The sequence below is a fragment of the Gammaproteobacteria bacterium genome (assembly GCA_030949385.1).
Taxonomy (GTDB): Bacteria; Pseudomonadota; Gammaproteobacteria; order JAUZRS01; family JAUZRS01; genus JAUZRS01.
The window spans coordinates 1-110,853 of sequence record JAUZSP010000003.1 but is presented as its reverse complement, the minus strand read 5'-3'; the positions used below and the strand labels follow the sequence as shown (position 1 = coordinate 110,853).

General features: G+C 51.3%; 117 protein-coding genes, 2 pseudogenes and 1 CRISPR repeat array (1 of these 120 only partly in view). Of the genes and pseudogenes, 55 read left to right on the top strand and 64 right to left on the bottom strand.

Features of this window, described 5'->3' with window-relative positions; genetic code table 11:
• The 3 genes from Q9O24_04165 to gorA all read right to left on the bottom strand — a co-directional run.
• Nucleotides 1–925: the 5' portion of a methyl-accepting chemotaxis protein gene (locus tag Q9O24_04165; GenBank protein ID MDQ7074347.1), read on the bottom strand. Its footprint begins 764 nt before the window's first position; the window shows 925 of its 1,689 coding nt (coding positions 1–925); it begins with the start codon at nt 923–925; the stop codon falls past the left edge of the window.
• Nucleotides 926–1,028: 103 nt separating this feature from the next.
• Nucleotides 1,029–1,412, bottom strand: a complete 384-nt coding sequence (locus Q9O24_04160) for a GyrI-like domain-containing protein (GenBank protein ID MDQ7074346.1) — start codon at nt 1,410–1,412, stop codon at nt 1,029–1,031.
• Between the two features lie 592 nt (nt 1,413–2,004).
• Nucleotides 2,005–3,357, bottom strand: coding sequence for a glutathione-disulfide reductase (gene gorA, locus Q9O24_04155; protein ID MDQ7074345.1), 1,353 nt, complete (start codon nt 3,355–3,357; stop codon nt 2,005–2,007).
• A gap of 57 nt (nt 3,358–3,414) precedes the next feature.
• On the opposite strand from gorA, the gene ubiA reads away from it, so the two are divergent.
• From ubiA to Q9O24_04140, 3 genes are all read left to right on the top strand, one after another.
• Nucleotides 3,415–4,329, top strand: coding sequence for a 4-hydroxybenzoate octaprenyltransferase (gene ubiA, locus Q9O24_04150; protein MDQ7074344.1), 915 nt, complete (start codon nt 3,415–3,417; stop codon nt 4,327–4,329).
• 170 nt (nt 4,330–4,499) lie between these two features.
• Nucleotides 4,500–4,862, top strand: coding sequence for a hypothetical protein (locus Q9O24_04145; GenBank protein ID MDQ7074343.1), 363 nt, complete (start codon nt 4,500–4,502; stop codon nt 4,860–4,862).
• A gap of 57 nt (nt 4,863–4,919) precedes the next feature.
• Nucleotides 4,920–6,110: a multiheme c-type cytochrome gene (locus Q9O24_04140; protein MDQ7074342.1), complete on the top strand. Its 1,191-nt coding sequence runs from the start codon at nt 4,920–4,922 to the stop codon at nt 6,108–6,110.
• Here Q9O24_04140 and Q9O24_04135 read toward each other — a convergent pair.
• A complete protein-coding gene (locus Q9O24_04135; GenBank protein ID MDQ7074341.1) occupies nt 6,096–6,860 on the bottom strand; it encodes a ComF family protein in 765 nt (254 codons plus the stop codon). The genes Q9O24_04140 and Q9O24_04135 overlap by 15 nt on opposite strands.
• A gap of 48 nt (nt 6,861–6,908) precedes the next feature.
• On the opposite strand from Q9O24_04135, the gene Q9O24_04130 reads away from it, so the two are divergent.
• Genes Q9O24_04130 through bioF form a run of 3 tightly spaced genes read left to right on the top strand, consistent with a single transcriptional unit; the run spans nt 6,909 to nt 9,469 of the window.
• Nucleotides 6,909–7,298 (top strand): hypothetical protein, encoded by a 390-nt coding sequence (locus Q9O24_04130; protein ID MDQ7074340.1) that lies wholly within the window; start codon nt 6,909–6,911, stop codon nt 7,296–7,298.
• A complete protein-coding gene (gene bioB / locus Q9O24_04125) occupies nt 7,295–8,308 on the top strand; it encodes a biotin synthase BioB (protein MDQ7074339.1) in 1,014 nt (337 codons plus the stop codon). Before Q9O24_04130 ends, bioB begins: the two co-directional genes overlap by 4 nt.
• A 21-nt stretch (nt 8,309–8,329) precedes the next feature.
• Complete coding sequence (bioF, locus tag Q9O24_04120) at nt 8,330–9,469, top strand: 8-amino-7-oxononanoate synthase (GenBank protein ID MDQ7074338.1); 1,140 nt, start codon at nt 8,330–8,332, stop codon at nt 9,467–9,469.
• A gap of 7 nt (nt 9,470–9,476) precedes the next feature.
• On the opposite strand, the gene Q9O24_04115 is transcribed toward bioF, so the two are convergent.
• Complete coding sequence (locus tag Q9O24_04115) at nt 9,477–9,848, bottom strand: DUF2237 domain-containing protein (GenBank protein ID MDQ7074337.1); 372 nt, start codon at nt 9,846–9,848, stop codon at nt 9,477–9,479.
• 250 nt (nt 9,849–10,098) lie between these two features.
• On the opposite strand from Q9O24_04115, the pseudogene Q9O24_04110 reads away from it, so the two are divergent.
• Nucleotides 10,099–12,349 (top strand): annotated as a pseudogene (locus Q9O24_04110) (YgiQ family radical SAM protein).
• 198 nt (nt 12,350–12,547) lie between these two features.
• Here Q9O24_04110 and Q9O24_04105 read toward each other — a convergent pair.
• Nucleotides 12,548–15,379, bottom strand: coding sequence for a metallophosphoesterase (locus Q9O24_04105; protein MDQ7074336.1), 2,832 nt, complete (start codon nt 15,377–15,379; stop codon nt 12,548–12,550).
• 209 nt (nt 15,380–15,588) lie between these two features.
• Between Q9O24_04105 and Q9O24_04100 the strand changes: the two genes are divergently transcribed.
• On the top strand, nt 15,589–16,965 hold the full coding sequence (locus Q9O24_04100; GenBank protein ID MDQ7074335.1) for a phosphomannomutase/phosphoglucomutase: 1,377 nt from the start codon (nt 15,589–15,591) through the stop codon (nt 16,963–16,965).
• A 12-nt stretch (nt 16,966–16,977) separates the two neighbouring features.
• On the top strand, nt 16,978–17,871 hold the full coding sequence (gene argB, locus Q9O24_04095) for an acetylglutamate kinase (protein ID MDQ7074334.1): 894 nt from the start codon (nt 16,978–16,980) through the stop codon (nt 17,869–17,871).
• Between the two features lie 16 nt (nt 17,872–17,887).
• Here the strand turns inward: argB and Q9O24_04090 are convergent, their stop codons facing one another.
• Nucleotides 17,888–18,514, bottom strand: a complete 627-nt coding sequence (locus Q9O24_04090; GenBank protein MDQ7074333.1) for a DUF4124 domain-containing protein — start codon at nt 18,512–18,514, stop codon at nt 17,888–17,890.
• 202 nt (nt 18,515–18,716) lie between these two features.
• The gene (gene pyrE / locus Q9O24_04085; GenBank protein MDQ7074332.1) at nt 18,717–19,361 is read right to left on the bottom strand and encodes an orotate phosphoribosyltransferase; all 645 of its coding nucleotides are present in this window, start codon (nt 19,359–19,361) and stop codon (nt 18,717–18,719) included.
• An 83-nt stretch (nt 19,362–19,444) separates the two neighbouring features.
• Between pyrE and Q9O24_04080 the strand changes: the two genes are divergently transcribed.
• The 3 genes from Q9O24_04080 to Q9O24_04070 are packed head-to-tail and all read left to right on the top strand — an operon-like array spanning nt 19,445 to nt 22,418.
• A complete protein-coding gene (locus Q9O24_04080) occupies nt 19,445–20,839 on the top strand; it encodes an MFS transporter (GenBank protein ID MDQ7074331.1) in 1,395 nt (464 codons plus the stop codon).
• Entirely contained in the window at nt 20,836–21,921 is a 1,086-nt protein-coding gene (hemH, locus tag Q9O24_04075; GenBank protein ID MDQ7074330.1) for a ferrochelatase, read from the top strand. Before Q9O24_04080 ends, hemH begins: the two co-directional genes overlap by 4 nt.
• Before the next feature lie 38 nt (nt 21,922–21,959).
• Nucleotides 21,960–22,418: a hypothetical protein gene (locus tag Q9O24_04070; protein MDQ7074329.1), complete on the top strand. Its 459-nt coding sequence runs from the start codon at nt 21,960–21,962 to the stop codon at nt 22,416–22,418.
• 197 nt (nt 22,419–22,615) lie between these two features.
• Here Q9O24_04070 and Q9O24_04065 read toward each other — a convergent pair whose 3' ends face one another.
• The 8 genes from Q9O24_04065 to Q9O24_04030 all read right to left on the bottom strand — a co-directional run bounded on the left by Q9O24_04065 (nt 22,616) and on the right by Q9O24_04030 (nt 29,801).
• The gene (locus tag Q9O24_04065; protein ID MDQ7074328.1) at nt 22,616–22,774 is read right to left on the bottom strand and encodes a hypothetical protein; all 159 of its coding nucleotides are present in this window, start codon (nt 22,772–22,774) and stop codon (nt 22,616–22,618) included.
• Nucleotides 22,775–22,862: 88 nt separating this feature from the next.
• On the bottom strand, nt 22,863–23,222 hold the full coding sequence (locus Q9O24_04060) for a DUF6164 family protein (GenBank protein MDQ7074327.1): 360 nt from the start codon (nt 23,220–23,222) through the stop codon (nt 22,863–22,865).
• Nucleotides 23,223–23,370: 148 nt separating this feature from the next.
• Nucleotides 23,371–24,747 (bottom strand): NAD(P)(+) transhydrogenase (Re/Si-specific) subunit beta, encoded by a 1,377-nt coding sequence (locus Q9O24_04055; protein MDQ7074326.1) that lies wholly within the window; start codon nt 24,745–24,747, stop codon nt 23,371–23,373.
• A complete protein-coding gene (locus Q9O24_04050) occupies nt 24,747–25,034 on the bottom strand; it encodes an NAD(P) transhydrogenase subunit alpha (GenBank protein MDQ7074325.1) in 288 nt (95 codons plus the stop codon). The genes Q9O24_04055 and Q9O24_04050 overlap by 1 nt, the downstream gene beginning before the upstream one ends.
• Nucleotides 25,035–26,165: a Re/Si-specific NAD(P)(+) transhydrogenase subunit alpha gene (locus Q9O24_04045; protein ID MDQ7074324.1), complete on the bottom strand. Its 1,131-nt coding sequence runs from the start codon at nt 26,163–26,165 to the stop codon at nt 25,035–25,037.
• A 187-nt stretch (nt 26,166–26,352) separates the two neighbouring features.
• Nucleotides 26,353–27,183 (bottom strand): divergent polysaccharide deacetylase family protein, encoded by an 831-nt coding sequence (locus Q9O24_04040; protein MDQ7074323.1) that lies wholly within the window; start codon nt 27,181–27,183, stop codon nt 26,353–26,355.
• Between the two features lie 12 nt (nt 27,184–27,195).
• Nucleotides 27,196–28,542: a S41 family peptidase gene (locus tag Q9O24_04035; GenBank protein ID MDQ7074322.1), complete on the bottom strand. Its 1,347-nt coding sequence runs from the start codon at nt 28,540–28,542 to the stop codon at nt 27,196–27,198.
• Between the two features lie 89 nt (nt 28,543–28,631).
• The gene (locus Q9O24_04030) at nt 28,632–29,801 is read right to left on the bottom strand and encodes a peptidoglycan DD-metalloendopeptidase family protein (GenBank protein MDQ7074321.1); all 1,170 of its coding nucleotides are present in this window, start codon (nt 29,799–29,801) and stop codon (nt 28,632–28,634) included.
• Nucleotides 29,802–30,000: 199 nt separating this feature from the next.
• Between Q9O24_04030 and Q9O24_04025 the strand changes: the two genes are divergently transcribed.
• The 5 genes from Q9O24_04025 to Q9O24_04005 all read left to right on the top strand — a co-directional run bounded on the left by Q9O24_04025 (nt 30,001) and on the right by Q9O24_04005 (nt 32,657).
• Nucleotides 30,001–30,318, top strand: coding sequence for a metalloregulator ArsR/SmtB family transcription factor (locus Q9O24_04025; GenBank protein ID MDQ7074320.1), 318 nt, complete (start codon nt 30,001–30,003; stop codon nt 30,316–30,318).
• 24 nt (nt 30,319–30,342) lie between these two features.
• Nucleotides 30,343–30,768 carry a rhodanese-like domain-containing protein gene (locus Q9O24_04020; GenBank protein MDQ7074319.1) on the top strand — a complete coding sequence of 142 codons (426 nt, stop codon included), beginning with the start codon at nt 30,343–30,345 and terminating at the stop codon, nt 30,766–30,768.
• A gap of 9 nt (nt 30,769–30,777) precedes the next feature.
• A complete protein-coding gene (gene grxC / locus Q9O24_04015; protein ID MDQ7074318.1) occupies nt 30,778–31,041 on the top strand; it encodes a glutaredoxin 3 in 264 nt (87 codons plus the stop codon).
• Nucleotides 31,042–31,158: 117 nt separating this feature from the next.
• A complete protein-coding gene (gene secB / locus Q9O24_04010; GenBank protein MDQ7074317.1) occupies nt 31,159–31,653 on the top strand; it encodes a protein-export chaperone SecB in 495 nt (164 codons plus the stop codon).
• Nucleotides 31,650–32,657, top strand: a complete 1,008-nt coding sequence (locus tag Q9O24_04005) for an NAD(P)H-dependent glycerol-3-phosphate dehydrogenase (protein MDQ7074316.1) — start codon at nt 31,650–31,652, stop codon at nt 32,655–32,657. The genes secB and Q9O24_04005 overlap by 4 nt, the downstream gene beginning before the upstream one ends.
• Before the next feature lie 13 nt (nt 32,658–32,670).
• Here Q9O24_04005 and trmL read toward each other — a convergent pair whose 3' ends face one another.
• From trmL to Q9O24_03985, 4 genes are read right to left on the bottom strand one after another with little or no spacing between them, the layout of a single operon-like run.
• Nucleotides 32,671–33,135: a tRNA (uridine(34)/cytosine(34)/5-carboxymethylaminomethyluridine(34)-2'-O)-methyltransferase TrmL gene (gene trmL / locus Q9O24_04000; protein ID MDQ7074315.1), complete on the bottom strand. Its 465-nt coding sequence runs from the start codon at nt 33,133–33,135 to the stop codon at nt 32,671–32,673.
• Nucleotides 33,132–34,421: an ATP-binding protein gene (locus tag Q9O24_03995; protein ID MDQ7074314.1), complete on the bottom strand. Its 1,290-nt coding sequence runs from the start codon at nt 34,419–34,421 to the stop codon at nt 33,132–33,134. Before Q9O24_03995 ends, trmL begins: the two co-directional genes overlap by 4 nt.
• Nucleotides 34,321–34,959: a hypothetical protein gene (locus Q9O24_03990; protein ID MDQ7074313.1), complete on the bottom strand. Its 639-nt coding sequence runs from the start codon at nt 34,957–34,959 to the stop codon at nt 34,321–34,323. The genes Q9O24_03995 and Q9O24_03990 overlap by 101 nt, the downstream gene beginning before the upstream one ends.
• A 45-nt stretch (nt 34,960–35,004) precedes the next feature.
• Nucleotides 35,005–36,204: an FIST N-terminal domain-containing protein gene (locus Q9O24_03985; protein ID MDQ7074312.1), complete on the bottom strand. Its 1,200-nt coding sequence runs from the start codon at nt 36,202–36,204 to the stop codon at nt 35,005–35,007.
• Nucleotides 36,205–36,321: 117 nt separating this feature from the next.
• On the opposite strand from Q9O24_03985, the gene Q9O24_03980 reads away from it, so the two are divergent.
• Nucleotides 36,322–36,546, top strand: a complete 225-nt coding sequence (locus Q9O24_03980) for a hypothetical protein (protein ID MDQ7074311.1) — start codon at nt 36,322–36,324, stop codon at nt 36,544–36,546.
• 605 nt (nt 36,547–37,151) lie between these two features.
• Nucleotides 37,152–39,806: a CRISPR direct-repeat array (repeat unit 28 nt; unit sequence GTTCACTGCCGGATAGGCAGCTTAGAAA).
• Nucleotides 39,807–40,298: 492 nt separating this feature from the next.
• Here Q9O24_03980 and Q9O24_03975 read toward each other — a convergent pair.
• The 6 genes from Q9O24_03975 to Q9O24_03950 all read right to left on the bottom strand — a co-directional run bounded on the left by Q9O24_03975 (nt 40,299) and on the right by Q9O24_03950 (nt 46,414).
• Entirely contained in the window at nt 40,299–41,447 is a 1,149-nt protein-coding gene (locus Q9O24_03975; GenBank protein ID MDQ7074310.1) for a peptidoglycan -binding protein, read from the bottom strand.
• A 9-nt stretch (nt 41,448–41,456) separates the two neighbouring features.
• Nucleotides 41,457–42,512 carry a flagellar motor protein MotA gene (locus Q9O24_03970; GenBank protein ID MDQ7074309.1) on the bottom strand — a complete coding sequence of 352 codons (1,056 nt, stop codon included), beginning with the start codon at nt 42,510–42,512 and terminating at the stop codon, nt 41,457–41,459.
• Nucleotides 42,513–42,636: 124 nt separating this feature from the next.
• The gene (locus Q9O24_03965) at nt 42,637–43,677 is read right to left on the bottom strand and encodes a cytochrome c peroxidase (GenBank protein MDQ7074308.1); all 1,041 of its coding nucleotides are present in this window, start codon (nt 43,675–43,677) and stop codon (nt 42,637–42,639) included.
• A gap of 58 nt (nt 43,678–43,735) precedes the next feature.
• Nucleotides 43,736–44,428, bottom strand: coding sequence for a c-type cytochrome (locus tag Q9O24_03960; GenBank protein ID MDQ7074307.1), 693 nt, complete (start codon nt 44,426–44,428; stop codon nt 43,736–43,738).
• 12 nt (nt 44,429–44,440) lie between these two features.
• Entirely contained in the window at nt 44,441–44,716 is a 276-nt protein-coding gene (locus Q9O24_03955) for a plastocyanin/azurin family copper-binding protein (protein ID MDQ7074306.1), read from the bottom strand.
• A gap of 75 nt (nt 44,717–44,791) precedes the next feature.
• Nucleotides 44,792–46,414, bottom strand: a complete 1,623-nt coding sequence (locus Q9O24_03950) for a methyl-accepting chemotaxis protein (protein ID MDQ7074305.1) — start codon at nt 46,412–46,414, stop codon at nt 44,792–44,794.
• Nucleotides 46,415–46,489: 75 nt separating this feature from the next.
• On the opposite strand from Q9O24_03950, the gene Q9O24_03945 reads away from it, so the two are divergent.
• Together Q9O24_03945 and Q9O24_03940 are read left to right on the top strand one after the other, a co-directional pair.
• On the top strand, nt 46,490–47,251 hold the full coding sequence (locus Q9O24_03945; protein MDQ7074304.1) for a TatD family hydrolase: 762 nt from the start codon (nt 46,490–46,492) through the stop codon (nt 47,249–47,251).
• Between the two features lie 24 nt (nt 47,252–47,275).
• Complete coding sequence (locus Q9O24_03940; protein MDQ7074303.1) at nt 47,276–47,980, top strand: tRNA threonylcarbamoyladenosine dehydratase; 705 nt, start codon at nt 47,276–47,278, stop codon at nt 47,978–47,980.
• A 10-nt stretch (nt 47,981–47,990) separates the two neighbouring features.
• On the opposite strand, the gene Q9O24_03935 is transcribed toward Q9O24_03940, so the two are convergent.
• From Q9O24_03935 to Q9O24_03925, 3 genes are read right to left on the bottom strand one after another with little or no spacing between them, the layout of a single operon-like run.
• The gene (locus Q9O24_03935) at nt 47,991–48,572 is read right to left on the bottom strand and encodes a DUF3501 family protein (GenBank protein ID MDQ7074302.1); all 582 of its coding nucleotides are present in this window, start codon (nt 48,570–48,572) and stop codon (nt 47,991–47,993) included.
• A 17-nt stretch (nt 48,573–48,589) separates the two neighbouring features.
• The gene (locus Q9O24_03930; protein MDQ7074301.1) at nt 48,590–49,921 is read right to left on the bottom strand and encodes a heterodisulfide reductase-related iron-sulfur binding cluster; all 1,332 of its coding nucleotides are present in this window, start codon (nt 49,919–49,921) and stop codon (nt 48,590–48,592) included.
• A gap of 57 nt (nt 49,922–49,978) precedes the next feature.
• Entirely contained in the window at nt 49,979–50,395 is a 417-nt protein-coding gene (locus tag Q9O24_03925) for a rubrerythrin family protein (GenBank protein ID MDQ7074300.1), read from the bottom strand.
• Between the two features lie 156 nt (nt 50,396–50,551).
• Between Q9O24_03925 and Q9O24_03920 the strand changes: the two genes are divergently transcribed.
• The 4 genes from Q9O24_03920 (at nt 50,552) to hemW (ending at nt 53,286) form a co-directional block, all read left to right on the top strand.
• Nucleotides 50,552–51,232 carry a hypothetical protein gene (locus tag Q9O24_03920; protein MDQ7074299.1) on the top strand — a complete coding sequence of 227 codons (681 nt, stop codon included), beginning with the start codon at nt 50,552–50,554 and terminating at the stop codon, nt 51,230–51,232.
• Between the two features lie 13 nt (nt 51,233–51,245).
• Nucleotides 51,246–51,656 (top strand): YqaA family protein, encoded by a 411-nt coding sequence (locus tag Q9O24_03915; GenBank protein MDQ7074298.1) that lies wholly within the window; start codon nt 51,246–51,248, stop codon nt 51,654–51,656.
• Nucleotides 51,657–51,819: 163 nt separating this feature from the next.
• Nucleotides 51,820–52,134: a hypothetical protein gene (locus Q9O24_03910; GenBank protein MDQ7074297.1), complete on the top strand. Its 315-nt coding sequence runs from the start codon at nt 51,820–51,822 to the stop codon at nt 52,132–52,134.
• Nucleotides 52,135–53,286 carry a radical SAM family heme chaperone HemW gene (gene hemW, locus Q9O24_03905; GenBank protein MDQ7074296.1) on the top strand — a complete coding sequence of 384 codons (1,152 nt, stop codon included), beginning with the start codon at nt 52,135–52,137 and terminating at the stop codon, nt 53,284–53,286.
• A gap of 128 nt (nt 53,287–53,414) precedes the next feature.
• On the opposite strand, the gene Q9O24_03900 is transcribed toward hemW, so the two are convergent.
• The 15 genes from Q9O24_03900 to rimO all read right to left on the bottom strand — a co-directional run bounded on the left by Q9O24_03900 (nt 53,415) and on the right by rimO (nt 67,472).
• A complete protein-coding gene (locus tag Q9O24_03900) occupies nt 53,415–53,927 on the bottom strand; it encodes a hypothetical protein (protein MDQ7074295.1) in 513 nt (170 codons plus the stop codon).
• Entirely contained in the window at nt 53,927–54,592 is a 666-nt protein-coding gene (locus Q9O24_03895; GenBank protein ID MDQ7074294.1) for a hypothetical protein, read from the bottom strand. Before Q9O24_03895 ends, Q9O24_03900 begins: the two co-directional genes overlap by 1 nt.
• A 17-nt stretch (nt 54,593–54,609) precedes the next feature.
• Entirely contained in the window at nt 54,610–57,816 is a 3,207-nt protein-coding gene (locus Q9O24_03890) for an ATP-binding protein (protein MDQ7074293.1), read from the bottom strand.
• Nucleotides 57,817–58,512 (bottom strand): hypothetical protein, encoded by a 696-nt coding sequence (locus Q9O24_03885; protein ID MDQ7074292.1) that lies wholly within the window; start codon nt 58,510–58,512, stop codon nt 57,817–57,819.
• Nucleotides 58,460–59,701, bottom strand: coding sequence for a hypothetical protein (locus Q9O24_03880; protein MDQ7074291.1), 1,242 nt, complete (start codon nt 59,699–59,701; stop codon nt 58,460–58,462). Before Q9O24_03880 ends, Q9O24_03885 begins: the two co-directional genes overlap by 53 nt.
• Nucleotides 59,691–60,065, bottom strand: a complete 375-nt coding sequence (locus Q9O24_03875) for a hypothetical protein (protein MDQ7074290.1) — start codon at nt 60,063–60,065, stop codon at nt 59,691–59,693. The genes Q9O24_03880 and Q9O24_03875 overlap by 11 nt, the downstream gene beginning before the upstream one ends.
• 259 nt (nt 60,066–60,324) lie before the next feature.
• Nucleotides 60,325–60,600, bottom strand: coding sequence for a hypothetical protein (locus tag Q9O24_03870; protein ID MDQ7074289.1), 276 nt, complete (start codon nt 60,598–60,600; stop codon nt 60,325–60,327).
• Nucleotides 60,597–61,034, bottom strand: a complete 438-nt coding sequence (locus Q9O24_03865; GenBank protein MDQ7074288.1) for a hypothetical protein — start codon at nt 61,032–61,034, stop codon at nt 60,597–60,599. The genes Q9O24_03870 and Q9O24_03865 overlap by 4 nt, the downstream gene beginning before the upstream one ends.
• A 239-nt stretch (nt 61,035–61,273) precedes the next feature.
• Nucleotides 61,274–61,639, bottom strand: coding sequence for a hypothetical protein (locus Q9O24_03860; protein ID MDQ7074287.1), 366 nt, complete (start codon nt 61,637–61,639; stop codon nt 61,274–61,276).
• A 27-nt stretch (nt 61,640–61,666) separates the two neighbouring features.
• Nucleotides 61,667–62,074 (bottom strand): hypothetical protein, encoded by a 408-nt coding sequence (locus tag Q9O24_03855; GenBank protein MDQ7074286.1) that lies wholly within the window; start codon nt 62,072–62,074, stop codon nt 61,667–61,669.
• A gap of 38 nt (nt 62,075–62,112) precedes the next feature.
• Nucleotides 62,113–62,517, bottom strand: coding sequence for a hypothetical protein (locus Q9O24_03850; GenBank protein MDQ7074285.1), 405 nt, complete (start codon nt 62,515–62,517; stop codon nt 62,113–62,115).
• 20 nt (nt 62,518–62,537) lie between these two features.
• Nucleotides 62,538–63,716 (bottom strand): hypothetical protein, encoded by a 1,179-nt coding sequence (locus tag Q9O24_03845; protein ID MDQ7074284.1) that lies wholly within the window; start codon nt 63,714–63,716, stop codon nt 62,538–62,540.
• 730 nt (nt 63,717–64,446) lie between these two features.
• Complete coding sequence (locus Q9O24_03840) at nt 64,447–65,007, bottom strand: hypothetical protein (GenBank protein ID MDQ7074283.1); 561 nt, start codon at nt 65,005–65,007, stop codon at nt 64,447–64,449.
• Between the two features lie 170 nt (nt 65,008–65,177).
• Nucleotides 65,178–65,687: a DUF4124 domain-containing protein gene (locus tag Q9O24_03835; protein MDQ7074282.1), complete on the bottom strand. Its 510-nt coding sequence runs from the start codon at nt 65,685–65,687 to the stop codon at nt 65,178–65,180.
• A gap of 468 nt (nt 65,688–66,155) precedes the next feature.
• Nucleotides 66,156–67,472: a 30S ribosomal protein S12 methylthiotransferase RimO gene (gene rimO / locus Q9O24_03830; GenBank protein MDQ7074281.1), complete on the bottom strand. Its 1,317-nt coding sequence runs from the start codon at nt 67,470–67,472 to the stop codon at nt 66,156–66,158.
• Between the two features lie 352 nt (nt 67,473–67,824).
• Between rimO and rpmE the strand changes: the two genes are divergently transcribed.
• The 4 genes from rpmE to pyrC all read left to right on the top strand — a co-directional run bounded on the left by rpmE (nt 67,825) and on the right by pyrC (nt 71,414).
• Nucleotides 67,825–68,028 (top strand): 50S ribosomal protein L31, encoded by a 204-nt coding sequence (gene rpmE / locus Q9O24_03825; protein ID MDQ7074280.1) that lies wholly within the window; start codon nt 67,825–67,827, stop codon nt 68,026–68,028.
• An 84-nt stretch (nt 68,029–68,112) separates the two neighbouring features.
• Nucleotides 68,113–69,336, top strand: a complete 1,224-nt coding sequence (locus tag Q9O24_03820) for a malic enzyme-like NAD(P)-binding protein (GenBank protein MDQ7074279.1) — start codon at nt 68,113–68,115, stop codon at nt 69,334–69,336.
• 1 nt (nt 69,337) lies between these two features.
• Nucleotides 69,338–70,225 (top strand): 5'-3' exonuclease H3TH domain-containing protein, encoded by an 888-nt coding sequence (locus tag Q9O24_03815; protein ID MDQ7074278.1) that lies wholly within the window; start codon nt 69,338–69,340, stop codon nt 70,223–70,225.
• A 151-nt stretch (nt 70,226–70,376) separates the two neighbouring features.
• On the top strand, nt 70,377–71,414 hold the full coding sequence (gene pyrC / locus Q9O24_03810) for a dihydroorotase (GenBank protein ID MDQ7074277.1): 1,038 nt from the start codon (nt 70,377–70,379) through the stop codon (nt 71,412–71,414).
• A 48-nt stretch (nt 71,415–71,462) separates the two neighbouring features.
• On the opposite strand, the gene Q9O24_03805 is transcribed toward pyrC, so the two are convergent.
• Complete coding sequence (locus Q9O24_03805) at nt 71,463–71,732, bottom strand: Txe/YoeB family addiction module toxin (GenBank protein MDQ7074276.1); 270 nt, start codon at nt 71,730–71,732, stop codon at nt 71,463–71,465.
• Nucleotides 71,713–71,985 carry a type II toxin-antitoxin system Phd/YefM family antitoxin gene (locus Q9O24_03800; GenBank protein ID MDQ7074275.1) on the bottom strand — a complete coding sequence of 91 codons (273 nt, stop codon included), beginning with the start codon at nt 71,983–71,985 and terminating at the stop codon, nt 71,713–71,715. Before Q9O24_03800 ends, Q9O24_03805 begins: the two co-directional genes overlap by 20 nt.
• A gap of 195 nt (nt 71,986–72,180) precedes the next feature.
• Between Q9O24_03800 and rnt the strand changes: the two genes are divergently transcribed.
• From rnt to Q9O24_03780, 4 genes are read left to right on the top strand one after another with little or no spacing between them, the layout of a single operon-like run.
• Complete coding sequence (gene rnt / locus Q9O24_03795) at nt 72,181–72,828, top strand: ribonuclease T (GenBank protein ID MDQ7074274.1); 648 nt, start codon at nt 72,181–72,183, stop codon at nt 72,826–72,828.
• A complete protein-coding gene (locus tag Q9O24_03790) occupies nt 72,828–73,454 on the top strand; it encodes a response regulator (GenBank protein ID MDQ7074273.1) in 627 nt (208 codons plus the stop codon). The genes rnt and Q9O24_03790 overlap by 1 nt, the downstream gene beginning before the upstream one ends.
• Nucleotide 73,455: 1 nt before the next feature.
• Nucleotides 73,456–74,328, top strand: a complete 873-nt coding sequence (locus Q9O24_03785) for a histidine kinase dimerization/phospho-acceptor domain-containing protein (GenBank protein MDQ7074272.1) — start codon at nt 73,456–73,458, stop codon at nt 74,326–74,328.
• A gap of 13 nt (nt 74,329–74,341) precedes the next feature.
• A complete protein-coding gene (locus Q9O24_03780; protein ID MDQ7074271.1) occupies nt 74,342–74,542 on the top strand; it encodes an ATP-binding protein in 201 nt (66 codons plus the stop codon).
• A 70-nt stretch (nt 74,543–74,612) separates the two neighbouring features.
• Here the strand turns inward: Q9O24_03780 and grxD are convergent, their stop codons facing one another.
• The 3 genes from grxD to aroE form a co-directional block, all read right to left on the bottom strand.
• Nucleotides 74,613–74,945: a Grx4 family monothiol glutaredoxin gene (gene grxD, locus Q9O24_03775; protein ID MDQ7074270.1), complete on the bottom strand. Its 333-nt coding sequence runs from the start codon at nt 74,943–74,945 to the stop codon at nt 74,613–74,615.
• Nucleotides 74,946–75,034: 89 nt separating this feature from the next.
• Nucleotides 75,035–76,816, bottom strand: a complete 1,782-nt coding sequence (locus Q9O24_03770) for an N-acetylglutaminylglutamine amidotransferase (GenBank protein MDQ7074269.1) — start codon at nt 76,814–76,816, stop codon at nt 75,035–75,037.
• Nucleotides 76,817–76,999: 183 nt separating this feature from the next.
• On the bottom strand, nt 77,000–77,833 hold the full coding sequence (gene aroE / locus Q9O24_03765) for a shikimate dehydrogenase (GenBank protein MDQ7074268.1): 834 nt from the start codon (nt 77,831–77,833) through the stop codon (nt 77,000–77,002).
• A gap of 128 nt (nt 77,834–77,961) precedes the next feature.
• Here aroE and hemB point away from each other — a divergent pair, with 128 nt between their 5' ends.
• From hemB to Q9O24_03750, 3 genes are all read left to right on the top strand, one after another.
• A complete protein-coding gene (gene hemB, locus Q9O24_03760; GenBank protein ID MDQ7074267.1) occupies nt 77,962–78,978 on the top strand; it encodes a porphobilinogen synthase in 1,017 nt (338 codons plus the stop codon).
• Between the two features lie 86 nt (nt 78,979–79,064).
• Nucleotides 79,065–79,247, top strand: coding sequence for a hypothetical protein (locus tag Q9O24_03755; GenBank protein MDQ7074266.1), 183 nt, complete (start codon nt 79,065–79,067; stop codon nt 79,245–79,247).
• The gene (locus tag Q9O24_03750) at nt 79,244–81,070 is read left to right on the top strand and encodes an AAA family ATPase (GenBank protein MDQ7074265.1); all 1,827 of its coding nucleotides are present in this window, start codon (nt 79,244–79,246) and stop codon (nt 81,068–81,070) included. Before Q9O24_03755 ends, Q9O24_03750 begins: the two co-directional genes overlap by 4 nt.
• 11 nt (nt 81,071–81,081) lie before the next feature.
• Here the strand turns inward: Q9O24_03750 and Q9O24_03745 are convergent, their stop codons facing one another.
• On the bottom strand, nt 81,082–81,930 hold the full coding sequence (locus Q9O24_03745) for a transposase (GenBank protein MDQ7074264.1): 849 nt from the start codon (nt 81,928–81,930) through the stop codon (nt 81,082–81,084).
• Between the two features lie 100 nt (nt 81,931–82,030).
• On the opposite strand from Q9O24_03745, the gene Q9O24_03740 reads away from it, so the two are divergent.
• The 12 genes from Q9O24_03740 to tatC all read left to right on the top strand — a co-directional run bounded on the left by Q9O24_03740 (nt 82,031) and on the right by tatC (nt 90,877).
• A complete protein-coding gene (locus Q9O24_03740; GenBank protein MDQ7074263.1) occupies nt 82,031–82,459 on the top strand; it encodes a transcriptional repressor in 429 nt (142 codons plus the stop codon).
• A 24-nt stretch (nt 82,460–82,483) separates the two neighbouring features.
• Complete coding sequence (locus Q9O24_03735) at nt 82,484–83,056, top strand: porin family protein (protein ID MDQ7074262.1); 573 nt, start codon at nt 82,484–82,486, stop codon at nt 83,054–83,056.
• A gap of 115 nt (nt 83,057–83,171) precedes the next feature.
• Nucleotides 83,172–85,262 (top strand): hypothetical protein, encoded by a 2,091-nt coding sequence (locus Q9O24_03730; GenBank protein MDQ7074261.1) that lies wholly within the window; start codon nt 83,172–83,174, stop codon nt 85,260–85,262.
• Nucleotides 85,263–85,379: 117 nt separating this feature from the next.
• Nucleotides 85,380–85,973, top strand: a complete 594-nt coding sequence (gene hisB, locus Q9O24_03725; protein MDQ7074260.1) for an imidazoleglycerol-phosphate dehydratase HisB — start codon at nt 85,380–85,382, stop codon at nt 85,971–85,973.
• A 9-nt stretch (nt 85,974–85,982) separates the two neighbouring features.
• A complete protein-coding gene (gene hisH / locus Q9O24_03720; protein ID MDQ7074259.1) occupies nt 85,983–86,627 on the top strand; it encodes an imidazole glycerol phosphate synthase subunit HisH in 645 nt (214 codons plus the stop codon).
• A 107-nt stretch (nt 86,628–86,734) separates the two neighbouring features.
• On the top strand, nt 86,735–87,475 hold the full coding sequence (hisA, locus tag Q9O24_03715; GenBank protein ID MDQ7074258.1) for a 1-(5-phosphoribosyl)-5-[(5-phosphoribosylamino)methylideneamino]imidazole-4-carboxamide isomerase: 741 nt from the start codon (nt 86,735–86,737) through the stop codon (nt 87,473–87,475).
• 1 nt (nt 87,476) lies between these two features.
• Nucleotides 87,477–88,250 carry an imidazole glycerol phosphate synthase subunit HisF gene (gene hisF / locus Q9O24_03710; protein MDQ7074257.1) on the top strand — a complete coding sequence of 258 codons (774 nt, stop codon included), beginning with the start codon at nt 87,477–87,479 and terminating at the stop codon, nt 88,248–88,250.
• Nucleotides 88,251–88,361: 111 nt separating this feature from the next.
• Complete coding sequence (gene hisI, locus Q9O24_03705) at nt 88,362–88,742, top strand: phosphoribosyl-AMP cyclohydrolase (protein MDQ7074256.1); 381 nt, start codon at nt 88,362–88,364, stop codon at nt 88,740–88,742.
• A complete protein-coding gene (locus Q9O24_03700; protein ID MDQ7074255.1) occupies nt 88,739–89,059 on the top strand; it encodes a phosphoribosyl-ATP diphosphatase in 321 nt (106 codons plus the stop codon). The genes hisI and Q9O24_03700 overlap by 4 nt, the downstream gene beginning before the upstream one ends.
• Before the next feature lie 13 nt (nt 89,060–89,072).
• Complete coding sequence (locus tag Q9O24_03695) at nt 89,073–89,312, top strand: Sec-independent protein translocase subunit TatA (protein MDQ7074254.1); 240 nt, start codon at nt 89,073–89,075, stop codon at nt 89,310–89,312.
• Between the two features lie 3 nt (nt 89,313–89,315).
• Entirely contained in the window at nt 89,316–89,648 is a 333-nt protein-coding gene (gene tatB, locus Q9O24_03690) for a Sec-independent protein translocase protein TatB (protein MDQ7074253.1), read from the top strand.
• Nucleotides 89,645–90,877 carry a twin-arginine translocase subunit TatC gene (tatC, locus tag Q9O24_03685; GenBank protein ID MDQ7074252.1) on the top strand — a complete coding sequence of 411 codons (1,233 nt, stop codon included), beginning with the start codon at nt 89,645–89,647 and terminating at the stop codon, nt 90,875–90,877. Before tatB ends, tatC begins: the two co-directional genes overlap by 4 nt.
• Before the next feature lie 18 nt (nt 90,878–90,895).
• On the opposite strand, the gene Q9O24_03680 is transcribed toward tatC, so the two are convergent.
• Together Q9O24_03680 and Q9O24_03675 are read right to left on the bottom strand one after the other, a co-directional pair.
• Complete coding sequence (locus Q9O24_03680; GenBank protein ID MDQ7074251.1) at nt 90,896–91,198, bottom strand: putative addiction module antidote protein; 303 nt, start codon at nt 91,196–91,198, stop codon at nt 90,896–90,898.
• A 3-nt stretch (nt 91,199–91,201) separates the two neighbouring features.
• A pseudogene (locus Q9O24_03675) lies at nt 91,202–91,498 on the bottom strand (type II toxin-antitoxin system RelE/ParE family toxin).
• A 136-nt stretch (nt 91,499–91,634) separates the two neighbouring features.
• On the opposite strand from Q9O24_03675, the gene Q9O24_03670 reads away from it, so the two are divergent.
• Nucleotides 91,635–93,497 carry a DUF255 domain-containing protein gene (locus tag Q9O24_03670; GenBank protein ID MDQ7074250.1) on the top strand — a complete coding sequence of 621 codons (1,863 nt, stop codon included), beginning with the start codon at nt 91,635–91,637 and terminating at the stop codon, nt 93,495–93,497.
• A gap of 62 nt (nt 93,498–93,559) precedes the next feature.
• Complete coding sequence (gene gpmI / locus Q9O24_03665) at nt 93,560–95,107, top strand: 2,3-bisphosphoglycerate-independent phosphoglycerate mutase (GenBank protein ID MDQ7074249.1); 1,548 nt, start codon at nt 93,560–93,562, stop codon at nt 95,105–95,107.
• Nucleotides 95,108–95,249: 142 nt separating this feature from the next.
• On the opposite strand, the gene Q9O24_03660 is transcribed toward gpmI, so the two are convergent.
• On the bottom strand, nt 95,250–95,888 hold the full coding sequence (locus Q9O24_03660; protein ID MDQ7074248.1) for an HAD-IA family hydrolase: 639 nt from the start codon (nt 95,886–95,888) through the stop codon (nt 95,250–95,252).
• A 174-nt stretch (nt 95,889–96,062) separates the two neighbouring features.
• On the opposite strand from Q9O24_03660, the gene Q9O24_03655 reads away from it, so the two are divergent.
• From Q9O24_03655 to argA, 3 genes are all read left to right on the top strand, one after another.
• Nucleotides 96,063–96,764, top strand: a complete 702-nt coding sequence (locus Q9O24_03655) for a HEAT repeat domain-containing protein (protein MDQ7074247.1) — start codon at nt 96,063–96,065, stop codon at nt 96,762–96,764.
• A 100-nt stretch (nt 96,765–96,864) separates the two neighbouring features.
• Nucleotides 96,865–98,025, top strand: a complete 1,161-nt coding sequence (gene argE / locus Q9O24_03650; protein MDQ7074246.1) for an acetylornithine deacetylase — start codon at nt 96,865–96,867, stop codon at nt 98,023–98,025.
• Nucleotides 98,022–99,323, top strand: coding sequence for an amino-acid N-acetyltransferase (argA, locus tag Q9O24_03645; GenBank protein ID MDQ7074245.1), 1,302 nt, complete (start codon nt 98,022–98,024; stop codon nt 99,321–99,323). Before argE ends, argA begins: the two co-directional genes overlap by 4 nt.
• On the opposite strand, the gene trxA is transcribed toward argA, so the two are convergent.
• Nucleotides 99,320–99,700: a thioredoxin gene (trxA, locus tag Q9O24_03640; protein ID MDQ7074244.1), complete on the bottom strand. Its 381-nt coding sequence runs from the start codon at nt 99,698–99,700 to the stop codon at nt 99,320–99,322. The genes argA and trxA overlap by 4 nt on opposite strands.
• Nucleotides 99,701–99,728: 28 nt before the next feature.
• On the opposite strand from trxA, the gene Q9O24_03635 reads away from it, so the two are divergent.
• The 3 genes from Q9O24_03635 to Q9O24_03625 all read left to right on the top strand — a co-directional run bounded on the left by Q9O24_03635 (nt 99,729) and on the right by Q9O24_03625 (nt 100,948).
• On the top strand, nt 99,729–100,217 hold the full coding sequence (locus tag Q9O24_03635) for a type II toxin-antitoxin system Phd/YefM family antitoxin (GenBank protein ID MDQ7074243.1): 489 nt from the start codon (nt 99,729–99,731) through the stop codon (nt 100,215–100,217).
• Complete coding sequence (locus Q9O24_03630) at nt 100,214–100,477, top strand: type II toxin-antitoxin system YoeB family toxin (protein ID MDQ7074242.1); 264 nt, start codon at nt 100,214–100,216, stop codon at nt 100,475–100,477. Before Q9O24_03635 ends, Q9O24_03630 begins: the two co-directional genes overlap by 4 nt.
• 87 nt (nt 100,478–100,564) lie before the next feature.
• The gene (locus Q9O24_03625; GenBank protein ID MDQ7074241.1) at nt 100,565–100,948 is read left to right on the top strand and encodes a YkgJ family cysteine cluster protein; all 384 of its coding nucleotides are present in this window, start codon (nt 100,565–100,567) and stop codon (nt 100,946–100,948) included.
• Nucleotides 100,949–101,060: 112 nt separating this feature from the next.
• On the opposite strand, the gene Q9O24_03620 is transcribed toward Q9O24_03625, so the two are convergent.
• The 10 genes from Q9O24_03620 to Q9O24_03575 form a co-directional block, all read right to left on the bottom strand.
• Nucleotides 101,061–102,434, bottom strand: a complete 1,374-nt coding sequence (locus Q9O24_03620; protein ID MDQ7074240.1) for a hypothetical protein — start codon at nt 102,432–102,434, stop codon at nt 101,061–101,063.
• Between the two features lie 90 nt (nt 102,435–102,524).
• Entirely contained in the window at nt 102,525–103,394 is an 870-nt protein-coding gene (locus tag Q9O24_03615; protein MDQ7074239.1) for a cation diffusion facilitator family transporter, read from the bottom strand.
• 15 nt (nt 103,395–103,409) lie between these two features.
• A complete protein-coding gene (locus Q9O24_03610) occupies nt 103,410–103,718 on the bottom strand; it encodes a putative addiction module antidote protein (GenBank protein MDQ7074238.1) in 309 nt (102 codons plus the stop codon).
• Nucleotides 103,719–103,730: 12 nt separating this feature from the next.
• Complete coding sequence (locus tag Q9O24_03605) at nt 103,731–104,021, bottom strand: type II toxin-antitoxin system RelE/ParE family toxin (GenBank protein ID MDQ7074237.1); 291 nt, start codon at nt 104,019–104,021, stop codon at nt 103,731–103,733.
• Between the two features lie 65 nt (nt 104,022–104,086).
• Entirely contained in the window at nt 104,087–107,248 is a 3,162-nt protein-coding gene (locus tag Q9O24_03600) for a CusA/CzcA family heavy metal efflux RND transporter (GenBank protein MDQ7074236.1), read from the bottom strand.
• 12 nt (nt 107,249–107,260) lie between these two features.
• A complete protein-coding gene (locus Q9O24_03595) occupies nt 107,261–108,472 on the bottom strand; it encodes an efflux RND transporter periplasmic adaptor subunit (GenBank protein MDQ7074235.1) in 1,212 nt (403 codons plus the stop codon).
• Nucleotides 108,469–109,725 carry a TolC family protein gene (locus Q9O24_03590; GenBank protein MDQ7074234.1) on the bottom strand — a complete coding sequence of 419 codons (1,257 nt, stop codon included), beginning with the start codon at nt 109,723–109,725 and terminating at the stop codon, nt 108,469–108,471. The genes Q9O24_03595 and Q9O24_03590 overlap by 4 nt, the downstream gene beginning before the upstream one ends.
• Before the next feature lie 75 nt (nt 109,726–109,800).
• The gene (locus Q9O24_03585; protein MDQ7074233.1) at nt 109,801–110,121 is read right to left on the bottom strand and encodes a hypothetical protein; all 321 of its coding nucleotides are present in this window, start codon (nt 110,119–110,121) and stop codon (nt 109,801–109,803) included.
• 115 nt (nt 110,122–110,236) lie between these two features.
• Nucleotides 110,237–110,494: an RNA-binding protein gene (locus Q9O24_03580; GenBank protein ID MDQ7074232.1), complete on the bottom strand. Its 258-nt coding sequence runs from the start codon at nt 110,492–110,494 to the stop codon at nt 110,237–110,239.
• Between the two features lie 115 nt (nt 110,495–110,609).
• A partial coding sequence (locus Q9O24_03575; GenBank protein ID MDQ7074231.1) for a toxin-antitoxin system HicB family antitoxin occupies nt 110,610–110,853 on the bottom strand: 244 nt, incomplete at its 5' end.

Here is a 110,853-nt window from a genome sequence, read left to right as displayed (position 1 = left end):
TCGACTTTTGATTGGCGGAGCTTAACGATTGTGACAGGTGAGAGAGTTCGCCCGTGACCACGATCACCTCGGAGACAATGGCGCTGAATTTCTGCATGACTTGGTTAAACGCATGGCCAATTTGTGCGACTTCGTGTTTGCCTTTTTCATCCAGTCGTTGGCTTAGGTCGCCCTCTCCTTGAGCTATTTCATCCAGTGCGGTAATCACTTGATTAAGGCGTTTGCCAATGGTGCGCTGGAAAATAAAATAGAGCGACACCCCGAGCAGCAGCCCCAACAGCGCCAGCGCGATCATAAAACCGTTGCTGATACCGCTGGCGATCAGCAGTTGTTTGTCGATGGGGGTAATGATCTCCAGTACGCCGCGCATCTCACCCAGTTGCCAGTCGTCTTTGGGGGTGTCGAGGCGGTTGTTATGGCAATTGACGCAGGTCTCGTTGATCATCACATCAGCAATGCCAACTCGGACGCTGGTTTTTCCTTGGTGCTGCTCGGTGCGCACAAAGGGCGTTGTGGGTGTTTTACTGAGTGCTTGCCAAGCGTCTTCTTCGAAATTGTCCAGAAGGCGGTCTGTTCGATTGGGAAAGGGGTAGGCGGAATAGAGTCGAATGGTGGTGCCGTTGTTTTGCAATAAATCGCTGAGGTCGTGAATCAGGGTGGCGGGCAGCGGGATGCTGTTGGTTTCGTTTTTATGCTTAATTGAGGCTTTAAAATGGCCATTTTTGATCACTTTAGCGACCACGTTTTTGGTGTAGTAGGCGCGAATAGTTTTGAACTGTTGTGCTATTTGCAGTGCTTGATCTAAGGCGATCTGCTCTTCAAACTGCTGCATGGCACGGGGGACGTAAACGCTGATGGCCACAAAACTCAGTAGACAGAGTGCCAGAATGGGGATAAAGAGTCGCCAAAAGAGAGAGTGTTTCATGTGGATGCCCGTGCATTGATTTCATAAAAGAGAATGAAAAAGATGCAGAGCAATGATTGCGCCCAAGGAGGGGGAGATGAGAAAACGATTGACAGCGTCTATTTTATTTGGGCGGGTGTTGCAGCTCTTTTAGTTTGATGCAGACTTCCATTTCAACAAAACCGGCTTTTCTGGAGTCGTTCAAATAATGAGCCACGGGTGGATAATCGTCGGGTTCAAAACCACTGCTGGGCAGCCAGTTTGAATACAGTTCCATATAGAAATTGCTGACTTTGTCACCGTCGCCTTTGTAATAAGCGACGGCGTATGTGCCTGCGGGGATGGTCTGCTTTAGAAAGGGGTCTAAGATCTTGGTGCTCTCTTCCACCTCGATTGAGGCATCATAACGGCATTGAGCCGTGGGGGTGATCATGGGATTGTCAATGATGTACTTGATGGCTTTATTGGTTCTGCGCAGATATTCGCTGTTTATTTTTTTGCTGGCCATTTTTTAAGGGTATTTTGGTGTTGTGAGTAATGAGTACGTGTTGAGTTAAGGCTGATTTTGTTGTTTGAGTAAAGCAGAGCTGAAAAAGAGAGACAAGTGACGCAGGTGATTTTTTGAAGATAAAAAAACGGCAAATGATCTGATAAAGAGTCAATGTGCCGTGGTGGGTTTAGGGTGCAGTAATAAACCGTAGCGGTTTTTCATCACTTCCATGTGCATCACTTAAAAGATACCCGTGTCCAGCATCATGGCGATGGAAACGCGAACGGTGATGGTGAATAAAATGAAACCGCTGATGATCAGGGTAATAACGCTGCTCTGTTGCATGATTGAATCCTCAAAATGTTGTTTTAGATAGAGTTTGTTAACTCTGTGTTGTTGTTAGCTAGAATAGCGCCCTTTTATGAAAGGGATTGGAACGCCTTCACGTTTTGAGTGATAAGCGGATCACAAAATTGGTCTTAATGGCTGTTTTGCGTGGATTTTATGATCCAGTAGACATTTTTTAGGCAGAAAAAAACGGCAAGTGATAATAAAATCAGCTTGCCGTTGATGTTTTGTTTTACGCCCAGTGTTGTATTTTGTGCGAGCGTTAGCGCAAGGTAACCAACTCTTCAGAGCTGGTGGGGTGAATGGCAACCGTATCATCCAGATCTGCTTTGGTGGCTCCCATGCGAATGGCGACGGCAAACCCTTGTAGCATCTCGTCTGCGCCCGGCCCGATGATGTGGCAGCCGATGACTTTTTCCTCGGCACCCACGGTGATCAGCTTCATCGCAGTGGGTACTTTGTGTTCGGTGAGGGCGTGATACATAGAGGTGAAACGGGTCTGGTAGACCTTGACCGCTTTGCCGTGTTCTTCGCGGGCATCTTCTTCACTGAGGCCGACGGTGCCGATGGGTGGATGGCTAAAAATGACACTGGCGATGTTGTCGTAACTCAGATGACGATTTTCTTTGCCATCAAACAGACGATCAGCCAAACGACGAGCGGCAGCGATGGCCACGGGGGTGAGCTGAGCTTGACCGGTGACATCCCCCAGCGCGTAGATGCCATCAAGGCGAGTGTTTTGGTATTTATCGGTGGTGATGTAGCCCCAGTGATCCAGTGGTACCCCGATCTCTTCTAAATTAAGCCCCTCCAGCGCAGGGCTGCGACCGATGGCCCAGATCACCGCATCCAAATCTTTCAACTCCATGTTGTGATCGCTGACTAAGGTGATCTGGCCATTGTCCTGCTGTTTTAGCTCGGTGGCTTGGCAGCGGGGCAGAATGTTAACCCCGTCATCCAACATGCTTTCCATTAAGGTGTCGCGCAGCATGGCATCAAAATTACCCAGCAGATGTTCTTTGCGCAGCAGCAGATTCACGTCGCTGCCGAGGGCTTGCAGCAGCCCTGCCAGCTCTACGGCGATGTAACCGGAGCCAATGATGGCGACCCGTTTGGGCTGTGTTTGCAGCTCAAAAAAGCCGTCGGAGGTGATGCCCAGCTCGGCACCTGGAATTTCGGGCGCGTCGGGTTTGCCGCCCGGAGCGATGACGATGTGATCGGCGCTGTACTGTTCGCCGTCCACTTCAAGGGTGTGTTGATCGACAAACCGAGCAAAGCCCTGAATATGCTCAATCTTCGAATCTTGCAGGTAGTTGATGTACCAGTCGTTGATGCCTTGGATATACGCATCGCGCTTGGCCACCAAGGTGTTCCAGTCAAAGCCTTTTTGCTCGACGGCAAAGCCGTAATCGGCGGCATCGGCGAGGCTGTGCGCCAGCGAGGCGGCGTGCCACATCACTTTTTTCGGGACGCAGCCGCGATTGACGCAGGTACCGCCAAGGTCGTTATTGACTTCGACCACGGCGCATTTCATGCCGTAATGAGCGGCGCGTTCGGCGACGGATAAACCACCGCTACCACCACCGATGGCAATCAGGTCATAATGTTTTTTCATTTTTCTGCCTCAGGTAAAATTTGTGGCGCTACTGTAGCAATTTAGATTGAGAAACGCATGACTTCACCGTTGAGAAACTCCTTTTTTTCCCGTTTTCAGGTCACTTTTTTAGCCGATCGTCTGCATCAATACGCGCTGTTGGTGCGTTTGCACCGCCCCATTGGCATCTATTTGTTGCTGTGGCCGACCTTGTGGGCGCTCTGGATTGCAGCAGAAGGAGTGCCAGATCTGTTGGTGTTGGCGGTGTTTGTTGGCGGTACGGTGCTGATGCGTTCGGCGGGCTGTGCGATTAACGATTATGCCGATCGCAATGTGGATGCCCATGTAAAACGCACCGAACAGAGGCCGATTGTGGCCGGTCGAGTCTCTCCTAAAGAGGCGTTGTGGGTGTTTGGGGTCTTGTCTTTGTTGGCGTTTGGGCTGGTGTTGTTGCTGGATTGGAACACGGTGCTGCTCTCGTTTGGTGCGGTTTTACTCACGGCGATCTATCCCTTTGCTAAGCGGTACACCCATCTGCCGCAAGTGGTGTTGGGGGCGGCCTTTGCGTGGGCTATTCCGATGGCGTTTATGGCGCAAACGGGGGAGTTAACCCAAGTAACGTGGTTGCTCTATCTGGCCACCCTGCTCTGGACGTTGGCTTACGACACCTTCTACGCGATGGCGGATCGGGAGGAGGATTTGAAGATTGGGGTCAAGTCTACGGCGATTTTGTTTGGTGAGATGGATCGGGTGGTGGTGGCGAGCCTTCAGCTGTTGACGCTGCTGACGTTGCTGCTGGTGGGCAGCCAACTGGAGTTGAGTTGGTATTATTACTTGGCGCTTGTTTTGGGAGCCGGTCTGTTTGTTTATCAACAGTGGATGGTACGCGAGAGAGTGCCGCAGCTCTGTATTCACGCCTTTTTGAACAATCACTGGTTTGGTTTGTTGATCTTCATTGGTCTGGTTGCACATTACTTTTTTGGCGTTGAGTAAAACTTAACCTCTGTTGTCGGGTCACACCAAAGCTCAGATTTGTTTGTATTAAAGCTGGCACACAGCAGGCTGGGTCAGCTTGCTTTTACTTGATAGGAATGTTGTACTTACATTGCCTTTGTTGCAGTTTAATCTTAAAAAAAGAGCCCGTTGGCTCGGAGGAAAAATCGATGAAACTTTCTTTATCTGTTGTTACCGGACTGTTTTTTAGTAGCTGGTTGTTGATGGTTGCCCCAGTCAGTGCCGAGCACCACATGAGTCCTGCTAACCCTTGTTCAACGAACAAAATGGAGCATAAAAATCCTTGTAACCTTGGTGCGACCAAAAAGAAGTGCGATCACAGTGCCGATACCATGAAAAAAATGGATCATGACAAGATGGGGCATGGCAAGATGGAGCATCATAAAATGGATGCTGAACATAAAAATTGTGATATGAAAAAAGATCATAAGCATAAAAATGATCATCATCACAACCCTGATATGATGAAAAAAATGCACAACCCATGCAATCCCGATGCTATGAAACCCTGATCGGTTTTTAGCTGAGAGTGATGCGGCAAGGAGGCCGCTCTTTTGGATGTGGTTTTTATGCTTAAAAAAGTAATTTTTTTTATTTTCCCCCTTCTTTTTTCAAACAGTCTCTTTGCAGTACCTTCTGCTGATATTCAAATTTTTTTAGACCGTCATTGGCAGCGTCCGTTGCTTGCTCAAGGCTCAGCTCCTGATAAGGTATCTTCTTTAATGCGTTCTTTGTTGCCCCAAACGTGCGGCAGTTGCCATGTGCAGCAATTTAAAGATTGGTCTGGCAGTCTGCACAGTAAGGCGATGAGCCCAGGTTTAATGGGGCAGTTAATGGAGATGGCAGCCACCGACCGAGAGAGCCAGCAAGCCTGTCTGCGTTGCCATGCGCCTCTTAAAGAGCAAGCAGAGAGTCTCGTTGTCAGTTTGAGGACAGGAAAAAATGAGGGGCTGCATACGCAAGGGCTGATCTGTGCAGGTTGTCATTTGCGCGAGGGCAGGTGGTTTGGTCCGCCGCGTCAAGATGGCTCTATACCCACTCCTGATGAGAAAAAACAGCTGCCTCATGGCGGCTGGAATTCACAAGCGGCTTTTGAAGATTCGGCCTTTTGTGCGGCTTGTCATCAGTTTGATCAAGAGACGGGTTTTGCCATTAACGGCAAGTTATTGGAGAACACCTATCAAGAGTGGTTGGCCAGCCCTTTTGCGGAGCAGCAGAAAAGTTGCCAGAGCTGCCATATGCCAGATCGTCGTCATGTTTGGAAAGGCATTCATGATGCTGAGATGACTCGCAACGGCATCACCATTGAGATTCGTCAGCCTAATTTGCAGGGTGGCAACATTTCAGCGCAGTTTTATCTGAAAAACAGCGGCACAGGGCATAATTTTCCCACTTATGTGACTCCCAAAATTTATCTGCAAGGGGTGCAGTTGGATGCCAAAGGCAGTGAGATTGCAGCGACTTTTTTACAATACCCCATCGGCTGGAAATTGGAGTTGGATCTCTCCGGCGAGCAGTACGACACTCGTTTGGCTCCCGATGAAGAGCTGAAGATTGATTATGCACAGGCGCGTGATTCTAACGCGGTTAGTTTATTGCTGAAGGTGGTGGTGGAGCCGGATGCCTTTTACAGCCGTTTTTATCGCAGTCTGTTGGAGAACGGTTACGCTAAAAAAGGCAAACAGCAGATTGAGCAGGCTTTGAGGGAGAGTGAAGCTTCGGTGTACATTTTATTTGAACGGCGTTTAGCTTTGCCTTAAGGGCGCTCCTGCGCGCGCAAACGCCCACAACTGCACCTCCTCCACCCCCGCTTGTTTCACTGTTTTGGCCAGTTCGTTGGCCGTTGCGCCACTGGTCATAACGTCGTCTATCAGGGCGACTCGTTTGGCTGGGATGGTTTTTCTCACCTGAAAGGCTCCCTTGATGTTTTTTTGCCGCAGCTTGGCCGTCAGCTCGGTTTGTGAGCGGGTGTTTGTCCGTCGTGTTAGCAGATCGTAACGACAGGTCAGGTTTAACCGTTTGGCCAGATGCAGTGCGATCTCTTGCGATTGATTAAAGCCACGCTGTTGCAGGCGGGCGCTGTGCAGCGGTACGGGCAAAATCAGTTGGGGTAGGTCGGTTTCTTGTTTTAGGGCAGGTAACATCAGCTCGGCAATGAGAGGGGCGTAAACCAATTTTTGCTGAAATTTGAGCTGCTTGATCATGAAATCAATGGGACTGTGGTAGCGAAACGGGACGATGCAGCGGTCGATGGCCAGAGGCTTTTTTAAGCAGTGCGCGCAGATCAAGGCGCTGTGTTGTGCGGCACCTTCCAGTGGTTGTGCGCAGCGCCAACAGGCGTTGTGATTGCTGGGCAGGTCATTTTGACAGCCTGAGCAGAGGCTCATGTTTTGGCTTGGCGCACGGCACAACAGACAGTGCTGGGGGTAGATTTTATCGAGCAGACGTTGCCATAAAGTGGCCTTGTGTGCTTCTTTTTCAGTTGACAGTGGGTGAGTGGGCTTTATCATCTAGGCATTGTGGCTTGGATAGCCGTGTTTTTTGAAAGGGTAAGTGAAATGGCCACTGAAAATGTGATTACCGGTAGCTCTTGCAAGTCAGCCGCCAAATGGTTCAGTTATGGCAATATTCTCGCAATGCTGATTCCGTTGCCTTTTTTTGTTTTGTGGTTTGGTGGTTCGATTGTGTTGTACGCCATCAATCGTCATCATCCCAATGAAAAAGTCGGTGAATACACCCAAAAAGCCGCACACAGTTTTTATGCCACTGCCGCGTTGTTGGTGGTGGTGGCTACCTTTTTTCCTACTGGTATTTTCTATTATTTGGTTTTTTGGGCGGTTTCCGCCTCTTACGTCTTACCTATGGCGATTATGGACATTCGCAAAATCAACCGTGATGTCTGGGACGACGTCAACCTCAATGCCTCCCGAGAACAGACTCAATCATGAACGACTCTTTGCGTAACGACTGGGCTTTGGCCGAAGTCCAAGCCTTGTTTAATCAACCCTTTAACGATCTTCTTTTTCAAGCTCACACACTGCATCGCAGAAATTTTGATCATAATAAAGTGCAAGTGAGCACTTTGTTGTCGATCAAAACCGGAGCTTGTCCAGAAGATTGTGCCTACTGTCCACAGAGCACCCATTACGACACTGGGCTGGGAAGGGAGAAATTGCTGCCACTGAACGAAGTGCTGGAAGCGGCACGTTTGGCCAAGGCCAACGGTTCTAGCCGATTCTGCATGGGTGCGGCGTGGCGTAACCCGACGGATAAAAATCTGGACGTGGTGGCGGAGATGATCACGGCGGTCAAAGCCGAGGGCATGGAAACCTGTGTCACCTTGGGCATGTTGACCGACCGTCAGGCAGGGCGTTTGAAACAGGCGGGGTTGGATTATTACAACCACAATTTGGACACCTCGCCGGAATTTTACGGCCAGATCATCACCACCCGCACCTATCAAGATCGCCTCGATACCTTGCAGCATGTGCGGGATCAGGACATTAACGTCTGTTCGGGCGGCATTGTTGGCATGGGTGAGAGCGCGGCAGATCGTGCTGGTCTGCTGATGCAGTTGGCCAATATGCCCAGCCATCCCGAGTCTGTGCCGATTAATTTGTTGGTGCGGGTGGAAGGTACGCCGTTGCAGGAGACCGCAGCCCTTGATCCCTTGGAGTTTATTCGAACCATTGCGGTGGCGCGTATTTTGATGCCCAAATCCTATGTGCGTCTCTCAGCGGGGCGCAGTGACATGAGCGATGAGATGCAAGCGAGCTGTTATTTTGCCGGTGCCAATTCGATTTTTTACGGTGAGAAATTGCTCACCACCGAAAACCCCGAAGCGGTGCGTGATCAGCAGTTGTTTCAACGTCTGGGTATTAATGGCGATGAGACGGAACTGACCCCCACCAGCTGTACCTCCCAACCGGAAAAAGTGGAGTCCGCTGCTTCCGTATGAAGCAGGTCTTTAGCCTCCGCTTTGGCGGCGCGTCAAGAGCAGCAGCTCTACCGTCGTCGCAAACTAATTGACTCCCCACAAAGCCCTCACGTGCTGGTGGACAGCCGTTCACTGCTCAACTTTTGTAGCAACGATTACCTTGGTTTGGCCAATCACCCTGAAATAAAAAAAGCCTTTAGCGATGGGGTGCAGCGTTGGGGCGTGGGCAGTGGTTCGGCGCATCTGGTCAGTGGCCACTCCACGGCGCACGAAGCCTTGGAGCAGGAGTTAGCGGCGTTTACCGGTCGTGCGCGGGCGTTGCTGTTTTCCAGTGGTTACATGGCTAATTTGGGGCTGATCTCGGCCTTATTGGGGCGCGGCGATGCGGCCTTTGAGGATCGTCTTAATCACGCTTCTTTGCTGGATGGCGGTCTGCTCAGTGGGGCGCGCCTGATGCGTTATCCGCACAACGATGTAACGGGGTTGGAGAAAAAATTGCTGGCGCGCCCACAAGGTCGGCGTTTGGTACTGACCGATGGCGTGTTTAGCATGGATGGCGATCAGGCTTCTTTGAAACCCTTAGCCAAGGTCTGTCAGCAACAGGGGGCGTGGTTGATGGTGGATGACGCGCACGGTTTTGGGGTGTTGGGTGAGACGGGTGCAGGTTCTTTGCAGCAGGCTGGACTGGATGAAGAGCAGGTGCCGATTTTGATGGCCACTTTGGGCAAAGCGGTGGGCTGTTTTGGGGCTTTTGTGGCCGGTTCTGAGGAGTTGATTGAAACTCTGATTCAGCAGGCGCGCAGCTATATTTATACTACGGCGACACCGCCTGCACTGGCGGAGGCGGCGCGGGTGAGTTTGCGTTTACTAAAGCAAGAGGGCTGGCGACGGGAGAAACTGACGGAGTTGATTGCCCATTTTCGTCTTGGGGTGCAGCGATTGGAGTTGCCATTGATGAACTCAACTACGCCGATTCAGCCGTTGTTGATCGGCTCCAGTGAGAAGGCGATGCAGATCAGCAGTGAGCTGGAAAAATTGGGTTTTTTGGTTACGGCGATTCGTCCCCCCACGGTGCCGGAGGGCAGCGCGCGTTTGCGGGTGACGTTGTCGGCAGAACATACTTTTGAGCAGGTTGATCTGCTGTTGGCAGGCTTGGCAAAGCTGAAATTGTTATTGCCGTGATGAGCGATTAATTCAAATCAGCTGCGTATTTTTTCAGCAGAGCGATGGGGATGATCTCCAGCGCTTTGATGTGCGTTCGGGTTAAGTGAACCCGAGGTGCCATATTGCTCTTTTCGGCTTCCAGCCATCTCGCTGCGCACAAACACCAACTGTCGCCCGGTCTTAAACCGCTAAAATTATACTCGGGCATCGGGGTAGATAAGTCATTGCCCTTGGATTTTGAGTAGTCTAAAAACGCTCGGGAGGCTTGGATGCAGACGGTGTGGGAGCCAACGTCCTCTTTGCAAGTGTTGCAATGGTCGTCGCGGTAATATCCGGTGCTTGGGTTGTCACCACAGAGATCCAGTTTCTCGCCAAAGACGTTGATCGACTTATCCATGCTGCAACTCCATTCTGTTTTTGATTGATAATTGGGCTGCACCATACCACTGTTCAACGAATTAATAAAAAACGTCCGTGTTTTTATCAAAAAAAAAGTTGATTTAGTGTTTAATATCAATTAAATAGAGTAATAAAAAACCACTAACACTTCTTCTGGGACAGACCACAAGGCTGATTCTGCTGCGGCAGGCAAGCACGTTGGCGTAACTGTCGCTATAATAGCCGACCCTTTTGATCGGTTATTTATCATGCACGCGGCTAAAAACATCTTCTCCCATCGCCCCTATTGGGCAAAACGTTTTGGAACAGCACCCTTTTTACCCATGTCGAGGGCGGAGATGGATCAACTGGGCTGGGACAGTTGCGACATCATCATCGTTACGGGCGATGCGTATGTGGATCACCCCAGTTTTGGCATGGCGTTGATCGGTCGCCTGTTGGAAGAGCAAGGCTTTCGGGTCGGTATTTTGGCTCAACCGGATTGGCGTTCGGTGGACGATTTTCAGGCTTTGGGTCGGCCAAACCTCTTTTTTGGCATCACCGCCGGTAATATGGATTCGATGGTCAATCGCTACACCGCCGATCGTCGCATTCGCTCCAATGACGCGTACACCGCCGATGGCGAGGGTGGCAAACGCCCTGACCGTTCGGTGGTGGTTTACTCGCAGCGGGCGCGGGAAGCCTATAAAAAGGTGCCGGTGGTAATCGGTGGCATCGAGGCCAGCTTGCGCCGCATTGCTCATTTTGATTACTGGTCTGAGAAGGTTCGGCGTTCCATTTTGCCGGATTCCAAAGCGGATATGCTCATCTACGGCAACGCCGAACGGGCGGTGGTGGATTTGGCGCATCGTTTGGCGGCGGGGGAAAAAATCAGTGAGATCACCGACCTGCGCGGTACGGCCTTTATGCGGGCGGCGGTGCCGGAAGAGTGGAGTGAGATCGACTCTTCTTTGTTGGACGATGACCCCGCTCAACCGGCGATCATTCCCAACCCGTACGCCAAAGAGCCGCCCTGCGATCAGCGCCCAACGCAAGCGGCACAGGTAGAGGGTTTGGCCGCCAACAGCACCGTGGTCACTTTTCATCAGCGCCCGCGTAAAATGGATCGGTCGCGCAGTGTGGTGCGTTTGCCCTCGTACGATCAAGTGGTCAAGGACAAACTGCTCTACGCTCATGCGTCGCGTATTTTTCATCTGGAGACCAACCCTGGCAACGCCCGCGCGATGGTGCAACAGCATGGCAAGCGGGAAGTGTGGCTTAATCCGCCGCCGATTCCGCTGACGATGGAGGAGTTCGATGCGGTTTTTGAGCTGCCTTACGCGCGGGTGCCGCATCCGGTTTACGGCAAGGCGAAAAACCCTGCGTGGGAGATGATTCGTTTTTCGGTCAATATCATGCGCGGCTGTTTTGGCGGCTGTACTTTTTGCTCCATCACCGAACACGAAGGGCGCATTATTCAAAGCCGTTCGGAAGCGTCGGTGGTGCGTGAAGTGGAAGCGATCCGTGATAACACCCCAGGATTTACCGGCAACATTTCCGATCTCGGTGGGCCCGACGGCGAACATGTACCGTTTGCAGTGCAAAAGCGAAAAGATCGAAGCCTCTTGCCGCCGCCTCTCCTGTGTCTATCCTGGCATCTGCGACAATTTAAATACCGATCACACGCCGCTGATTAAACTCTATCGCAAAGTGCGTAATCTGAGTGGCATCAAGCGGGTCTTTATTGCCTCCGGCTTGCGTTACGATCTGGCGATCAAAGATCCCGAATACGTCAAAGAGTTGGTGACCCATCATGTGGGCGGTTATCTGAAAATTGCCCCAGAGCACACCGAGCAAGGGCCGCTGTCGAAGATGATGAAACCCGGCATCGGCTCTTATGATCGTTTTAAAGAGCTGTTTGAACGCTACTCCAAAGAGGCGGGTAAAAAGCAGTATCTGATCCCTTATTTTATTGCTGCGCACCCAGGGACCTCCGATGAGGACATGCTAAATTTGGCGCTGTGGTTAAAAGAGAATGAATTCCGTCCTGATCAGGTGCAGTCGTTTTTGGCCACCCCAATGGCTTTGGCCAGCACCATGTTTCACACCGGCATTAATCCTCTGAAAAAAGTCACTCGTCAGGGGGCGGAAAAACTCAGTGTGGCCAAAGGGTTGCGCCAGCGCCGTCTGCACAAAGCTTTGCTGCGCTACCACGATGCGGAAAACTGGCCTCTGTTGCGTGAAGAGCTCAAAGCGATGGGGCGCGCCGATTTGATTGGCAATGGCAAAAAACATCTGATTCCCAGTTGGCAACCGGCAGGCACAGGGACATCACAAGAGGGCGCGAGAAAACGTCCGATGGTGAAAAAAGCCCCACAAGGTCAGCGATCCAGTGGTCGTACGGCTAAAAGTGGCGCGCGTTCTGGCAATCGTGGCGGGGGTGTCAGTCGTTTAGAAGCAGGTCGTAGTTTTCCTCGTCCGGCTCGGAGTAAGGGTGGAGCGCCGAAGCGGCGACGTTGAGGTACAGTAGGGGCGCACCTATGTGTGCGCCCTTTCAAATTAATGGTGTTTTTAAACCAAAGGTGTGCTTGTAAATCTATGCCTTTCAAACAAAGGGCAGACACACAGGTCTGCCCCTACAGCGTACTTCCCTAGCTCCCATGCTCTTGCGTGGGGACTGGAGCAAGGGCGGAAAATGTTCCGCCCCTAGCGTTTTTTTTAGTGTGTAATATCCGTTAATGCCTTCATGATCTGCTGTTTCAACTCCTGAACCGCCCGAACCTGTTGTCGAAACGGTGGCAGAGCATTAATGCTATCCAGTGCTTTTTGGTAGGTCTGTTGCGCTGCTTCAACTTGTTGATCCTGCTGTAATAATTTCCCACGTTTTAACATCCACAATGGGCTTTGATAAAGTGCCTTTGGCAATTTATCCAGATAACCTATGGCCTGTTTATACTTTTTCTGTCGTTGGGCGACATCAACGCCCCTTTTAATAAATCCGACCAAAGCACCGACTTCGCTCATGGCACGCTCAAGCCCCTTGAGAGCCTGTTTACCTTTGCCGGTTTGAATTAACAGTTCCGCTCGTTCCAAATGCCACGCCGCTCTTTTGGGTTGCTGTTTGAGTGCTTGATCAAAATCGTGCAGTGCTGCATCCGTTTGTTTGAGCGCGCGAAAGGTTCGTGCTCGATAAAGATAGGCGGTGGCATTTTTTGGCTGCCGTTGGATGGCTTGATCGAGATCCGCTTTGGCCTGTGAGTAGTGTCCCGCGTGCAGATGGGTGTTGCCACGCAGCAGAGGCAGTTGTGCGCTGTTTGCATCGAGTTGCTGCACAATTGTGTAGTCTTTTAGGGCAAGCGACCAATTTTGATGTTGGTGGTGCAGTTCTGCCCGTTGCAGGTAGAGCTGAGCGTTTTTGGGTTGCTGTTGAATCTGTTCGTTGATGATGTTCAGGCTGCGTTGAATGTCGGCGTGGCTCCAGACGGGTGAAGAGGCAAGGCAGGCGAGGCAGAGTAATACGCTTGATTTTTTTTTAAGGCGAACCAATCCAAACAGCAACACGCCATAAAACGACAGCCCACCACCGCCCGATGTTGTTGTCACCGTTGTCGTGGTTGGAGCCGTGCTGCTTGGAGGTGCGGTGCCTGTCCCCGTAGAGACGGCATCAGCGGTGCTGACGCTCGTATTCTCACTGCCCAAAACCGTGCCGTTGCCATCCAAAACAATCAATTGATAACGGTATTCAGTATTGGCCAATAGGGCGCTGTCTTGGTAGCTGCTGCTGAGGTCACTGGCGAGAATATTGATCAGGTGCTGGTCATTACGGGTGATTCGATAGAGAAAGGCATTTGGATCATTAAGCGGCTGCCAGCGGAGGCTGATTTCATTGGCGGCGTTGACCTCGGCTTGCAGATTGAGGCTCGGCGGGGGGGTGTTTTGGCTCTGAGCAAAGATCAGACTCTGGCTGCTGGCCAGCATGACATTACCGGCGCTGTCGCTCAGACCCGCCACGGTCAAGGTGAGCGGCAGATTGCTGGGCAGAGTAGAGGTGGTTAAGGTGATGCTGCTGTTATTAAAATTGACCGCGTTCACAGAGACCCCATCACTGATCACAAATTGGCTGAGGCTGACGCTGAGCGGCGTTTCCGAGAGGCTGAGCTGGACGGTGTTGGCGTTGATGACTTGGGCGAACAGCAGTTCCGGTGGGGTGCTGTCCAGTCCTTTTTGAATGCGAAAATGGTCACTGACTTGATGGTCTTTATTGAGAAACTGGACGTTCATCTGATTGGCGTTCACGTCTAAAATCACCGAACCGTATTCAATTTTGCTGCGGTACATCACCGGATGAACGTCGCCGTTCATAAAGGCCGTTTCCGCATCGGCATCAATCTGGCTGGAGGAGCCGCTGACCACATAAACCGCGCCTTGATTGGCTCCGGCGGCTTTGAGGTACGCGCCGTTGCTGAGGGGTTTGCCGTCGCCGCCGTCTTTGAGTTGGGTGGTGCGGTTAAAGGTGCTGGAGTCGCCGTAGTGTTGATCAATCAAGTAGGAGCGTTCGTAGGAGTGGCTGTGGCCGCTGAGCACCAGATCAACGCCGTAGCTCTCCAGCAGAGGCAGGAAGTTTTCTCGCATCTGTACCAATTTTCCCTCGCGGCTACGGTCGTCGGAGTTGTGGCTGCCTTTGCTGTAGGGCGGATGGTGCCAATAGGCGACGATCCAGTCGGCGCTGCTGGTGGCCAAGTCGCTCTCCAACCAGCTGTACATCAAGCCGGTGGTGTCGCGGTTGCTTTCCATTGAGTCGAGGCAGATAAAATGCACGTTGGCGTAATCGAAAGAGTAATACAACTCCGTGCCGCTGCTGTCGCTGGGCAGAGAAAAGATGTCTCGATAGACGCTGATGTTGCCGTTACGCACGTCGTGATTGCCCATGGAAGGCCAGAGTGACGCACGGCTGAGGATGCTTTCGTATTTGGAAAACAGCGCGTCTTGATAGGCGGCATCACTGCCGTCACTGCTGCCCAAACGGCGGTTGGCGTAAGCGTTGTCTCCCAGCAGCAAGATCAGGTTGGCTTGCTGATTGTCGCTGATCTCTTTGGCGTAAAAGCTGTCCCGCACCGCTCGTGCGCCGCCGTCGTTGACGCCCGAATCCCCCAGCACCCAGATGCGGCTGCTTTTGCTGCTGCCGTTGTTGGGCGGGGTATCAAAATGATGCACGCTGCCTGCGGCGCTGGCCAGTGGCGTACCGTTTTCGCCGACGCTGTAATAGTAGCGGCTGTTGGCGCTGAGGTTGGTGAGGCTCACTTCGTGATCCAAGGCCAAGGCGTTGGAGGCGCTGGCGGTTAGATTGAGGTTGTTGGCCGTCAGACCATAGGAGACTTCACCGAGGCTGAGCTGATCGGTGCGCCAGCGGACGGTGATGCTGTTGGGGGTGGCCATCTGCAGGTAGGGTGCTCGACTCAGAGCCAATGCGTGAGCGACGTTGTTCAGGCTGCTCAAGAGGGTGATAAAAATCAAGGCAGTGAGTGTGGTTTTGAGCTTGGATAAATCCATTTTTATTGTCCTACTCTGGAGAGCAATTTTTCTTAAATGAAACTTAAGATGGTCAGAGTGAACCTTTTAGCAGAAAAAACCAGTGTTGATGGTTGAAAAAGAGACCAGCGTCAGAAAAAACCGGAGAAAGGTTTTTCTCAGAAAATTTGTTATGATTCGCCAGCCTAAAAAACACCCCTTTAATTGATCCCAACTCAGGATGCCGAATTATGAACATTACCGCCTCCATGTTCCGTGCTTACGATATTCGTGGTGTGGTTACGGAAAGCCTGACTCCCGATGCGGTGCGTGCCATTGGCCGCGCCTTTGGCAGCGAGTGTTTGGCTAAAAATCTATCGCAGGTGGTGGTGGCGCGTGACGGTCGTCTCTCTGGCCCCGCTTTGGTGGCGGCGTTGATTGAGGGTTTGGTGAGCACGGGCTGTGAGGTGATCGACATCGGTCAGCAGCCCACCCCTGTGCTTTATTACGCCACTTATCAGCTTAAAACCGGTACTGGCATTGTGGTCACGGGCAGCCATAATCCACCCGATTATAACGGCTTGAAGATGATGATGGGCGGTGAAACACTGCACGGCGAGATGATTCAGCGTGTGCTGCACCGGATTGAAAAGGACGATTATCATCAAGGCCAAGGGTCACAGCGACAGCTGGATCTTGAGGGTGATTACTTGCAACGGATTGTGAGTGATGTGAGTTTGAGCCGCCCGCTGAAGGTCGCAGTGGATTGTGGCAACGGCGTGGCCGGTGAGCTGGCTCCTAAGTTACTGCGCGCTTTGGGCTGTGAGGTGGAGGAGTTGCATTGTGAGATTGACGGTACCTTTCCCAATCATCACCCCGATCCGAGCAAATTGGAAAACCTGCAAGAGTTGATTGAGGCGGTGGGCGAGAAGGGGCTGGATCTGGGTTTGGCCTTTGACGGTGACGGTGATCGTGTCGGGGTGATCGACAGTGATGGCCATGTGATCTGGCCGGATCGGCAGATGATGCTTTACGCTCGCGATGTGCTCAGCCGTCATCCGGGTGGGCGCATTGTTTATGATGTGAAATGTTCCAGCCATTTGGCCAGCGAGATTGAGGCAGCGGGCGGTGTGGCGGATATGTGGAAAACCGGTCACTCCTTGATGAAAGCGCGCATTCAGGAGACCGGTGCGCTGCTGGGCGGCGAGATGAGCGGCCATATCTTTTTTAAAGAGCGTTGGTACGGGTTTGATGATGCCCTCTACGCGGCGGCGCGCCTGTTGGAGATTTTGAGTCAGAGTGAATTGAGCAGCGCGGAGCTGTTTGCCCAACTGCCCGACAGTCTGAACACCCCTGAGCTGAATGTGCATTTTGCCAATGAAGGCGATAATTTCCGTTTTATGGCGCAACTGACAGAGCAGGCTGATTTTAGCGACGCTAACATCATTACTTTGGACGGTCTGAGGGTTGAGTTTGCTGACGGTTGGGGTTTGGTACGCGCCTCCAATACCACGCCATCGTTGGTGATTCGTTTTGAAGCGGATCAGCAAGCGGCGTTGGATCGCATTCAAGATCGTTTCCGTAGCGTCATGTTGGCCGTAGATGACACCTTATCTCTCCCTTTTTAAGTTGATTTTATTATGAGCATAGACAACCGCGCAGCCACTCAAGTGGCACAGGTTTTAAACGAAGCACTGCCCTACATTCAACGCCTGTCAGGCAAAACCATCGTGATTAAATTCGGTGGCAATGCGATGGTGGACGAGCAACTGAAACAGAGTTTTGCCCGCAACATTGTTTTGATGAAGCAGGTGGGCATCAATCCGGTGGTGGTGCATGGTGGTGGCCCCCAGATTGGTCAGTTGTTGAAACAACTGGGCAAAGAGAGCCATTTTATCCAAGGAATGCGTGTCACCGACAGCGAGACCATGAGTGTGGTGGAGATGGTCTTGGGCGGGCAGGTGAACAAGAGCATTGTCAGTTTGATCAATCAGCAAGGTGGGCGCGCGGTGGGCTTGACCGGCAAAGATGGCGGGCTGATTCAGGCCAAGCCGCTCAAATTGACCGCAGAAAACAGTGAAAAACAGCCGCCTGAAATTATCGATTTAGGTCATGTGGGTGAGGTGGAGAGCATTGATCCGGCGGTGGTACACATGTTGGATAACAGCGATTTTATTCCGGTGATTGCCCCTATTGGGGTGGATGCGGAAGGGCGCTCTTATAATATTAATGCCGATCTGGTGGCCAGCCGGGTAGCCTCGGTGCTGGGGGCGGAGAAGTTGCTGCTGCTGACCAATACGGTGGGGATTTTGGATAAAGAGTCCAATCTGTTAACCGGTTTGAGCGCGGTACAGATTGATGCGCTGGTGAAAGACGGCACCATTCAAGGTGGCATGTTGCCCAAAGTGCAGTGTGCCTTGGATGCGGTGAACTCTGGGGTGAGTACGGCGCAGATCATTGATGGTCGGGTGGATAACGCGGTGTTGCTGGAGCTGTTTACCGATCAGGGTGTGGGTACGCTGATTCATCAGTAACGCGGCTGTGAATTGTTTAAGGGGCAGCAGGATTGGCTTGCAGCTCTCGAAAACGCAGCAGATCGCGGTCAAATTTGCGTGCTAAATTATTGCGTTCATGCTGTTTTTCGCTCAAGGCTTGCTCTAGTTTGCTCTGTTGTTTTTCTAAGTGGGCTTGCTGTTTGAGCAGGTGTTGGGTGCTCTGCTTTTCGCGAACATCGAGGCGGATGAGCATTTTGCGCAGATCTTGTAATTGGCGTTCAATGCTGTCGAGGCGACGCTGATTGAGTTGAATGGTGCTGTCTATGGAATCCAAACGGCCATTACGTGCCAGCAGCAGGTCTCGTTCGGTGGTGAAGGTGGTGAGCAGAATTTGATCGCTGCGGCGTTGCTGCTCTTGTCGAGCGAGCTGCCTTTTGTGGCGTTTTTTGGCCTCTTGTGCGGCGGCCAATTCAGCCGGAGTGGCGATGGCATTAATCTGTTTGATGATCACCCCTTGCGAGTTGAGCACCGCATGGCGGCCTTGATTGGCGCGATTGTTCAGTATGTCGCCGTAGTGAATCACGCCGTTTTGATCGACCCACTTAAAGACCCGCTCAGGGGCAGCCTCGACCGTTGCCGTGAGCAAAACAAAAAGACAGGTCAGTAGGGACGTCTGTTTCATTCCAGTCTCCTTTTGAGCGGGTTTGACATAAGCTTTGGATCTCTAAATCGGTTGAACGGTTCACTTCATTGTGACTCATTGAAGTAAAGTCTGTTTTTCCAATCAAGCACTTAGCAGACCAGACTTTGGCATTGTTGTTAAAGTTCCGTTTATGAGAGCTTCACTTTACACTTTTTCATCGTAACAATGCCTAAAAAATCGGCTATTCGATGCCGTAGGATTGTCGATAGGCCGTGACGGCGGCCAAATGTTGCTGCAAAGCGTCACTTTTTTCTAGGTAACTCATCATGTCGGTCAGCTTAACGATGCTGATAACCGGAATATTATACTGTTGCTCCACCTCTTGAATGGCCGATTGAGCACCTTGTCCGGTCTCTTGTCGATCCAGCGCAATTACCACACCTGCCAAGCTGGCTCCGGCCTGTTGAATAATGCCGACGGCTTCCCGAATGGCGGTGCCAGCGGTGATAACATCATCCACAATCAGTACCTTGCCTTCTAAGGGTGCGCCCACCAAGCTGCCGCCTTCACCGTGGCTTTTGGCCTCTTTGCGATTGAAACAGTAGGCTTTATCCTGTTGGTGATGGTCAAAGAGGGCGATGCTGGTGGCGGTGGCCAGTGGAATGCCTTTGTAGGCGGGGCCAAAGAGTAGATCGTATTCTAAGCCGTGGTTGCTGATCGCTTGAGCGTAAAAGCGCCCCAGTTTGGCCAGCGCTGCGCCACTTTTGAACAGTCCGGCATTGAAAAAATAGGGGCTGGTGCGTCCCGATTTGAGCTGAAACTGACCAAACTTTAACACCCCTTGTTGAATGGCAAAATCGAGAAACTGGCGTTGGAACTCTTGCATGGGCTGACCCTTTCGGCGATGGCTAAAAACTCGGGTATGATACACGCCTGTTTGAGCAGGGCGAAGCCTAGGTTATGAATTCAATGAACCCCAGTAACGGCCAAACGTCGTGGTTGCAGAACCTGCGTGCCTATAAAAACCCTCGCGCTGTGGCGCTGCTTTGTTTGGGGTTTTCCAGTGGTTTGCCGATTTTGCTGGTCTTCGGTACGTTTTCTTTCTGGTTGCGCGAGGCGGGTGTGGCGCGTTCCAGCATCGGTTTTATCAGTTGGGTGGCGTTGGCCTATGGTTTTAAATGGCTTTGGTCTCCGTTGGTGGATCGGCTCTCTGTGCCGCTACTGACGCGCTGGCTGGGTCGTCGTCGTGCTTGGTTGTTGTTGACTCAAGTGATTCTGTTGTTGCTGATTCTCTCAATGGCGTTGACCGATCCGCTGTTGAATCTGGAGTTGTTGGTTTGGCTGGCGCTGTTAACTGCTTTTTTCTCGGCGACGCAAGACATTGTTATTGATGCCTATCGTATTGAGTCTTCCGATGAGCGTTTGCAAGGGGTGTTGGCTTCGACCTATATGATCGGTTATCGCATTGCGATGATCTTTGCTTCAGCGGGGGTGCTGTGGATTGCGGCCTATTTTGACCCCGATGAGAGCAGCTACCAACGGCTGCCGTGGACGATGGCTTATGGGTGCATGGCGCTGTTGATGGGGGTTGGCATTCTTACCACCTTGTTGATTGCCGAGCCGGAAAAACCCGTTGATCAGGCGGTGCAGCAGCGCGAAGCGGAGAACGCGCAGAAAGTCGCTCATTGGCGTTTTTTGCCGCCTTGTGTGCAGCGTTTTGTTGTGCGTTTTTGGAATGCGGTGATCAATCCCTTTGTGGATTTTATTGTCCGTTACCGCTGGCAGGCGCTGCTGATTTTGGCGCTGATCGCCAGCTACCGCATGGCGGACATCGTTTTGGGGGTGATGGCGAATGTTTTTTATGTGGATATGGGCTTTAGCAAGCAGGAGGTGGCCAACGTCACCAAGGTGTTTGGCATTATTATGACCTTGCTGGGGGCGGTGCTCGGCGGGCTGTTGGTGAACCGTTATCGGGTCATGCCGATCCTCTTTTTGGGCGCGCTGTTGACCGCCAGCACCAACCTGCTGTTTGCCTTGTTGGCGGGCATGGGCAACAACATCAATATGCTGATGTTGGTGGTCTCGGTGGACAACCTCAGTGCGGGGTTAGCGACGGCGGCCTTTGTGGCTTATCTCTCCAGTTTGACCAACATTTCTTATTCCGCCACGCAGTACGCACTTTTCAGCTCGATGATGTTGTTGTTGCCCAAATTTATGGGCGGCTTTTCGGGCGTGCTGGTGGACGAGGTTAATTATCAGGTTTTCTTTTTAATTACGGCGGCGCTGGGTCTGCCTGCGCTGCTGTTGGTTTGGCTGGCGGCGCGTTGGGTGCCAGAGCCTAAAATAAAGCGAGAAGCATTATGAGCGCATATCAGGGTGAGACGAATTATCAACACGGCCAAGCGGAGCCGTTGGGGGTCTTGTTGGTCAATTTGGGGACACCCGATGCGCCAACGAAAAAAGCCTTGCAGGCGTATTTGGGCGAGTTTTTAGCCGATCCGAGAGTGGTCGAGTTGTCGCGTCTGATTTGGTTGCCGATTCTGCACGGGGTGATTCTGCGCTTTCGCCCCAATCGTTCCGCTAAGGCCTATGCCAAGGTCTGGAGTGAGGCGGGTTCACCGCTGTTGGCGATTTCAAAACGCCAGACAGAGGCGTTGCAAAAGCAGCTCAGTGCGTCTTTAGAGGCCCCGGTGAAGGTGCAGTTGGCGATGCGTTACGGCAACCCTTCGATCAAGGCGGGTCTGCAGGCGCTGCAAGTGGCTAATGTGCGTCGAGTGCTGGTTTTGCCGCTTTATCCGCAATATTCAGCCACCACCACCGCTTCGGTGTTTGATGGCGTTGCCAAGGTGCTGCAAAAACAGCGCTGGATCCCAGAGCTGCGCTTTATCAATCAGTACTTTCAGCAACCGGCGTACATCAAGGCCTTGGCGGATTCCGTGCGTCAGCAGTGGGCGGAGCGGGGGCAGGGGGATAAATTGCTGCTCTCTTTTCACGGCATCCCGAAAAAGATGCACTTGGCCGGTGATCCCTATTATTGCCACTGTCAGGCAACGGGGCATCTGTTGGCGCAGGAGCTGGAGTTGCAGCCGGAGCAGTGGCAGTTGGTGTTTCAGTCTCGTTTCGGGCGTGAGGAGTGGCTAAAACCCTATGCCAGTTTGCGTTTGCAGGAGCTGGCCAAAGAGGGGGTGAAAACCGTGGATGTGGTCTGCCCTGGGTTTTCAGCGGACTGTTTGGAGACTTTGGAAGAGATCGCAATGGAGAACCGTGAGCTCTTTATCGAAGCCGGTGGTGAGGATCTGCGTTACATCCCCGCCTTGAATGATCGCCCTGAGCACATTGAGTTTTTGGCGCAGTTGGTAACGGAGAATATGGCCGGTTGGTTGGATGTTCGGAGTGATGAAGAGTTGGGTGGTGTGCGGGAGCGGGCTTTGGCTGATGGGGCGTAGGGATAAATTTTAAGTGTTGTAACAAAAGGAAGAGTTTAATGTGGAAAATTATTGTGCTATGCAGTGCGTTGTTTTTTCCAGTCGCAAGCCATGCAAATTCACTGTTCAATTATCATTTTGGGTACGGTGCTGGTTTGCGTTACGGTCTTTTTTCTGGGTTTGTACCTTTGCTTCACATCAATAAGAATATTGATGAGTCTGTAGTTTTTGCAGAAGTGGCTCTTTCTGCATTGGTTTATGGAAATGTTGGCTATATGCGTAAAGTATCGGAGCACAGTGCCATCAGTGTTTCATTGTTATCTGGGTTTGCGATTACTACGGTGTTTTCAGGCCATAAAATTGGCTATTTGTATAACTCAAATGGCTTTAATAAAAGTGGTTGGGAGACTTCTATTGAATTGTATTCGGTGGATTCTCAGATTGATGTGGCTGATGAAAATCAACCCAAGACTGAACACAACTGGTTGCCCAGTATATCGTTTGGTTATCATTGGTAATGATTTTTCTTTTATCAATTTTTGTGCAATAAAGTTATTTCGTAACTACTCAGCCCACGTTGGATAACGTAACTCATTGATAATAAACAATATGATTTTTTTCAAAATGGTGAAAATGCCGTTTGTTGGTCAAAAACACCCAATAAAGGTATATTTTTTCATTAAAAATCAATAAGTTATATGGCTGAGTAGTTACGTTATTTCCATACTTCGTTTTCTTCTTCGTGTTTCCAATCATCAATTAGATTTGCGCTGTGGTTGGATAAGGTTTGGGTTTCTTGTTGGTCTGTTGTTGATGTGTGGTATTGAGCTTGTTCCTGTATGGATTGTTCCTCTTTTTTCGGAATGATCTGCATTTTTTTGTCCTAATGTTATCTGTTGGGTTATGGCCTGCGGCCTAACGCCAACCTACGGTTCATCGGTAGGGCTAGAGCATTTTCTACCCTACAAATCCAAAAAAGGCGTGGTGGAAAAATAGGCGATCACGGCGGCTACCAGCAGGTAGATCAGCACTTTGATCGGTTCACGTAAAAAACGTTTTAGAAAGGTGTCATGCGTGCCTGCGGCTTTCTGTTCTTGATATTCGCGCTGAGCGTTTTCTTGGCGTTCTCTTTGGTATTTTGCAATCAAATTTTTCGCTCGCTCTAATTGAGTCTCTTCTTTGAGCCAGATGGCGGCCAGCGAGATGCCCCAACGTCCGGCGGTGGTTTCATAGAAATCAACCTGATGCTCTTCTAATAAGATGCGGACTTCATCGGCTTCGTCCAGCGGGACGTTATTAAGTCTAAACAGTAAAGTGGCCATGTTGTGTGGTTCTCTTTAATGGATGTTGTCCACTAATCGTAGGGGCGGATTTTATATCCGCCCTGTTAATTTTAGGTGATGATTTAGGCATAAAAAAGGGCGACTTTGTGAGTCACCCTTTTGTCGTATCAAAAGCAGAGTCGTTGAATTAGAGTGCTTTCACACCCGCAATCAACTCCGCTACCACCTTTTGCCCATCGCCATAACAGAGACGGGTGTTTTCGGCGTAGAACAGTTCGTTTTCGATCCCAGAGAAGCCCGTGCCCTGGCCGCGTTTAATCACGATCACATTGTCGGCTTTGTCGGCATCCAAAATCGGCATCCCATAAATCGGGCTGCTTTTATTGCTGCGCGCAGCGGGGTTAACCACGTCATTAGCACCGATGACCAAAGCCACATTGGTGCTCTCAAACGCAGAGTTTATTTCATCCAGATCGGCGATTTTCTCGTAAGGCACGCCCGCCTCAGCCAGCAAGACGTTCATGTGACCGGGCATCCGACCGGCGACGGGATGGATGGCAAATTTCACCGACACACCCCGATCTTCCAGCAGTTCGGCCAGCTCCCACAACTTGTGCTGTGCTTGCGCGACGGCCAGACCGTAACCTGGGATGATGATGACTTTCTCGGCGTAAGTGAGGGTGATGGCCGCATCGGAGGCTTCCACCGCTTTCATGCTGCCGCTGGGGCCTTCGTTGTCACCGGCATCACCGCTTTCGCCAAAGCTGGAGAAGAGCACGTTGCTGATGGAGCGGTTCATTGCTTTGGCCATTAACATCGTCAGCATGGTGCCCGAAGCACCCACCACGGTACCGGCGATCATCATCGCTGGGTTGCCCAGCACATAGCCTTCAAAGCCAACGGCCAGACCGGTGAGGGCGTTGAACAGTGAAATCACCACCGGCATATCTGCGCCACCGATGGGCGCAGTCACCAGTGCACCCAAGAGCAGAGCCATGCCGAAGAACAAGGCCAGCAGACAGATACACGTTTCAGGGCTGATAATGATCTGCACCCCGACGGCAACGGTGCCGAGGAAGAGAGCCAAGTTGATCCACGACAGACCAGGGAAACGCAGTGCTTTGCGAATAATGCCTTGCAGTTTGGCAAACGCGATCAAGGAGCCAGAGAAGGCGATGGTGCCGATAAAGGCACCGAGTACCGCCAGAATCTCCACCGTCAGAGTGAGGTTGGTGCCTTTGACCAACTCGATGGCGGCGATGGCCGCCGCTGCGCCACCCCCCATGCCGTTGTAGAGGGCAATCATTTGCGGCATGTCGGTCATGGCGACCCGCTTGCCACTCACCCACGCGAGTACGGAGCTGAGGACGATGGCGGTGATCATCAAACCGATGTTGTTCAGGTTGGGTTCAAGGAAGGTCACCAGTGTGGCGAGCAGCATGCCGATGCCCGCCCAAACGATGCCCCCGCGCGCGGTGAGCGGTGAGCTCATGCGCTTGAGGCCGATGATGAACAGTGCCGCAGCGACCAAATAAGTGCTTTGAATCAGCAGTGATGCGTCCATTATTTGCCCCCCTTGCGGCCAGTGAACATCTCTAACATGCGTTCCGTGACCACGTAACCGCCAACGGCGTTACCGGCGGCCAGAAAGACGGCGATAAAACCGATGGTCTGTTCGAGCGTGCCTTCGGCGTGACCGAGGGCAACCATTGCGCCTACCAGCACGATGCCGTGGACGAAGTTGGTGCCGGACATCAGCGGGGTGTGCAGAATCACTGGGACTTTAGAGATCACCTCGAAGCCGGTGAAGGCGGCGAGCATAAAGATGTAGAGTGCGATAAAACCTTCCATTTAAGCCTCTCCTTCAATCAGTGCGGCGGTGGGCGGGTGAGTGATTTTCCCCTCATGGGTGAGCAGGCAGCCTTTGATTACATCGTCGTCAAAATCAATCTTCAGCTCGCCCTCTTCAATCATCAGAGTGAGCAGGTTGAGCAAATTCTTGGCGTACATTTCCGAGGCATGAAACGGCGCTTCGCTGGCGATGTTTAACGGCCCGTGCAAAATTTTGCTCTTGTAGTGGATCGTTTTTCCTGCTTCGGTCAGTTCGCAGTTGCCGCCGGTTTCGGCCGCCAGATCGACGATCACCGCGCCCGGTTTCATGCCGTCCACCATCGCTGTGCTGATGATTTTGGGTGCAGGGCGACCAGGAATGGCGGCAGTGGAGATGACCGCGTCGGCTTTGGCCAGATGCTGCGCCAACACGTCCGCTTGCTGCTGCTTCTCTTCGTCGGTCAGTTCACGAGCGTAACCGCCTTCTCCTTCGGCGTTGACCCCAGTGTCGATCATTTTTGCTCCGAGAGACTCCACTTGTTCACGGGCAGCGGGACGAATGTCGTAGGCTTCCACTTGAGCGCCGAGACGGCGAGCGGTGGCGATGGCTTGCAGACCGGCCACACCAGCACCAATGACGACCACTTTGCTCGGGCGAATGGTGCCCGCGGCGGTGGTCAACATGGGGAAGAAACGCGGCACCAGCGAGGCGGCCATCAAGACCGCTTTGTAACCGGCGACGGTGGCTTGCGAGGAGAGGGAGTCCATCGCTTGGGCGCGGCTGATGCGCGGAATCAGCTCCATCGCCATGCAGGTGATGTTGTTGGCTTGCAGGGCTTTGACCAAGGCTTGATTTTGATGGGCGTAGATGTGGCTGATGAGCAGGGTGCCGCTTTTTAGCTGAGCGATTTCCGCTTCGCTGGGCGGTTGCACCCGCAGTAGGATGTCGGCTTCTTTTAGAGCGGCTGTGGCGTTTTCAACCAGATGGGCATCGCCGTAGCTGTCGTTGGTGAAATAGGCGGGATCACCGGCACCGGTCTCCAGTAGGATTTCAGCGCCCATTTTTTTCAGGCGACTGACAACGCTGGGGTCGAGTGCGACGCGGCGTTCATCGGTAACGGTCTCTTTGAGAACCGCAATTTTAATTGGCATGGGTGTCTCTCTCCAATGTTGTCGAGCTTCCTGTTGCGGGTGGCGTTATCTTAGATTTTGGCTCAGGAAAGTAAGAACAAGGTGGTTAAATGTCAGGTAAAGATGGCGGGATAGTACCTTATCTGGCGGGTGGGTTAAATGCCGCGCTTCTCATAAACGCAGGTATGTGAGTTGGAGTTGGGTATTGTCATGGGTGAACATCAGTGTGCGGGGGGGGATTAAGAGCCTCTTGTTGTCTTTGTTGATAAGCAACGTGTTGTGAAACGGGAATGATATTTACACCGGCTTTATGCAGTTGCTCAAGCTCAGATTCCAATACATTAATGGTGCTGGTATGGGGGTGGGCGATGGCCAGAGCGGAACCGTTTTCTTTGGCTTTTTTGATTAACAACTGGAACTGCTGGCGGATGTAGTCTTCATCTTGACGGTTGTCGAGAAAAAGATCCCGAGATTGGGCGGCGAGGCCGTGTTGAATCGCGCTTTGATAGGCGATGGTTTTGGCGGTGGTGCGGCTGTCGATAAAAAACAGCGTGCCCCAGTTGGCCAGCTCTTCCATGAGGATGTTCATCGGTTTTTGTTGGCTGGTGAGCAGGCTGCCCATGTGGTTATTGACCCCGATGGCATCGGGCAACGATTGTAGGTTTTCGCGTAAGGTGCGGCGAAATTGTTGCTCTGACATATTAAGGGTCAAGCTGCCTGGGCCAAGGTAGCGGTTGTTGTGCAGTGCTTGCATGGGCAGATGCAGCATCAGTTCTTTATTGAGTTGATAGGCGAGTTGATGCAACGTTTGACTGTGAGGCGTGTGCGGCAAGATGGAGAGGGTAATAGGGTAGGGCAGTTGTAGAATGCGTTTGCCGATGGCGAGATCATTGCCAATATCATCAATGATAATGCTGATGTAGGGTAAGTGAGGTGCTGTTTGAGTGGCAGGTTTGTTTGGCTCCTGCTGAATAATTTCAACAGGAGCACAAGCAACAAGCAACAGGGCAATGATCAGCGTCGAGAAAGAGCCTTTCATTGTTGCTGCGGGTTAGTGGCTCGCTTGCAGAATAGCGAGACCTTTAAGCATATTGAGGGCTTCGTAGAGGGCGTAATCTTCCTCAGCTAAGTGGGTGCTTTTATCCTCTGTTTTATCTTTCTCAGAAGATTTATCTGTTGCCTCTTTATTCTGCCCATCTTTGTCGGCATTGCCGTTTGTTAGATGGCCGTTAAGGTTGGCTTCCGTTAGTGGTTTGATTTCGTCGGCTGATTTTTTCTGTTTTTCCAGAGTCAATCTAGCGACTTTGATGTCAGGCTCAATGCCTTCGGCTTGGATGGAGCGACCCGATGGGGTGTAATAACGTGCGGTGGTGAGTTTGACTGCGCCGCCGCCGTTCAGCTCTTGAATGGTCTGCACCGAACCTTTGCCAAAACTTTTGGTGCCCAGAATGACCGCGCGTTTGTGATCTTGCAGCGCCCCCGCAACAATTTCTGAAGCAGAAGCAGAACCTCCGTTGATCAATAAGATCAGCGCTGCACCGTCAATGGCATCGCCTGGGGTGGCGTTGTAACGCAGCTCGGAATCGCTGACACGGCCTTCGGTGTAAACGATCAGGCCTTTTTTCAAGAAGGCATCAGAGACACCGACCGCGGCAGAGAGCACACCGCCTGGGTTGTTGCGCAGATCAAGCACCAAACCTTTGAGTGGCTTTTTGTTCTCTTCGATCAGCTCTTCAATTGCTTCCAACAGGCTGGTGGTGGTTTTGACTTGGAAACTGGAGATGCGCACATAACCAAAGTCTTCATCTAATAGGCGACGTTTGACGCTGTTGACCCGAATGATGGCGCGCGTCACTTTGATTTTCAGCGGTTTGCCAGCGCCTTCACGGGCGATGGTCAATAAGATGTCGGTGCCAGGTTTGCCGCGCATGATTTTGACCGCATCGTTGAGGGTCAGGCCTTTGACCGGCTGATCGTCAAGACGAATGATCAAGTCACCGCTCTGCACCCCGGCTTTTTGTGCGGGGGTGTCATCAATGGGCGAGACCACTTTGACAAAACCGTCTTCCATGCTGACCTCAATGCCGAGGCCGCCAAATTGACCGGTGGTGCCAACCTTGAGCTCTTTAAACTCCTCTTCATTTAAGAAAGAAGAGTGAGGGTCTAAGCCGCTTAACATGCCACGAATGGCATTTTCTAATAGCTCTTTGTCACTGACCTCTTCTACGTAGTTTTTCTTGATGCGGGTCAGCACGTCGGTCAAGTTACGCAGCTCGTTTAGAGGCATCGACTCGGCGGAATTATCCCGCAAGGCGAAGACGCCTTGACCGAGGGTTAAGGAAGCGCCGAGCACCATGCCCAAAATAACGAGCAGCGATGTGCGAGTCTTAGCAAGCATCAAATTCTCCTAAAATGCAGAGGGGTGAATCCATTAATTGAGGTTGTGAGTGTAACATTGAGACGCTAAGCATATCTCATCCCTGATCGTTAACGACGTGCCGTTGAGGGCTGTTTTTGTAGCCATGGGCGCGGATTAAGCGGTGTGCCACGGCGACGAATTTCGAAGTATACCCCAGTCCGGCTTTGGCCGCCTGTGTCACCCACTGTGGCAATCACGTCATTGGGTTGCACCCAATCGCCACTCTCTTTTAACAGGCTTTGGTTGTGGCCGTAGAGACTCATGTAGTGGTTGCCATGATCAATGATAATGATGTTGCCAAAGCCCTGTAGCCAATCGGCAAACACCACCTGACCATAATAGACGTTGTGTACGTGTTGGCCACGCGGAGCTTTGATAATCATGCCGCGCCAGCGTAGATCACCCAAACCTCGTGGGGTGCCGTAACGGATTACGATTCGACCCCGAGTTGGCCAAGGGAGTTTGCCTTTCAACTTGGCAAAGGGGCGTTTTTTCATCGGTGGCAGTGGAATGTCTGCGAGGCGTTCACTGAGTGATTGCAGCAGTCGTTCCAGTTGCCGTTGCTGTTGTTTTAACTGTGTTAGGCGTTTCTTATCGCTATTGAGGGTGCGATTGATGGCAACAAGAGCCTCTTTTCGATTTTTTTGGCCGTTTTTCAGCTCTTTTTTCTCGGTCAGCAATTGAGCATGGGTGCGCGCCAGCAACTGGGAGGTGGAGAGGCTGGTCTGTTTTAGCTGTTGCAGCTCTTGGCTGAGTTGGTTGAGCTGTTTGATGTTGTCGGTGCGCGTTTGGGTTAAGTAGGTGGCCAGTGTTAGGGTGCGGTTGATGCTGCTGGGATCTTGCTGGTTAAAAAAGAGCCGCAAGGTTTGTTGTTCACCGATGCGATGAGCTGCGCGCAGTTGCCGTGCCAGTGTGGCGCGCTGCTGTTTTAGTTGTTGGTTGAGGTGTTGTTGGCGCTGCTTAAGTTTTTTCAACGCACGGCTTTGTTGGCGAATTTTTTGCTTTTGCTGGCTGATTTTGCGATTTAATCTGCTGACCAGCTGTTCGGCTTTTTTTAACTGCTGTTGTTGTAGGCCGCGCTTTTTTTTCTGCGAGTTGATCTGGCTGCTGAGTCGGTCTATTTGGTTGCTGAGACGTTTTAATTCTGTGTTGCGCTGTTCACTTTCTTGACTGGCCGAGGCCAAAAAGGGTGCGGTCAGACTGAAACTGAGCAGCAGGGCGGCGACAAATATCTTCATTATTGGAGTGTCTAGTGGAAACTGTTGCTGATTTTAGCGGTTCTTTTGCTGAACATGGGATTGTTTTTGCTGGTTTTTTGTAAATAAAGATGGAATTTCCCGATAAAGTAGTTAAAGTGTTTGGAAAAAGTACTGTATAATGTTTTCCTAATATTCTTAAATAGCAACAAATGGTTTGGTTCTTATGAGGCTTGAAGTGATGCTGTCAAAAACGACGCAGTTGATGACTCAGGATGAAGACATTGAACGTGCATCACGTTCTTTGAAAGCGATGTCTCATCCTTTGCGATTGAAAATTCTTTGTACCTTGGGTGACGATGAGGTCAGTGTGCAGGAGATTGTTGCGAATGTGGGTACCTCACAGAGCAACATTTCTCAGCATCTGGCGATCTTACGTGACAAGGGGATATTGGCATCGAGAAAAGACGCCAACCGTGTATACTACCGCGTCGGTGACGCGCGTACCCTGCGTCTGATCAGCATGATGCAGGAAGTGTTCTGCACTCGCATACTGTAAGAAAGTATCATTTGGAGCTTGTGAATGCAGCAGTATCTGGAGTTTGTCGGTAATCATCCTTACCTTTTTATTGCCCTTGCAATCACGATTGTTTTTATCGTCTACGGTGAGTATCAACGCCGTTTCCGTGGTTTTGATGAGCTGTCTGCGACACAGGCAATTCTAAAACAGAATCATGAAAATGCGCTTTTTTTGGATATCCGAGAGCGCTCTGAATACAGTCAAGGTCATTTGGTGGAGTGTAAGCACATTGTGCTTTCTGAGCTGGACAAAAAACTCAGCGAGCTAGAAAAGTACAAACAGAAACCTTTGATTGTCTACTGTGCTTCAGGCAATCGTTCTTTGGGTGCCTGCGCCAAACTGAAAAAAGCCGGATTTGAATCGGTTTACAGTTTGGCGGGTGGTTTGTATGCTTGGCAGAAAGCCAATCTGCCCGTTGTGACCAAGTAGGGTAGCAGCATGGCTCCTGAAATTATTGTTTACGCCATGGGGGCTTGCCCTTATTGTACTTGGGCGAAACGTCTGCTCAATGCCAAAGGTGTTGAGTTTGATGTGCGCTCCGTTGATGGTCGTCCTGATCTGTGGGCTGAAGTGGAAGATCGCACCGGAAGAAGCACGGTGCCGCAGATCTTTATCGGCGATTACCATGTGGGCGGCTACGATGATCTTTCCGCACTGGAGCGCGACGGTCGTTTGGATTCGTTGCTGTTTCCTGCCAGTTAGTCTGTTTTTTTACGATTTTAGCTGAATCTCTGTGCTCCTCTCTGGAGCCGTTAGGTGCATCCCTGTAGACTGCCCCCAGTTTTTTCATTCAATTTTATTGATCTCATGGAGCACCTTATGGCAGAAAATGGCAGCAGTGACGTTAAACAGGAAGCATCTTCTGAATTTCAGATTCAAAAAGTCTATCTGAAAGACGTTTCGTTTGAATCCCCGCAATCCCCTGAGCTGTTTTCAAAAAACGGCAACTGGAATCCAGACATTAACTTGCAGATCAACACCGAATCAAAAACCGTGGCTGAGAATGTCTACGAGATTGTTTTGACCGTTACGGTTACTGCGACTCTGGAAGACAAAAGCACCGCGTTTTTGGTCGAGCTGAAACAGGCGGGTATTTTTGTCATCAAAGGCTTTGATCAAGATGCGATGGGCGGCATTGTGGGCAGCCATTGCCCTGGTATTTTGTTCCCCTTTGCCCGTGAAGCGGTGGCGGATTTGGTCGCCAAAGGCGGCTTCCCGCAACTGCTGCTTTCACCGATCAATTTTGACGCACTTTACATGCAGCACTTGGAAAAAGTGAAACAAGGTATGGCGGCACCGCAAACGGCTCAATGAGCCAGTCAATCAACATTGCTGTGCTCGGTGCCGGTTCTTGGGGCACAGCTTTGGCGGCGCTGTTGGCGCGAAACGGCCAACGAACGACGCTGTGGGGGCGTGATGAAGTGCAGATGCAAGAGATGGCAGTCTGTGCTGAAAACCGTCGGTATTTGCCCAACTCAATTCTGCCTGACAGCTTGCGTTACTCCAGTGATTTGGCCACCAGTGTGGCGGATGTGGATGCGATTTTGGTCGCCACGCCGAGCCACATCTTCCGTACTTTATTGCACTCCCTTAAGCCGCTGTTGCGACCTTCTCAGGTTTTGATCTGTGCCTGTAAAGGTCTGGAGGTGGGCAGCGGTAAATTCATTCATCAGATTGCCAAAGAGGAGTTGGGCAGTGTGCAAGCGTTGGCGCTGATCTCCGGTCCTACCTTTGCCCAAGAGGTCATGAGAGGCTTGCCAACGGCGATCACGGTGGCTTCCGATTCAGCGGAGGTGGCAAAAAAAGTGGTCAATTGGCTGCACGGTGAAAATTTTCGTCCCTATAGCAGCAGCGATTTGGTTGGCGTTGAGCTGGGCGGGGCGTTGAAAAACGTCTTAGCCATTGCCGCTGGCATTGCGGATGGCCTCGGTTTTGGTGCCAATACGCGCGCGGCACTGGTGACACGGGGACTGGCAGAGATGATGCGTTTGGGTATGGCGCTGGATGCCAAACCGGAGACCTTGATGGGCTTGGCGGGCATGGGTGATCTGGTCTTGACCTGTACCGATGATCTGTCGCGCAATCGGCAGATGGGCTTGGCTCTGGCGCGCGGTCTGTCGGTAGAGGAGGCGCTGGAGGAGATTGGCCAAGCAGTGGAGGGGGTGAAAACCGCTCGTGAAGCGTGGTTGCTGGCGCAGCGTTGGCAGGTGGATATGCCGATTGTGGAGCAGGTTTATCGGGTCATTTACCAACAGCATCCGCCAAAGCAAGCGGTGCAGGATCTGCTCAGCCGTGATCCTCGTGCCGAAGGCTGGTAACAGTCACTTTTTTCTATTGGCTGCCGTTAAAATCGAGTTGTCGCCACAGTTCATAGACCATGATGGCCACGGCGTTGGAAAGATTCAGGCTGCGGCTGTTGGCGCGCATCGGCAGCCGTAGGCGTTGTTCTTTGGGCAGAGAGTGAATGATCTCTTTGGGTAGGCCTCGGGTTTCAGGGCCAAACAGCAGCATGTCTTCGGCTTGGAAGTGTGCTTCTGTGTGGCGTTGCTGGCCGTGAGTGGTGCATGCAAACAGCCGTGCTTGTGGCTGCTGCGCTAAAAAATGCTCAAATGAAGTGTATTCTTTAAGGGTTGCCCACTCGCGGTAATCCAAACCTGCGCGGCGCAGCCGTTTGTCATCTAACTCAAATCCCAGTGGGTGAATCAGGTGCAGTTGAGCACCGGTATTGGCACAGAGGCGAATGATATTGCCGCTGTTGGGGGCAATTTCCGGTTGGTAAAGCACGACGTGCATCATAGGCTGGTTTCGGGAACAGTGAGGGTGTGTGGGAGGTTGCGTTGCAAGCCTTGCAGTATATCCTGTTTGCGGAACGGTTTTTTAACGTAGTCGTTCATGCCGGAAGCAAAACATTTTTCTCGATCTTCGATCAGTACGTTGGCTGTTAGGGCGACGATGGTGATGGGGGGACGATTTTCTTTTTTCTCTTGTTGGCGAATTTGGCGAGTGGTCTCATAGCCATCCATCACTGGCATTTGGCAGTCCATAAAGATTAAGTGAAAGGTGTGTTGATTGATTAATTCAAGCGCTTCTTTGCCGTGTTTGGCGATCTGAACGCTGAGACCCAAGTGTTCCAACATGCGTTTGCCAATCCATTGGTTGACGGGGTTGTCCTCTACCAGCAGCACATGGCCTTGCAGTTTGATTTTGCTGTGTTTGATGGGAGGGCTTGGTTTTTTGGTTTTGACGGCAAGGGGGAAACGCAGTTGAAAGTAGAAGTCGGAGCCGAGATGGAGTTGGCTGTTGATGCTGATTTCACCGCCCATCAAATTGACCAGTTTTTGTGAGATGGCCAAACCCAAACCAGAGCCACCAAATTTGCGTGTGGTGGAGCTGTCGGCTTGAGAGAAGGCTTGAAACAGATTTTTTTGGGTTTCAGGCTCGATGCCAATGCCGCTGTCGGTGATGGAAAAGCGCAGGGTGAGGTGTTGTGAATGGCCGCAAATCAGGCTGACTGTGAGGGTGACGTGGCCGTGGTCGGTAAATTTAATCGCATTGCCAATCAGATTGATTAAAATTTGCCGCAGCCGAGTGGGGTCACCCTGTAAGTGGGTGTCTATGTCACCGTGAAACTGGCTTTTGAGCTGGATGCCTTTTTGTTTGGATTTGGATTCAAGCAGGTGAAGCACCGCTGAAATTTCCCGTTTGAGATCAAAATTGACCTGTTCTAGGCGTAATTTTCCAGCCTCAATTTTGGAAAAATCGAGGGTGTCGTCTATGACGTTCAGCAGCCAGTGAGCGGAATCGGTGGCGGTATCAACCAGATGAGTTTGTTCTTGATCTAGGACGGTCTCTTGGAGCAGATCCAAGGTGCCGATTACGCCATTCATCGGTGTACGGATTTCGTGGCTCATATTGGCTAAGAATTGACTTTTGGCTTGATTGGCGTGTTCGGCTTGCTCTTTGGCGGTACGGTGATTGAGTTCAGAGAGTCGAATCAACCCCATCTGTTTTTGGATCAGGTCGTTGGCGTAGCGGTTTTTCAGTAACACACGAGACTTGTTGGCCAAAGACGTTAAAGGCATCAAGGTTTTCCATCTGTTTGGGGTCGTAAAAGTCTGCATTTTGAGTGGTAACGCCTGTGAGCAGATAACCCAATAACTCATTTTGTATTCGACAAGGGTAGATAATCAATTGGTTTAACTGAGCCGAAACTTCAAGTTGTTGAAGTTGTTTTGTATCAAGGATAAGGCCGCTGGCAAGGCGTGTGTCGCTGAGTTCGGTTTCCAGCCAGTTTTTTATAGCCTGCCATTGATGAAGTTGCAGGCCTTCGATGCCGCTGGGAGTGGGGTCAAGTTGTTGATCGGACAGCAGCCAGAGCAGACCAAACTCCAGTTCAAACACATCAACTACCGCCTCGGCGGTGCGCGCAGCAAAGTCGGAGAGTGTGTCACTGAGCAGCGCTTGGGTATTGTAGTGTTGAATGGCGGTGAAACGCACCAGCTCCCGATCCAGTTTCTGATGCAAGGTGATCAGGTCTTGCTGGATCAGTGAAAATCGGTTGAGGCGTTTCTGTAGAGCCGCATATTTTTTCTGAAGTTGCTCATAAGTGAGATCGTTCATGAAGCTGCGTAGCCAGAGTTAAAGTGGGGGCGTTAAACCGGTGGTTTAACAGCTCTCTCGATAGAGGGCATAAATCGCTGTGGAATAATTATGATACACATTTTTACCATCTAAGCGAGCAAATTCACCAAAACCATACAAACCCAGCCAAGGGGGAATGGTGCCGTTGTTGCTCAGTGGGGTTTGCATCTGCGCTACTAATTCATCTTTCATAATGCGGTTGAAGAGCATTCGGCCACGGGCGAGACAGTCGGCGTGAAAGACCGCTACGGTTTGGCCACCTTCCATCCGCTTCAACATCTGCTCCATCATACGATCCAGATCATCGAAGATGCGTTCTTCGTCACGGATGGTCAGCCACAGCTGGGTGCCTTCTGGGCAGAGGGTGGGGTAGTGCATTGAGCCGTCATCTTCTTTTTTGGTGACGGCACGCAGAATGTGATCATTGCCGTATTCCTGCGCTTCTGCTGGCGGAAGCTCTTCGGCCAGTGCGCCAATGGGGATGGTGTCGCCGCAGGTGACTTCGGTGCTCAAGCCCAGACGCTCTGTGTAGATTTGCCATGCGGGTTGGCCATCCAGCTCGATGATGCGGTTGCCGCTGGATTTGGTCACCGTCAGTGGCTCGCCGGTGGCGATAAAACCGTGGGTGGCCTGAGTGTCTACTTTGAGGCTGGGATCGGCAAAGCCCACCGCCCATGCGGTGTGTTCATAGACCGTTTCATCGACCATTTGATAACTGGCGATGCCGCGCATGTTGTCTGCCGAGGTGGCTCCAAAAAAAGTGATCTCATCGCCGAGTACGTTTTCCAGTCCTTGGATGCAGAGGTCATCGGCAATGTCTATTCCAGGGGCGAGAAACAGCACCATGTTGATGTTGCCGTTCTGGGCTTTGAGTTGTTCTGCCAGTTCTACGGTCTTTTCATAGGCGTTGTGGCCATAAATGCCCTCCACATGCGCCACTGCCAATTCTGACTTGCCTTTGATGGCCATAATGGCCACGTCTTTCATGGATTCACTCACCCCTTCGCTGCCGATCACACCGCAACACGAGCTGCCTAGAATACGAGCGTTGGGAGCCAATTGTCGGGCTTGATCTATCAGTTGTTGGTAGTTGTGACCGATGGAGGCGTGAATGATGACCAGATCGCAGTCTTGATTTTCTTCACCCAGTGCCGCTTCCATGCATTCGGTGATAGCGCGTTTGGAGTTGACCATACGGGTACTGGCGGAATAAAAGTCAAGCATTAGAAACCTCGTTCAATGGCAGTGGAGACAATGTAGGCTTAAAAGGAATACTAAGTATATCGTATTTATCTAATAAGCTAAAGATATAATTGTGCCAATAGTGACTTTTGTAGTTGTATGGACAAGAGTCTGCTTAAGCTGGGGCGATTGAAAGGGCAATTTAGAACTGTGATCTGCATCACAAATAAGATGGCAGTGCGTTTTTTATTGCTGGTTTTTTGCTGTTCTCTGACAAATACCTCACCGTTAGGGGGCGATGTTTTTGCTGCGCTGGCCGTGCTGCTGGTAGAAAAAAGTTTAAGAAACTACTATAGATTCATCCAAGGAGGATACGCCAAGTAAGGCACATATTTTATCAAGGAGTGATCGACAGGAAGTCATTTAAGGATTTTGAATTTGAGCCGATAGCCAAGGAGTCATCAGGATGATGACAAGGTCAGGGAACGTCTGATTAGGAAATCAGTACGCTCAGTGGATGAGCCAAGGATGAAACAGCATCAAGGATTGATGGGACAGCGGAGTCTGTCTATCAGGAGTTGGAGGCCAGGGAGCGCATAGGATATGCCATAGGCTGAGGAATTGGCTTTTACCGCCAGTGATGCAGTACGCATCTAACAGGATTTTATAGGGAAGCAGCCATAAACCACACAGCAAGGACGCTGAGTGGTGGCTCTTTTTTTTGCCCGCCTTGTTTAGTTTAATTCCCTTTTTGTTTGATGTTTCGCAGTTAAGAGCAAATCCCAAGACCAGAGACCGCAGAGAACTCAAATAATATGGTTTTTTATTCTTTTTTCTGAGGGGCGACAACCTATTTTACCCCTTATTTTTTAGCTCTTTAAAAATCTGTTAAAATACAATCAGTTACAATAAGCGGTTTTTTTATTGGTCTTTTTGGCTAAATACGGCTAACTCTTTGTTGTAACTGATTTTTTTGCTGATATACTCTTGTTCACTGCCGGATAGGCAGCTTAGAAATAGGTGACCTGAAACCACTCCAATATCGATGAGGTTCACTGCCGGATAGGCAGCTTAGAAACTGATCGCGGATGCTGCTTAGTGCGAGTATGTACGTTCACTGCCGGATAGGCAGCTTAGAAAATCAAGAGCTGCACCAAGCTCTTTATCCTCATGTTCACTGCCGGATAGGCAGCTTAGAAATCACGCCTACGCCTGTGACGTGTCATGGTCGGGTTCACTGCCGGATAGGCAGCTTAGAAATCAATCAGGCTCGCAAATTGAGAATTACAATCGTTCACTGCCGGATAGGCAGCTTAGAAAATTGTGATAGTTTCACATATCGAAGCTCCACTTGTTCACTGCCGGATAGGCAGCTTAGAAATATTTGCTAATCAAATCGCACACAAGGCGGGGGTTCACTGCCGGATAGGCAGCTTAGAAATTCTCACAGAGAGGGCATTGTGGGAAGGAGGTGTTCACTGCCGGATAGGCAGCTTAGAAAAAACAAGCGCGGCTATCGCAACAGCCTCTTCAAGTTCACTGCCGGATAGGCAGCTTAGAAAGATTAGCTGGCTTGAAAAATAAATCAGGATAGGTTCACTGCCGGATAGGCAGCTTAGAAAGCTGCGCCTTGCGCCGCTTTTGGTGCAGCCGTGTTCACTGCCGGATAGGCAGCTTAGAAAGAGAACGTCACTGTGACAGCGGCGAAAACGGCGTTCACTGCCGGATAGGCAGCTTAGAAATTTCAAAAAATCTACAGCGACAGGATCAGAGTGTTCACTGCCGGATAGGCAGCTTAGAAATTGCCGATTGGCCAGCTTGAACAATAAGTCAGGTTCACTGCCGGATAGGCAGCTTAGAAACAAGGGAGCCGCTGATTTAGCGGCTTTTTTGTGTTCACTGCCGGATAGGCAGCTTAGAAAAACCACGGGATCTAGCTTTGTCGCCTTTTTCTGTTCACTGCCGGATAGGCAGCTTAGAAATGACGCACGACCCGCTACCACTGACCCAGCAAGTTCACTGCCGGATAGGCAGCTTAGAAAGATGCACTATGGTCTGTAGGTCTGTTAGATGCGTTCACTGCCGGATAGGCAGCTTAGAAACAAAGTCACTGTCAACGCTCAACAGTCAGTTCACTGCCGGATAGGCAGCTTAGAAAAGCGTATCAGCGCGCAGTTGTACGCTGATCCGGTTCACTGCCGGATAGGCAGCTTAGAAAAAAAATAGACGTACCACCACGATTAAGATGATGTTCACTGCCGGATAGGCAGCTTAGAAATCCCGTGCCACTGCTAGCTCTGCTAGCTCTGCGTTCACTGCCGGATAGGCAGCTTAGAAATAATGTAGCGGTGGCGCTTTTTCGTAACCCTTTGTTCACTGCCGGATAGGCAGCTTAGAAATCATTAGCTGATCATCAGCCGCAGTGATTACAGTTCACTGCCGGATAGGCAGCTTAGAAAACATCGCATGACACGACTATAGTCATGCTGGTTCACTGCCGGATAGGCAGCTTAGAAAATAGGGCGATCGAGCTTTGACATTTGGTTCACTGCCGGATAGGCAGCTTAGAAAAATGGCGGCGATCGGAGTTCTTGACATTGGTTCACTGCCGGATAGGCAGCTTAGAAAATATCAGACTCGCAATATCCAGCTCTTAGTTGTTCACTGCCGGATAGGCAGCTTAGAAATAAGAGCATCGTTAATCACTGTTGCATTGAGTTCACTGCCGGATAGGCAGCTTAGAAATACAAGCTAAAGCCGCATAGCCGCCCACGTCGTTCACTGCCGGATAGGCAGCTTAGAAAATTCACATCAGAGTATAGCAGTCGGTGCAAACAGTTCACTGCCGGATAGGCAGCTTAGAAAAATTCTAGCCAAAAATATGTCTGGAGCATCTAGTTCACTGCCGGATAGGCAGCTTAGAAAGCTAGACCGTCACTCAGCCTCTCTAGCCTCGTTCACTGCCGGATAGGCAGCTTAGAAATGCAACCGGCGGCGCTATTCGCACTCAGCGGAAGTTCACTGCCGGATAGGCAGCTTAGAAATGGCTGCATTTGGTACAACTTCGTTCTCTGGTGTTCACTGCCGGATAGGCAGCTTAGAAAATTATGCAAAACGCCATCATCTATACCAACAAGTTCACTGCCGGATAGGCAGCTTAGAAAGACACAAGAGCCGGTAACGAAACCAGAACAGAGTTCACTGCCGGATAGGCAGCTTAGAAACAAACACCGAATCAGGAAGGGTCTGGCGTGGCGTTCACTGCCGGATAGGCAGCTTAGAAAACTTAAATGGTTGTTGCATGGAGAGCATTGCTGTTCACTGCCGGATAGGCAGCTTAGAAATTTCTAGCAAAAGAGTAATCAACGGTTGATGCGTTCACTGCCGGATAGGCAGCTTAGAAACAGCTAGCCGCGTGAGCCTCATTTTCCGCTTTGTTCACTGCCGGATAGGCAGCTTAGAAAATGCGGGGTCTGTGCGCCATTTTGTAGAGATTGTTCACTGCCGGATAGGCAGCTTAGAAACTGTGCTGCATCAGTTGAGCGCAACACCCAGTGTTCACTGCCGGATAGGCAGCTTAGAAAGTCAATTGTTTTTTATGCACCTGAACCTGAACGTTCACTGCCGGATAGGCAGCTTAGAAAATCAATCTAAACCCACGTCATTCCCGCGAAGGCGGGAATCCACATGAATCTATGACAAGAGCCTATGGATTCCCGCCTTCGCGGGAATGACGAGTGAAAAATAAACCTCCCATTTAAAATCCACGTTCCACAAACAGGGCGAACACAAGGTTTGTTCTATAGGGTATAGGTTCCTGTTCAGCGCGTAATATCAGTTAGAAAAAGCGCGTTGTGGTTGATCAGGTACAAAACTTGTTCACTGCCGGATAGGCAGCTTAGAAAATAGAAAGATTGGTTCTGACTACTACGCAGTGAGTGAAAAAATACACGAACAATTCCCCTCCTGTGGAGGGGTGCCTCGTAGAGGTGGGGTGGTTTTTTCAACGTAGGCAAAGGTGCTGAATTCGATTCAGGGTGGAACGTTCAGCGGGGTCTCACAATTGATTGGCAAGAACACTTTTTCGGTGGGTAACATCAGTCCGTTATCCAAATCCACGCTGTGCTCTAACTGGCCTAAGGCTGAGTTAATTTGATCTCAATGCGTCGATTGCGCTGATACGCCTCTCTGTTGCGTCGTTTATCCAGTGGCTGGAACTCACCAAAACCAGCGGCAGCCAAGCGGGTGGGCGAAATTCCCTGTTGGATCAAATACTTCACAATTGAAATGGCGCGCGCGCTGGAAAGCTCCCAGTTGGAGGCGTAGAGCGGTGTTTTGATGGCGCGACGATCCGTGTGGCCATCGACGCGCAAAATCCACTGGATGTCTTTGGGGATTTTTTTGGCGACGGTGCGCAGACTTTTCGCCAGTTTTAGCAGCTGTTGTTGGCCTGCTTTGCCCAGTTCAGCAGAACCGCTGGCGAACAGCAGCTCCGATTGAAAAACAAAACGATCACCTTCAATACGCAAACCGGCTTGATCGCCTAAGGTTTCGCGCAAACGGCCAAAAAATTCCGAACGGTATTTTTTCAGCTGACGCACTTTGTCTGCCAGTGCCAGATTGAGTTTTTTTCCTAAGCTGCTCAGCTTGATGTCTCTCTGCTTGATCTCCGCTTGTGACAGGTCTAATTCTGCTGAGAGTGTGGCCAGCTGAGTTTTTAAGGCGTTGAGTTGTTGGCTGAAGAGCGCCAGTTGTTGCTGGGCTGACGCGCTGAGCTGCTGTTCCGTTTGCAGTGCGGTTTGGCTCTTGGTCAGTTGTTGTCGTTGTTGCTGGAGTGTTTGATTGAGTTTTTGTTCTTGCTCAGTTGCCAGCTCCAAAGTGTGCATTCTCACCATCAGTTCTTGTTGGCTCTGGGTCAATTGACGTTGGCTGAGTTGCAGTTCTTGGCGTTGACGAGCGACGGTCTGTTCTGAAACAGCGCCTCGTTGTTGCAAAATGTCTCGTTGCAAAAGGGTGGCTTGCAGGCGGGTTTGGCTGTCGTTTAACTCTTGTGCTTGCTGTTGGCGTTTTTCTCGCTCCAGCGAGAGCACGCTGCTGAGCTTATTAATGTCACGGCTGAGCTGATCGAGGGCTTTGTCTCGACCGATTAAGACGTCGGTGAGAAAAAACTGGCCGACGATAAAAATCAGCAGCATAAAAATAAACACCAGCAGCACAGCCGCTAGGGCGTCCACAAAGCCTGGCCAGACATTGACCGTTTGATGGCGGCGGTGGCTTGCTAACATGACGACTCCTTATTCGGTGGGGCCTTTGCGAGCCAGAGTACGCGCCAGCAGACGCACCTCATCGCGTACCTCTTGAGAGAATTGAGCGCGGTCTTTGGTGAGTTCGCTCAACAGACGGTTGATGCCCGAGTCGATGTTGTGCAGATGTTGGTTCATGTTTTTGTTGTGGCTCTGGGTTTCACCTAAACGAGTGGCCAGTTGCTCGGTTAAATGAGTCAGTTTTTCTGCCAGTTGCACCTGTTTTTGCTGCTCTTGTTGGCGATTTTCTTCGCCGCGCTCCATGTTGCGTTGCAGGTTGTTTAAGTTGTCTGCGGTCTGCTCCAGCAGCGCTTCGATGTAGCTGGATACGCCGCCGTTGCCACCTTCGATATTGAGGCTGCCGCTGGGCAGATGAGCCAGTTCGGAGAGCCACTCTTCTAGGTCGTTGTAAAACCGATTTTGGCTGTGACCGGATTGCAGATCTAAAAAGCCGATGATCAGAGCGCCGGAGAGACCAAACAGCGAGGAGCTAAAGGCGGTGCCCATGCCCGACAGCGGTACTTGCAGTTGCTGAGTGAGCTGGGTGAAATTACTGGCCAAGTCGTCGTTTTGATGGCTCAAACTTTTGATCACCTCTACCACACCAGAGATGGTGTCGAGCAAGCCCCAAAAGGTGCCGAGCAGACCGAGAAAAACCAGCAAGCCGCTCATGTAACGTGACAAGTCGCGGGATTCATCCAGCCGCAGGCGAATGCCATCCAACATGGCGCGCATGGCCAAAGCTGAAATGCGCGAGCCTTCGCCACGACCGGCCAACATTTTCACCATCGGTGCTAAGAGGCGCGGTTGTGAGCGCGTCTGTTCGTTGTTGGGGAAGGCTTTGATCCAGAGAAATTCAGGACGCAAGATCAGTACTTGGCGAAAATTAACCACAATGCCAATTAGGAGTACGCCTAAGATCATGCCGTTGAATATTTGGTTGGCAAAAAAGGCATCTTGCAGTGGTTCGATTAAGGTGCTGACCGTTAACAGTGCGATGACCAAAAACAGCAGCATCCACAATAAAACGCGGCTTGGATTGCTCAAGCTTTTCTCCCAAATATCCAGCGATGATGGCTAAAATAACGAAGCCAGAGCATAACATGTTTGTTTGTGGGTCAGGAAAAAGAGCAGAGCCACCCCACGAAGTGGGGCGATAGAACGGAAGGAATTAACGCAGCGGTAAAATGGGCAATACAAACGCTTTGGGTTTGGTGGTCAGAGCGGCCATAAACGCCAGCAGCTCCTCTTTTTCTTGGCCAGAGAGTTTGAGTGGGAACATATTCGGGTCTAAGCCTTCCTTGTTGATGCCGCCTCGATCGTAGTGATCAATGACCTCTGCTAGGGTTTTGGCTGAACCGTCGTGGAAATAGGGCGCTGAGAGTTCAATGTCTCTGAGGGTGGGGGTTTTAAAGGCACGTTTTAATATCTTCACTTTGCGCTGGGTGTAACGTCCAGGGTCGTCGCCTTTTAAGCCGATGTTATGAAAACCATCATCGACAAAGTTGGGCGCAGAGTGACAGACTTCGCAGTTGCCTTTTTTGGGATCAACAAACAGTTTAAAGCCCGCCACTTGTTGGCTGTTGAGGGCTTGAGGATCACCGTGAACCCAGCGATCAAAAGGCGAGTCGTTGCTGATAATGGTGCGTTCAAATGAGGCGATGGCTTTGGCAATGGTGTCGCGGTTGATGCCTTGACCAGGGTAGGCTTGTTTGAAGGCGTTGGTGTAGCCTTTACTGCTGGCTAAAAATGTCAGTGTGGCTTCAAAGTCGGTGTGCATTTCGGCGGCGGTGTCCATTGGGCCAGTGGCTTGATCTTCGAGGTCTTTTTTGCGTCCATCCCACATCTGAATAAAATTATGCGCGGTATTGGTGACCACAGGCGATGCTCTGCCAAGGCGTGAACCGTTAATGCCAACGCCTTTTTTTAAGCCATCTGACCAGCCCAGCATGGGGTTATGGCAGGTGGCGCAGGAGATGGTGCCGTTGCGGCTTAAGCGGGGGTCAAAAAAGAGCATTTTCCCCAGCTCCGAGCGTTCTTTTGTCCAGCTGTTTTGTGCCGGTGCGGGGGCTGTTTCCGGTAGTAGCCACTTTTGTAGAGAGGGGTGGCCTGCTTCAAAAATCAGCTCAGAGGTGGCTAAGCTGAAGGGTGAAAACAGCGCTGCTGCCATTAAAATGGCCGTGTTTGCGGTTGTTTTAAATACAGTATTCACAAGTGTTTACCTGCTTTGAGTGAAGTGAAAGTGGTGTGGTTTAATGGGTGACTTGGGGTTAGCTGCGTATGCTTTTTAAAAACAAGATGATCGAATCTATCTCGGTGCTGTTGAGGTCTTTGCCCCACGGTGGCATCCGCGATGAGCGTCCCATCGCTTGGCCGCCTTTGCTGATGATGTTTTTTAAGTACGCGTCGGGCGCTCGACTTAGGGTTAAATTAAACGGCGGTGGGTTTTTGATGATTTTTGCCATGCGGCCTTTACCGTCGGCTTTTTTGCCATGACAGAGGGTGCAGCGTCCGGCAAACAGAGTCTGTCCGAGCTGTTGGCTGGGGATGTGGGCTTGCTCTCTGGCGCGCAGTAGGCTGACGGTTTGGGGTGTTTTGGTACGCAATTGAAAAATCAATTCAGCCACGGCGTTTATTTCAAAGGGGCTTAACTCATCCTTCCATGAGGGCATTTCCGCACTGATGTCGGGGTGTAAACTGCCCAGTGCCACCACTTGTTTGATGTCATCTTGACTCTGGGTGCGTTGTTGATTCTGTTTCAATAAATTGGTGTTGGGGTACTGTTTTAGGCTCAGTGGCAAAACGCCGTCGCCTAAGCCGAAGGAGCCGTGGCATAAAGCGCAGCGTTCTTGAAAGACCTTGATACCACACTCTATATCCTTATTTGATGTGTCGCAGGCTGAAAAAGCCGTCGAGCTGTAAAGCAGAGCAACAAAAGCCGCGCTTTTTATAAAAAAGTTCATGCTGTTCCTCACTTATTTTTTTACGTTGATTTTCATGTACATTTTCGGGTGAATGGCACACTCAACATCCACCGTTCCGGGTTTAAAAAACACGATTTTTTTGGTGTCGCCTTGTTTGTAAGAACCGAGGTCAAATGACTTGATTTCTGACAGGCTAAAGACATTATGAAAGAAGGGGTCTTTGTTGGGGAAGCTGACTGTGTCGCCCGCTTTGATGGTTAATTCATCTTTGGTAAAGGATTTGTTTTTTTGCCCAACTTCAAATTCCTTGGCTTGGGTAGTACCCATTAAGGAACTGAGCAAGAATGTGGCGAGTGTGGCTGATAATAATTTCTTCATGGTCGATCTCGGTTATGGAAAAAATTAGACATTGAACTGCACCACGGCGTTATTTAACACTTTGGTGGCAGAGTCCAGTTGATTGCTTAGGCAGAATAATTTTTCAGATTGCCGTCTATTTTGTGTGTTGTATTCAACCAGTGTGGTGACCGTACCGTTGGTTAAGGTACTGGTTTTCAGTTGCGAGCTCATAATCTGGGATATGTCTGCTAAGGCGGTGGATATTTGATCGGCGTTGTCTTTATTGGTTTTTATGTTCACCGACACTTTTTTCAGCTGATTGATATTACGGTCGGCTTTTTCAGAGGCATTTTTCATAGACTCGACGGTTTGACTGACGCTCTCTTTCACGTCTTCAATCAGAGAGGAGATCTCTTCTACCGCACTGGAGGTGTGACTGGCCAGCGTTCTCACTTCTTCGGCGACCACGGCAAAACCACGCCCTTGTTCACCGGCTCGGGCGGCTTCAATGGCGGCATTCAAAGCGAGTAGATTGGTTTGTGAAGAGATGCTGTTAATGGTGTTGGTGATGCCGCTGATGCGGTTGGCAATGTCCACCAGTTTTTCACTGCGTGCAGTGGCCGATTGCATGTCGGTTTGAAACAGTTGAAAATCATTGACCGACTGATTTATTAATGCAAACGAACGATGAGCCAGTTCGCTGGCGGATGTGGCACGTTGATTGGCTTTGGATATTTTATCGGCAGCGGCGCTGCTGGAAAGAGTGACTTGATGGGTGTTTTTATTGATCTCTTCAACGCCGTGGTTTAATTGTTGGCTGATATGGGAGAGTTGTTGTGCATCGCCGTTCATCTGTTCGGCATCGCTGTTAACCGAGTGGGAGGCCAAACGAATGTCGGCGACGGTGCTGCGTAGGGTTTCGACAGTGGAACGAATGCTTTTTAGGGTCATGCCAATTTCATCTGAGCCCAGTTCGTCGATATCAATATTTTGGGTTAAGTCGCCTTTGGCGATGGCGTGCATGGTCTGTTCAATTTTTCGCAGTGGCTCGCACATCATGCGAATACTGAAAAACGCAATGAACATGCCAAGCGCGACACCAAACAGATTCAAGCCTGCCAGAATTTTTAGGGTGTTTTCCAGCTTCTTTTTAGAATGATGGGTTTTATCGGCCAGTGATTTTTTGGCGGAGTGAATGCTGGCATCGCTGAGGTTTTGAATCTGAGTTAAAATAGGTTGAATAGTAAAGATGGTGCTGAGGGCTGCCGTATCTCGATTTTGACGCCCCAAACGGATGATTTTCAAGCGTTCAGAGCGAATGGAGTCAACTTGTTCTAGTAGTTTTTTACTGTTGGCATCGTGAGGTAGGTTGGCTAACGCTTCGTCCAGATACGCACCGGCTCGAATGGAGGCCACGGCTGAGGCGCGAATTTGTTGCGGTTCATTTTTAGCAATCAGAGCTTGCAGTGCCAGATCCATTTTTAAAATAGCGATTTTTACGTTATTGGCTAGGTTGACCTGTTGCGAGCTGCTGTGAATGGCGACTTCGATGTTATTGACTTTTTGGGTGATGTTGTACGCGCCAGCGACTAAAATAATCGTCATGCCGGATAAAAAAAGTCCGGCAGCCAGATAAATTTTGCTGCTGAGTTTGTAGTTTTTTGTCAGATTAATAAGGCGTTTCATGGGGCTGTCTTTGTTGGACTTAATCTATTAATCGGCACTTCAATCGAATGTTTGAGTGAAAGAGTAAATGTGCTAATGCAACTGATCGACAGTCACTGTCATTTAGATGATCCGCGTTTTGATGTTGATCGTCGTGCGGTGTTGCTGCGTGCCGCTCAGGCTGGCGTGGTGGCGCAGCTGCTGCCTGCGGTTTCGGCGGCGCGTTGGCCTGTTTTAAAAGATGTGTTGGCCTTGTCTGATGGCTTGTACGCGGCTTACGGTCTGCATCCGATGTTTATTGATCAGCATAAAGAGGCGCATCTGGATCAATTGCAACACTGGTTGGCGCACGAGAAGCCGCTGGCGGTGGGTGAGTGTGGGCTGGATTTTTTTATTAAAGAGTTGGATCAAACGGCGCAGCTGCACTTTTTTCATCAGCAATTGGATCTGGCGGTGCAGTTTAATTTGCCGGTGGTGATTCATGCGCGCAAATCGGTGGATCAGGTGTTGCGGGCGCTGCGCCAGCGCCCCACGTTGACCGGGGTGTGCCACTGTTTTTCCGGCAGTGAGCAGCAGGCGAAACAGCTGATCGAGCGGGGCTTTAAGCTCGGTTTTGGGGGGCCGATTACCTACCCGAGGGCGTTGAAGCTGAGGCGCTTAGTGAAGTTGTTGCCTTTAGAAGCATTGTTACTGGAGTCTGATGCACCGGATCAGCCGGATCAGATTCATTGGGGAGAGCGTAATGAACCGGCTTATTTGAGTCAGGTAGTGCAAACAGTGGCAGAATTGCGCAGCATTGAACAAGAGCAGGTGGCGAGTGTGACAACAAACAGCGCACGTCAGCTGTTTCAATTTTAAGTGAGAATAAATATGAGTGAAGCAATGCAACGTACCGAGTTGCTGATTGGCCATCAAGGTGTGGTAAAGCTGGCTAAAACACGAGTGATGGTGGTGGGTTTGGGTGGGGTGGGTGGGTTTGCTGCTGAGGCGATTGCGCGGGCGGGCGTAGGCCAGATGACGCTGGTTGATCACGATACGGTGGCGGAGTCCAATCTAAACCGGCAACTGTTGGCGTTGCGTTCCACCTTGGGGCGCTCCAAGGTCGAGGTGATGGCCGAACGTCTGCGAGATATTAATCCTGAATTGGAGTTAAGTGTGCAGGATTTGTTTATTCGCCCTGAGAATATTGTGGAGTTGTTGCAAGGGTCAAAAACCAATGTGGTGATTGATTGCATCGACAGCATTCATTGCAAAGCGGATCTGGTCTGGCAGTGTCAGCAGCAGGGCATTGCGGTTTTTTCGGCAATGGGAGCGGGGGGGCGTTTGGATGCCAGTAAAGTGAAATTAAGCACCTTGGCAGAAACCGACGTTTGTCCTTTGGCGCGGGAGATGCGTCGGCGCTTGCGGCGTTTGGGAGCGGATTTGAATTATCCAGTGGTGTTCAGTGATGAGCTGCCGAAAAAGGGCAGCGAACATCAGCCGGTGGAGGGTGGTCGTGCCCGTTCGGTGAACGGTACTGTTTCGTTTTTACCGGCGATGTTGGGGTTGATGCTGGCCTCGGCGGTGGTCAATAGAGTGTTGGATTGAGTCGCTGATGTTAGGCAAAATCCGCGAGCAGAGCACTGTGTTGATTGCCCATTAATTTAACCCGCTCAGGGTAATTTTCATGCTCGATACTGGCATAAAGAGCCGCGCCTTGTTTCAATGCTGAAATCATCTCGGCACTGAATTCAAAGCGGACAAAATGCACCGCTGAGGTTTTTTCATCGGTGCTGCGTTCCAGATCTTCATTGGCAATCGCTTTGACCGGATCAAAACCTTCAACCTGCATGTAAAGGGTGTGTTCCACACCAACTAAGCTGGCCAAGGCTTTTTTGCGCTCTTCAATCTGAGAATATTCGAGCATAAAGGTGGCTTTTAGATTGCCGCCGTCGGGAACCAGATCGTTGTAGACATCCAGCTCGTCTTGGATGGCCTCGGCTTCGAATAGGCGTTCGATGCGCAGCATCTCCTGCACTTGGTATTTCATCGTCAGGTTGTCTTCAAAATAGAGACCGGCGTGCTCACCGATTTCAATGTGACGATTTTTTTTGTGCTCCATCACCGTGGTGCGAAACTCGGGACGAATCCGCGAGTACTGCTCCAGACTGTAGAGGTCGCTGTGGCTGAGTTTGCTCATAATGTTTTTCCTAAAATTCAGATGTCGTACGCTTTGCGTAGCAGACTCATGGGGTGTTCGGTGACACTGCCGTCGTTCAGCGCGTGTTCGATGTGGTGGCCTGCCATTGGGCAATCGCTGCCGTAGTGATCTGCCTCGGCGCGCTTGATTTGATTGACCACCGGTTTGACAATTTTCATTGCCGAATCGTAAAACTCTTTTTTCACCGCGTAGGTGCCATCGTGACCAGAACAACGGGCGATGGTGGTGATGGTGGTGTCGGGGATCAACGCCAGCACTTGCTGGGTTTTCGCGCCGACGTTTTGCACCCGCTGGTGACAGGCGGCGTGGTAGGCCACTTTGCCCAGTGGGGTTTTAAAGTCGGTGTTGAGCAGACCGGCTTTGGAGCGGTGCATCAAATACTCAAAGGGGTCGTAAATGGCTTTGCCGACTTTTTGCACTTCGGCATCGTCGGGGAACATCAACGGTAATTCTTGTTTGAACATCAAAGCGCAAGAGGGCACAGGAGCGATGATGTCCCAGCCCTCATCTACCAGTTTGGCCAGTTGCGGAATGTTGGCCTCTTTGGCGGCTTGCACCGCTTCAAGGTCGCCCAGCTCCAGCTTGGGCATACCGCAGCACTGCTCTTTTTTCGCCAGCGTGACGGGGATGCCGTTGTGCTCAAACACCGCCAGCAGATCTTCGCCGATTTTGGGTTCGTTACGGTTGCCGTAGCAAGTGGCAAACAGCGCCACTTTGCCGGTGGTTTTCCCGGCGGGAGTACCGGCGGCCTGTTTGTCGATCAGGTGCGAAAGGCGTTTGCGCAGCGGTTTGCTGTGGTATTCGGGTAGACGGGCTTCTTCGTGTACCTCCAGCACCGATTGCAACAGTTTGCGTGTTGGTTTGGCACGGTTGGCGGCATTGACAAGACCCGCAATAACGGGGATGCCTGCCAGTTTGCCAACGGTGTCGGTGCTGGTGAGAATTTTGTCGCGGGTTTTCACCTCGCCTTTTTCAAACTTAACCGCCTTGGCGCGCAGCATCAGATGGGGGAAATCAATATTCCATTCGTGTGGTGGCGTGTAGGGGCATTTGGTCATGTAACAGAGGTCACAGAGATAGCAGTGATCCACCACCTTCCAGTAGTCTTTTTTGGCAACGCCATCGACTTCAAAGGTCTCTGACTCATCGACTAAATCAAACAGAGTCGGAAAGGATTGGCACAGGCTGACGCAACGACGACAGCCGTGGCAATGGTCAAAGACGCGTTCCAATTCATTGAAGAGAGACTCTTCGTTGTAGAAATCGGGGTTTTTCCAATCAAGGGGGTGGCGAGTGGGGGCTTCGAGATTGCCTTCGCGGGCGGCCATAATCTATCTCCAAATTGATCAAAACCGACCAGAGCAGGCTCTGGTCGGAGAAACGCTTTATTCCATTTCGTTCAGAGCTTTCTGATAACGATTGGCGTGTGAACGTTCCGCTTTTGCTAAGGTTTCAAACCAATCAGCAACTTCATCAAAACCTTCGCTACGTGCGTCTTTGGCCATTCCAGGGTACATGTCGGTGTACTCGTGGGTTTCACCGGCAACGGCGCATTTCAGGTTGTCGCCAGTCGGACCAAAGGGCAGGCCGGTAGCGGGATCGCCGGTCTGCTCTAAGTATTCCAAATGACCGTGTGCATGGCCGGTTTCACCTTCAGCGGTGGAACGGAACAGGGCGGCGATGTCGTTGTAACCTTCGATGTCTGCTTTTCCTGCGAAGTAGAGGTAACGGCGGTTTGCTTGGGATTCTCCAGCGAATGCGTCTTTCAAGTGTTGCTCAGTCTTGCTGCCTTTTAAGTCCATCGTAGGATACCTTCTTGGTGGTTTAAATAGGGCCCACAGAGGCCACGGATAAAAGTTTAGACTAGTTCTAAACTGCTGTATAGCCACTTTTGTTTATTTGTTGCATCAGTGAGCTATAGATAGGGTGTTAGCCACTTATCAAGGATGGGTCATATTATGTTTTTTTCCAGTACGGTCAGTTTTTTGAGTGCCGCTGTTTTAATTCCTGTTGGGCTCTATGCGATCAATCGCGCTTCTGATTGGGATAAGCGTTACATGGCTTTGGCGGGTTTGCCGTTGGTGTTTGGTATTCAGCAGGCGCTGGAGGGGCAGATCTGGTTGGAGCTGGCGCTAGGGCCCTTATTGGAGCCGACCACTGCGGTCTACGGTTATCTGTTTTTTTCTCATCTGTTTTGGTTGTTTTGGATTCCCCATGCGGTTTATCAACTAGAGACCGATTTTGCTCGTCGTGAGGAGTTTCTCTTGCTGTCGTTATTGGGTTTGTTGTTTGGTTTGTCGCTCTACATGCCGATGTTTTTGCGTGACGATTGGTTACAAGTGATGGTGGTTGAGGGCAACATCGTCTATCAGACGCAGTTGCTTTATGATGCCTATTTTTCCCAGCTGTGGGTCTATGCCATCTACTGTGCGATTGTCTTGTTGCCCCTACTGGGAGCCAGTGATCAAGAGGTCAAACGTTTTGGTTACATGGTGACCGGTGCGGCTCTGTTTGTTTTATTGGCGTACAATTACGCTCTCATTTCCCTTTGGGGATTTTTAGTGGCACTGCTCTCACTTTATGTGGCGCGCATTGTTTATGGTGAAGCTGCAGAACAGGAGGCATTGCCTTCTCGATAGGGTGTGCTGAGTGTTGGATCTGAATCTGTGGGGTCTGTTTGGCAGTGCGTTTATCTCTTCAACCCTCTTTCCTGGAGGCTCTGAGGTGTTGCTGTTGCTGTTGCTCAGCAACGGCTATTCACCCTTAAGCCTGCTGCTGGTGGCGACGCTGGGCAATACCCTCGGTGGGGTGAGTTCTTGGTTGCTGGGTTATTGGATCAGTCGGGGTTACGGTACACGCCAGTTGAGCGAGGCTCAGCAACGCGCCAGCCACTGGTTGCAAAAACACGGTGCGCCTCTGCTGCTGCTTTCTTGGTTGCCGCTGGTAGGGGATCCTCTTTGCCTCGCAGCGGGTTGGTTGCGCATTCCCTTTTTTTCTTCTCTGTTGGCGATTTTGCTTGGTAAAGCGGCGCGTTATGCTGTTCTGTTATGGCTTTTTGGCTAAGAGGATCTTATGAACTGAAAGAGTTTTAACTGTTGTCCCCTGTAAAAGTGCGTTAGCCTTGCTAGCGGAAGTCCCTTTAGGACAAACGTAGGGAAGGTATTCGGCAGACACGCCAATTGAGACGCTGGAAGCGGTCATTAAAACGCAACAGAAGACAAACATTATGCTGAATCAGCAAGTTGCCTCTATGGCACAGACGGAGATTGATCGGCCACGGCTAGAATCCGTGTTAGGCCGCCTCCTCAGTCACCAGCGTTATCACTCCTCCTCAGGTTCTGAGTTGAAAATTCGAGCATGGCAGCATACCGAACGTTTTTATTTTCTAGTTGAAAGTCACGCATGGGATCATGAGTTGGTATTACAAAAGATTAAATCATCCATTGAAGTTGAGGGCGGCACGTTCTCTGTGGAGTCCTGCAAGGCCGGTGTGACGCGGCTGTCATTTTGGCTGCCGGTTACGGCTTTGTTGGTCGCTTAGGTGTTTCATTTCACTGCGGCACTGCCTCTGTCGCTCTACATCCATATTCCTTGGTGTCTGCAAAAATGCCCTTATTGTGATTTCAACTCACACGCAGCGCCCAAGGCGTTGCCGGAAATGGCCTATGTCGATGCCTTGATTGCGGATTTAAGCCGTGACCTGCCCGATGTGTGGGGGCGTTCATTGGAGAGTATTTTTATTGGCGGCGGTACGCCGAGCTTGTTTTCACCAGAGGCCTTGGATCGTCTGCTGAGCCAAGTGCGTGCGCTGCTCAATCCGCGCAGCGGCATGGAGGTGACGATGGAGGCCAACCCGGGTACCTTTGAGCAGGCTAAGTTTGCCGAATTTCACGACTTGGGCATCAATCGCCTTTCCATCGGGGTGCAGAGTTTTAATGATCAAATGCTGCAAAAGCTGGGGCGGGTTCACGACGGTCGTGAGGCGTTGCGAGCGGCAGAGATCGCTTATAAAGCCGGTTTTGAGAACGTGAATTTGGATCTGATGTTTGGTCTGCCCGGACAGACGGAGCAGATGGCGTTGGCCGATGTGCAGCAGGCGCTCTCGTTGCAACCGCAGCACCTCTCTTATTATCAATTGACCCTTGAACCCAATACCGCCTTTGCCGCTCGACCACCGACCTTGCCGCCCGATGAACGCATCTGGAACATGCAGGAGCGCGGCATTGAGACGTTGCAGACGGCGGGTTACGGCGGTTATGAGGTTTCGGCTTACGCGCAAGAGGGGCGGCAGTGCGCGCACAACCTCAATTATTGGCAGTTTGGCGATTATCTCGGCATTGGTGCTGGCGCGCACGGCAAGTTGACCCTACCAGGTGAGGATCGCGTTTTGCGACGCTGGAAACAGCGCCAGCCCGCGCAGTACATGGCGGATCATGCGGCTGGTTTCGTTTCGGGCGAGGAAAATTTAGAGCGCAAGAAGATCGGTTTGGAATTTATGATGAACGCCTTGCGTTTAAACGAAGGTGTTGCCAGTGCGTTGTTTTTGGAGCGTACCGGTCTGCCCTTGAGTATCATCGCCGAGCCGTTGCAGCAGGCAGTGGATAAAGGTCTGCTGCATTGGGATCATCGGGAAATCAAAGCGACGGAGTTGGGACGGCGGTTTTTGAATGATTTGTTGGGGATGTTTTTATAACAGTTCGGTAGCCAACAGAGGGCGAGCATTTCAAAACCGCGTAGGGCGCAATAACCAAAGGGCATTGCGCCGATAAAATAAGCAAACCTTAACTCCGCTGTGAACGTCTTAACCCCCGATTTTCTGCTTTAACTATTTTTATAATCGCGGGTTTTTTTGGTGAAAAAATCTTGCGGGGTTAGAATCGGTGCATTTTCCACCTCGATCACCTCGGTTTTTTCTTTAACCTGTGGGGTGATGCTGGTTGCTGTGATGGCTTCGGTTTCGGTCTCTTTTGCATTGTTGGCAAGAGCAGCGATATCAAATTCGACCAGAGGCGGGTGGCTGAATTGATTCAGCTGGCTAAGGTCGCCCAGCTCATAGACGTTGCTTAATGCCGCTGGGTGAAAATCATCGCTGTCGCAAAGGACAATGGTGTCAGGGATGTTCAGGGTTTCTTGATCGGAAAAAACAATAAACCCCAGTTTTTCATCGTGGTATTCAATTTTTTCTTTAAAGGCCCGCCAAAAACGTTCAGGATCGGAGGCGTAATCTTGTTGGGTTTCGCCTTTAAACTTGAGCAGAGTGAGTGTTTTCTCGGCGTAATGATAGACCGAAATTTCACCGTCTTGCTGTACCAGAAGGTAGTGATGGCTGCTCATCAGAGTGTCCCCTTCTCCATTTGAATCACTTTTTGTTCGATCTCTGCTTTGCTCAAGGTCGGTTCCAGTTCTTGGTACATATTGACCAAGGCATCACCGACCTCTAATTCCTTGCTGGTGTCTAATTTCCCTTCGATGTAGCCGGAAAAATCCGTTAATTTGTCCTCTTTAAAGGTGTCTAGAATGGCATTGACCTCTACGACATCACTTTCTTTATCCAGTTTTAAGTGCGCCAGCGAAAGCCAAGTGGTGAGCGGGATGTCAAAGCCTTTTACCTCTTCAATGCCTTTGAGCGTAATTGAACTGCCAACGGCAGTGAACGCCGTTTTTTCTCCATCTGTGGCGTTGTTAAATTTTTCTGTATCCAAATCTATGTCGTTGCGTAAGTAATCAATGTAGTCGTTATTGCTGTCAAAATCTTCAGGCTTTTTTTCCGCTTGCATCGCTTTGGCACCCAGCTCTTCTGGCTTGTCATTGGGCGTTAGGACATCAAGAAAGACCCCAATGATGCGAATAATGTTGCTGATCGGTCCAATATAAGGACCGGCTATTTCAAGCAGAGTGGTGGTAGCTTTGGCTAAGCTTGAACCAATAGAAGAGGCGACGGAACTGACCACTTCGATGGCGCTGCTACAGAAATCGCCAACTGAACTCCAAAAACCCATACTAAATCTCCTTTACCTTAATGTGATTGTCTGATTTTTAAGAGCGTCTTTTCTCGGAGCTCAAAGGTTTGTTTGCTGCCATCGAGAATGCCTTTTATAAACAGCGCCAAAACATCATGACTAACCTTTGTTTTATGTTTATAAAAGCGTTGTTTTAAATAGTGAATCACAAAATCGATTTTTTTCTCGCCTGTGAGCCGATTGCCTTCGAGGTACTGTTTTAGGTCAAACTGAAAGCCTTTATTATCGGCGCTGGTTTTTTGAATGGCCGCTATAGAACAGAGGTGTTGCCAACCCTTGGCAAGCCCAAGGATTTTGATCTGTAAATGCTGTTCGATCTCCTCAAGGGAGGGTTCGCTGTCATTCAATTCTAAGCCCAATATCAAGCCCTTTTTGTAACGCTGCTGATAATAACACAGGGCGTTATTGCGGATGGTCTGTTCGTCGATTAACTCGGTGGTGGTGGTGCTGAGGTCGGGCACCTCTTTGATTTTCACCCGCAGCGGTTTGGCAAAATCTTGGTTAGAGATGATCGCTTGGCCGGTTTCCAGATTGGATAAGAACTGTTTCTGTTCATCGTCCAGTGCCATCGTATTGCCGATGGCGTTTTTATCGTCCTGCGCAAACAGTTTGTGGACGATCTTCATGTTGGTGTTTTTTAACACCTCGGGGGTGAGTTTGTCGGGGATTTGATCGACGATCACCAAAGACTCACCGTATTTACGCACTTCGGCGAGCATGTCGGTAAAGGTTTCGACGGCCAGTTTTTTACTCGGATTGTCGCCAGGGGTGTATTTGGCCAGCAGCCGATGCGCCTCTTCAATCAGAGTGATGTGTTTGAAGGTTTGACCCTGCTGTTTGTATTGCTTGTATTTCTGTTTGATGGCCTCGTTAAGATTGATCAGTACAAAGCCCATGATGAGGGATTTTTCATTGCCATTTTTGATCTCTTCTAACTCCAGAATGACGTTTTTTTCAATCAATTCAAGGAAGTTAATCGAGCGGGGGGTGTTGAGCATAAAGCCTTTGGCACCAATCAGCAGGCTCTGCAGGCGTGCTTTGATCGAGCCGATGTAATCTTTTTTCAGGCGTTCATCAAAGCCCTGTTGTTCGGCGACTGTTTCGGTCTGATTAATCAGATCTTGCAAGGTGGGAAAGGCAAACACGCCGTCGGCGAAGGGATCATTAAAGCGGCTGTTGGTGGAGCTGGCGATGTCCCAGCCGCAGTCTTCATAACATTGGTAAAGGGCCGCCTCGATCAGTTGCGGGATGGCCGCCTCCATGTCAAAGGCCGCTTCGATGGTGGCCTTGATCATATCGACCCGAGCGGTAATGTTTTCGCCTGGAAAAAACTCAAAGGGGTTGAGTCGAAACGGTGCCACACGATCATCACCGAGGGTGAAGATTAAAATATCATCGTGTTTTTGAGTTAAAATTCGATACTCGGTTTTGGCCGGTTCGATAACCAAAAAGGGCATCTGTGCCGAGTCCAGCAGGCGCAGGCAGGTGCTGGTTTTGCCGCTGCCCGTCACCCCAGTGACGAAGGTGTGTTTGTTGAGATGCGCTTTATCAATGTGGACTTTGATGTTTAACGCTCCGCCGCTGTGTACCAAGTGACCGAGCAGTAATTTGTTTTCTTGTTTTAGGTTTTGTTTTTTGATGTTTAAACCAAATTCAACCTCCTCTTTCAGCGCCAGCCCGACCACTTCTTTTTGTGGCAAGCCCATGATCACGCTTAACTCACTGCTGGACATCCAGTGGGCGTATTGTGGGCTGTTTTTTGAGTGCAGCAGTTGATTCTGTTGCTGCGCTTGAGTCAATGTGCTGTTGGCGGTGGAGAGCTGCAAGTTTTTGATGTTGGCTATTTCGTTTGCAGCATGAATCGGGCTAAGCCTGAGCGGGGTTCTGTTGTTTTCGTCGCCAGAAAAGAGGGCTTTCATGGTGTTGCCAAGTTTAATTAAGGTGCCTTTTTCATTGGCGAGAAGGTAGGCGCAGGCGTTGAACAGACCGCGTTTTTGACCGTGATGCAGGCGTTTGAGCAGCACCTCATCAATGTATTGCAACCATTCGTTGATCAGTTTGTCGGTGAATTCGCGGCTTTTGTTGCTGCCTTGGTTGGTGGTGTTGGAGCTGTTGGTGCTGTCGGAGTTGTTTGTTGTTTTGGAATTTGAGGTGCCGCTGTTGCTGGAGGTGGAGCTGCTGTCGGAGCTGCCGGTGTTGCTGGATTTTGATTGCCCAGTGTTTTTGGAAACAGAAGAACCGGTGTTTTTGGTGGTAGAAGTGCCGGTGTTTTTTGTATGGCTGGTGCCTTTAGCGCCTGAATTTGTGCTAGAGCTTGAACCGCCTTTTTCACTGGTGCCTTTGGTTTTAGTGTTTGAAACACCCGTACTGTCTCCTGTTGTTTCGCCTTCGGTCTCTCCATCTGATCTACCAATGGTCTCTCCACTGGAGCTGCCGGTGGTTTGGCCTTTTGAGCTGCTGGTTGACTGCGATGTAGAGCTGCCCTTGTTGCTGCCACTGGTGTCGGACGTACCCCAGGTTTTGCTGGTGCCACTGGTCAGGCTGCTGCCTTCACTGTCTTGGATGGACTCTTTGGCTTTGGGTGACAAGGTATTGTGAATGTCGTACAGATCGGTTTCAATTTGCTCAATGCTTGCTTCATTCAGCGGGGAGGCCAACACCATGAGGACAAATTGGTCGCCCATCATGACATCCACCAAACGATCTACGCCTTGAAAAGAGCCGTCTTCTGTATTGACCGTTGGCACACCGTCAAGCCGCTGGATGCGTTTCATGCCGTTGATGGTGGCGAGGATCTGCGCTTTATTTTTACTCTGTTCGGTTATTTTACTGCCTCGGAAATTACCTTCAATGCTCGGTTTTAAAATATAACGGCCAATATCATCGACATCCAGCTCCAAGGCCGTGGTGTGGTTTTTATCTTTGGCAATGGCAAAATAAAACGAGACCCCATTTTCATCACCGATGAGTAAATAAACCAGTTGTATGCCGTCGATTGTCAGGGTGCTGAGGATGTTTTCTAAGGCTTCTCGGCGCGGTGACTCTTGCTCAAAGGTCAGCTCTTCGATATGGATGAAAATCACTTCATCGGTTTTCAGTGGCGTGTATTTTTGAATTGAGTGTGTGTTGGATGTGGGGTTCTTTTCTCTGCTCAGGTTTTGTTTGAGTAGGCTAATGACGCTGTGTTCTGTTTGCTTTTTCATTTACAGGCTGACCTTTTTAATCTCGCTGAGATAGGTTTGATTTTCGATGTCGTTTCTGTGCGCAACCACGTACTCAATTTCGCTGGGTGAAATGGGGCGCAGATAGACGTGAGCATTCTCATGCGTCTGTTCGATGCGCAAACGTCGTAATTGAATGCTGGGGTCGCTGGTACGCACGTTATTGGTGCTGACTGTTGAAGTGCTGCTGTAAAACAGTTTGAAGTTGGTTTGGCTGGCATCAATAAACTCGACCCATTGATGATAGGCATCTTGGCGATCCAAAATCGACTCTGAATTTTTCTTCGTCTCTTGTCCGAGATAATATTTAAACGCGATCTCCTCTTTGACGTTGTGGTCAATGACCAAAATAACACCGTCGGGACTGGTTTCGATCAAGCCGTAAGCCACGCCGGTTTTGCCGTTGGGTTTGTCCAACTGATCCGAGCTTAGGCAAGGGTGGAGTGTAAAAAAGTCATCTATCTCAATGCCTTTTTCTTGCATCTCTGCGCTGACTCGCATCATTTCGATCTCGAACAGTTCTGTGACCCACGGTGATTTGCTGGAGTTGCCTGCTAAAAAGATCTGAATGGTGTTGATGGTGTGCAATTTGAGCTGTTGGTTTGAAAACGCCAAACGCAGGCTTTCAAAGAAATTCACCACTCCGCGTTTGATCCGTTGGTACAAAATGTCCTGCATCTGCTTCGGCATTGATGTCCAGCTCAAAATTGGTGTGCATCTCGCCCTGCGTGTTGAAGAGGTTGATTTCCAAACTGCCGTTTTGATAAGACTCGGCTAACTCGGGGTCTTGTTCCCAAAAACCGCGCAAGGCTTCCATCAGGGTTTTGCTGTTCATTTTGGCTTCGCGGGATTGGCTTAGCAGAGTTTCATGCCCCAAAAATGTTTTGGTTTCGGGCGGCTGGGTAAATTGTATGTTGCTCGCGCTGAGATTATTTTGGTTGCTTTTGAAAACCTCAAAAGCAAGCAGTTCGAGCAGGTTTTCCCCGCCCAGATAACGATCACCACCCGCGCCAAAATGTTCAATGGCGTAGTCGTAACGGGATTCTGTGTTTTCGCAGGCGTCGCGGTAGAGGCCAAAATCAAAATCGGTGGTGCCACCGCCAAAATCAAACACGCCATAAAAAATACGCTCATCCTCTTCTGGCTCAAAGTCGTACTCTTGCAGGGCGATGACGGCGTAGGCGGCGGGTTCGCTGGCACCTTTGCTGACCCGCAGTTTGGCCATCTGTTCGGGCTGTTGGTGCAGCGATTGGGGCAGTGATTTTTTGATGCCGCGCTCAAAGCTTTGGATGATTTTGTCACGGATGGCGAGTTCATAGGTGACGGGGAAGGATAAAATGTAATCCATAAAGATGCCGTTGCGCGGGGTGTTGATGTAAAGCCCCAAATAGTAGGCGTAAAGTTCGATGGGGTTGAGGTCGTCGTCGTCGAGTTCTAAAAACTCGGGGAACTCGAATATCTGCTGTTTTTTATCCACCACTTTGATTTTTTTGCCACTGGTGCCGGCCCACTGTTTTAAGTCGCTCAAAAAGGCGCTGAAGTCGCTGGAGTGGCTGTTCATCAAATCGTTGAAGGCGGTGTGAGAGACGGTCAGGTCTTGCCAGCGGGTCTCGGGGCGACCGGCTTGGCTCTGGTAGTCGCTGATGAATTGGCTCAGGTCATGAAAAGCCATGATGGTGGGGTTTTCGTACTGATGGGCATGAACACCGTTGTTTAATTGGCCACCACCAATACGCATGGGTTGAATTTGGGTGGTCTCTTTTTGGCAGACCACGACGGTGCTTTTGGTGCCGAAGTCGATGCCCACCACACCGCTGTTGATGTCGCTGGCGGGGTTGCGGGCGACCAAGGGCGGATCAAGCGGCAAAGTAGCCTGATCGGAGGCGGGGTTGCTGGGCCAGAGCGCCCAGTGTCCTTGTTCGATGTCGGTGAATATTTTCTCGTCGTGGGCTTGCAGATCGGCACGGCGCAGGTCGTCGTTTTTGAGGTGTTCGATGATGATGCTGTTGTTGGTGCTTGTGCTTGAACTTCGGCAAGGTGTGAAGAAAACCGTCTTGTTTTTTGACTGGGGTGGCGTGAAAAGCCGTTAACAGCGCCGCAAGGGTGTTGAAGCGCAGCAGAAAGAGATAACCGTCGTCAGCGGCCAGTGCGTCAGGCAACAAATTGTGTTGCAGCCAAGCGGCCAACCGCTCAGTTGAGCTGAGGGCAAAGCGGTTGTCTCGCTGACCCAAAGGCAGTAAGGGGCAGAGCTGTCCACTGGAGGGAGCTTATTCCAACAACCTGCATCTAAATCTTTTGCACGCAGTTTGGATTCTGTTTGGTAGCACCAATAACAGCTGTAATGGGGGCGTTGATTTGTCAGAGCAAAGGGGGTGTTGCTCTGCTGGTAGAGGGAGGTTTTTAATTCGGTGGCGGTGGGTGGGCTGAGCTGAGCCTGTCGTGTCATTTCATGGTGCGCGCAGTGTTCAGCAATGGCCTCGTGAGCTGCAATTAAATCATCTCTGTCTGTAGAGGGTTATTGGAGTGAAAAAGTGTTTCTTCTGAGCTGTCGTAACTCCAGAGGGCTTGAATGCGGTCGTCGTAGAGCAGATGCTCACGGGAGAACGTCACCCACGTTTTTGCCATCAAGGCCACGGCTTTTTTTTCGGTTTCATCCCAGATCTGTTGATAAGAGTCAGACAGTATATTTTCATGGTCAGGCCGTATGTTTTCTAAGACTGTGTTGGGCAGTTGGGCTTGTTGAACGGTTTGGGTTGGGTGACTCATGCGCTTAGCTCCACTAGGCTTAATTTAACAATTTTATCGGTTTTGCGGTTAATCCAGCCTGCCAGCACCACGCGGCTAACGGTGCCGCTGACGGGGCTGCTGGGGGTGCGGATGTGGCGCAGGGGGTCAAAACGTTCGCCGACGGTGACGGTTTGGATTTGGGCGTTGGGGTAAGCCAGCAAATAACGCTGGAAAAAGAACGCAAACAGCGCCGCCAGCCGCTCGGCTTCGTCATCGGGGTTTTCGATCAGGCGGGTTTTGCAGTAGTCCCAGAAGCTGAGGATGTTTTTTTCTTGTAAACCGCAGGCGAGAAACCCACTGGGGGAGCGGTCTTTGAAGATGCCTTTAAGCGCCGCTTGGGTCTCTTCGCTGATCTGTTGGAACTGCTCAAAGGCGTGTTGTTCTGCGCTAAATTGCTGTTCGTATGTGTGCAATTTTTTTTCTGTGTTGTTGAGTTTGTCTTGGAGGTCCGCGTTGGTCTGTTTTTCAGTGTCGAGTTTGTTTTTCTGTTGCTCGATTGTTTGCTTGTGTGCTGTGTAGTCGTTTTTTAGGGCATCGACTTGGCTCTGGAGTTCGGTGTTGGTTTTTTCTTCAGCGTCGAGTTTGTTTTTCAGTTGCTCGATTTCGCTGCGCTGCTGATTGATTTTTTGAGTGTGCGTTGTGCTGTCGTTTTCTAGGGCATCGACTTGGCGCTGAAGGTCGGTATTGGTTTTTTCTTCAGCGTCGAGTTTGTCTTGTTGTTGCTCGATTTCGCTGCGCTGCTTTTCGATTTCACTGCGCTGCTTTTCAATTTCGCTGCGCTGCTTTTCAATTTCGCTGCGCTGCTTTTCAATTTCGCTGCGCTGCTTTTCACTGGGCTGTTTTCGATTTCACTGCGTTGCTGCTCGATCTGTTGTGTTTGTCGTAGACCCTCTTTTTTTAGGGCATCGAGGAGGTTAGGATCAGAACGTGTGAGTGATGCGTGTTCCGCACAGATCTCGCAGATTTTAGCGCGTACTTCAGGATCGTCGAGAAACGTTAAAAAATCAGTTTTAGTCATGTTTTTTTCCTTATTAAAAAAATCCATTTAAATGGCTACCGTCTGGATGTCACTGAGGTAGGCTTGGCTTTCAATGCCGTTTTGATCTGCCACCACGTACTCAATTTCGCTGGGTGAAATGGGGCGCAGATAGACGTGGGCGCTGCTGTGCGCTTGCTCGATGCTCAAGCGTAAACGCTGGATGCTGTTGTCCCCGATGGGGATTTTATTGGTGCTGACCGCTGAAACGCTGCTGTAATAAATTTCAAAATCGGTTTGACTGGCATCAATAAATTGAATCCATTGATGGTAGGGCGAGTGGCGATCCACAATCAATTTGAATTTTTTCTTGCGTGAACGGCCAAGGTAATATTTAAAGGCGATCTCCTCTTTGACGTTGTGATCAATCACCAACACGTCACCTCCTGGGCGGGTCTCAATCAAACCGTAGGCCACGCCGGTTTTGCCCGTGGGTCGATCCAGCTCATCGCTGCTCAGGCTGGGGTGGAGCTTAAAAAGTCATCGGCCTTGAGGTTTTCTTGTTGCATCTCTTCTATGACTCGCGCCATTTCCTGCTCGAACAGTTCGCTGACCCACGGCGATTTGCTGGAGTTACCGGCCAAAAAGAGCTGTACGCAGTCGATCTCTTTGAGGTCAAAGGCTTGGTTGGAAAAGGCCAGTCGCAGGCTCTCAAAGAAATTCACCACGCCGCGTTCGATGCGCTCATATAAGGTCTTTTTCATCTGTTCCGCGTCGATGTCCAGCTCAAAACTGGCCTGCTCGTTTCCTTGGGCATTAAACAGGTTGATCTCCAAACTGCCGTTCTGATAGGTGTCTGCTTTTTCGGGGTCTTGCTCCCAAAATCCGCGCAGCGCCTCCATTAGATTTTTGCTGTTCATTTTTGCTTCGCGGGAGGGGCTTAGCAGGGCTTCTGAACCCAAAAAAGCGGTGTTTCGGGCGGCTGGGTAAATTGAATCTGCGCCGTGCGGAGTTTTTCCTGATTGTGTTTAAAGATCTCAAAGGCGAGCAGTGCGAGCAGGTTTTCCCCGCCCAGATAACGATCACCACCCGCGCCAAAATGTTCAATGGCGTAGTCGTAACGGGATTCTGTGTTTTCGCAGGCGTCGCGGTAGAGGCCAAAATCAAAATCGGTGGTGCCGCCGCCAAAATCAAACACGCCATAAAAAACGCGCTCATCCTCTTCTGGCTCAAAGTCGTACTCTTGCAGGGCGATGACGGCGTAGGCGGCGGGTTCGCTGGCACCTTTGCTGACCCGCAGTTTGGCCATCTGTTCGGGCTGTTGGTGCAGCGATTGGGGCAGTGATTTTTTGATGCCGCGCTCAAAGCTTTGGATGATTTTGTCACGGATGGCGAGTTCATAGGTGACGGGAAAGGACAAAATATAATCCATGAAAATGCCGTTGCGCGGGGTGTTGATGTAAAGCCCCAAATAGTAGGCGTAAAGTTCGATGGGGTTGATGTCGTCGTCGTCGAGTTCTAAAAACTCGGGGAACTCGAATATCTGCTGTTTTTTATCCACCACTTTGATTTTTTTGCCACTGGTGCCGGCCCACTGTTTTAAGTCGCTCAAAAAGGCGCTGAAGTCGCTGGAGTGGCCGTCCATTAAATCACGGAAGGCGGTGTGTGAGACGGTCAGGTCGTGCCAGCGGGTCTCTGGGCGACCGGCTTGGCTCTGGTAGTCGCTGATGAATTGGCTCAGGTCATGAAAAGCCATGATGGTGGGGTTTTCGTAGTGTTGCGCTTCAATGGCGTTGCTCAGGTTGCCGGTGCCAATACGCATCGGTTGGATTTGGATGGTTCCTTTTTGGCAGACCACGACGGTGCTTTTGGTGCCGAAGTCGATGCCCACCACACCGCTGTTGATGTCGCTGGCGGGGTTGCGGGCGACCAAGGGCGGATCAAGCGGCAAAGTAGCCTGATCGGAGGCGGGGTTGCTGGGGCAGAGCGCCCAGTGTCCTTGTTCGATGTCGGTGAATATTTTCTCGTCGTGGGCTTGCAGATCGGCACGGCGCAGGTCGTCGTTTTTGAGGTGTTCGATGATGATGCTGTTGTTGGTGTTGTGCTTGAACTTCGGCAAGTGTGTGAAGAAAACCGTCTTGTTTTTGGACTGGGGTGGCGTGAAAAGCCGTTCAACAGCGCCTCTGCGCTGTTGAAGCGCAGCAGAAAGAGATAACCGTCGTCAGCGGCCAGTGCGTCAGGCAACAAATTGTGTTGCAGCCAAGCGGCCAACCGCTCAGTTGAGCTGAGGGCAAAGCGGTTGTCTCGCTGACCCAAAGGCAGTAAGGGGCAGAGCTGTCCACTGGAGGGGTTGCTATTCCAACAACCTGCATCTAAATCTTTTGCACGCAGTTTGGATTCTGTTTGGTAGCACCAGTTGTAATGACCCTTGGGGCGTTGATTTGTCAGAGCAAAGGGGGTGTTGCTCTGCTGGTAGAGGGAGGTTTTTAATTCGGTGGCGGTGGGTGGGCTGAGCTGAGCCTGTTGAATCGCCGCGCCGTGGTGCGCATACTGTTTAGTGATGGCCTCGTGAGCTGCGTTTAAATTGTCGCTGTTATTTAATGGTATTGGCGTGAAAAGTCGTTTCTTCTTACTGTCGTAACTCCAGAGGGCTTGAATGCGGTCGTCGTAGAGCAGATGCTCACGGGAGAACGTCACCCACGTTTTTGCCATCAAGGCCACGGCTTTTTTTTCGGTTTCATCCCAGATCTGTTGATAAGAGTCAGACAGTATATTTTCATGGTCAGGCCGTATGTTTTCTAAGACTGTGTTGGGCAGTTGGGCTTGTTGAACGGTTTGGGTTGGGTGACTCATGCGCTTAGCTCCACTAGGCTTAATTTAACAATTTTATCGGTTTTGCGGTTGATCCAGCCTGCCAGCACCACGCGGCTAACGGTGCCGCTGACGGGGCTGCTGGGGGTGCGGATGTGTTGCAGGGGGTCAAAACGTTCGCCGACGGTGACGGTTTGGGTTTGGGCGTTGGGGTAAGCCAACAAATAACGCTGGAAAAAGAACGCAAACAGCGCCGCCAGCCGCTCGGCTTCGTCATCGGGGTTTTCGATCAGGCGGGTTTTGCAGTAGTCCCAGAAGCTGAGGATGTTTTTTTCTTGTAAACCGCAGGCGAGAAACCCACTGGGGGAGCGGTCTTTGAAGATGCCTTTAAGCGCCGCTTGGGTCTCTTCGCTGATCTGTTGGAACTGCTCAAAGGCGCGTTGTTCTGCTTTAAATAGAGTGATGGCAGGCGGTGTGGGCTTAGGTACCGCAGCCGGTTTTGGGGTTTTGATTGAGGAGGTTGTTTTGGCTTGGGAAGGCGTTTTTAGGCTGTTGCTGTGGTTCCAGCAGTGTAAAAATCGTTGTATCCATTTGAGCATAGACGACACCTTTGGCTTATTTTTAGCAAAATCTGAGGGGGGCGATCAAAGTGGCTTGGTTATACGCCTCTTTTATTTCCCCTGCAAGGTGGGAGAAGGGGGGTGAGGAGGGCGTTTTTGGGTTGGTCAGAGATTGTTACTGGTTGTGATTTTTTTAGGGCTGATGTTGTTTATTGCGGCTTTAACAACTCCTGCTGCTGCGCAAAACGGCCATTGAGTTTCTCTTGCAAGCCTTGTGCGTCGTTGAAGAGTTTTTTCACCGTGCTGGGGCTGTAGGCCGAGCCGCTGGAAGGTTCTTCTGCTTGGCTGGTTTCTGTGGGTTTTTCTTCGTGCTGAGGCTTTTTCGCAGTCACAGCATTAATCACATTTTGTTGTAGATTAATGTGCATTGGGGTGGCGCTGGCGGTGTTGGGCGGTGCGTCGCCGTAGTGCCACTCGCCTTGTTGGTCTTGCCATTTATAAATGCCGCTTTCGCTGCTGTTTTTTTCGCTGCCGGTTATGTTTTCAACTTGATTTTTTAGGCTGCTGAATTGATTTTGCAGCGGAGTTGTTACTTTTTTAACACTCAGGCCTTCCAGTCCAAAGGGCAGTTGGCCGGTGGTGAGGTAACTGCCGTAGCCGGTGGCGGCTAGGATGATTAATACGCTGAGGCTGGCTTTAAAAATAATCCGGGTTAGCATTTTTTTCTCACTGGGGGATTTACTCTTAATTAACTGATGTTAGGTCGTTTGTTAAAAAATAAGTGCATCGTCATTCCCGTAACTTCCGTAACTTCCGTCATTCCCGCGAAGGCGGGAATCCACATGAGAGTTTGATCGTCTTGTATGGATTCCCGCCTTCGCGGGAATGACGAGCAAGACCCGAGAATGACGAGCAAGACCCAGAGACGAGCAAGACCCAGAGACGAGCAAGACCCAGAGACGAGCAAGACCCAGAGACGAGCAAGACCCAGAGACGAGCAAGACCCAGAGACGAGCAAGACCCGGAGACGAGCAAGACCCAGGAGACGAGCAAGACCCGGAGACGAGCAAGATCACTGTAATCATGATGGGGTGCTTGGTTTTATCGGCGCACTGCCCTTTGGTTAGTGCCGCCCTACGCAGTCCTAAACTGTTTGCCTTCTTTGCTGCGTAACATCCGTTAATTATTTAAACCGGACGTGCGACCAGATCGTGGATGTCGGTGCCGATGATCTCCACTTGGGCAAATTCACCGACAGGCAGGTGTTCGCCGCCTTCGATAAAAACAACCCCATCGACTTCGGGTGCATCACCTTGGCTGCGTGCGATGGCTTCGCCGTCACCGACCTGATCCACCAGCACCTGCAGGGTGCGACCGACAAAGCGTTCGATGCGCGCACCGCTGATGCCCTCTTGCAGTTCCATCAGACGTTGTTGGCGCTCCTGTTTGACTTCTTCTGGGACGTGATCGGGCAGATCGTTGGCTTTTGCGCCTTCAACGGGTGAGTAGGTGAAGCAGCCGACCCGATCCAATTGTGCCGCTTGGATAAAGTCGAGCAGTTCTTGAAACTCGCTTTCGGTCTCGCCAGGAAAGCCGGTGATAAAGGTGCTGCGTAAGGTGATGTCAGGACAAATTTCGCGCCAGCGTTGAATTCGATCAAGGGCTTTTTCACTGGCGGCGGGGCGTTTCATTGCCTTGAGAATGCGCGGGCTGCCGTGTTGCAGTGGCACATCCAGATAGGGCAGAATTTTGCCCTCGGCCATCAGTGGAATGACTTTATCGACATGCGGGTAGGGGTAGACGTAGTGCATTCGTACCCAGATGCCCAGCTCACCGAGTGCCTTGGCCAGCTCGTAAAAACGCGATTTGATCGGTTGGCCGTTCCAAAAACCGGTGCGGTATTTGATGTCCAGACCGTAGGCGCTGCTGTCTTGAGCGATGATGAGCAGCTCTTTGACTCCGGCTTTGACTAGGTTTTCTGCCTCTTGCATGATCTCGCCGATGGCGCGGCTTTCAAGATCGCCGCGCATACTGGGGATGATGCAGAAGCTGCAACGGTGGTTGCAGCCTTCGGATATTTTCAGGTAGGCGTAGTGTTTGGGGGTGAGTTTGATCCCTTGCGGAGGAATCAAACTGCTGTAGGGGTCGTGTGGGGCAGGCAGGTGGGTGTGTACCGCATCCATGACCTCTTTGTAGGCGTGTGCGCCAGTGACGGCCAAGACGCTGGGATGCACGTCGGTGATTTCAGAGGCACGTTCGCCCAGACAGCCAGTGACGATCACTTTGCCGTTCTCTTCCAGCGCCTCGCCGATGGCATCTAAGGACTCTTCTACCGCAGGGTCGATAAAACCGCAGGTGTTGACCACCACCAGATCGGCACCGCTGTAATCGGGCACCAGATCGTAGCCCTCGGAGCGCAGTTGAGTGATGATGCGTTCTGAATCCACCAGTGCTTTGGGGCAACCGAGACTGACAAAACCGACCTTTGGAGCTGTGCTGGACATTACAAAAACCTTTCAATAAACAGTGGCGGCTATCATAACAGAAGAGAATGCTCGGCTTTACGCACAGCCTCTGCTCTGGTGTTTTATTTTCCTTGCAGTGGGTTTTTAGCTTGAAACATTGCTTTTTTTAATTCACTAATTCATTGAAATAAAACTGTTTTTTTATTTTTAGCCTGTTTTTTTAGCCTGTTTTTTACCGTGTATTTACGCTCTTAAAGAACCGGCAGTGAAAGTTGTCCACAAAGTTATCCACAGGCTGAATTCCTCTTTATTTAGCCCTTGCAGAAGGGTGGGCTGAGCTGTAAACTCCACCTCCTTTTTTGTCCACAACTGAGTTATAAGGAATCCTGCGATGAAGCCGGAGATTCACCCCAAATACGAAGCAATCGCTGTGACCTGTAGTTGCGGCAACAAATTTGAAACCAAATCAACTTATTCTGCGAAAGAGGCGTTGAGCGTTGAGGTCTGTTCTCAGTGTCACCCTTTCTACACCGGTAAACAGAAAATCATGGATACCGCTGGACAGGTGGACAAGTTCCGTCGCAGATACGGTTAACGGAACGCATTTCCGTGATAAAAGAAAGGCACCTTCGGGTGCCTTTTTTGTTTCAGCACCCTTAATGTTATGTCGGAGATCAGCATGAAAGAGAACCTCGAACGTCAATCCCTTGAGTATCATGAATTTCCTCGTCCAGGCAAAATCGCCACCGAGATCACCAAGCCTACCGAAACCCAAGAGGATCTCTCTTTGGCGTACACCCCAGGGGTGGCGGTGCCGGTGCGAGCGATTGCAGCTGATCCCAGTGCCGCCTATCGTTATACCGCCAAAGGCAATTTGGTGGCGGTGATCACCGATGGCACGGCGGTGTTGGGTTTGGGTGATGTGGGTGCTCTGGCAGGCAAGCCGGTGATGGAAGGCAAAGGGGTGCTGTTCAAACGCTTTGCCGATGTGGATGTGTTTGATATTGAGGTCAATGTCACTGAACCGAAAGCCTTTATCGAAACCGTAGAACGCATCGCCGATACCTTTGGTGGCATCAATCTGGAAGACATCGCCGCGCCGCGCTGTTTTGAGATCGAAGAGGCCTTGATCAAGAGCTTGGATATTCCGGTTTTTCACGACGATCAGCACGGCACCGCCATTGTGATCTCCGCTGGTTTGTTGAATGCGTTGCAGATTCAGGGCAAGAAGATCGAGGAGGTAAAGATCGTCTGTCTCGGTGCCGGTGCGGCAGCGGTGGCCTCGATGAAGATGGCCGTTGCTTTGGGGGCCAAAATTGAAAACATTCTGATGGTGAACCGCAAAGGCGTGTTGCACAGCGGTCGAGATGACATTGATCAATGGCGACAACCTTTTGTGCGTGACACCGAAGCGCGCACCTTGACCGATGCTTTTGTGGGAGCGGATGTCTTTATCGGTGTTTCTGGGCCGAATCTGGTCACCGCTGAGATGTTGGCTTCGATGGCGGCGAAACCGATTGTGTTTGCCCTTTCCAATCCTGATCCTGAAATTGATCCGGCGATTGCCTACGCCACTCGGGATGATCTGATCATGGCCACGGGGCGCAGCGATTACCCCAATCAGGTGAATAACGTGCTCTGTTTTCCCTTCTTATTCCGTGGCGCGCTGGACGTTCACGCCAGTGCCATCACGGAGGAGATGAAGGTAGCGGCGGCGCATGCCATTGCCGAGATTGCTCATCAGCCGGTGCCGGAAGAGGTGTTGAAAGCCTACGGGGTCGAGTCGATGGTGCTGGGTAAAGAGTACATTATCCCTAAGCCTTTCGACCCCCGTTTGATCAAAACGGTACCGGCGGCGGTGGCGGCAGCGGCGCGTGCCTCGGGTGTGGCGAGGAAAGTCTGATTTGAAAGCCCTGTATCTGATTGATGCCAGCATCTATATTTTTCGCGGCTGGCATTGCTATCCCTATTCGCGTCAAGACAGTGAAGGGCGACCGCTGAATGCGCTGCACGGCTTTGCTGATTTTCTCTTGGATCTGCTGGAAAAAGAGTACGTCGAGTATCTGGTTTGTGCGTTTGATCAGAAAAAATCGCGCTGCGTGCGTCGGGCGCTGTTTGCCGATTACAAAGCCAATCGCTCTCCGGTTCCCGAAGAGCTGCGTTATCAATTTGGCCTTTGCCGTGAGTTGGTTGCCGCGTTGGGGATGGTCAGTTTTACCAGCAATCAGTACGAAGCCGATGACCTTATCGCCACCTTGGCCACGCGCTTGCGTGGGTCTGAGTGTCGTTCGATCATTCTTACTGCCGATAAAGATTTGACCCAGTTGGTGGGGGTGCAAGATGAGTGGTGGGACTATGCGCGCAAGGTGCGTTTGAGCCGTTCTGGGGTGAAGAAAAAGTATCGCTTGGAGCCGGAGCAGATTGCCGATATGTTGGCGTTGATGGGCGATAAGGTGGACAACATTCCGGGTATCCCCAATGTCGGCCAAGCCACGGCGGTGCGTCTGTTGATCAAGTGGAAAGACATCGACGGCATTTACGCCAATCTCACTAAAGTGCATAAGATGCAGTTTCGCGGCGCAGCCCATGTGCAAGAGTTGCTGATGGAGCACGAAGATCAGGTGCGGCTGTCTCGCAAGCTGACGGGTTTGTTTATGGATGAAAGTTTGCCCAGCGACCCCGAAGCGTTGCGTCTGCAACCGGTGGATAAAAAAGCCTTGCGACAGACGTTTGATCGCCTGTTAATGAAACCAGAGCAGCAGCAGCGCTGGTGGCGGGTGTTGGGGTTGTGATTTTAATTTCGCGTAGGTTGGGGTGAGGTACGAACCCCAACAAATAATTCCCAAAAATGCACCCCAACAAATAATTCCCAATTGGTCTGTTTTATATCGGAGTGTTTTTTGTTGGGGTTATCACCCCAACCTACAACAAAGGATTTTTTTTATGCAGACATTAACCTTAACCCGTCCTGATGATTGGCATCTGCACCTGCGTGACGGTGAAGCGATGCAGGCGGTGGTGGGACACACCGCTGAACGTTTTGGCCGTGCGGTGATCATGCCCAATCTGCGCCCACCCGTGACCACGGTGGCGTTGGCCTCGGAATATCGAGAGCGTATTTTGACCGCGTTGCCCGAAGGTTTGACGCTGGAACCGTTGATGACCCTCTATCTGACCGATACCTTGTCGCCTGCTGAAATTGATCGTGCCGCTGCGAGCGGTTGGCTGAAAGCGGTCAAACTCTATCCAGCGGGTGCGACCACCAACTCCGATGCCGGTGTGACGAACTTGCGCGGCTGTTATGCCACCTTGGAGCGGATGCAAAAACACGGCATTCCACTGCTGTTGCACGGCGAGGTGGTGGCTCATGAGGTGGATGTGTTTGATCGTGAGCGGGTCTTTATTGACCAAGTGCTGTTGCCGTTGCTGGCGGATCTGCCGGAGTTGCGGGTGATCTTTGAACACATCACCACCCAAGAGGCGGCGGAGTGTGTGCAAGCGGGGTCGGCCAATCTGGCCGCCACCATCACCCCACACCACTTGCTTTACAACCGTAACGCCATGTTGGTGGGTGGGATTAAGCCGCATTTTTACTGCTTGCCGGTGATCAAACGGGAGAAACACCGTTTGGCGCTGTTAAACGCCGCCACCAGCGGCAGCCCGAAATTTTTCTTAGGCACCGACAGCGCCCCTCACGCGGTGGGCGATAAGGAGTCTGCGTGCGGCTGTGCAGGGATCTACTCTGCTCATGCGGCGATTGAGTTTTACGCTGAAGCCTTTGAGTCGGTGCAGGCGCTGGATAAATTGGAAGGGTTCGCCAGCTTTTACGGCGCGGATTTTTATCGTCTGCCGCGCAATAAAGATCAGATCACGCTGCGTAAAGAGCCTAATCCGATCCCTGAACGGTTTGATTTTGGGGTGGGGAAAAGTGTCTTGCCCTTGGCTGCTGGAACGTCTTTGTCGTGGCGTTTGCAGGGGTAGGGTGGGGTTTAACCAACAAATTCAGTAGGCAGCACCGATTAAAAACAATTAAAGCTGATCATAATGTCCACCAATAGCAAAAATATAAATACACTTTTCATCGTATTTATAAATCACACGGTCTCTCTGGCTGATACGGCGAGACCACAAACCAGCAAGGCCGTGTTTTAATGGCTCGGGTTTGCCCGTTCCTGTGGATGGATCGTCACGGAGCATCTCTTTCAATAAACGGCACAGCACCTTGTGTAGCTTTTTATCCTTTAGCCTAAGCTCTTCGTAGGCAGACCAAGTATTGCCTTCAAATAGCAGTGATCTCATCCAACTCCCCTGAGCTTGGTTTATAGCCTTTGCCTTTTGAGTGTGTCGTCACTGAAGCCGCAATCTGCTGCATTAAGTCATTGTTTTGTAAAACAGATAAGGTTTCCTGTTCACGCTGCCAATCCTCTGCACTTAAAACGATAAAATCAGCCCCATTTCTACGTGTGACTTTTAGCGGAATGTGCTCTGAAGCGACCTGTTCTACACAGGTTTTCAAGTTATTTCTAAATTTATTGACACTGATTGTATCCACTGTCTACACCTATATTATGTACTGAAACTCAGTACATAATAGGTTAACGCTCGAATAAGTCAATTCAGCTTCTTTTTTCAGGCTCTGTTTCAGGTTTTGCAACGATAGATATTCCCCCCCGATTGTTTTACAGTGAGCCATTCATTGGCGAGTCCTCGCCAATTTTCCCTAATTTAGGCAAAGTCGAGCAATTTTATGTACAAACCGGGTCAGAAAACCCCCATGTCAAACCGCTTTCGCAGCTACCTGCCGGTGGTCGTGGATGTGGAAACCGGCGGTTTTAACGCCAAAACCGATGCTCTGTTAGAAGTGGCGGTGACGATTGTGCGTCTGGATGACGCAGGCAACCTTTATCCTGCGGAGACCACCTCCACCCACATCAAACCTTTTGAAGGGGCGAATATGGAAGAGAAGTCCTTGGAGGTGAACGGCATTGATCCTTACCACCCTCTGCGCGCCGCTCGCGGTGAGCAAGATGCGATGGGCTATCTTTTTAAGCCGATTCGCAAAGAGCTGAAAGAGACGGGCTGCACTCGGGCAATTTTGGTTGGCCACAACGCCGCCTTTGATCTTAGTTTTATCAATGCTGCGATTGAACGCACCGGCATTAAGCGCAACCCGTTTCACCCTTTTAGTACCTTTGATACGGTTTCTCTGGCCGGTTTGGCTTACGGTCAGACGGTGCTGTCGCGGGCGATTAAAGCCGCCGACATCGAGTGGGATAACGACGAAGCGCACAGTGCGGTGTACGACACTGAAAAAACCGCTGAACTGTTTTGCAAAATCATCAATCGTTGGGAGTCGTTGCACGAGCAAAAATTACCCTTGGTGGAAGTGGGCTGATGAGTGTGGCGGTGGTGCATGTGGTGGATGACGATGCGGCCATTCGTGATTCATTGAAGTGGTTGATTGAGTCGGTGGGTTTGCAGGTCAAAACCTACGCTTCCGCTCACACTTTTTTGCAACATCAACGCCTTGGTAAGGTGCTCTCTCTGGGCTGTTTGTTGCTGGATGTACGCCTGCGAGATATGAACGGTTTGGCGCTGCTGGAGCGACTGCAACAAGGTGCATTTCAACTGCCGGTGATTATGATCAGCGGCCACGGTGATGTGCCGATGGCGGTGCGGGCGATGAAGGCGGGGGCGCTGGATTTTGTCCAAAAACCGTTTAACGATCAGCCGTTATTGGAGCTGTTGCAGGCGGCCATTCTTTTGTCAGAAGAGCAATTGAAGGTGCGTGAGCGGTTGGAGGATTTGCAAGCTCATTTTGAGCAGCTTTCTCCCCGTGAACGTCAAGTGATGGAAAAGGTCGTGGAGGGTCAAACCAACCGTGAAATCGCTGCGCAGTTGGGTTTGAGTCACAAAACCGTTGAGGCACACCGTTCCAAGGTGATGGAGAAGATGGCGGTGGACTCTCTACCGCAATTGGTTAAATGCAGTTTGGCGTTGCAGGGCAAAAATGAGGCGTGATATGAACTCAATTCCTGATTCGTTTCAGACCATTGTTGAAAATTTACCTAATGGGGTAAATCTCTGTGATCTGGAAGGGCGCATTCTTAACACCAACCCTTCTATGTTGTCGATCATGCAGGCGGATCACGCCAGTCAGTTGGTGGGCAAACGCCTCAAAGAGTTTCTCTTGCCACACTGTCATCCTCTTTATGAAGCGTGTCTGGTGGGTGCCTTGAGTGGCGAGGCAAAATTGCTGGAGCTGGACGCACTGAGCCTGTCGGCTGAATCGCTTTGTTTGGAGAGCCATCTGTTGCCGTTGCGAGACGCGCAGAATCAAGTGACCCATTTTCTCTCGCTGATTTACGATCGCACTCAAGGCAAAAAAAATGCGGCCTTGGCGTGGCAGCGTCAAGCGCAGTTGGAGCACGTTTCGCGCTTGAGCTTGCTGGGGGAGCTGACCTCAGGGTTGGCGCATGAGATCAATCAGCCTTTGGCGGCGATCATCAACTACGTCAAAGGCTGTGAGCGTCGCTTGCAGCGGGATGAGTGTTCGATGGAGGAGATTTTGGCGGCCTTGGATCAGGTCTGCCAACAGGCGGAGCGCGCTTCGAATATCGTCAAGCAGGTACGCCAGTTCGCCAGAAAAGGCAGCACTTCCGGCAATGAAGCGGTGGATCTGCATGAGGTGTTGCGTGAAAGCCTGTCGTTGCTGGAGGTGGATCGCACCATGCACAAGGTGGAGGTAATCAGCTCGTTGGCGAAAAATTTGCCCGTGGTGACGGGGGATCGGTTGCAATTGGAACAGGTGATGATCAATCTGTTGCGCAACGCAATGGAAGCGATTTCAGCGGTGGGGGGGCGGTCGTCTGGAGGTTTCGACACAGGCCGTTAAGGGGGGGGTTGAGGTGCAGGTGTTGGATGTGGGTCAGGGTTTGCCAGAGGTGGATGAAGAGTCGCTGTTTGACGCTTTTTTTAGTACCAAAAAGGAAGGCATGGGCATGGGTTTGTCCATCAGCCGCAGTTTGGTGGAGCGTCACGGCGGGCGGTTATGGGCAGAAAATCGCCCCGAGGGTGGGGCTAAATTCGCCTTTTTTTTACCGATTTAGTAGAGACAAGGTATGCCTTGTCTCTACGGTTTTATCGTTCGCTGTGTCGCTATAAAATAGCGCGCCAATCTTACGATTTGGCTTTAGCAGCATCCACGGCTTCTTGAGCCATTGTTTTCAGATCACCGGATTCAAACATCTCTAAGGTGATGTCGCAGCCGCCGATCAGTTCGCCTTTGATGTAGACCTGAGGGAATGTAGGCCAATCAGCGTAACGAGGCAGGTTCTGGAAAATCTCTGGATCGGCGAGAAGGTTTACATAACCAAACTCCACACCACAGTTTTTCAGCGCTTCAGCAGCACGGCTGGAGAAACCACACATGGGCATTTGTGGGGTGCCTTTCATGTAGATCAGTACGGGGTTGCTTTCGACTTGTTCGCGGATGCGATCTAATACGTCCATAATGTTTACCTTATCAAATGGGCTGGGAGAGAGAGCTTACTTTAGAAGTGAGCCAGTTAGGTGACAATATAGGGGTGCTATTGAAAAAATCAAGCCACTCGATCTACATTACGTTGCAACCACAGCTCCAGCAGTGCCATATGCCAGAGTTTGCTGCCTTGCAGACGGGTAAGGTAACGCTCGGGGTTGGCCAGCAGTTTGGCAATGTATTTGGGTTCAAACAGCGCCCGCTGCTGGCAGCGTGTGGAGGTGAGAATGTCGCGGACAAAATCGTAAACTTCACCACGCACGTATTTCAGTGCCGGAACGGGGAAGTAACCTTTACGACGGTCGATAACGGAATCGGGCAGCAGGCCTCGGGCGATTTTTTTCAGCACATGTTTGCCACCGCTCTGCAATTTCATTGCGCTGGGCATCTGGGTGGCCAACTGCACCAATTCGTGATCCAGAAACGGCACTCGCGCTTCCAGACCCCAGGCCATGGTCATGTTGTCCACCCGCTTGACCGGATCATCGACAATCAGGGTGCTGGTGTCCATTGCTAAGACGCGGTTGAGGTAGTCATCCCCAGGAAGATCGGCCAGCAGCTTGGCGATCAGCGGCGAGGTGGCATCGTCACAGTGGTATTTTTTCTGTACGCTTGTCAGCCATTCGGCATGGTCGCGGTCAAAATAATGTGGGGCAAAACGCTCTAAATCGCTGCCGCTGGCCTTGGCCATTTCGGGGTACCAAAAATAACCGGCGAAGACCTCATCGGCACCTTGACCACTTTGCACCACTTTGACCTTTTTGGAGACCTGTTCCGAAAGCAGGTAGAAGGCGATGGCATCTTGGCCGAACATCGGTTCGTTCATGGCATCCACCGCTTCCGGCAGTCGTTCGATCAGCTGTTTATTGGGCACATGGAATTTGTGGTGTTCGGTGCCGAATTTTTCTGCCACCGGATCGGAAAATTCAAACTCATTGCCTTTCTCTTCCGGCTGATCATCAAAGCCGACGGTGAAGGTTTTTAGGTCACTGACCCCCGCTTCCGCCAGCAGCCCCACCAACAGGCTGGAGTCGAGACCCCCAGAGAGCAGCACACCGACGGGCACATCGGCGATGTCGAGGCGTTTTTTCACTGCGCTGCGCAGGCTGGCGTGAATCGCTTCGATCCATTCTCCTTCGCTTTTTGGGCTGTCGGTGGGGTGAAGATCAAGTTGCCAGTAGCGTTTCTCTGCGCTGCGACCGTCGAGTTTGACCCGCATCTGATGGGCGGGTTTGAATTTCTGCACTCCATTGAGCAGGGTGTTGGGGGCAGGGATCACGCCGTGCAAGGTGAACTGATTGTGCAGGCCGATGGGGTTGATTTCGGTGTCGATGTCACCGCCTTCCAGCAGGGCTTGTACGGAGGAGGCGAACCGCAGGCGTTTATTATCCAAGCTGTAGTAGAGCGGTTTGATGCCAAACCGATCCCGCGCCAGAAAGAGGCTTTTGGCGTTCATGTCCCAGAGGGCGAAGGCGAACATGCCGCTGAAACGTTCGACGCAGTGTTCACCCCATTCGGCGTAGGCTTTGAGAATCACTTCGCTGTCGCCGCTGCTGTTGAAGTGATGGCCTTTTTGCTGCAATTCGGCGCGCAGTTGCGGGAAGTTGTAGATCGTGCCATTGAAGACCAGCGCCAGTGCGTGTTGGCGGTCGATCATCGGTTGATGCGCGTTGACGCTGAGGTCGATGATGGAGAGCCGCCGATGCCCGAGCGCGACAGGGCCATCGCTGAAACTGCCGCCGTGATCGGGGCCGCGTTTTTCCAGACGTTGCATCATCCGCTGGGTGATGGCCAGATCGGGGCTGGAGCCATCAAAGCGAAACTCACCACAAATGCCGCACATAGAACTTTCCTTCGTTTAGGTTGGTGGGTATTATACGGTAAGTTTTGGAGAGTTCTGTCTGGAAATATTCAGGTGCAATGCCCGTTGGTTATTGCACCCTACGGGTGGGTGAACTTTGTGTAGGGCGCAATAACGGTACGGCATTGCGCCATTACATTGCTACGGATTGCTGCTTGGTTTGGCTCAACCTTCAGGGCGCAAGGTCTTCATCACCGCCAAACTGTTCGGTCGCACGCCACGCCAAAGCAAAAACGCTTCTGCTGCTTGTTCCACCAACATGCCCAAACCGTCCACTGCTTTTGCAGCACCGTGTTGCCATGCCCACTGCACAAAGGCGGTGGGGGTTTGGCTGTACATCATGTCGTAGGCGCTGCCCTTGGTGATTAAAATGCGTTCGGGCAGCGGCGGCAGTTCACCGCTGAGGCTGGCGGCGGTGCCGTTGATGATCAGATCGAACGGTTCCAAATTTTCCAGCTCCGCAAAACCACTGCCGTTCAGCTTGCCCAGATCGGCAAAGTCCAGCGCCAAGGCCTCGGCTTTAGAGGCGGTGCGATTGGCGATGTGCAGCAAGGCCGGTTGTTGTTCTAACAAGGGTTGCAAGACACCACGCACCGCACCGCCTGCCCCCAAAAGTAAAATCCGCTGCCCTTTGAGAGCAATGTGCTGGTTTTGCGTCAGATCCCGCACCAGCCCCAAACCGTCGGTGTTGTCGCCAAAGGTGCTGCCATCGGCGTTGATCTTTAGGGTGTTCAACGCTCCAGCGCGTTCGGCGCGCTTGCTGCGCTGATCGGCATACTGCCAAGCGTCTTGTTTAAAAGGCACGGTGATATTGACCCCTTTGCCACCGTGCTGAATAAACGCATCCATCGCCGCCGCAAAATCCTCCAGCTCCACTAACTGTTTGTCGTAGTGCAGCGCCTGCTGAGTTTGCGCGGCGAACTGCTGATGAATCTGCGGTGAGAGGCTGTGGGCAATGGGATTGCCGACAACTTGGTAGTGGTCTGTGCTGGTTTTCATGGGGTTTCTGCGATCCGAAAAAGAGGCTTATCTTTCCAGTATTGTTTGGGTTTGTCCATTTTTTAACGAGGCTGCTAAACTGCGCCAACGTTATGCCTAATGTTCTTTTATTCTCTGAGGAGTCTGCCGTGTCCCACTCTCGTTTTGTTGCCTCTGCCTCTTATCCCTCTGTGCGTAAACGCCGGATGCGTCGAGATGATTTTTCTCGCCGTCTGATGGCCGAACATCGTCTCTCAGCCGATGACTTTATTTATCCGCTGTTTGTTTTGGAGGGTGAGGGCAAGCGCGAGGCGGTGCCGTCGATGCCAGGTGTGGAGCGGGTTTCTATTGATGAGCTGCTCAAAGAGGCGGCGGAGTTGGTGGAGCTGGGCATTCCGGCGCTGGCGATTTTTCCTGTTACCCCTTTGAGCGCCAAATCTGAGGGTGCTGAGGAGGCGTATAACCCTGAGGGTTTGGCACAGCGGGCGGTGCGGGCGGTTAAAGAGGCCTTTCCTGAGCTGGGCGTGATCACCGATGTGGCGCTGGATCCCTTTACCTCCCACGGGCAGGACGGTCTGATTGATGCGAGCGGTTATGTGCTGAACGACGAGACCATTGAGGTGTTGGTGAAACAGGCGCTCTCTCACGCCGAAGCGGGAGCCGATGTGGTGGCTCCGTCGGACATGATGGACGGTCGCATCGGTGCCATTCGCAGCGCACTGGAGCAGGCGGGTTATGTGCATACGCGCATTTTGGCTTATTCGGCTAAATACGCCTCCAGCTTTTACGGTCCGTTTCGGGATGCGGTGGGGTCAGCGGCCAATTTGGCGGGGGGGGATAAAAAGAGTTATCAGATGGATCCGGCCAACAGCGATGAGGCACTGTGGGAGGTGGGGCAAGATCTGGCCGAGGGGGCGGATATGGTGATGATCAAACCAGGGATGCCCTATCTGGACATCGTGCGGCGGATTAAAGATGAGTTTAAAGCGCCGACCTATGTGTATCAGGTCAGTGGCGAATACGCGATGTTAAAAGCCGCCAGCCAGAACGGTTGGCTAGAAGAACGGGCGGTGGTGTTGGAGTCTCTGTTGTCAATGAAACGCGCCGGTGCCGATGGTATTTTGACTTATTTTGCTAAACAAGCGGCTCAATGGTTGAAAGGCTGATTTTTTTAGGTGTTTTTAGCCTAGAATGGCGCATGGTGTGAGCGATAAATGATCTTTTTTTGGACAACGGTGGATGGGTGGAAAGCATGTCATCAAATGATAAAACATGGGATGGTTCCAAGATGAAGGGGTCGGCGAAGGTGTTTGCTGAATATTGTCAGGCAGAGCTGGAATATCGTCGCAATGCAGAGACGGATTTTGATGAAGAGGTCTATCGACAGGCAGTGGAGCTGGTGCTGCGTAAACTGGGTGTGGAGGCGCTTAAATGATCATTCATGCGGTTTATGCAGAGAATTTACTCAAATATAAAAAATTGGTGCTGGAAGACCTACCCGAAAAGGGTCTGATCTCCATCAGTGGGCAAAATGAGGCGGGTAAAAGCACCACCGGTGAGGTGATCTGTTTTGCTCTGTTTGGGCGTACCTTTTCTCTTTCGCCAGAGAACATTTCCAAAGCACTGCGTTGGGGTGAGTCCCGCTGTCAGGTGACGGTGACCTTCAGTGTCGGTGACAGTAAACGTTATCAAGTGACCCGCTATCTGGACGACGACAATAATCAGGGGGTGAAGGTCAATGAAGAGGGGCATGAGGATGTGCCCTTGGCGCGAGGCATTTCCGCTTGTGAGGCGTTGTTGGGTAATTTGATTGGTTTTCGGTACGAGGAGTTTATCGAGTCCTTTTATTTGGCGCAGCGCGAAATCACCACGCCACACCCTCACAGCCATGCGGTGAAAACCATGGCGGGTATTGCTGCTTTGGAAGAGGTGGCGCAGAGCATTGAAGTGGCTCTGCCCACGGAGCAGGAGAGTCTGGATACGGCCACGGGACGTTGTGATGAGCTGAGCCAACAGCTGGCGGAGCTGGCGTTGGAGGAGGGTCTGTTGGCGCGTTTGCAACAGCAGCAACATGAGCTGAGCGGCGCACTGAAGGAGCAGCGGCGTGCGGCAGAACGGTTGCAAGAGGATGTCAAAGGTTATGCCTTTATGATTCCCGAGTTGAGCGTGCGTAAGCAGGTGTGTCGTGGACAACGGAGTCGTTCACGCTGGTTTGTCGCGCTGAGTTTTATCTTGATGTCGGTTTTTCTGGGTGGTTGGTTTTTGTTGACCGAGCAGGCAGAGAGCAGGCCTGCACAGCAAGTGTCGCTGTGGTTGCTGGAAAATGTTGATGGTTGGCAAGCGTCGTGGGTGGGTTGGGGTTTGACGGCGGGGTTGCTGCTGCTGTTGAGCGGCTTTTTTTTCCTGAGCCGCAGCGGTGTGGCAAAACGAAATCTGCGCGCTTTGATGCAAGAGCAGGAGCAGGGGGTGGAAAAATTTCAGCAGAGCTTCCAAGCCCTGCATGAGTTGCAAGGTGAAGACGATGAGAAGGCGGCGGAGAGGGCGCGTGTAACGCAGGCGTTGGCAGAAGCGGAAAACAGTTTGTCGGTGGTGCAGGAGTGCAGTGCGGCGTTGTTGGTGGCATCCGATGAGTCGATGGAGTGCAATCAGCAGCAAGGCTCGGAGTTGGCGTCCTCTATTGAGGTTGAGAAGGGGCGTTGTCGGCGCGAGCTGGAGTTGCAAGGTATGCGACAGGCTTTCGAGGAGAAACAGGCGGAAGTTGAGATGCGCATTCAGGTACGTGAAACGGCGTTGGCCTTATTGGAAGGCTCGTGTCGTCACATTGCGGTGCGTTTTAATCGGGATGTGCGTTCGATGGCTGGGGAGAGTTTGCCTTCTTTAACCGATGGTCGTTATCAACATTTAGAGGTGGATGCAGATCTAAATGTGCGTGTGTTCTCTAATGAAAAGCGCGATTTTATGGTCTTGGATGAGGTCTCCAGCGGCACTCAACGGCAAATTATGTTGGCCTTACGGTTGGCACTCTCACAAGAGCTGGCCAATACCGCCATTGAGGGTGGTCAATTTCTCTTTTTGGATGAACCCTTTGCCTTTTTTGATGAGCAGAGAATGCGCAGTTCATTGAAGGTGCTGCCGAACATCAGCCGCGAACTGTCACAGATCTTTGTCATTTCTCAGGAGTTTCCTGCCGATGTGGAGTTTGATATGAAGATTCGTTGTGCGCGTTCCATTGACGAGTTAACTGCCACACTGGAGTGAGTTGTGTCTGGTCAGGTTTGTTCGTGCTGTTTGACGATGCGGCTGACGGTGGTGTAGTGCAGATCAAAAAAATGGCCGATGCTTTGCAGCGTGTATTTGCCTGACAGATAGGCGGCAGCAATGGCTTGGTTGCGGTTTTTGTAGCGTTTTTGGTAGTGGGCAAGACCGTTTTGATCTTGTGATGTGATTGGCCTCATGGAGGAGTGCTGCGGCGTTGTTTGGTGCTGCGCCATTTTTTTCTGTAGTCGTTTGATAAACGTGGGGCTGCCAAGGTAGATCTGTTGTTGCACTTCAGTCCAGAGGGCATCGCTGTCTTGTGGGCTGCGAATGTAGTGTCGGTAGGCATCACGCGCTTTTTTGTTCTGTTTGCCAAAGGAGTGCAGGCAGCTTACAACGTCCAGCCAAGCGGGGGCGGCAACAGCACCAAAGGTTGCTTGGTAGCTGCTCCAGCGCCATTGCAGCGCGGAACGGCACAGACCGGCTTGCTGCGGGGCGCGCACAATGTGGTGGTTTAGACGCAACAGATACGATTTTTTTTCGGCGATAATCGCTTTGTAGCGTCCTTGAAAAAGAGCGCCGCTCTGCTGGCGGCGCTGATTAAAATTTTGGGTGAAGACGCCATTGAGCTGGCGCATGCCTTTGCAGAGATTGGCTTTTGGGGTTTCGATCAGCAGTTGATAGCCCTGATTCAGCAGGCTGTAAGCGTGGCACTTCCAGCCCATGCGCTGACAGACATCGCCTAAGATGTGCAGGAACTGTTGCCGGTCATGATCGTCTTTGAAGACGGCATCTCCAGCCTTTCCGTAAGAGCTGATGTGGTAGAGTCCACCGGTAATTTCGAGTCGTAAAGGTCTGGCCATACCTATTGAGATTAGCAGTTTTTTCTTGGATTGCAGGAGATGGTCGGTGATTTAACGTTTTTATCAATTTTGCTGCGCTAGGTTTATACTCTCAGATCTTATGGAAACAGATTACAACTATCCCTTGAGCAGAGACGACGTGCATCACCTGTTGCAGGCTCGGCAGATTTTGCCGACTCAGCAGCGAGTGGCGATTGCCGAGTTTATGTTTCAGCGCTCTCAGCATTTGGTGGCAGAGGCGGTGCGTCTGGGTGTGAATGAAGCGGGGTGTCCGGTTTCCAAAGCGACGGTTTACAATACCTTGGGTTTGTTTGTGCGTAAGGGTTTGCTGCGTGAAGTGCTGGTGGATTCGGGGCGCACCTTTTATGACAGCAATCCCAAGCCACATCATCATCTGTTTAATCTCGATTCCGGCGAATTGCTTGATATTGATGCTGCTGGCATTGACATCAAGGGTTTGCCAACCTTGTCGGGTGTGGTTCTGCAAGGGGTGGAGTTGTTGATTAAGGTGCGTAACGTCGATTTATAACGTCTGTTTGAGGAGAGTCTGAGTATGGTCTGCAAGGTAATATCACGGAGAGTAGCGGGTTCTATTTTACCTCTGTTGTTGGCGGTTTCAGCGTTCTCTGAGGCGGGCTGGGTCGCCGAAGTGCCGCGTTCTCCGTCCTACATTGGTTTTAATGTCGGCAGCAGTGAGTTGGCGGGCACGACCTTGGGGACGGTGGCGATGTCTAACTTGAACCTGCGTTTGGGTTATCATTTTGCTGATTATCTTGCCGTTGAAGGTCATGTGGGTTGGGGTTCTGATAATACGGGGGTGTTATTGAAGTCACCTAACAGCCGTTATGCCTCGCTCTTTTTACGTCTTGATCTGCCTTATGATCGGGTTAATTTGTACCTGTTGGCCGGTGGCAGTTATTTTGAATCGGATGTGGCAACCACCACGGCGATAAAGAAAGGCAATGAAACCTCTCCTGCTTACGGGGTGGGCATTGAGCTGTTTGGCAACCGTGATACGGCGTTGACCTTAGAAATCAGCCGGTATTTGCAGAATACGGTTGAAGATCGTTACGATTCAATAGGCGTTGGTTTCGTAACTCATTTTGGTTGGCCGCGTCTGCGTTAGCGCTTGTCGGTTTGATCGTACCCGTCATGCTTTTACTCGCCACATTGTTGTGGCACTACGGTAGTCTGTTCAGATTTATGCGATCTCTGATTACGAATACAAAAAGGCTTGCGCCATGAAACTCCTGCCGCGTCTTCTTTCTCTTGCTCTTCTCTTGAGCCTATTGGTTGCCTGTGGGACTCGTGAAGAGTCAACTTCGACGCTAAACAATGGTGCTGGTTCGACGGTTACTGAGCCCGGTTCTGGTACACCGACGATTACCACCCCAGGCGCTGTTTTGAGCGTTACCCTGCAAGCGGACAGCCGTCAGCTCTCTTCTGGCAATGCGGGCAAGGTGATCTTGAGCGTGCGCATTAAAGATGTGGGTAATCAGTTAGTGCAGGGAGAGACGGTAACCTTCAGTGCCACTTCAGGGGATCTTGCTGTCACTCAGGGAGTGACTGACGGTCTGGGCATGGCGGTGGCGGAGTTGTTGCCAGGGGCGGATGTGAGCAATCGCAGCATTACGGTCACAGCGGTTGTGGCTGGTGCCAGTGACTCGATTACGATTGAGGTGGTGGGCAGCAGCGTGAGCGTGGACGGACCGAGTGCGGTGACCGTTGAATCCAGCGCGGATCTCTCTTTTAGCCTCTTGGATGGCAACGGTGATCCCATTGTTGGGGCAGCGGTGGTGGTCAGTTCGGCACGTGGCAACGTGGTTGTTCAGCCGCCTCTGACCAACAGCAGCGGTCAGACGCAGGCCACAGTCATCGACAGTGTGGGTTTGGATGATGTGATTACCGCCTCTGCTTTGGCAGGCACGGTCACGGCGAGTTTTAATTTAACCGTCAGACCGGATCGCTTTCATTTTCAAACCCCACTGAATGCGGCTGAGATTTCCATTGGTAACGTTGGAAAATTGGTCTCGGTGCAGTGGTTGCAAAATGGCCAGCCAGTGGTGGGGCAGACGGTGCAGTTGAATACCACGAGGGGGCTGTTTTTAAACGGTCTCGCCACTCAGACTGCGACGACGAATAGTTTTGGGCTGGTGGACAATGTGATCCACTCTAGCAATGCGGGTGCTGCGGTGATGACCGCCAAAGCGGCCAACGGCTCCATTGCTCAACGTACGATTGAATTTGTGGCTACCAACCCGGCCTCATTGACTTTGCAAGCGTCGCCAACCACCTTGGGTGGTGGTGAGACCAGTAACATCAGTGCCATCGTGCGCGATGCGCAGGGCAATTTGGTTAAAAACCAGACTGTGGTGTTTGCCATTTTATCCGATGTTTCTGGAGGCAGTTTGTCCGTCGGTTCGGCTCTCAGCAACAGCTCAGGTATGGCGGGTACGGTCTACACCGCCGGTGTTGGTGGTCACAATAGCACCATCCTCTCCGCTACGGTGGCCAATAACGTCGGTGTTCAAATCAGCAGTACGGTGAATTTAACCGTCGGCCAAAAAGCACTGCGCATGGTACTCGGTACCGGTAAGGAAGCGTCCCAAGTCAATGTGGTGCAGAACCAGAAATCCTACGTGGTGCAAGTGAGCAACGCTCAAGGTGCGCCCGTCAGTGGCGTGCGGGTGGAGCTGAGTGTGCAGCCCTTGGCTTATTTTAAGGGGCGGCACGAGGGGGTGGACACCCTCTCGGATGGTAAGCCGGACAGTTGGGTGATTGTTCGCAGTGTGGAGTGTTTATCCGAAGATTTGAACCAGAACGGTGTGTTGGATAATGATCTGGCCAGTAACTGCAATGCTCAATTAGATCCAAATGAAGATTTGAATGGTAATGGTATCTTGGATTTCCCCGAGGATTTGAATAACAACGGTATTTTGGATGCCGGTGAGGATCTGGATGGGGATGGTCTGTTGGATTTGATCTTGGAAGATTATCGCTCGGGTGAGGATCGCAATTGCAGTGGTGCCTTAGAGCCGTCTAATTCGGCTACCATCGCTCAGGACCCAGCTATGTTACCGACGGTGAATGCAGGTGCATTATTGACCGATGCCAATGGTTTTGGTTATTTCTCTGTGGTGTATCCCAAGTCCCACGCACGTTGGGTGACGGTACGCCTCAAAGCACGGGCGCTGGTGGCAGGCAGTGAAAGTGTCGAGAGCGTTGATTTTACTCTGCCTGGTTTGGTGCTTGACTACAACACCATCGGTGTTGAGCCACCAGGAATTATCAGCCCTTATGGTGCTGCTTTGGACTGCACTATTCCTCGTTGAGACTCAGGTGTGTAGTGGCATAGTACATCTGTCATCTAAGCATTGTAGTCCCACCCTAGTCTGCCTTGCTCAAGTTGTGTATCCTTGCCACACTTTTGTGGAAATGAGATAGAGCCGATGTCTGCGCGTACCGCCAACGTCTCCCGAGACACTTTGGAGACCCAAATCACAGTTGCCATTAACCTTGATGGCACAGGTCAAACCCACTTCGAAACCGGTGTGCCTTTTTTGGATCACATGCTGGATCAGATTGGCCGTCATGGCCTGATCGACCTCAATATTGTTGCCAACGGCGACCATGAAATTGACGATCACCACACCGTAGAAGACATCGGCATCACTTTGGGGCAGGCCTTCAGCGCTGCACTGGGTGATAAAAAAGGCATCGTCCGTTACGGTCATGCCTATGTGCCTTTGGATGAAGCGTTGTCACGGGTGGTGATCGACTTCTCCGGTCGGCCTGGCATTGAGATGCGCGCTGAAATGCCGCGCTCAATGGTGGGTAGTTTTGACACGGATCTGGTGTTTGAGTTTTTCCAAGGTTTTGTCAATCACGCCAATGTGAGCTTGCACATCGACAACCTGCACGGGCGCAATACCCACCACATAATCGAAACCATCTTTAAAGCCTTCGGTCGGGCGCTGCGCATGGCGATTGCACATGACCCGCGCATGGCAGGCATCATGCCCTCCACCAAAGGCAGCTTGTAGGATCGACTCATGACAACAATTGCGGTGATTGATTACGGCATGGGCAATTTGCGCTCGGTCTCCAAAGCGATGGAACATGTGGTGGCCAAGGGTGACAAGGTCATTGTCACCGATGATCCAGCAAAAATTCGCGCTGCCTCGCGGGTGGTGTTTCCCGGCCAAGGTGCGGCTAAAGATTGCATGGCGCAGTTGGCGCAGCACAAGGTGATCGAGGCGGTGATGGAGGCGGCGGCTGAGAAGCCTTTTTTGGGCATCTGCATGGGTCTGCAAGTGCTGCTCTCGCACAGCGAAGAGAACGGTGGCGTTGATTGCCTTGATCTGTTTTCAGGCAAGGTGCGCTTTTTTGGTCAAGAGTTGCGCGATACAGATTCCAATGAACGGCTGAAAATCCCTCACATGGGCTGGAACCGCGTCACTCAGCAGCAGCCCCATCCGTTGTGGCAGGGCATTGAAGATGAGGCGCGTTTCTATTTTGTTCACAGTTACTTTGTTGAGCCAGATGACCTGAGTTTGCGGGTGGGCAGCAGTGTTTATGGTGAGCGTTTTGCGACCGCCCTTGCCCGTGAGAACGTCTTTTCCTGTCAGTTTCATCCTGAAAAGAGCGCCCACGACGGTTTGCAGTTGTTGCACAATTTTGCCCGCTGGTCGGTTTGATGTTTCGGTTTGGGTGGGCAGACACATAGGTCTGCCCCTACGGTTACGTTGTTAAACCATTCCTAATGGTTTTTTAATACAATCTTTGATTTTAGAGAGATGTTCAGATGCTGTTAATCCCCGCAATTGATTTAAAAAATGGCCAATGTGTGCGCCTGCGTCAAGGCCGTATGGACGACGATACGGTCTTTGGTGATGATCCCGTGGCGATGGCCAGTCGCTGGGTGGATGCGGGTGCGCGTCGTCTGCATCTGGTGGATCTGGACGGGGCGTTTGCCGGTAAGCCGGTTAATGCAGGGGTGATTGGCGCAATTGCGAAAAAATACCCTGAGCTGCCGATTCAGGTGGGTGGTGGGATTCGCAACGCCGACAGCATAGCCGCTTATTTGGATGCGGGGGTCAGCTACGCCATCATCGGCACCCAGGCGGTGCGTGATCCGAGTTTTGTCACCGAAGCTTGCAAACGTTTTGCCGGTCACATCATTGTGGGTCTGGATGCCAACGACGGCAAGGTGGCGCTGGAAGGCTGGGCTGAGGCCTCTGATGTGGATGCCATCGAGCTGGCAAAACGTTTTGAGGGAGATGGCGTTTCAGCCATTGTTTACACCGACATCAGCCGTGACGGCATGATGCAGGGGGTCAACCGTGACGCGACTCAGCAGTTGGCGGAAGCGATGGACATCCCTGTCATCGCCTCCGGTGGGGTGAGCAATATGGACGACATTCGGGGCCTGATCGAGGTGCGTGAGTCGGGCATTATGGGCGCGATTATTGGCCGTGCTATTTACGAAGGCAGCATTGATCTGGCACAGGCGCAAGCCTTGACAGACGAGTTGGTCGGAGGCTGAGATGGGGCTGGCAAAACGCATTATTCCCTGTCTCGATGTGGACAATGGCCGAGTGGTGAAAGGGGTCAAGTTCGTCGAGATTCGTGATGCCGGTGATCCGGTGGAGATCGCACAGCGTTACGACCGCGAAGGTGCTGATGAGATTACTTTTCTCGACATCACCGCCACCGCCCACGAGCGCGATACGATGGTGCATGTGGTGGAGGCCATCGCTTCGGAGGTGTTTATCCCGCTCACCGTTGGCGGCGGCATTCGCACGGTGGAGGACGTACGCACGATGTTGATCGCCGGAGCGGATAAAATAGCGATTAATTCGGCGGCGGTGTTTCGGCCTGAGTTTGTGCGTGAAGCGGCGGATAAAGTCGGTTCACAGTGCATTGTGGTGGCCATTGATGCCAAACAAGTCAGCGGCGAAGGCGAGCCAAAACGCTGGGAAATTTTTACTCACGGTGGGCGTAAAACCACCGGCTTGGATGCGGTGGCGTGGGCAAAAAAGATGGCGGCTTACGGTGCGGGGGAGATTTTGCTCACCAGCATGGATCGAGACGGCACCAAAATCGGTTTTAATCTGGAGCTGACCCGTGCTATATGTGATGCGGTTTCGGTGCCGGTGATCGCTTCTGGTGGTGTGGGTAACTTGGATCACCTTTGTGAAGGGGTGTTGCAGGGCGGTGCTGATGCGGTGTTGGCAGCGAGTATTTTTCATTTTGGAGAGTACAGCATCGGTGAAGCAAAACAGCACATGGCCAAACGGGGTATCGAGGTGCGTCTTTAATGCCTGTGCTAAGCTAGCGCGCAATCAGTAGGGTCATGCTTTGTTGTTGTCTTTTGCGTAGAGGCGAATGTAGCGGCGAAATATTTTTCGCCCACAGGATAGAGAAACGTCATGAATTGGTTGGATGAAATTAAGTGGGATGCCAACGGTCTGTTGCCAGTGATTGCCCAAGAGGCCAGCAGTGGCCAAGTGCTGATGGTGGCGTGGATGAACCACGAAGCGTTACGCTTGAGCCATGCAAAGGGGGAAGCGGTCTACTGGTCGCGTTCGCGCTCGAAGCTCTGGCACAAGGGCGAAGAGTCGGGGCACACACAGTTGATTCAAGAGATGCGTCTTGATTGTGATAACGATGTGTTGCTGCTGCAAATTGAACAGCGGGGCGGCATCTCTTGTCACACCGGTCGTCAGCACTGTTTTTTTAAACGCTTGCAAGGGGGTCAATGGACGGCAGTAGAGCCGGTTTTGAAAGACCCCAAAGAGATCTACAAATGAGTGATGTGTTAACGCAGTTGGCCAAGGAGCTAGAGCAGCGTAAATCGGCGGATGCCAGCAGTTCTTATGTGGCCAGCTTGTACGCCAAGGGTCTGGATACCATTTTGAAAAAGGTGGGAGAAGAGGCGGTAGAGACGATTATTGCCGCCAAGGGCGAGGATAAAAACGCCTTGGTCTACGAGACCGCAGATTTATGGTTCCATACCTTGGTGATGCTTGCGGATCAAGGTTTGGGACCGGATGATGTATTGAACGAGTTGCAGCGCCGTTTTGGCCTTTCTGGGCTGGAAGAGAAAGCGTCCCGCAAATTAAAATAAGTGGAGAGAGACGATGGGTATTAGTATTTGGCAGTTGGTGATTATTCTGGCGATTGTGTTGGTGCTGTTTGGTGCCAAACGCTTGCGTAATATCGGCGGTGATTTAGGCTCGGCAGTGAAGGGCTTTAAAAGCGCCATGAGCGACGGCAACAGCGATGAGGCGAAAAAGCTGGCGGATAAAGCCGCCACTGACGCGACAGCTGAGCGCAGCGCCAGTGCGGAACCTGAGAAAAAAGAACAACCCAAAAGTTAATTTATGTTTGATATTGGTTTTTGGGAAATCTCCCTGATTGGTGTGATTGCTTTATTGGTGATCGGTCCTGAACGTTTGCCCGCTGTGGCACGCACGGTGGGTCTGTGGGTGGGCAAAATGCAGCGTTTTGTCAGCAACGTCAAAGACGATGTTAATCGTGAGCTGGAGACAGAGAATCTAAAGAAGATGCTCGGAGATCAAGAGTCACAGATTCAGGAGCTGAAAGGCATCATGAGTAACGTGCAAAAAGAGGTCAATGAGGGGGTGCAAAAAGCACAGGACTCTCTGGACACCTTGGAATCTGAGCAGAGCAAAACAGCGGATAAAAAAGTATGAGTGCAGCGCCGTTAGATCCAAATAAGAGCGACGTTGAGATCGAAAAAGAGCAAGGGTTTTTAACCCATCTGTTTGAGTTGCGCGATCGTTTGCTGCGCATGGTGCTGTCGATCATCGTGCTGTTTCTCTGTCTGTTCCCTTTCAACGGTGAAATTTATACTTGGTTGGCAGGACCATTGATGGCGCATCTGCCGGACAACAACAGCATGATTGCCACCGAGGTGGCCTCGCCGTTTTTGGTGCCGTTTAAGATGACTTTGATGCTGGCCGTTTTTCTTTCGGTGCCGGTGATTTTGTATCAGATGTGGTCGTTTATTGCCCCGGGTCTTTACCTGAAAGAGAAACGTCTGGTCAGGCCGCTGCTGATTTCCAGCACCTTGCTGTTTTATCTGGGGGTGGCCTTTGCTTATTATGTGGTTTTCCCACTGATTTTCTCCTTTTTTGCCAGTGTCACCCCCGAAGGGGTGGCGATGATGACCGACATCGGCAAATACCTCGATTTTATTATCACGATCTTTTTTGCCTTTGGCATGGCCTTCGAAGTGCCAATTGCGACCATTTTGTTGGTGGTGGTGGGCATGACCACGCCGGATAAACTGGCGGAAAAGCGCCCCTTTATTATCGTCGGGGCATTTGTCTTGGGGATGTTTTTAACCCCGCCTGATGTGATCTCGCAAACCTTGTTGGCGTTGCCGATGTGGTTGTTGTTTGAGATCGGTTTGCTCTTCTCCCGTCTGTGGGTCAAGCGCAAAGCTGAGGAGTCGGAGCCAGATCCAGAGGGTTCTGATGCCACTGCGGTGGTAGGCAGCACCGTTGCCACCGCAGTAGCCGCTGGTTCGGTGAGCAGCAGTGAAGCGAGTGAAGATTGGGGCTTGCCACCCCGTTCGCCGGACAACAGCCAAGCGGATTTTGAGATTCTTGAATACGAACCGCTGACCGACGAGCAGATGGAGTCGGAGTTGGATCAGATCGAATCTGATGAAACCGATGAAAAGGATGGCGACTCAGAGCAGGTTCCTGATGGGATTGAAAGCCGCAAAGAGCCTGAATCTGAGTTCGACCAAGAGGCCGCCGATGCAGAGGCCAATATGGAAGACTTAGAGGAAGAGTATCAAGATCAGGATGTGAATGCGTTGGGCAATGATCCTGATAATCCACCGAGTTATGAAGAGCCAAAGGAGCGACCACCCGAGGTGAAAAAAGATTCGCCCGCAAAGGGTAAGGATTAATTTTTCTTACAACCGTTTTTATGCTCCAGAGGTCACGCTGAGGTTCAGATCCAATGCTTTGAGTACGCGCGCCACGGTATCAAAACGGGGCGAGGCACCTGAACGCAGAGATCGGTAGAGCGCTTCGCGTGTTAATCCAGATTTATTGGCAATCTCTGTCATCCCTGTGGCACGAGCCACAACACCGAGCGCAGAGACCAGTGCAGCGGGGTCATCTTCTTCAAATGCGGTTTCTAGATAAGCTGCAATGTCTTCCTTGTTTTTTAGGTGTTCGGCTGGGTTAAAATCCGGCAAGTTTGAAACGTTGATTTTATCAATCATCTTTTAATCCTCCAGCATAGAAGCTAAACGAATGGCTTTTTTGATGTCTGTTTGCTGATTTGATTTGTTACCACCAGCTAACATGATAATCAAGACAGTACCGCGCAAGGTGTAATACATGCGCCAACCAGAGCCGAAAAATTATCGCATTTCGAAGACTCCACTCGCCACTGATTTCACATCGCCTAGATTACCTTGTGCGACTTTTTCGAGACGACGAATGAGTCGCGCTTTAACTTTAGAATCCTTTAGATTATCGAGCCAATGAGCAAATTCATCAGTGCGTTTAATTTTGTACATAAGACCAGTGTAGTCGATTGGTTACAGAACGTAAATCAGATGTTGTGTTGTATCTGAAAGAGGAGAGAAAATTTGCCCTTTGAGCCTCAACTGAGGTAAAACGGATCTTCCCCTTAGATTTATGGCTGATGTTCTGATGCTTAAATTATTCACCTTGTTGCTGTGTCTCTTCACCCTGCCGCTTTTTGCCGGCAATGAACTGAAAAACCACTTTTCCCCTTATTTAGCCATGCACGGTGATGATCCAGTGCAGTGGCGTGCTTGGGGTGCTGATGTGCTGGAGCAAGCCAAAAAAGAGAACAAGCTGATTTTGATCTCCAGTGGTTATTTTGCCTGTCACTGGTGCCATGTGATGCAGCGAGAAAGTTACCAAAACCCTGCCATTGCTAAGTTGCTCAATGATTCCTTTATCGCGGTCAAAGTGGATCGAGAGCTGGATGTGGCTTTGGATGCGTTGTTGATTCGGTTTGTGCAGCAGATGAACGGCTCGGCGGGTTGGCCATTGAACGTCTTTCTCACCCCCGAGGGTTACCCCCTATTGGGGTTGACCTATCGCCCTGCTGAGTCGTTTGAACAGCTCCTGATTAACCTCCGCGAACGTTGGCAGGAGTCGCCGCAGAGATTGGCGCAAATGGCGCAGATGGCTTCGGGACAGATCTTTAAAAAAGTGGCGTTGGAGCAAGGTGGTGTTCGCCCCGTGGCTGAACTGCGCCAAGAGCTGGTTGAGCAGGCGCTGAAATTGGGCGATGAGCTGCAAGGCGGTTTTGGTGAGCAGAGTAAGTTCCCACGGGTGCCGATGTTGTCATCGCTGCTGCTGGAGCTGCAAAGCGCGCCGAACGAAGAGCTGGAGGCCTTTCTGCGTTTGACGTTGGATCAGATGGCACATTTGGCTTTGCGAGATCATTTGGGCGGTGGGTTTTATCGTTACACCGTTGACCCCGGTTGGCAGCAACCCCATTTTGAAAAGATGCTCTACGACAACGCTTTGGCGGTGAGCCTTTACCTGCAGGCAGCACAGATCTTGGATCAGCCGCGTTATCGTCAGATTGCTTTTGAGACCTTGGATTTTATGTTGGCAGAAATGGCGCACCAAGAGGGCGGTTTTATCGCTTCTTTGTCGGCGGTGGACGATGACGGCAATGAAGGCGGTAGCTATCTTTGGCAGCGCGAAGAGCTGATGGCTGTGCTTAGCAAGGCGGAGTTTGCCTTGGCAGATAGGCTCTGGTCATGGCTGCCTATCTCAGAAGGCGAGCAGGTTTTGGGTCTGTTGCCGGTGGCGATTGAGAAGCCACAGCACTTGGCTAAAGAGCTGAAAATGAGTTTTTCGCTGTTGCAAGAAGAGCAGAAGATCATCCGCGCTAAACTGCATCGTTGGCGGCTGCAAAATCGTTCTCTGCCCAAAGACGGTAAACGTTTGGCGGGCTGGAATGGTTTGGCTTTGAGCGCGTTGTGTCAAGCCAGTGTTGCACCGGAGGGTGAGCGATTCCAAACTGCTGCAAGCAAACAGTTGGCGTTTGTGAATGGATTTTGGTCTAAAGGTGAGTTGCGGCGCGAGTTGAGCAGCACGAAGGGCGCGGCGTTTGCCGGTTACACGACAGTGGCGCAGGGATTGTGGCGCTGTGCTGTGGCGTTTCCAGCGCAGAAAAAAGCCTTGCAGGATCGGGTCGCTGAGTTGAGTGACAGAGCGTGGTCGCTGTTTTATCGGCAAGGCAGTTGGCGTTTGGGGCAAAAACCGCTGTTGCCGGTGTTGTTGCAACGGCCTTTATTGGATGATGGTCCACTGCCATCGCCGTCGGCACTGTTGTTGAAATTGAGTCCGCAGGTGTTGGCTGCCGGTTATCAGCCTAACTGGAAAGCGGATTATCAACAGGCTCTGCAAGCAGCAGGGCGCTTTTTATCCGGTCAAACGGTGCTCTGGTATGCAGAGCATATTGAGCTTTTTGTTTCTAAAAAGAGCCCTTTGCTGCCTGATTTGCGTATTGAGCCGGAAACCAGATGAAAAATAGGCTAAAATCTGCCCGCCTTTTCTATTGTTATGTTATGGATAAAAAATAAGCTCTTATGAAAACCGCTCATGCCGTGCCGCGCCAACCCGTTGTTTTAATCATTCTCGATGGCTTTGGGGTTAACCCAGGTCGTTTGAACAACGCCGTTCAACAAGCTAAAACACCCCGTCTTGATGACTATTTTTCTCATCATGGCCACAACTCTCTGGAAGCGTCTGGAAGAGCGGTGGGGCTGCCAGAGGGGCAGATGGGTAATTCTGAGGTGGGGCATTTGACCTTGGGTTGTGGTTGTATTACCCGTCAGGATCTGGTGAGAATTGATGATTCGGTGCAGGACGGCAGCTTTTATAAAATTTCTGCGTTTCTGTCCGCAATGGAGAAGGCCAAAGCCGCTGATCGACCAATTCATTTGGTCGGGTTGGTCTCTGATGGCGGGGTTCACAGCCACATTACACATCTGTTGGCGCTGATTCGCCTCTGCGCTCAGCAGGGCGTGCGACCGATGGTGCATATGATGACCGACGGTCGTGATACGGCTCCTCGTCATGCCAGAACCTATCTGCCTTCATTGTACGATGCTTTAGAGGGTGCTAATGGCACCATCGCCACCATCAGTGGTCGTTATCATGCGATGGATCGTGACAACCGCTGGGATCGTACCAAGCTGGCTTGGGATGTGATGGTTAACCATAAAGGCTGTTACTCCACCAGTGCGGAAGAGGCGATTGAAAACGCTTATGAACACGGTCGTGGTGATGAGTTTATTAAGCCGACGGTGCTGCCTGGTGCGGTAAAAATTGCGGATGATGACAGCGTTATCTTCTTTAATTTTCGCAACGATCGTCCGCGTCAATTGGCCGAGGCTTTGAGTTTAGAAGAGTTTGGCGGTTTTGATCGGGGCGATTATGAGCCGGTGACTGTGACCTGTATGACGGAGTACGACCCCAAATATTTGGCTCCCATTGCTTTTGCTCCTGAGCGTCCGCCAGTGATGTTGGGTAAGGTGGTCAGTTTGGCCGGTTTGCGTCAATTCCATTGCGCTGAAACAGAGAAATACGCTCATGTGACCTATTTCTTTAACGGCGGCAAAGAGCAGCCCTTTGCCGGTGAAGATCGCCTTGTGGTGCCTTCACCGAAAGTGGCTACTTACGATATGAAGCCGGAGATGAGCGCCAAAGAGGTGGCCGATGCGGTTATTACTGCCATTGAGTCAGAGCAGTATGGCTTTATTGTGGTCAACTTTGCCAACGGTGACATGGTGGGTCATACCGCTGTGCGTGAAGCCATCGTGATTGCAGTGGAGACTTTGGATAAAGAAGCGGGTCGGGTCTTGGATTGTGTGAAAAAGAACAACTGGTCGGCGATTTTGACCGCAGATCATGGCAACTGTGATGAGATGATTGATCCCGTTACCGGTGAGCCGCACACTCAACACACCACCTATCCGGTGCCTTGTTTGGTGGTGGACAAAGCCGCTTGGCGCTTGGCCAATGGCCAAGGGCTTAGTTCGGTGGCACCGACGGTATTGCAGTTGATGGGCATTCCGCAACCGGCTGAAATGTCAGGTAATTCCATGTTACTGGAAGAGGTGGATGTTTCTTAAGGAAAACTGAGACTCCGTTAACGGTTTCCTTCCTAGGAAGGCGATAAAGTTATTGCACGGTATTCGACTCCTCCCGATGCCGTATTTTTAAAGCCCGTTACTCATTTTTGAGTCGGGCTTTTTTGTGTCTGTTATCGCGGTTTTAGAGTTTCAGTAATTGTCTGGGGTGTTCCAGTAACCAATCCGGTTGGGCTTCTTGGAGCGCTTCGTAGCTGTTGTAGCCCCAACTGACCGCCGCAATTTTGATTCCGCATTGGCGTGCCGCTTCAATGTCACGCAGCTCATCTCCCACCATAATCACCTCTTGTCGGGGCAATTTGTGTTCTTTCAACAGCCGTTTGAGGTGTTGTGCTTTGCCCCACAGCGGTGAGGTGCCACTGATAAAATCGAACAGTTCCAGCTTGTGATACTGGTTGAAGAGGCGCAAGTTTTCTTCCGAATTGGAGCTGAGCAAACCCAAAGTACGGCCTCGGCTTTTCAGGGTATGGAGAATAATAGGAATACCGTTGATTGGACGGATTTTTTGTTGCTCACTTCGCATCATCTGGCGTGCTTTTTGAGCGATAAGGGGGACTTTAAGAATCGGTATTTGCAGATGACGAACAATCTCCAAGGCGCTTTTCTCTCGTAGGCTGGTCAGCTCAAGCGGGTGAATGGCACAGAAATCGTACATTTTAGCGAGTCTGTTAATCACCGTGATGGCGGTCTGTAAGCTGTCCGCCAGAGTGCCGTCGAAGTCAAAGATTAGGGTCGCTCTGTGGTTGGCAGTAGGGATCAGCATGGCTTGAGGTTCTCTGATAAAGAAGTGGAATTCTGATGTGAGATCTTACCCTCTACAGGGTGATTATTTCCTTAAATAGCGCCAATTTTGAGTCATTTGTTAGCACGCTGAACTATGATGATGCTCTATCGACGGTGTTGATAGGTGAGAGATTTAACAGGGAAGGGGTGAGGGATGTTTTTTTCTTCGAAGGGCGGTGGGAGTGAATCGTTTAATATGGAATTTTATGCCTCAGTGGCGACGGAAAATCACGCGCTGTTATTGATTTCACCGGATTGTGATTGTTCCGCTCAGCTTCTACAAGATCTCACTCAGTTATTGCAGGAATCTGCCTTGGCCAGTTTAGAAGTGGTCAATATTGCCGTGGACCCAGATCGTGCTCGCCGAATTAATTTACGTGCTGTGCCGTGGTTGCGTTTGGGTGAGTTTGAATTTGAAGGTGGGATTTCTACTCAGGAATTGAGATCGTGGGTGACGCTGCTCAATACAGAAGAGGGCATTATAAAGTACCTCAAACGTGAGCTGCAAAGTGGCAGTTTGCTGCGTTTGGAAAAGCTGCTGGCGGAGTCGCCTCACTGGGGTCAGCAGGTTTTGGCTCTGTTACAAGAAGAGGCGTTGCCCTTGCCCTTGCGTCTCTCCGCTGAGGCGCTGATGGAGGCACTGCACGGTCAAGAGGCGTTGACCATGATGGTGCCGAGTTTGATTGAGTGGTTGGCCAGCAGTAACCCACATCATCGCCGTGATGCGCTGCGTTATCTTTCCCTCAGTGGGGAGATGAAAATCATTCCGTTGGTGCGCGCGGCGGTGCATGACTCGAATGAAGAGGTGGCGGAGATGGCTGAGGAGTGTTTGGATATTTTGTTGAACGGTCTTTGATGGTGCTGTTTATCGGCGCAATGCGCTGAGCTTATTGCGCCCTACGTCGCGTTTGAATGTTTTATACTGATGGACTTCCTTGTCTGTTGGACGTTTCCCCATGACCTTTGCCAACCCGTTACTGAAAAAAATCGCCGCTCTGATCGAGCTGCCCTCCGTTAGCAGTGTCAATCCCAGCTTTGATATGGGCAATCGTGCGGTGGTGGAGCGGTTGGCGGAGTGGTATCGCGCCGCTGGTTTTGTGGTGGAGGTGTTGCCTCTCGCTGGGCAGCCGAATAAAGCCAATATGGTCGCCACTTTGGGTTCCGGTGCTGGCGGGCTGCTGCTCTCAGGCCACACCGATACGGTGCCGTGCAATGAGGAACTGTGGCAGAGCAACCCCTTTTTGCTCAGCGAACGTGATGGCAAGTTGTACGGCTTGGGCACGGCGGATATGAAAAGTTTTCTGGTTTTGGCACTGGAAGCGGCCAGCCTTTTCACTGCGGGGAAACTGCTCAAACCCTTAACGGTGATCGCCACCGCTGATGAGGAGAGCAGCATGGCGGGAGCTAAGGCGCTGCTGGCCAGCGGTCGTTCTCTGGCGGATTTTGCGGTGATCGGTGAGCCGACAGGGCTGCGTCCGGTGCGGATGCACAAAGGCGTGATGATGGAGGGCGTTCGCCTTATCGGTCAAGCGGGGCACTCTAGTAATCCGGCCTACGGCAACAGCGCCTTGGAGGGGATGAATCGCCTCATGACGGAGCTGCTGTTGCTGCGTGACGAGTTGCAGTTGCAATATCAAAACCCCGCCTTTGAGGTACCGGTGCCAACGCTGAATCTAGGCCATATTTGTGGTGGCGATAACCCCAACCGCATCTGTGGCCAGTGTGATCTCTCCTTTGATCTGCGCCCCTTGCCGGGAATGAAATTGGAACAGACCCGAAAAATGGTGCGAGAGCGTCTCAGTGAGCGGATGCAAGGCAGCGGTTTGAGCTTGGAATTTGAGAGTCTGTTTGATGGCATTCCCGCTCTGGAGACCGCTAAGGATTCTGAGATCGTCCAAGTGGCGGAACGGCTCAGTGGCTATGAGTCGGAGGCGGTGGCCTTTGGTACCGAAGCGCCCTATCTGACCGAGATGGGGATGCAGGTGGTGGTGATGGGGCCGGGTGACATTGCTCAAGCCCATCAGCCCGATGAATTTTTGCGCTTGGATGCTCTGCAACCAACGGTGGATCTGTTGCGGCGCTTGATCAATCATTTCTGTTTGCATCCCGCCTCATGAGCGCCTACGACGTGACCGCTCTGCGACAGATGTCGCCCTACGTCAACGCCCATCGTGGCCGTACCGTGGTGCTGGCCTTTTCTGGGCAGGCGTTGCTGGAGAAGCAGTTTTCCAGTTTGATTCACGACATCGCCCTTCTCAACAGCTTGGGGGTGCGTCTGGTGCTGGTGTTTGGAGTGCGTCCGCAAGTGGAGGCTCGGCTGAAAAGCCTTGGCATTGAGTCTCATGTTCAGCAAGGCATTCGCATTACCGATGATCAAACTTTGCCGCTGTTAAAAGAGGTCTGTGGCGCGGTGCGGGTGGAGATTGAGGCGCTGCTTTCTATGGGGTTGCCCAATACGCCGATGGCGGGCGCGTGTCTGCAGGTGTTGTCGGGCAATTTTGTTACCGCCAAGCCGTGGGGCATTCATGACGGCACCGATTTTTGCCATACCGGTGTGGTGCGGCGCATTAATGCCGTGGCGATGGATAAACTGCTGGCGGAGAATAACCTGTTGTTGCTTTCACCGCTGGGTTACTCCGCGACCGGCGAAGTCTTTAATCTGCACGCAGAAGAGGTGGCGACGGAGACGGCCATCGCGCTGCAGGCGGATAAGTTGATCTTTCTCACCGAGCAGGTGGGGGTGCTGGATCAGGCGGGCAATTTACTGGAGCAGCTTTCGCCGTCGCAGGCGCTTGCCCTTTCTGAGCAGATCAGTGACCTCGGTACTACGCTGCATCTGAAAAGTGCGGCGCGGGCATCGTTGCAAGGGGTGGCGCGGGTGCATTTGGTTGGGCGGCGGGATGGCGCGTTGCTGCAAGAGTTGTACAGCCGTGATGGCAGTGGCACCTTGATTACGGCGGAAATCTACGAGGGTGTGCGTTCAGCCAGCATTGAGGATGTGGGCGGCATTCTGGAGTTGATTCAGCCTTTGGAGCAGCGGGGGGTGTTGGTGCGCCGTTCACGGGAGCAGTTGGAGTTGGAGGTGGAACGCTTCACGGTGTTGGAACGAGACGGCATGGTGATTGGCTGTGCGGCACTCTATTCACAGCGGGATGCGGCTTGGGCGGAGCTGGCTTGTGTGGTGGTGCATGAGGCGTATCGGCGGCGGGGCAAAGCGGAGTTGTTGCTGCAACGGGTGGAGAAAAAGGCGCAAGAGCAGGGGGTTAGACAATTGTTTGTTTTAACCACGCAGACGGCGCACTGGTTTGTGGAGCGGGGTTTTGTGGCGGGGGATTTAAGCCAACTGCCCGCCGAGCGGCAGGCGTTGTACAACTATCAGCGTAACTCAAAAATCTTTGTGAAAACGCTCACTTAAGCGGATTTTTCACCTTCGGCTTCTTTTTCGGCAATCTCTTTACGCACGTCGTCCATGTCCAGATCTTGGGCGCGTTTGATCACATCTTCCAGCGCCGATTCTGGCAGCGCACCGGCTTGCATCATCAGGATGATCTGTTCGCGGAACAGGGCGATGGTGGGGATGGAGCGAATATTAAACTGGGTCGCCAATCCTTGTTCATCTTCGGTGTTCAGTTTGGCAAACACCACATCGGGGTGTTTTTCGGAGATTTTTTCATAGATCGGCGCAAAGGAGCGACAGGGGCCACACCAGGGTGCCCAAAAATCAATAATAACAATGTCGTTATTGTCGATGGTCTGTTGGAAGTTGCTTTCGTTGAGTTCAATAACGGCCATGTGTCTCTCCAAGATGGGCGGTTTTATAATGTGTCGATTACGGTTTATAGGGGCAAAAATAGAAAAAACAAGCTCAAACGGCGGTGTTTCGCCGAAGAAGGTGGAGTCTACTCTATTCGTTTCGGTTGGGGAATGGTTTCTAGTGGGTTGCAAAGGGGGGGGGAGCATACTTTCTCACAGGAAGGCGTGGGATGAGAACGTACTTATGACACGTCATTGTGGTACATTATCTGGTACGTTAAATGAGGCTGAAATCATGATGACAATGAGCGCAACCGAAGCGAGAAAAACCTTTTTTGAGCTGATTAAACAGACCACACAGCGACATGAAATTATTGAGATTCAACATAAATCTGGCAATGCAGTCATTATGTCTGCCGATGATTATGAAAGCTTACAGGAAACCTTACATCTTTTATCTCAACCTGATTTTAAGCAGACGTTTAATCAATCCATTCAGCAAGCTGATGCGGGGGAAGTCGTAAGCTTTGAGGATGTGTTCGGAGAACCTATGTGAGCTGTGAGCGCTATCAAATTTTGTTTACCAAGCAGGCGCAAAAAGAGATTTGCAAACTGACACCAAAGCTTAAATCTAAATTAAAAGATATTTTACGTCATAAAATCGCTGTCGTTCCGCAGAGTGGAAAGCGACTGGTTGGTGATTTAACGGGGTATTATTCAGTGCGTTTAAGCTTTCAAGATCGCATTGTCTATCGAATTGAGAGTGAACACTGTCTGGTATTGATTGTGAGGGAAAAATCACACTATGGAGAGTAAGTATCATTGCCATTATGTAAATTTATTGCGGAAGCTTGGTGACGATAAATAAATTTTTTAAAATAAAAACAGGACTTAATTCTTAACGTGAAAGAGTGCAATCAATGCGGAAAATGCTGTGTCAAATACGGCAACGGTGGTTTATCGGTTTCAACTGTTCAAGCAGATTATTGGGAAAACTACCGACCTGATATACATCGTTATGTAAACCAAGGTGAAATTTGGAGCGATCCCGAAACAGGCCAACAGATGGAAGTATGCCCTTGGTTAAGAAAAGTGCCGAAGCAAAATAAGTACACCTGTGATATTTATTATGACCGCCCTGACGACTGCAAATATTACCCTTCTACTGTGGATGAAATGGTGAGGGACGAATGTGAAATGCTGGAAGAAAAAGATCGAGCCAATCCAAAGCAAGCGCGAAGGGCATTAGATCAACTGATGCAAGACAGCCGCACTCCTTTTGAGTAGTGCGATTTTAATGACTTCCAGAAAAAAGCACCTTGACGGAATTGTGGTTTACCGATTAAGGCAAACCCAACAACGCCAGCAAGGTGCTCAGGGTGGTGAAAGAGTGAGCCGCTTAGGGCAGGTAAGTAAAGCAGCCTTGTACTGGAGTTCCGCCAGTTGTGAGGGTGCGTGAGACCTCCAGTGTGGTCAGATTGACCTCATAAAACACCCCGTTATTGGAAGCAAAAGCGTAGAAGAAATCACCGGCAGCATCGGTAAAGCTGGTGTGTGATTGCATGATCACGCTGTTCTGAGAAACGCCACTGACCATTAAATCTTTTATTTTTGTGTGGGTTGTGGTGTCAATAATAGTGACAAATTGAGCGCCGTGGTTGGTGACAATGCCAAGGCCTTTTTGCGGAATAAAGGTGGTGTGACCACTGCCCGATCCGGCCGGAATTTGTTTGATGATGTGCATTTTAGTGACATCAACAACTAAGACTTCACCGGCTTTTGAACCGACATAGAGATAACGACCGCTGGGGTGAAAGGTGGCGTGATGGCCGCCGGTTATTTCCGGTGCGGTGTGTGCGGTATCAAAGTTTGGGTTGTTGTGTTCATCCAAGGTGGCGGCATGATCGAAGGAGACCGAGCGATTAATGCTTAACATTTCATTTGAAAAATCAAGTTCTAAAACGCTGGGGGGGATATTGTCCAGTGCTGAGCCTTCGGTGATGACATAAAATTTGTTCATAACCGGATCATTCATAGCGATGCCGGTATCCATACCGTCGGAACCTTTGCCGATAAAATGATGCGCGGAGGTGGGCGTACTAATGGATTGTAAAAAACGAGTACTCCACTGGCCGTTCATTTGTTCAACTTTATAAGTGTCTATTTTTCTCACTTCTCGGTCGAGAATGGCAAACACCGTGCTGCTTAACCAGACAGGGTGTCCGGTGGCATTTGAGCCGCCGGTGTCAGTGGGAGTGACCAAAGTATTTCTACCTGCTGTGGCCACCACTTGATCTGTTTTTGGATCAATTAAGGAAGACATGGGTTTATCAATACCGCTGACCAATTGCAGACCAAGCACTTCGTTGTAGGCACAAGAGCGTGGTGTGTGTTGCAGCGGTACCGTACCGGTGATCTGTCGGGTGCTTAAATCAATGATCTCCATCCAAGGTGAGTTTCGAGTCACACCGTAGAGTTTATTTAAGTTGCCGTTACGCCCATCGGCGCGGCCTACGGTGTACGGTTTTAGGCCGTTGGTGGGGGTGTCGCTGCTCACCGACATGCTCTCTATGTCAATGCCAAGAATGCGTTGATTGGTGATGTCGCCATAAAAAGTAGTCAGCTTTCCTGTTGGCATCATATTGTTATTACTGTAACTGTAGGGCATGGGTGCGCCCAAATTACTCTCCATGGTCTGTGTGTCACAGCCGCTGATGATCAGCATTGAACCTATCAATAAGGTTGATTTTTGTAGCATGTTTTTGAGCTTCATAGGAAGTCCCTTTCATGTGTGTTAAAGAAAAATTATATTATAATATAATAATTAATTATTACGTGATGCGGTTGGCGTTTTTTTAAAAAATCATGATTTTTTTATCTCCAATTCTAATGTTGAGTGAGAAATAGAGAACTCTTCATCCAAACATTTCTTTAAATCATTTTTAATTTTTTCGCTTTGATTAAAGTCAGAAATAACGACGTGCGCCTCCAGTGCATTTTTATGCTCGTCCAGTTGCCAAACATGCAGATGATAAATCTGTTGCACACCTGCTACAGATTGCATGGCATTAATTACTTTTTTTAGCGACACGTTTTCAGGGGTTCCCTCCATTAAAATATGCACGGTTTTTGGCAACAGCGAGGCCGCTTGATAAAGCACATAAAATGCAATCATCAGCGTCAAGGCGGTATCGATCCAATACCACTGATACATTAAAATCAGCGCACCTGCGACAATGACCCCCAATGAGGCCAAGGCATCGGAAACGTTGTGCAAAAAAGCCGCTCGCATGTTTAGGCTCTCTTTTGCCATGCGGTAGGTGAGCAGGGCGGTAATGACGTCGATGATAAGGGCAATGCCTGCGACAACAATGACAATCCAACCCTCAATTATTTGCGGTGAAAAGAGACGCCATAGGGCTTCGTAAATAAGATAAAAACCCACCAAAACCAGCGTCACCAAATTAATCAGTGCGGCAATAATTTCCGCCCGTTTGTAACCGAAGGTTTTAAATTGATCTGCTGGTCGGCGGCCAATTTTACGCGCCACCCAAGCAATCAAAAGAGAGGCGGCATCGCTGAAATTGTGCAGCGCGTCCGCAATCAGTGCCAAACTGCCGGAGAGAATACCGCCGATAATTTGCGCCAGCGTGAGCAGCATATTAACGACGATGGCCAGCAGCAGCCGTCGATCACCCATGCTGTCGGTGTTGTGGTGATGATGATTGCTCATTGTTTTTAATCCAATTTAATCCTTGTTTTGGATTGCAACCTCTGTATGTAACCTTAAACCGAGGGCATGCATTACTTTTAAAATGGTATCAAAGGTGGGGATTCTCTCGCCGGAAAGTGATTTATACAGACTTTCTCTGGAGAGACCGGTCTCTTTAGCAATGTGAGACATGCCCCTTGCTCTGGCAATATCACCCAATGCTTTGGCGATAAAAGCAGCATCTCCTCCAGCTTCCTCAAGGCAGGCTTCAAGATACGCCGCTGATTCTTCTGGAGTGCGTAGATATTCAGCTACGTCGTACACGGTTGTTTCTGTTTTTTTCATAATGGTTTTACCTTATAAATTACGGGCAAGTTTTAATGCTTTTTGAATGTCTTTTGCTTGCGAGCTTTTGTCTCCACCGGCCAGAAGTATGATCAACTGCGATCCTGATTTTTTAAAATAGACTCGATAACCAGAACCACAATGGATCCGCAGTTCGGACACACCCTCGCCAATAGGTTTAACATCACCCAAATTGCCTTGTGCTAAGCGCTCTATTCGAACCAATATTCGGGAACGGGTTTTAATGTCTCGCAACCCATTAAGCCATTTGGCATAAAGTGACGTTTTTTGGATTTTTATCATGGGTTGTATCGTAGCCTCAAGGATACAGTTGTTCAAGGGTGAGGCCTCACACCTCACCGCTTTTCTTAGCGCCGCTGCTCTTTCAACATCGCTTTAGAAAAAACCGCATACAGCGCCGGAATCACAAACAAGGTCAGCAGCGTGGAAGAGACCAGCCCACCAACCACCACTGTAGCCAGCGGTCGTTGCACCTCGGAGCCGACTCCGCTGGAGAGCAGCATCGGGATCAGACCCAAAGCGGCAATGGAGGCGGTCATCAACACCGGCCGCAAGCGGGATAACGCGCCTTCAAAAACCGCCAAGTGCAGATTGTTTTCCCCACTCAGGCGTTGATTGATGGCGTTGACCATCACCACCCCATTGAGTACCGCCACCCCAAACAGCGCGATAAAACCGATGGAACCAGGGACGGATAAATATTGGCCGGAAATATAGAGCGCAGCGATGCCGCCAATCAAAGCCAGTGGCACATTGAGCATGATCAGCGCCGCTTGCCCCACGGAATGAAAGGCAAAATAGAGCAGTAAAAAGATCAAACCCAAAGAGAGCGGCACCACCACCATCAAACGCGCTTGAGCGCGTTGCTGATTTTCAAACTGGCCGCCATAGACAATGCTGTAACCGGTGGGTAGATCAATGTCACGGGCGATGCGCTGTTGCAGTTCACTGACCAATCCGCCCATATCACGGCCTTCCACATTGGTCTGAATCACCACCCGTCGCTGCACATCGTCACGCCGAATCTGCGGTGGTCCTGATTCGATCTCCACCTGTGCCAGATCGCCCAGTTTCACCCACGCTCCGCTGGGCGCTTGCAGAATCAAACTGCGAATGGCCTCAATGCTGTTGCGCTGCTCTTCTGCCAGCCGCACGGTGATGTTGTAGCGTTCATTGCCGTTGATGACCTGACCGGCTTCACGACCGCCAATGGCGTCGCTGACCAAATCCATCACCTGAGCTACGGAGATGCCGTAACGTGCCAAGGCTTCTCGATCAGGGCGAATGGCGAGTTGCGCTTCACCGCCGATCTGCTCCATCTCCACCCCACGGGTGCCTTCCACTTGGCGAACCAATGCCTCGATCTCTTTGCCGGTTTTGGCCAGTTGTTGTAGATCGCTGCCAAACAGTTTGATCGCCAACTGCGCTTTGACCCCCGAGAGCAGTTCATCGACGCGGGTGGCGATGGGCTGTGAAAAGGAGAACAACAAACCGGGATGCACGGACATTTTCGCTTCCATCAGCCGTTGCAGATCCTTGCGATTGTTGGCAGATGTCCATTCCGAGACGGGTTTGAGGCCGATAAAGATCTCCACATTGGAGACCGGCTCAGGATCACCGCCAATCTCAGCACGGCCAATGCGGCTGGAGACGTAGAGCACCTCGGGGAAGGTCATCAGCTCTTTTTCCAGCTTTTGTGCCACTTTAAGAGAGGTGTCGAGGCTGGAAGAGGGGGCGAGGGTGATGCGTACATTGATAGTACCCTCTTCCAGTTCTGGCACAAATTCAGTACCGAGAAGCGGAACCAGAGCGAGGGAGCCGAGAAACAGCGCCAAGGCGACGACCACCACCAGCGTGCGCATTTTCAACGCTGCGCCGAGCAGCAGCCGATAGAGCTTCTCCAGCGGAATCATAATCCAACTGCGGCGCTCTTTGACCCCTTTGGTAAACAGGTAGGTGGCCAGCGCGGGGACGACGATCAGTGCCACCAGCAGTGAAGCGATCATGGCCAAGACAATGGAGATGGCCATCGGTTGAAACAGTTTGCCTTCCACCCCTTCGAGGCTGAACAGCGGCGCAAAGACGATGATGATGATCAGCACGGCGTAAAAAACCGGCCTGCCCACTTCTCGTGCCGCTTCTTGAATGCGCAGGGCGATGCCGTGGCGATCCGGTTCGCTGCGGCCTTTTTGGTGTTGTGCATCGGGGTGGGTGAGGTGGCTGAAGATGTGTTCCATCATCACCACCGAGCCGTCCACCATCATGCCAATGGCGATGGTCAGACCGCCCAAAGACATCAGGTTGGCGGAAACACCCCACTGTGCCATTGCCATCAAGGCGAGCAAAATGGAGATCGGTACGGAGATCAGTACCAACAAGGTGGCGCGCAGATTAAGCAAAAAGAGCATTAAGATAATGACGATCAAAACAAAGGCTTCCAACAACGCATTGCTGACGGTGCTGACCGCCTTGTCCACCAGATCCGATTGATCGTAGACCGCTTCCAGTCTCACTCCATCGGGCAGCGCCATCTGAATCGCTGGTAGACGATCTTTGATGCTGTCAATGGTGGCTTTGGTGTTGGCTCCCATGCGTTTGAGCACCACACCGGCCACCACTTCGCCCAAAGAATTGGGTTCACCGTTGGCGTCACGCAGGGTCATGGTGACCGCGCCTTGACGAATTTCAGGGCCGAAATTAATCTGTGCCACATCGCGCACCCGCACCGGCACACCGTCCACATCCAGCAGAGGAATGTTGCCGATGTCTTGCAGCCCCAATTGACCGCTGCGTAACCAACCGACACCGCGAATCACCAGCTGCTCTTCACCGCGATCCAGATACCAGCCTCCGGCGTTGCGGTTGTTGTTTTCGATGGCGTTGGCCACATCGTCACTGGACAGTTGGTAGGCCAGTAGGCGTTGTGGGTCGAGCTGCACTTGGTATTGGCGCACTTCGCCACCAAAAGAGAGCACTTCCGTCACTCCAGGTACGGGCATCAAGAGCAGTTTAACCACCCAATCGTTGAGGCTGCGCAAGGCGATGGCATCGTATTTAGAACCCTCTTCGGCGCGCAGAATGTACTGGAATACTTGGCCAAGGCCGGAGGTATTGGGTCCCATTCCGGGGGTGCCGATGCCGTTGGGGATCTGTTCTTTGGCTGCTTGCAGGCGTTCAAACACCAGTTGGCGGGCAAAGTAGATGTCCGTGCCTTCGCTGAAGACCACGGTGATCACCGACAGGCCGGTTTTGGAAATGGAACGCACCTCTTGCACATCGGGCAAGGCGTACATCACCGCTTCGATGGGGAAGGTGATCAGTTGTTCGACCTCTTCGGCGGCCAGCCCTTGCGCTTCGGTGTTGATCTGCACTTGCACGTTGGTGACATCGGGAAAGGCATCCAAATTGAGCTTGGGCAGCAGTAGGGTCGCTCCGACCAACGTGGCGATCAGCGCCAACAGCACCATCAGCCGATTTTCAATACCGAGATCAATGATTCGATTTAACATGATCTGTTTTCCTTAGTGGTTGTGGACTGAAAAGCCGCTTTTGGCAATTTCCGATTGGACAAAAAACGCCCCAGCGGTGACCACGGTGCTGCCGATCTCAATGCCGCTGATTAAGGTTTGATTTCCCACGGTGCGCAGCACTTTCACCTCTTGGGCAACAAAACGACCGGGGGCCGTTTCTAAAAAGACCTGCCAGTCACCATCGGCGGCGCGCAGCACCGCTTGCAGAGGCACGACGATGCCGGTAAGGCTCTGTTTGCTCTCAATCACGGCGCTGACAAATTGGCCTGGGTGCAGCCGTTCATCGCGGTTGTCCACCTCGATGTGAATGGCCAGCGTGCGGGTGGTTTCATCGAGGCTGTGGCGAGCCTGGGTGACTCTGCCTTGTAGGGTGTGTGACCCCACTTGGATCTGTGCTTTGGCACCCAGAGTGATGTTGGTGGCCTCTTCGGGGCTGAGACGCGCTTCGACCCAGAGACGGGTTTCATCGCTGATTTGGATTAAAACGCGCCCGGGCTGGATCAACTCACCCAAGACAAAATCATCGCTGATGACGGTGCCGTCTTGCAGGGAGAGCAGTTGGAATTCACCTGTGGCACGGCTGGCATCGCCGGTTTTGAGTAGGGTTTGAATTTGATCTTCGCTCATGCCGAACGCGCGCACTTTGGCGTAGGCTTGTTGATAGGCAATGTGCGCTGCCACGTAACGTTTGTCGGAGACGGTTTTGCGCCCGAGACGCTTGACTCGTTTCCACTCCAGATTATTTTCCATCAATAGCCCCTGTGCTTGAGACATCTCGACGCTGGATAGGCTGATTAAGATTTGACCTTTTTTGACTTGATCTCCCAATTGCACATGGCGCTTGATGATTTGGGCAGCGGTGCGTGGGGTGATTTTGCTGCTGCGGTAGGCGTTTAGAACGGCTTGACCTGGGGCGGTGATGGCTGCGCCTAGAGAGAATGTCCGTACTTTTTCGGTTTTGATGCCCGCCATTTTTTGTTGCGCGGGGCTGAGTTCGGCATCGCCAGATGCTGCGCCGTGAGCGCCTTCTTTCTCTTCACCGTGGTCGTCGTGATCGTCTTGTTTTTCGTTCTTGTTTTCGGTGTGTTGAGGGCTTTTTTCCTGATGTTCTGCTGCGTGCTCGTGGTCATGCGCCTCTTCTGCCCACGCGGTGGAGGTAAGGCTAAGAGTGAGTAGCAAGGCGACTAAGGGGCTGTTTTTCATTGTTGTTCTCCAGAAGGTGAGGCTTGGGTGCTGAGGTTGAGCCAGTCGTTCATTTGGCCGGAGGCGCTTAACCAGAGCAGGTGCGCCTGTTGCAGTTCGCCTTTGAGGCTGAGGGCGGCGACTTGGGTGTCGATGCTCTGTTTGGCTTGCAGCAGGTAGTCGCTGGCGCTCAATTCACCGGCGTTCCACAGTTGTTCGAGCCATTTTTTCTGATCGTTTTGTGCCTGTTGACCGCTCTTTAACCAGCCTTGCCACGCTTGGTTCATGGTCTGAAAGCGTTTCAGTGCGCCGTTGAGTTTGGCGCGGGCGCGGCGCTGTTGGGTGAGGTAGTCCTGTTCCGCCTGTTGGGCTTGATGGCGAGTGGCGAGCACTTCGGCACTGAAGTCGTTACGGATAAACAGTGGAATCTCCAAGCTGAGACCGATGCGATTTTCGCTGCCATCTCGACCGCCACTGAGACCGAGGGTGGGGTCGGCTTGCTGTTCTTGTTCGGCTTGCCGAATGCGATTTTTGCTCAAGATCAGTTGGGCGCGTTGCATCTGCATTTCGGCCAAATTTTCCAGCAAGGCTTCTGTCTCTATCGTTACCGGTGGATATGGGGTGTTGGTTGCCAGTTGCGGCCAGTTGCGGCTAACGCCCGTCAGAGCGTGCAGTGTGGCCTCGTTGTCGGCCAGATCCGCTGCACGGCTGGCCTGTTGCATGACGGCTTCGCTGTAAGCGAGTTTGGCCAGTGCCGTATCCAGCAGGCGCATGTCACCGGCACGGTAGCGGGTCTGCACACTGCTGCTAAACCGCTGCATCAATTCGCTGCGTTGGGAGGCTAAGGCGAAGAGCTGTTGCGTGGTTTGATAACGGCTCAGTGCGAGCAGGGTGTCATTGCTCAGTTGGGTGCGAATCAAGTGCAGGCGAGTTTGATAAGCGCTGATTGCTTTGCGCGCCCTATTTTGGCGAGCGAGGCGTTTGTCGTGCCAGTCGAGGGTTTGGCTCAGTCCCAGCGTGGCGCTGCTGATGTCGCTGCGTTCGGCATCCAGTTGCAGCGAGGGATTATAGAGAGGTTGGCTGGCGGCGTGTGCCTGCGCCCGAGCCGCTTCGATGGCGGCTTTGGCGGCGGCCAGTTCGGGGCTTTGTTGCCAAAGTTGTTGAATAAATTGGCGTAATTCGCTTGAATTTTGCGCCGTTTCAGTGGCGTGCGCCCAAGAGGGCAAAATTAGGCCAGCGCAGAAGCCAGCCACCAGCAATGGGTGTTTTAACATGATCTAAATTCTTTCCGTGCGAGGAACAGAAACGCAGCGCGAACGAGGGCGCAGCAGGCACAACGTTGAAAGAAATTAGTGTATGGGAGGGCGCAGCAGAGGGGCGATGTAACGCAGGGAGGTGGCTTGAGTGGGGTGAAGGTGTGAAGGTGCGCTGTGATGGCGATTGCTGGGCGCGTGAGGCACCAGCATGGCGAGCAGGTGCGCGCTGGCATGACAGCAGTGGTCATCAAGGTGGGTGTCATTGCTGTCATTGAGGCTGGTGTCGGTATCCAGCAGCAGATCAAGCGCAACGGAATCATGACCCACCATCGCCTCGGGATGCGTATCCCAGGCGAAGGCCAGCCCGCTGGAGAGCGTGCTGAGCAACATGAGGTAGATCAGAATTCGTTTCATAAGTGCGTTTTAGCCTAGCGGAAGCCTTGTGGGGTTGTCAACGCTGGATTGATGACGTTGTGAAGCAGTAGAAGCATTCTTTGAGCCAGCTCATAACTGCGTCTGCTTTTTTAACTTAAGGGTTTTGGCTGCCATCGGGGTCAACTTTTTTCACGCGGATTTTGCTGCCGCCAACGGTTGTGTTGTTGAGGTTTTTCAGTGCCGCTTTTGCATGACCTACTTTTGGTATCTCAATGAAACCAAAGCCTTTGGACTGACCGCTGTTTTTGTCCATGACCAAATCGCATGATTGCACTGTTCCGTATTTTTGAAACAAGCGTTTTAGCTCTTCTTCTGTGATTGATCGGTCTAAGTTGCGTACTAATAGTTTCATGTCTGTTCCGGGTGGGGGTTTTTAGTACGGGCAACGATGCCAGATTTAGGCGCTAAAGAGAAGCACAATGACTCAGCAGGGAGACTGAGTGGAGTTCAGAACCGGTTTCGGGCGGTTACTTGATGCGATCCCATTCGGGTACTGCTTTCCGTTTTGGTACCGCCGCCAATATTTTTTGCACTTTGCTTTTGAGTTGCGTGATGTTTTTTTTCGAGATACGCGCTTCAAGCATCGACAAGGCTTCCCGTTGACTTAATTGGGTGGTTAAAAAATAGTTGGCTAAATTATTCAGAGAAACACCCTGCTGTTTGGCTTCATGCTCCAATCTACTTTTTAGCTCTACAGGTACTCGCAGTGTA

Bases quoted from the DNA above. Each gene is read 5' to 3' on its own strand.
- Q9O24_04160 (MDQ7074346.1), bottom strand. From the start codon at position 1,412: ATGGCCAGCAAAAAAATAAACAGCGAATATCTGCGCAGAACCAATAAA.
- gorA (MDQ7074345.1), bottom strand. From the start codon at position 3,357: ATGAAAAAACATTATGACCTGATTGCCATCGGTGGTGGTAGCGGTGGT.
- ubiA (MDQ7074344.1), top strand. From the start codon at position 3,415: ATGACTTCACCGTTGAGAAACTCCTTTTTTTCCCGTTTTCAGGTCACT.
- Q9O24_04145 (MDQ7074343.1), top strand. From the start codon at position 4,500: ATGAAACTTTCTTTATCTGTTGTTACCGGACTGTTTTTTAGTAGCTGG.
- Q9O24_04140 (MDQ7074342.1), top strand. From the start codon at position 4,920: ATGCTTAAAAAAGTAATTTTTTTTATTTTCCCCCTTCTTTTTTCAAAC.
- Q9O24_04135 (MDQ7074341.1), bottom strand. From the start codon at position 6,860: ATGATAAAGCCCACTCACCCACTGTCAACTGAAAAAGAAGCACACAAG.
- Q9O24_04130 (MDQ7074340.1), top strand. From the start codon at position 6,909: ATGGCCACTGAAAATGTGATTACCGGTAGCTCTTGCAAGTCAGCCGCC.
- bioB (MDQ7074339.1), top strand. From the start codon at position 7,295: ATGAACGACTCTTTGCGTAACGACTGGGCTTTGGCCGAAGTCCAAGCC.
- Q9O24_04115 (MDQ7074337.1), bottom strand. From the start codon at position 9,848: ATGGATAAGTCGATCAACGTCTTTGGCGAGAAACTGGATCTCTGTGGT.
- Q9O24_04105 (MDQ7074336.1), bottom strand. From the start codon at position 15,379: ATGGATTTATCCAAGCTCAAAACCACACTCACTGCCTTGATTTTTATC.
- Q9O24_04100 (MDQ7074335.1), top strand. From the start codon at position 15,589: ATGAACATTACCGCCTCCATGTTCCGTGCTTACGATATTCGTGGTGTG.
- argB (MDQ7074334.1), top strand. From the start codon at position 16,978: ATGAGCATAGACAACCGCGCAGCCACTCAAGTGGCACAGGTTTTAAAC.
- Q9O24_04090 (MDQ7074333.1), bottom strand. From the start codon at position 18,514: ATGAAACAGACGTCCCTACTGACCTGTCTTTTTGTTTTGCTCACGGCA.
- pyrE (MDQ7074332.1), bottom strand. From the start codon at position 19,361: ATGCAAGAGTTCCAACGCCAGTTTCTCGATTTTGCCATTCAACAAGGG.
- Q9O24_04080 (MDQ7074331.1), top strand. From the start codon at position 19,445: ATGAACCCCAGTAACGGCCAAACGTCGTGGTTGCAGAACCTGCGTGCC.
- hemH (MDQ7074330.1), top strand. From the start codon at position 20,836: ATGAGCGCATATCAGGGTGAGACGAATTATCAACACGGCCAAGCGGAG.
- Q9O24_04070 (MDQ7074329.1), top strand. From the start codon at position 21,960: ATGTGGAAAATTATTGTGCTATGCAGTGCGTTGTTTTTTCCAGTCGCA.
- Q9O24_04065 (MDQ7074328.1), bottom strand. From the start codon at position 22,774: ATGCAGATCATTCCGAAAAAAGAGGAACAATCCATACAGGAACAAGCT.
- Q9O24_04060 (MDQ7074327.1), bottom strand. From the start codon at position 23,222: ATGGCCACTTTACTGTTTAGACTTAATAACGTCCCGCTGGACGAAGCC.
- Q9O24_04055 (MDQ7074326.1), bottom strand. From the start codon at position 24,747: ATGGACGCATCACTGCTGATTCAAAGCACTTATTTGGTCGCTGCGGCA.
- Q9O24_04050 (MDQ7074325.1), bottom strand. From the start codon at position 25,034: ATGGAAGGTTTTATCGCACTCTACATCTTTATGCTCGCCGCCTTCACC.
- Q9O24_04045 (MDQ7074324.1), bottom strand. From the start codon at position 26,165: ATGCCAATTAAAATTGCGGTTCTCAAAGAGACCGTTACCGATGAACGC.
- Q9O24_04040 (MDQ7074323.1), bottom strand. From the start codon at position 27,183: ATGAAAGGCTCTTTCTCGACGCTGATCATTGCCCTGTTGCTTGTTGCT.
- Q9O24_04035 (MDQ7074322.1), bottom strand. From the start codon at position 28,542: ATGCTTGCTAAGACTCGCACATCGCTGCTCGTTATTTTGGGCATGGTG.
- Q9O24_04030 (MDQ7074321.1), bottom strand. From the start codon at position 29,801: ATGAAGATATTTGTCGCCGCCCTGCTGCTCAGTTTCAGTCTGACCGCA.
- Q9O24_04025 (MDQ7074320.1), top strand. From the start codon at position 30,001: ATGCTGTCAAAAACGACGCAGTTGATGACTCAGGATGAAGACATTGAA.
- Q9O24_04020 (MDQ7074319.1), top strand. From the start codon at position 30,343: ATGCAGCAGTATCTGGAGTTTGTCGGTAATCATCCTTACCTTTTTATT.
- grxC (MDQ7074318.1), top strand. From the start codon at position 30,778: ATGGCTCCTGAAATTATTGTTTACGCCATGGGGGCTTGCCCTTATTGT.
- secB (MDQ7074317.1), top strand. From the start codon at position 31,159: ATGGCAGAAAATGGCAGCAGTGACGTTAAACAGGAAGCATCTTCTGAA.
- Q9O24_04005 (MDQ7074316.1), top strand. From the start codon at position 31,650: ATGAGCCAGTCAATCAACATTGCTGTGCTCGGTGCCGGTTCTTGGGGC.
- trmL (MDQ7074315.1), bottom strand. From the start codon at position 33,135: ATGATGCACGTCGTGCTTTACCAACCGGAAATTGCCCCCAACAGCGGC.
- Q9O24_03995 (MDQ7074314.1), bottom strand. From the start codon at position 34,421: ATGCCTTTAACGTCTTTGGCCAACAAGTCTCGTGTGTTACTGAAAAAC.
- Q9O24_03990 (MDQ7074313.1), bottom strand. From the start codon at position 34,959: ATGAACGATCTCACTTATGAGCAACTTCAGAAAAAATATGCGGCTCTA.
- Q9O24_03985 (MDQ7074312.1), bottom strand. From the start codon at position 36,204: ATGCTTGACTTTTATTCCGCCAGTACCCGTATGGTCAACTCCAAACGC.
- Q9O24_03980 (MDQ7074311.1), top strand. From the start codon at position 36,322: ATGGACAAGAGTCTGCTTAAGCTGGGGCGATTGAAAGGGCAATTTAGA.
- Q9O24_03975 (MDQ7074310.1), bottom strand. From the start codon at position 41,447: ATGTTAGCAAGCCACCGCCGCCATCAAACGGTCAATGTCTGGCCAGGC.
- Q9O24_03960 (MDQ7074307.1), bottom strand. From the start codon at position 44,428: ATGAACTTTTTTATAAAAAGCGCGGCTTTTGTTGCTCTGCTTTACAGC.
- Q9O24_03955 (MDQ7074306.1), bottom strand. From the start codon at position 44,716: ATGGGTACTACCCAAGCCAAGGAATTTGAAGTTGGGCAAAAAAACAAA.
- Q9O24_03950 (MDQ7074305.1), bottom strand. From the start codon at position 46,414: ATGAAACGCCTTATTAATCTGACAAAAAACTACAAACTCAGCAGCAAA.
- Q9O24_03945 (MDQ7074304.1), top strand. From the start codon at position 46,490: ATGCAACTGATCGACAGTCACTGTCATTTAGATGATCCGCGTTTTGAT.
- Q9O24_03940 (MDQ7074303.1), top strand. From the start codon at position 47,276: ATGCAACGTACCGAGTTGCTGATTGGCCATCAAGGTGTGGTAAAGCTG.
- Q9O24_03935 (MDQ7074302.1), bottom strand. From the start codon at position 48,572: ATGAGCAAACTCAGCCACAGCGACCTCTACAGTCTGGAGCAGTACTCG.
- Q9O24_03930 (MDQ7074301.1), bottom strand. From the start codon at position 49,921: ATGGCCGCCCGCGAAGGCAATCTCGAAGCCCCCACTCGCCACCCCCTT.
- Q9O24_03925 (MDQ7074300.1), bottom strand. From the start codon at position 50,395: ATGGACTTAAAAGGCAGCAAGACTGAGCAACACTTGAAAGACGCATTC.
- Q9O24_03920 (MDQ7074299.1), top strand. From the start codon at position 50,552: ATGTTTTTTTCCAGTACGGTCAGTTTTTTGAGTGCCGCTGTTTTAATT.
- Q9O24_03910 (MDQ7074297.1), top strand. From the start codon at position 51,820: ATGCTGAATCAGCAAGTTGCCTCTATGGCACAGACGGAGATTGATCGG.
- Q9O24_03900 (MDQ7074295.1), bottom strand. From the start codon at position 53,927: ATGAGCAGCCATCACTACCTTCTGGTACAGCAAGACGGTGAAATTTCG.
- Q9O24_03895 (MDQ7074294.1), bottom strand. From the start codon at position 54,592: ATGGGTTTTTGGAGTTCAGTTGGCGATTTCTGTAGCAGCGCCATCGAA.
- Q9O24_03890 (MDQ7074293.1), bottom strand. From the start codon at position 57,816: ATGAAAAAGCAAACAGAACACAGCGTCATTAGCCTACTCAAACAAAAC.
- Q9O24_03885 (MDQ7074292.1), bottom strand. From the start codon at position 58,512: ATGCAGGACATTTTGTACCAACGGATCAAACGCGGAGTGGTGAATTTC.
- Q9O24_03870 (MDQ7074289.1), bottom strand. From the start codon at position 60,600: ATGAGTCACCCAACCCAAACCGTTCAACAAGCCCAACTGCCCAACACA.
- Q9O24_03860 (MDQ7074287.1), bottom strand. From the start codon at position 61,639: ATGACTAAAACTGATTTTTTAACGTTTCTCGACGATCCTGAAGTACGC.
- Q9O24_03850 (MDQ7074285.1), bottom strand. From the start codon at position 62,517: ATGAACAGCAAAAATCTAATGGAGGCGCTGCGCGGATTTTGGGAGCAA.
- Q9O24_03840 (MDQ7074283.1), bottom strand. From the start codon at position 65,007: ATGCTCAAATGGATACAACGATTTTTACACTGCTGGAACCACAGCAAC.
- Q9O24_03835 (MDQ7074282.1), bottom strand. From the start codon at position 65,687: ATGCTAACCCGGATTATTTTTAAAGCCAGCCTCAGCGTATTAATCATC.
- rimO (MDQ7074281.1), bottom strand. From the start codon at position 67,472: ATGTCCAGCACAGCTCCAAAGGTCGGTTTTGTCAGTCTCGGTTGCCCC.
- rpmE (MDQ7074280.1), top strand. From the start codon at position 67,825: ATGAAGCCGGAGATTCACCCCAAATACGAAGCAATCGCTGTGACCTGT.
- Q9O24_03820 (MDQ7074279.1), top strand. From the start codon at position 68,113: ATGAAAGAGAACCTCGAACGTCAATCCCTTGAGTATCATGAATTTCCT.
- pyrC (MDQ7074277.1), top strand. From the start codon at position 70,377: ATGCAGACATTAACCTTAACCCGTCCTGATGATTGGCATCTGCACCTG.
- Q9O24_03805 (MDQ7074276.1), bottom strand. From the start codon at position 71,732: ATGAGATCACTGCTATTTGAAGGCAATACTTGGTCTGCCTACGAAGAG.
- rnt (MDQ7074274.1), top strand. From the start codon at position 72,181: ATGTACAAACCGGGTCAGAAAACCCCCATGTCAAACCGCTTTCGCAGC.
- Q9O24_03790 (MDQ7074273.1), top strand. From the start codon at position 72,828: ATGAGTGTGGCGGTGGTGCATGTGGTGGATGACGATGCGGCCATTCGT.
- Q9O24_03785 (MDQ7074272.1), top strand. From the start codon at position 73,456: ATGAACTCAATTCCTGATTCGTTTCAGACCATTGTTGAAAATTTACCT.
- grxD (MDQ7074270.1), bottom strand. From the start codon at position 74,945: ATGGACGTATTAGATCGCATCCGCGAACAAGTCGAAAGCAACCCCGTA.
- Q9O24_03770 (MDQ7074269.1), bottom strand. From the start codon at position 76,816: ATGTGCGGCATTTGTGGTGAGTTTCGCTTTGATGGCTCCAGCCCCGAT.
- aroE (MDQ7074268.1), bottom strand. From the start codon at position 77,833: ATGAAAACCAGCACAGACCACTACCAAGTTGTCGGCAATCCCATTGCC.
- Q9O24_03755 (MDQ7074266.1), top strand. From the start codon at position 79,065: ATGTCATCAAATGATAAAACATGGGATGGTTCCAAGATGAAGGGGTCG.
- Q9O24_03750 (MDQ7074265.1), top strand. From the start codon at position 79,244: ATGATCATTCATGCGGTTTATGCAGAGAATTTACTCAAATATAAAAAA.
- Q9O24_03745 (MDQ7074264.1), bottom strand. From the start codon at position 81,930: ATGGCCAGACCTTTACGACTCGAAATTACCGGTGGACTCTACCACATC.
- Q9O24_03740 (MDQ7074263.1), top strand. From the start codon at position 82,031: ATGGAAACAGATTACAACTATCCCTTGAGCAGAGACGACGTGCATCAC.
- Q9O24_03735 (MDQ7074262.1), top strand. From the start codon at position 82,484: ATGGTCTGCAAGGTAATATCACGGAGAGTAGCGGGTTCTATTTTACCT.
- Q9O24_03730 (MDQ7074261.1), top strand. From the start codon at position 83,172: ATGAAACTCCTGCCGCGTCTTCTTTCTCTTGCTCTTCTCTTGAGCCTA.
- hisB (MDQ7074260.1), top strand. From the start codon at position 85,380: ATGTCTGCGCGTACCGCCAACGTCTCCCGAGACACTTTGGAGACCCAA.
- hisH (MDQ7074259.1), top strand. From the start codon at position 85,983: ATGACAACAATTGCGGTGATTGATTACGGCATGGGCAATTTGCGCTCG.
- hisA (MDQ7074258.1), top strand. From the start codon at position 86,735: ATGCTGTTAATCCCCGCAATTGATTTAAAAAATGGCCAATGTGTGCGC.
- hisF (MDQ7074257.1), top strand. From the start codon at position 87,477: ATGGGGCTGGCAAAACGCATTATTCCCTGTCTCGATGTGGACAATGGC.
- hisI (MDQ7074256.1), top strand. From the start codon at position 88,362: ATGAATTGGTTGGATGAAATTAAGTGGGATGCCAACGGTCTGTTGCCA.
- Q9O24_03700 (MDQ7074255.1), top strand. From the start codon at position 88,739: ATGAGTGATGTGTTAACGCAGTTGGCCAAGGAGCTAGAGCAGCGTAAA.
- Q9O24_03695 (MDQ7074254.1), top strand. From the start codon at position 89,073: ATGGGTATTAGTATTTGGCAGTTGGTGATTATTCTGGCGATTGTGTTG.
- tatB (MDQ7074253.1), top strand. From the start codon at position 89,316: ATGTTTGATATTGGTTTTTGGGAAATCTCCCTGATTGGTGTGATTGCT.
- tatC (MDQ7074252.1), top strand. From the start codon at position 89,645: ATGAGTGCAGCGCCGTTAGATCCAAATAAGAGCGACGTTGAGATCGAA.
- Q9O24_03680 (MDQ7074251.1), bottom strand. From the start codon at position 91,198: ATGATTGATAAAATCAACGTTTCAAACTTGCCGGATTTTAACCCAGCC.
- Q9O24_03670 (MDQ7074250.1), top strand. From the start codon at position 91,635: ATGCTTAAATTATTCACCTTGTTGCTGTGTCTCTTCACCCTGCCGCTT.
- gpmI (MDQ7074249.1), top strand. From the start codon at position 93,560: ATGAAAACCGCTCATGCCGTGCCGCGCCAACCCGTTGTTTTAATCATT.
- Q9O24_03660 (MDQ7074248.1), bottom strand. From the start codon at position 95,888: ATGCTGATCCCTACTGCCAACCACAGAGCGACCCTAATCTTTGACTTC.
- Q9O24_03655 (MDQ7074247.1), top strand. From the start codon at position 96,063: ATGTTTTTTTCTTCGAAGGGCGGTGGGAGTGAATCGTTTAATATGGAA.
- argE (MDQ7074246.1), top strand. From the start codon at position 96,865: ATGACCTTTGCCAACCCGTTACTGAAAAAAATCGCCGCTCTGATCGAG.
- argA (MDQ7074245.1), top strand. From the start codon at position 98,022: ATGAGCGCCTACGACGTGACCGCTCTGCGACAGATGTCGCCCTACGTC.
- trxA (MDQ7074244.1), bottom strand. From the start codon at position 99,700: ATGGCCGTTATTGAACTCAACGAAAGCAACTTCCAACAGACCATCGAC.
- Q9O24_03635 (MDQ7074243.1), top strand. From the start codon at position 99,729: ATGTGTCGATTACGGTTTATAGGGGCAAAAATAGAAAAAACAAGCTCA.
- Q9O24_03620 (MDQ7074240.1), bottom strand. From the start codon at position 102,434: ATGAAGCTCAAAAACATGCTACAAAAATCAACCTTATTGATAGGTTCA.
- Q9O24_03615 (MDQ7074239.1), bottom strand. From the start codon at position 103,394: ATGAGCAATCATCATCACCACAACACCGACAGCATGGGTGATCGACGG.
- Q9O24_03610 (MDQ7074238.1), bottom strand. From the start codon at position 103,718: ATGAAAAAAACAGAAACAACCGTGTACGACGTAGCTGAATATCTACGC.
- Q9O24_03605 (MDQ7074237.1), bottom strand. From the start codon at position 104,021: ATGATAAAAATCCAAAAAACGTCACTTTATGCCAAATGGCTTAATGGG.
- Q9O24_03600 (MDQ7074236.1), bottom strand. From the start codon at position 107,248: ATGTTAAATCGAATCATTGATCTCGGTATTGAAAATCGGCTGATGGTG.
- Q9O24_03595 (MDQ7074235.1), bottom strand. From the start codon at position 108,472: ATGAAAAACAGCCCCTTAGTCGCCTTGCTACTCACTCTTAGCCTTACC.
- Q9O24_03590 (MDQ7074234.1), bottom strand. From the start codon at position 109,725: ATGTTAAAACACCCATTGCTGGTGGCTGGCTTCTGCGCTGGCCTAATT.
- Q9O24_03585 (MDQ7074233.1), bottom strand. From the start codon at position 110,121: ATGAAACGAATTCTGATCTACCTCATGTTGCTCAGCACGCTCTCCAGC.
- Q9O24_03580 (MDQ7074232.1), bottom strand. From the start codon at position 110,494: ATGAAACTATTAGTACGCAACTTAGACCGATCAATCACAGAAGAAGAG.